The organism is Polyangium spumosum (assembly GCF_009649845.1).
GTDB classification, from domain to species: Bacteria; Myxococcota_A; Polyangia; order Polyangiales; family Polyangiaceae; genus Polyangium; species Polyangium spumosum.
Genome location: NZ_WJIE01000006.1, coordinates 687164 through 802506, shown reverse-complemented (window position 1 = coordinate 802506; position 115343 = coordinate 687164). Strand labels below are relative to the sequence as shown.

Here is a 115343-nt window from a genome sequence, read left to right as displayed (position 1 = left end):
CGCTTGCCCTCGAACTTGGCCCGACCGAGACAGTTGCGCGATCATGCGTACACCCGGGCCCCACGATGGGGTCGGTTGTGTGGGGGCTGATCGCGTGAAAGCGTGGATTCGGAGGCGCGCCCAGCGGCGGCGCGATGGGCGGCTGGTCTTCGTCACTTCGGTGGTCTTCGATGCCGTCCTGTTCGGCGAGCTTTGCGAGCACGTCCAGGAGGAGGGGCAGCGGAGCGCGATGATCAATGAGGCGCTCCGCTATGCGCTGGGAGCGCCGGGGTGGGTCGAGAGTGCGATGGCGAGGCTCTTTCCCGATACGGAACCGGCCTCCGTGGCGGCCCCGAGCTCACGGCGCGGGCCACCGTCGCCACGCAGGCTGGCCCCAAGCTCGCGGCGTGGGGGGCCATCGTCATCATCACTCCGGGGGCCGTCATCACGGGCAGCGTCGTCGTCACGGTCGACGCGTGAACGACGATACTGAGCAATCGGGAGGCTGTGCCCCACCGTTTGCCCGCTACGCGCGCTCCTGCGAGGGTCGTCCCTGTTGAACGGAACGCCACAACTCGAGTTTCCCCGCGCCCACTGCCCCGTCCGCGCCATCAAAACCTATCGTGGCCCAGTCCAGGCGTGGCGAGACCGCAGAGTCGGAAGCACAGCTCAAAATCAACATCCCGCCCGGGGTGAAACGCGAACTCAAGCGTGAGGCCGTCGATCTTGACGTCCCAATGAAATGGTACGCGCTGCGAATTCTCGAGCGCCGCCTGCCCTGGGCGGCGATGGTCGAACTCGAGGAACGCGCCAAGGAGGAGGGCATGACCTACCAGGATTTCCTCCTGAAAACTCTACGAAAGGCGGGCGTCCTCAAGCGGTAAATGACGTTTGTGTCTTTGTACTTCGTCCACGACCGCTTCGGTTTTGCCGGGGCGGATCACGGTTGCCCTGATCATTCGGACCACCCGAGCGAGCCGAGCCTGCCGCGCTTGCTCACGTGCCGTCCGGCTGCCCGTCAAGCAGGACGGGTTTGCCCGGCGCCCGCCTCACCGCGACCCATAAGAAAAATTTGGAAAATCATGACAGACCCAAATCACGGCGACATGACTGTTCATTGGCACATCGCTGAATGCGCCTCTGGGCGCGCCATCATCCACGATCAGAACGGCCTGGTTGTTGCGGAGGTTGTTGCCGCCGACGCAGAGCTCGTGGCCGCCGCACCAACTCTGCTGGGCTACCTCGCGGGTCTTCTCGATGATCCACTGGCTACCATTTTCGACGACCTCTCCAACCAGGAAGGCATTGTCGCCAAGCTGTTGAAGAGAGGCGGCACAGGAGCTGTAGAAGGCTGAGCGAATGGAGGAAGCATAATTATATATTCCTTCCTTCGCGCCCTCGCGCGAGATCCTCCAGTCCGAGCGCCGCCCACATCCACTCCGGATCATACCCGACCGTTCCCTCCGCCACCGCCCGCTCGTACATCACCTCCAGGTCCTCGATCATCCTGGCCACACGCGGTCGCAGCGCCTCGACCTTCGCCGCCGCCCGAGGCGTTTGCCCGTCGAGCATGGGAATCGGTTCGTCGACCCACCTTTCGTAATGCTCCCGGTAAAACAGCGCGAGCGCTTCGCGTGCCGGCCCATCGAGCGCCTCTGACTGCGCCGCGGATGCGCGTCCGTGACGAGGTGAAGCTTCGCTCATACCTCGCTCCACGTCTTCGTGCTTCGTGACGCGGTATCGCACCGCCTCGCCCGCAAGTCCTTCCACGAGCGTCCGGGCACGCTCGCCGCGCTCGCGCGAGTTGGTCTGAATTTCCAGCCGAGCGCCTTCGATGCGCATTGAGGCGATGACAACCTCTCCCGCCTGCTGACCGCCGCTTCCGACCCACCTCCAGCACTCCGCGTCGTCGTCCCGGTGAAGCTCCGACGCATGGTCGAGCGCGGCGGCGAGCTTGGCCTCATCGAGCACGTCGAAGTATGTCGTCGTGAAGAGGAGACGGTCGCCATCGTGGTTGACGAGCGTCGGCTTTTTTGGGTTGAACCAGACCTCGAAGAAGAAGGGGGCGAGGCTCGTCCGGAAATCTGCGCCATCGAGTTCGGCGCGAGCCTTTTCGAGACCCATGATCAGCCAGCTCCGGAGGTGGCTTGGGAGCGGTAAGATGCCGCCATCGAACTCCGGAAACCCCGACGCGCCCCTGGCGAAGACCCGCGCGGCGACGAGGTCCCATGGGCGCACCGCACGCGAGGCGCTCCGCTCGCGGACACGGGTCTCGCCGCCATCGAGCACGTTGCGAACGGTGACGCTTTCGCCCGGCTCGACCGCGATGATGTCATAAAGCAGCATGGCGCTCGCGCGGCCCATCTCGAGGTAGCTACGTTCGCCCGCGCGGAGGTCACGAGCATGGGCGAGGAGGTGTTCGGCCAGCGTGACCCCCGCGCCATTCCGCGCGTCGAAGAAGAGCCACCACTGGAAAACACATTCCGCCATGTCGCGCAGGATGGGATTTGGGTACTTGTCGCGCAGGGGCAGGAGGTCGCCCCAGAACCTCTCCCGCGACCCCTCCAGCTCGTCTTCATCAACCCAGTCGAGCAACCGCTCGAGCGTGGATAGACGATCTGCCGTCGTATACGCCCCGGCGGCGGTCGCGAGGCAGCACTTCTTGTACTTGCGTCCACTTCCACAGGGACAGGGTTCGTTGCGTCCGATCTTCGCCATCGGGGACAAACCTACCCGATCCGCGGCGACAAGGGAAGGGCAAGGTTTGTCGCTGCCGTCGCGGGGTTCGCCCAGGAACCTCCTTGCTCCAAGGGGGCGTCGGATCGGCTGGGCTGCCGGGCGCACCCCAAGCTCGCGATGTGGGGCGGGCCCCAAGCTTCGCGACGTGGGGCGCCGTCGTCATCGATCACTGCGGGGGCCGTCGTCGCGGGCTGCGCCGTCGTCGCGGTCGAGGCGCGAACGACGAACCCGATTGAACCGGCCTAAAGGCGGCGAACGCCCACGAGGCAACGGGGGCCAGGCACGCCGCGCACGGGATGCCGGAAACGCGCGCGACCTCCCGCACGGGAGACGGGGGCGCGGCAGGGGACACGGCAGCGCCGGGGCCGTGGCCTCGGGCGATGGCGGCGTCGATCGCTCGGGAGACGGCGTTGCCGAGGTCGCCGCCGTCTGCGGGCGTTGTTCCCGCACGAGGAAGCCCGCCGATACTCGATGCGCTGCCGTCATCACCAGGCACGCGGCCACAATGGCGCTCGGGTCCGACGCGGGCACCGCCTTGACCGTGTCCAGCGTCGACCCCCACCGGCAATCGTCACACACCGCCGGACCAGCGCACGAGCCGCCGCCACGAGGCCCCGATCCGCGAGAAGCGCTTTCCCGAGCTTGAACCCGCGCAGCGTCCCAAGCAGGCTCCATGCAGCCGCGCTCCACTCGATCACCGGCCGGCGCTCGCCATTCCAGTAGCCCGCGAGGCCCAGCGTTCCCGCGCCGAGAATCAGCCACTCGGACGAATCGAGCGCGTGCCCGATTCAGAGGAGCGCAAGCGGCACGTTCCACGCATCCGGCGGACACGCCTCGTGAGCCGACGCTGGGGCATGCACGGGAGCGGGCTCCGACGCCTCTGCCCTCTCCGGGAAATCGAGGCCCGCGAGCACCGAATCCGCGAGCCACCGCAGCACGGCGTTCCTGATCTTCCCCCGCTCCCGTGGACAAACGCACTATGCCGCAAACGCAGCCACTTGTGCTCTCAATTCGAACTCGACCGGGCTCAAGTGCCCGAGGTACGAGTGCCGCCGGGCGTGATTGTAGAACCGCTCGAGGTAGTCACCGATCGCTGCCGTCGCGGCATCCCGGGTCGGGAAGCGCGTCGCGTCGACCAGCTCGGCCTTGAGGGTCGCGAAGAAGCTCTCGGCGACGGCGTTGTCCCAGCAGTCGCCGGTGCGGCTCATGCTCGCGACGATGCCGCGCTCTCGCAGCGCCTTCCGGTAGTCCTCGCTGGCGTAGGGATTGCCGCGGTCCGAGTGGTGCAAAAAGCCCCGGCTTCGGCCTGCGTGCGCGTAGCGCCCGCTCGAGCGCTGCGAGCGCGAGGGCGCGGTCGTTCTGCTCCCTCATTGCGAAGCCGACGACCCGCCGCGAGAACAGGTCGAGGATCGTATCGTAGCCAAATACAGCCAGCCCTAAACGCGAACTTCACTCGCTCTCCTTCGCGAAGAAGGCCGTCGCTTTTTTTTAAGATTTCCCTCTCCATCTGCAGCCGCTTGTTTTCACGCCGTAGCCGCACGAGCTCCTCGCGCTCGGCGCCCGTGAGGGTCTCGGGGGGTTTCTCCCCGACGTTGGTCTCTGCAGCCCTCACCCACTCACGTAGCGCCGTTTGAGTAAGATCCAGATCCTTCGCGACCTTCGTGATGCTCCGGTCCCCGACCTGACAGAGACGAACCGCCTCTGCCTTGAACTCCGCGCTGAACGACCTCCGTTTCCGCCTCGCCATGGAACTCTCCTTAGCGCATCTTCGCGCCTCTGGGTTTGTCCACGGAAGTGGGGGAGGATCAGCCCCCGGCTCCGTCGACGAAACGGACAGCGGGGCCGACATCGTTGGGTTCCCCTTCCCGCCCATCGACGCCCCCGCGGTCGGGACGATCCCAAAAGTAGCCGCCGCTCTACGCTATCGCTGGAACGGCCCGCTCGAGGACCTCGATTTCGCAAAAAGCCGCTACAAAGCCGCCGAGGAGCCACTCGGCGCCAGTGGAAAAGCCGCTTTTATTTTGCGGGGGGGTCCACCTGGAACCTGTGGCGGGTCGACGTCGAGCGTGTCTCCGAGGGGGCGCCCGACGTGTTTTCGCAGGGTTACGGGAGGGGGACGCGGAGCCGAGAGCCCGAAAAACCCAAAAGTGGTTACCTCAAGCGGCTCTTCTCGAAGTTGGGCCGGCGAATCCAGGGGGTAATCGGGGATTTTTTCACTTTTCACGTGGCTTTTGGTTGTTTGTCCTGGCTGACGCGCGAGCGGCACGGCCTTTGCGCTGGGCCACGAGGGGCAGGAAGGCAGCACGGAGGGTAGGGTCAAGTGCCCTGGGGGGAGGGCGTGGAAGGTGCGCGAGGACGCTCGGGGGCGCGCTCGAATCGGTCCCGGGGGGCGGATCGACGAAAAAGTGGTTACATGGAGCGGCTCTTCTGGTGCTTGGTCCTGCGAAACAAGGGGGTGGCGATGCCAAAACCCACTTTTGCAGTGGTTTTCTGTTGTTTGTCTTGGCCACCAATCGAGCGATACGGGCGCCCGCTACCAGCGCCGAGGTGAAACCAGCAATTCCTCCTGGTACTCGCTTGTCAAAACGCTACATTCGAGGGAACTGGGCTACACAGGTCCCGAGGCCGCTCCGCTCCGGTTGCGTGAGCCCCTCCCGCCTCCAGCCCGATGACCAGCAACGCGGCGCTTCGGGCGACCGAAGGTGCCGGGGAGGTGCAGCCAATGAGCGTTTCGATCGTACCCCCGTCGATGGTCCCTTCGAGTCCCCCGGATTCCTCTCTCCGGTCCACGAACTCCGTCACATCGTCGACAGGACCACGCTCGGCGCCTCCCGTTCGGCCACGCCCAAGCCCTCCGCCGAGTTCCTGGCGGCCTGGTGCACGCGGGCCAATGAGTGCACGGCGAGCGGGCGCAGCTCGCGAGACGCAAGCGCGTGCCTTATGAGAGCCGAGAGTACGAGGCAACTCGGGCAACATCGGTCCGACGGTGCGTCTTCGTCGCCATCACCGGACGCATGCCAGTTCAGCGATACGATTGTAGACATCGTGAGCGATCTGCTCGTGACGATGGCACGCGAGGAGGAGGGAGAGGAGTCGTGAAGGGGTTACAATCGTGGGACGATGGCTCTCCGCCGCCGGCACGCTGGTGGGCCTTCTACGTGCGCGTCACGAGCGAGGAGAGCATGAAGAGGGATCTCTCGATCCCGAACCAGTGCGCCCGCTCTCGCGAGATCGCACGCCTACGCGGCTGGCAGGACTACCGTATCTACGTCGAGCCCCGGAAGGTCTCGGCCGAGCTCTGGACCGAAAAGCGGCCTGCGCTGAAGGAACTCCTCGACGACATCGCGGCTGGGCGGATCCAGGGGGTTTGCGCGCGCCACACCGACCGCCAGTGGAGGAACAACGAAATCCAGGCACGGATCCTGAGCGCGCTCCGAGCCCATGGAGTCCAGCTCTGGGACTTCAGCAACCAGTTCGACTACAAGAGCGCACACGGGCGGTTCTCCCTGCAGGTGTTAGGTGCTGCTTCGGAGCTCGAGGTCGGGCTGGCGGCAGAGCGGATCCGCGAGATGAAGCGGGGCAAGGCCCTGAAGGGCAAGGTGGGCGGCGGTCCCGCGCCCTTCGGGTACACGTCGCAGGCGCGTCGCATCAAGGACCTGGAAGCAGCGGGGCTGAGTCGCGACGAAGCCTACCGGAAGGCGTGCCTCGACTATCCGGTCGGCAAGTGCTGGTATGTCGATGCGAAGGAAGCGGAGATCGTTCGTCTCATCTTCGAGCTCTACACGTCGCACGAGTATCGCTATGGCTGCAAGCGTATCGCCCTGTACCTGAACCACCGCGGGTACGTCAGTCGTACGGGGATACCCTTTCGCGCGGTCTTCGTCCTCAAGATCCTCGACAACCCGGTCTATGCCGGCTTCACCACATTCGACGAAGCCGCGTACGCGGACCGCGTGCCCTCGCAGCTGCCACGCAGCAAGCAGACCCTATACCAGGGAGAGCACGAGGCTCTCATTACGCACGACATCTGGAACAAGGCGCAGCAGATTCGGGCGATGGAGAGCAGGAGTAAGCGGGTCCGCGAAGGGCGGCCAAGTGGCGAAGTTTTTTCGCTCACTGGTATCCTCCGCTGTCCGGAGTGCGGCAGTCCGATGATCGGGAAGGCCGCCAGCCGCAATCGCTACTACATTTGCCACCAGCGACATGCGAGCGGCGCGGGGGTCTGTGCGTTCCCCCTGGTGCGAGCCACGGACTTGCAGCAGACCGTGTGGACGTGGGTGCACGAGTTGCTCTCGTCCCCCGCGCTCGTGTTGCCATCTCTCGCGGAGTTGAACCGGAAGCTCGAGGCGGAACAACCCGAGGCGCGGCGGGCGCTCGATGCAGCGAAGCGGCAGCGCGACAAGCTCAAGGCCACGCTCGCGAAGTACTTCCGCACGTTCGAGGCATCAACGGACATCGAGCCCGATCGCGCGTTCGTCGAGCGTGTGCGTGAGCTCCGCGCGGAGCTTCAGACCGTCGAGACGGAGATCGGGACGCTCGAGCCGCAAGTCACGCGGGCGACGCCGAAGCTCGGCGTCGCGCAGGTGCAGCAGTACCTGGCGAAGCTGCGCGAGCGCATGAGTGGACGGGCGGAGCTTCAGCGTGCGCTCTTTCAAGACCTCAAGAGGGAGCACGACTTCCAGGTCTGCATGGTCTCTCCAACAGAGCTCACCCTCTCGCTCGCGCTCCCGCTCCGTGAGATGGCGATGGAAAAAGACCCGGCAGTCCAAGTTGGCCAGCGGGTGGTCACCGTACTGAGAAACAAGGGCAGGCAAGAGGGGTCAAGGGGCCATGGCTCTACCGAACTACGAGTATCAGAGCGAGTTCGTCCACAAGTACATCCTGCAAGGACGCAAGGAAGGGCGCAAGGAAGGGCGCGAGGAAGGGCGCCTCGAGGGCCAGCTCGGGCCGCTCGTGCACCTGTTCGAGCGCCGCTTGCGCCGGAGCCTGAGCCCCGAGGAGCGCGCGCTCCTGGCCACGAGGGTACGCGATGAGGGGGCCGACCGGGTCAGCGACCTCATCTTGGACCTGTCCGCGGAGGCGCTGGCCCAATGGCTCACCTCCAAGGACGACCGCTGATCGCCGAACGTCCAGCCTGACGCGATTCTCTCGAATCCGGAGGGCCCCGTGACCGCCGGTCTGCCTCTTGCATTCGTGAACCCCGGGAGGGGGTTCGCGTCATGCTGGCACTCACGTACCACGGGCCGAAGCGGGTCTTCGTCGAGGAAAATCCCGAGCCGCGGATCGAGCATCCGAACGACGTCGTCCTGCGGGTGACGCGGGCGACGATCTGCGGGTCCGACCTGCACCTGTACAATGGTTACGTGCCCGATACGCGCGTCGGCACGATCTTCGGCCACGAGTTCACCGGCGTCGTCGAGGAGGTCGGGCCCTCGGTCGCGAGCCTCGCGCGCGGCGACCGCGTGGTCGTGCCCTTCAACATCGCCTGCGGCGCGTGTTTTTTCTGTCAGCGCGAGCGGACCTCGATCTGCGAAAACACGAACCCGCTCACGAAGGTCGTCGGCGGCGTGTTCGGGTATTCGCATACGACCGGCGGTTACCAGGGCGGACAGGCGGAGCTCGTACGGGTCCCCTTCGCCGACGTGGGGCCGATGAAGATCCCGGACGACCTCTCCGACGAGGACGTGCTGTTTCTCTCCGATATCCTCCCCACCGGATACCAGGCCGCGGAGATGGGCGACATCACGCCCGAAGACACGGTGGCCGTCTTCGGCTGCGGGCCCGTCGGGCTCTTCGCCCAAAGGTGCGCCTGGCTCATGGGCGCGAAGAGGGTCATCGCCATCGATTCCATCGATTACCGCCTCGCGTTCGCCCAGAAATACAACCGGGTCGAGATCGTCGATTTCAAGGAGCACCCCGACGTCGTCTCGCGCCTGCTCGAGATGACCGACGGGCGTGGTCCGGACGTATGCATCGAGGCGGTCGGCCTCGAAGCAAAAGGGTCGCTCCTGCACGGCGTCCTCGGCAAGATGCTCCGCGTCCAGGCCGGCTCGCCCATCGCGCTCAACTGGTCGATCCAGGCGGCGCGGCGCGGCGGGAGGGTCTCGATCATCGGCGTCTACGGCCCGCCGTGGAACCTCGTGGACATGGGCTCGGCGATGAACAAGGGCCTGACGATCAAGGCCGGGCAATGCGACGTCAAGCGCTACATGCCCCGCCTCGTCGAGCACATCCGAGAGGGGCGCATCGACCCGAAGGCGCTCATCACCCATCACGTGCCGCTCGAGGAGACCGCCGAGATGTATCGCATCTTCAATGCCCGCGCGGACGGGGTCCTCAAGGTGGCGCTGATTCCACCCGGGGCCAAGTGAGCTTTCAGGAGGGAGGGGACCATGGGCAAGATGAACCATCGATCAAACGACCTGCCCTTCTGGGGCGCCGATCTCGGGCCGGAGGACAGGCCCGGCGTGCCACGCGAGACCAGCCCGCATCCGATGGGAAACACGCCCGCGCAGCAGCCGCTCGAAGACGCGGCGCGGACGCGCCCGGAGAAGACCCGGATGACGCCCGTCTTCAGCACGGCCCTCCCGCCGCGAGGCCTCGCCGGCAAGCTGCGCCTCATTGCGTATGCCATTCCCGACCATCACACGAGCCACTGGATGCTCGTCCTCGCGGCCGATCGGGTGGACGTGATCGAGGGCCTCATCCGCCGCCGCCCGTAGACAGAGGCCTGATTCAGCGCCGCCGCGCGCTCCATTTGACAGCCTCCCCCGGCCTCGCGAGAATGTCCTTCCTCGCATGTCGAGCGCCCTGCCCGAAGCTGTACGCCGGCTGACCGACCTCCCCGACGCCGAGCGGCACATCGGGGCGTTCTGGCTCGTCAGGCAGCTCGGCCGCGGTGGGTTCGCGCCGGTCTGGCTGGCCGAGGAGACGGCGGGCACGACGAAGCTCAGGCTCTCGGCCGTGAAGCTCTTCGCGCTCGACGCAGGCGGCGAGGCGGGCAGGCAGGCGATCATCGACGAGGCGGCGCGGCTCTGTCGCGTCGAGCACCCGAACGTCGTGCGCTTCTACCAGCTCCCCGTCGACGAGGCGCGAGGCGTGATCGGGCTCGCGATGGAGTACGTCGCAGGCGAGTCGCTCGGCGAACGGCTGCGCGACAAGCAGACGCTCTCGGTGCGCGAGACGATCGACGCCGGCATCGCGATCGCCTCCGCGCTCGTGGCGGTGCACGGCGCCGGGCTCGTGCACCGCGACATCTCCCCCGCGAACGTGGTCGTCGACGTGGCCCTGCTCGGCACGCCCGCGGCCTACAAGCTGATCGATTTCGGCATCTCGGCGGCGTCACCCACGGCCACGCCGGGAGAGTCCATCCCCCCGGTGCGATCGAAGATCCCGAGCGTGCCGGGCACGCCGCCCGATCGCCCGAGTGATCGGGGGTTTCGTTCGCCGCTCGAGGCGATCGGGGGCAAGCGCGGGTTCGTCGATCCCGTCTGCTGGCGCGACCTCTCGCCCGCGACGAGCGCGAGTGATCTGTATGCGCTCGGCGCCGTGCTCTTCGTGTGCCTCGTCGGTCGCACGCCCGCGGCAGGCCGGGGCTCGCTCGACGAGGACGTGCTCCACGGGCGAAGGCGGCCGCCACGCGTGGCCGAGGTGGTGGCGGAGATCCCGGCCGCGCTCGGGGATCTCGTCGACACGTTGCTCGCGCCCGAGCCGGAGGAGCGGCCGAGATCGGCCGAGATCGTGGCGATCGAGCTCGAGCGCATCCGCAGCGCGCTCGTGGGTCGGAGCCGCGCGCTGCCGCCCGAGGAAGACGGGCCGTTTCGTGGGCTCGAGCGGTTCGAGAAGGAGCATCGCGACGTGTTCTTCGGCCGCAGGGTCGAGGTCGCGGCGGCGCTCGAGGTCTTGCGCACGCGGGGCCTCGCGGCGCTGCTCGGGCCGAGCGGGAGCGGCAAATCGAGCCTCGCGCGGGCCGGCATCTTGCCCGCGATCGCGGAGGGCGCGCTCGGCGGTCCGCGGCAGTGGGAGACGGTGCTGATCTCGCCGGGCACCGATCCGCGGCAGGTGCTCACGACCGCGCTCTTCCACATGGGCATCGATCCGAAGCGCTCGCCGGAGGAGGCGGCCGCGCGGGTCGAGGCGTGGCTCGCGCAGAGCAAGCGCGGGCTCGTGCTGCTCGTCGATCAGCTCGAGGAGATCGCGACGCTCGCGCAAGGGCCTGGCGGCAAGAGCCAGACGTGGACGCTCGACCTGCTCGCGCGGCTCGGCGAGCGGCCCTGGCCGGGGCTACGCGTCGTGGTGACGGCGCGGCGCGACTTGCTCGATCCGATCCTCGCGCACGAGCAGGTGGGCCGCGTGATCACGCGCGGCGCGGTGCTCGTCTCGCCGCTCGGATCGGCCGCGTGGGGCGAGGTCATCGACGCGGCGTTCGAGAGCTACGGCTACACGTTCGAGGATCCGCGGCTGCGCAAGGAGCTGCTCGAGGCGCTGGAGACGACGGCGGGCTCGATGCCGCTCGTCGAGTTCGCGCTGCGCGAGCTCTGGCGGAGCCGCGCTCGCGAGAAGAGGCTCATCACGCGCTCGTCCTTGCGCGCGATCGAGTTCTCGGGGGCGCTCTCGCGGCACGCGAACGAGACCCTGGATCGCGCGGTGAAGGAGGCCGGGACGGAGCGGGTGGTGCAGCGCGTCTTGCTCTCGCTCACGACGCCGGAGGGGGCCCGCATGACGCGGCCGATCGGCGATCTCGTGCGCGAGTTCGGGCCCGCCGCGCGCGCGGTCGTGCAGGTGTTCTCGGAGGCGCGGCTCGTCCTGCGCGAGACGGAGCGGCGCAAGGACGGCGAGGTCGAGCTCGTGACGCTCGCGCACGAGGCGCTGCTCGTGCACTGGGGGAGGCTCCGGGACTGGGTCGCGAGCGAGCGGGAGGAGCGGCTCGTCATCCAGGATTTCGAGGACGCCGCGAAGGTCTGGGATGAAGAGCTCGACCCGGAGCTCCTCTGGCGGAGGCGCCGGCTGCTCTTGCTCGAGGAGATCCTGCGGATCCGGGGAATCCGATTGGAGGGCGCGGCGAAACGGTTTTACACGGCCAGCGTCGCGGCGGCGCAGCGGAGCCGGATCCTCGTGGCCGTGGCGGGCATCCTCGCGGGGCTCGTGGCGTTCGGGGCGGGGACGGTGTACGTCGACCTTGAGGCGAAGCGCGCGCAGGCCGAGGCGGATACGTCACGGGCGAAGGCAGAGGCGGCGCTCGCGCTCGCGCGCGAGGCGAAGGCGCAGGCCGACCGCGAGCGGGCCGTCTCGGGGCAAAAGGAGGCCGAAAAGCGCGAGGCCGAGGCGAAGGCGGCGCTCACGGCGCTGAAGCTCGTGCAGGGATCACTCGCGCTGCAGGCGAAGACGGCGCCCTCGGCGCCGAAGGAGCCCACGGCGCTCGATTCGAGCGTGGTGCGGCAGCTCGACGAATACATCGTCCAGCAGGAGCGCGACAACGCCAAGCTGCCCGAGCCGCTCGAAGACCTGCTCCGGGAGACGGAGAGCATCCCGCCGCCCGTCGTGGAGCCCGGGCTCACGGGCCCCGTGACGGCGTTGCCGACGGCGACGCCGCGGAGCGATGGGCCCGTGGCGCCGTCGGTGGTGCGCGGGGAGGCCTATTCGAAGCTCGGGCACGCCAAGGTGCTCGCGGCCTCGTGCAAGCGCGAAGACGACGCCGAGCCGAAGGGCCACGGCAAGGTCGCGCTCGTGCTCGACCCGCGCGGGACGGTCTCGGCCGTCTCGCTCGACGAGCGATTCGTGGGGACGAAGGTCGGGGCGTGCGTGGATCGGGTGTTCCGGCAGGTGCACGTGCAGCCGTTCGAGGGAAAGCCGATCACGGTGCTCTGGTCGTTCGCCATTCCGTGATACCATCGATGGCATGAACCATCGACTTGGCTTTGTTTCGATCGTGATCGTCAGCTCGTTCTTCGCCGCTTGCACGCTCGGCGATTACCAGCCACCGCCGGGGACCGGGGGCGAAGGGGGCGCCGGCGCAGGGGAAGGAGGCACCGGGAACAACAGCGGCGTGGTCGGCGCGGGGGGAAGTGGCGGGGAGGGCGGCAAGGGCGGCGGGAGCAGCGCCAGCAGCAGCAGCGCAAGCAGCAGTGGCGCGGGCGGCAGCAATACGTGCGCGGGGAGTGAACCGCCGATCTGCTGGGAATTTTGCTCTCCCGCCCTCGTGAAGGACCCCACGTGTCATTCAGGCACGTGGAAATGCCCCCCAGACTCGCATATTTCGGAAAGCTGCACGTTGCCGTCGGGCTGCTGCCTCACGGACACGGATTGCCCGATGGAGCATGTATGCGTCGCGTACAGTTGCAAGCTGAAGGCGGTGTATCCCCAGTGCTGGCGTGACGAGGACTGTGAGAACAAACCGTGCCAGAATTCAAACCCCTGCCCGTGCGGTCTCGATTGCGGCATTGATTCGCCGGGCTCGTGCCTGTAAAGAGCCGCCGCGCCCGCGCTCAACCGCCCGCGCGGCCGAGCAGCCACGCGACGACCTGATCTTCGAGCCCGCCCGGCCCGGGAAAACCGAGGTCGACGCGGGCCGGAAAACCGACGTGCCCGCCGCGATCGATCCAGCGCACCTCGAGCGGCGGGCGCGCGCCGGAGAGCACGGGCCGGAGCGTATCGGCCGGGACCATGGGGTCGTGCTCGGCGGCCACGACGAGTGAGGGGACCTCGATTCCAGTGAGGCGCGGCGCGACGCTCGACTCGCCATAATAATGGTCCGCGCCACGAAAACCGAAGCGCGGCGCCACGATGTGCTCGTCCCAGTCGCGGATCGTGGCGATGCGGCGCGCCTCGGCGATCGGCAAGGGGACGGGCTTCCGCGCGGCGACCTCGGCGTAAATCTCCTTGATGGCCGCGAGGACGTGGCGCCGATACACGAGCCGCCCGGGCTCGTCGATGGCGCGGGCGCCCACGGAGAGGTCGAGCGGGGGGCATACCGCGGCGACGGCGCGGACGCGGGCGTCGAGGCCCTTCTCCGTCGCGGCGCGGAGGACGATGTGCCCGCCGAGCGAATAACCGAGGAGGAGGACCCTCGCATAACGGGCGAGCTCCGCGCTCGCGAGGGCGGCGTGGAGGTCCTGGGTGATGGCCGCGTGGTAGATGTCCTCGCCCGTGCGGTCGGAGCCCCGCAAATTCAGGCGCAGGCTGGCGAGGCCGGCCGCCTCGGCGGCGCTGGCAGCCGTGAGCACGTAATGGCTGCGGACGTCGCCCCCGAGCCCGTGGACGACGACGAGGAGGGTCTCCGAGGGCGCGTGGTGCAGGCGGCCCGAGAGGCGGACCTCCCCGTATTTCGCGTCCGGGACCGTCCATCGAAAGGGGACCGAAGCGGAGACGCGGCGCGGCGCGAGCGTGTGCCGCGCGACCGGGGCGACGGTGAACCAGTGGCCGAGGAGAGCGAAGACCCGGCTTTTTCCTACGTCCGTGCCATTCACGAGATCGGGACCTCCTCACCCGCCCGACGGCAACGTTTCCTCCCGTCGGGCCCGAAGACGTAGACGCCGTCGCCCACGCCGACGCTCACGGCCCGGCGCGGCGCGAGGTCGAGCAAAAGGAGCGAGCGCTGGTTCAAGCCGACACACGCGTGATGGCGGAACCTCCGCGCGAGGTAGGCGAGGTTGTCGATGTCGTCCGTTTGAATGCGCTCCATGCAATGCGGGAAGACCTGGAGGTCCTGCACGATGCCGAGGCCGCGGTCGTAGAGCTGGAAATCGCGCGGGGTCTCGGCGAAGTCGTCGTAGACGATGACACGCTCGCAGAGGACCATGGCGCCCGCGGAGACGGCGACGATCTGAGCGCCGCGGCGCAGGGCCTCGACGAAGACGTCGCGGAGGCGGAAGAAGCGGAGCGCGCCGAGCAGGAGATCGAGCCGGCCGCCGAAGAGGAAGATGTTGCTGGCGGAGAGGATCCGCGCCTCGAGCCGCTCCTTGGCGGCGCGAAACGCCGGGTGATAGAGGGCGCCGGCGGCGTCGAAGGCGCGGCGCTCGATATCGCCGAAGAGCTCGAAGAGGTGGTCGTCGTTCGATTCGAGCGTGTGGAAGGCGCGCCGGAGCTCACGCGCGAGGGCGTGGCGGGCGAGCGCGCGCGGGCCCGTGGGGTGCGTCATGTCGGCGAGCAAGCTCTGGAGGTCGGTATCGGGCGCCTCGGCTTTGGCCTCGCGCAGCGTGCGACGGAAGAGGTCGATCGTGTGGGCGTTGTGCTCGAGGTAAAACCTGCGCGCGGTGGCCTCGGCGCGGCGCAGCTCGCGGAAGGCCTCGGCGAGCTCGGGGGCCTCGGCGAGGACGCCGTCGAGCTCATTGAGCAGCGAGAGGTTCTCGTGGGCGCGATCGAAGCCGTGCTCGAAGGCCGAGGGGAACCCCGCGGCGTTGAGGGCGCGCTTGACGTGCCCCTCGTCGTACTCGTGCTCGGCCCAGCCCGCCGTGACGAGCAGGGTGCGCCGCGCCGCGGCGACGGCCGGGTCCTTGTGGCGGGACGTCGCGAGGAAGGGGGCCGCGGCCCGGACGAGCCATTCGTCGGACTCCGCATTGCCGTTGAAGAGGATGGCGCCGCGCATGCGGGGGATTGTACACGAAGTCGAGAGCGAGGCGAAGGCCTCGCAGCGCGAGCGGCGACCGGGCTCAACGCGGCGCGACCCACACCCCGTTCAGCATGACCCGGCGGACGTCGCGCAGGGCGGAGAGGCCCTCCCCGGGGTCGCCGCCGACGAGGATCAAATCGGCGATCTTGCCAGGCTCGAGGCTGCCCAGCCGATCCTGGATCCGCAAAAACCTCGCGGTCTCCAGGGTGGCGGCCGCGATGACCTCGCCGCGAGGGAGGCCCGCCTCGTGCAAGAGCTCCATTTCGCGGAAGTATGCATCTCCGCGCTCGGCGTGTGGCACCGCGGAATGGGAGCCGACCGCGATACGCACGCCGGCGCCGCGCGCGCGACCCACGAAGGCGAGCATCTTCGAGAACGCCCGGGCCTCGACCTCGCTCGTGCCGGGATCGCCCGGGCGCCGCTCGTAGACGGCGAGCGTGGGCGTGAAGAACGTACCCTCGGACGCGAGCAGGTCGAGGACCGCCTTCACGCGCGGAGAATCGAGATCGACGTCGCTCCAGAGCGCATAACGACCCGGGCCGCGGGCGGCGTTGTCCGCGAGGACGGCCTGCCGGAACGCCTCGGCCTCTCGAGGCGCGGCGATCGCCGTCCCGAACGAGGTGACGTGCTCGATGCCGTCGGTCCCGGCGCGCACGGCGTCGGCCGCGTCCACGATTTCGAGGTGCGCCATGGTGATGAGGCCCCGCTCGTGAGCGGCCTCGTTGACGGCCCGGATCGTGCCGAGCGGCAGTCGATAATAAATCTTGATGGCCGACGCGCCCCGATCCGCGAGGCGATGCACCGCGACGCGCGCCTCGGCGGGATCAAGGACGAGCAGCGCCTCGCTCGGATGGGCGGGCGGCGGCGCGTCGAGGTGCGGCCCCGTCAGAAAGAGGCGCGGAATCGGGGCGGCCGAGGCGCGCACCGGGTCGTAACCCTCGATCCAGGCGCCCGGATCGCGCAGCGAGGTCACGCCGCGCCGAAGGAAAAGCGCCGGCAGGGGGATGTCGCCGTCGAGGTGAAAATGCGCGTCGACGAGGCCTGGCAAGACGGATTGTCCCGCCGCATCGACGATCTCCGCGCCGGCAGGTATTTCCACGGAGTCGCGCGGGCCGACGGCGAGGATACGCCCGCCCCGGACGACCACCACCGCGTCTCGCACGGGCGGCGCGCCTCGCCCGTCGAAGAGCGTCGCGCCCGCGATCACCACCGTCTTTCCAGCCGGGGGCTCGGCGACACGATTGACCTCCCGGGCGGCCGGCAGGAAATCCATCCGTCCGCCGATATCGTGCTGGGCCGCCGCGGGGAGGGAGGCGCACCCGCCCGCGACGATGGCGGCGCCGAGCGTCCTGGCAATTCGTTGCATGGTGACCTCCTGGGCAAACGCGGAGGGATGCCGCGCCTGCCCAGGAAATCTAAGCCCGCGAAGCGCCCCCGCGAGCCCATCGGTCATCACTTCACGCCGAGAGCGCGAGGACGGCATCCTTGAAATGCCGAGCGAGCCGCTCGCCCGCGGCTCCGTCGGGCAAGCCAAGGGTCGTCACGAGCTCGGGGGCATTCCCGGCGCGGGCCTCGGCAGCGACGGCGTCGAGCGTCGCGAGGCGCGCGGCCTCGATACGCGCCCGCGCCGCCGCGTCGAGCCGCGGGCGAATCCATTCGTCGATGGCCCACGCGAGCGAGGCATGCCGGGCCTCGTCGAGCGCGATCCGGCGCATGGCGCGGCGGACGGCGGGATCCTTCGCGGCGCGCGCCTGCCACATCCCGACGAGCGCGCCGAAGGTCTCGCGCACGCAGCCCTCGACCGCATTGTCGAGCGCAATCGCCTCGAGCGACCGCGACGCTTGTTTCGCCACCGAGGGGGCGCGGAATCGACCGCCGTGACGGGAGGCGAGCCTGCGCATCACCCGCGCGTGCCGGACCTCGTCGCGCCGCGCGATTTCGGCGCGCTCGACGAGCGCGCGCGGGGCGCCGTGGTGCGAGAGCTCCGCGGCGAGAGCCCCGAAGGCGTCCACGCTCGCCGCTTCGAGGTGAGCGACGCTCGCGAGATAAGCGCCGACGCGGGTCGAGCCGCGGGCCTTGCGGCGCGCGAGCCCCGCGGGGCGCCGGCCGATACAAGCGCCGGCCTCCGACTCGATGACGGCGGATTCGACCTCCGTGACGTTGCCGTCCGCGTCGACGGCGAGGCGGTAGAGGGTGCGCTCGATCGGGTCGCAGACCGCGGTGTATTTCGTGCCGAGGACCTCGAAGCCCGAGCTCGCGGCCCGGACGCCGCCCTCGTCCGAGTCGTTGCAGGGAATGCGATACCCCGCGAGCGAGGCCGCGAGCACGGCTTCGCCTTCTGAATCGATGGGCCGGATCAAGGCGAGCACGGCCTCTTTCGTATCGAGGACGTCGACCGCGTCGGCGGCGTTCGTGACGAGGACGTGGCGCGGACAGAAATCGACGCAGTCGCCGAGCCGGAAGCCTTGCATGGACGAGGCGGCGTCGATCGCGGCCTCGCATGCGGCCGCGTCGGTCGCGGAGCCACACTTCTCCCCGAAGGAGTCGATCGGGCGCCGCTCGCCGATCCCTCCCTCGCCGATGTCCACGAGCTCCATGTAATCGAGCTCCTCGGACGGACGCAGGTCCGACAGATAACGAGTTCCGTCGGCCGGCCCGCAAACGAGGGGCTCGAAGCCGCTGGTGTCGATTCCACAGGCGACGGCGGCGGGCGCGATCGACAGAGCGAGGACGTGACGCAAGATTTTTCCGACGTGATTCGACCTGGCCATGGGCACCTCGACCACGAGCACGGCAAGGGGCGTTCCAGGCGGGGAGACGCGGCTTTCTGCGAGGGTCTCCGAAGAGCCCCTGGCGCCGCCGCCGCTCCCGGGCGCGCACACCTGGCACAAATTGGCCAAGCGGACGGAATCGTGCTCTCCGGGCGTCATTTCACATACCGAGGGGACGGATTCGGTTAGATTGGTCAATGGTAGCCGGATCCTTGACCCGTTCCTCGAAAAGGGAGCACTTGCATGACATGGCACTATGATGCGGACGTGGTAATCGTCGGGGCTGGCGGCGCGGCGCTCGCGGCGGCCGTGGCGGCCGTTCACGAGGGCCGATCGGTCTTGCTGCTGGAGGCGGGCTCGCAGCCAGGGGGGACGGCCTCGATATCGGGCGGCGCGTTCTGGATCCCGAACAACTCGCTCATGCGGGCCCAGGGGCTCACCGATCCCCGCGACGACGCGCTGAAGCTCATGGCGCGCCTCTCCTATCCGTCGCTCTACGACCCCGCGGCGACGTGGCTCGGGCTGCCGAAGCGCGAATACGACCTCCTCACGGCGTTCTACGACAACGGCTCCGACGTGATCGACGAGCTCACCCAGCTCGGCGCCCTCTATCCTTACATCTACCCGGGGTTCGGCTTCTCGCCGAGCCCGATCTCGGACCCGGACTATCACGCCGGCCTGCCCGAGAACGTATCGCCGTATGGACGCGTGCTCGGCAATGCGCCGCCGGGGCTCGTCGGCTGGCCCGGATTCCTCCTGACGCAATCGATGATCGACTGGCTCGACGCGAGGAACGTGCCCATTCGCACGGGCCACCGGGTCGTGGACGTGCTCCAGAAGCAAAATGGCGAGGTGGTCGGGGTGGACATCGATCACAACGGCGCGCGCAAGCGAGCGAAGGCGCGGCGCGCCGTGGTGTTCGCGACGGGTGGCTTCGCGCACGCGCGCGGAAAGATGCTCGGATTGCAGCGAGGCCCGCTCTTCGGCACGGGCAGCGTCCCCACGGGCAAGGGCGATTTTCTGGACATCGCCTCGAAGCTCGGCGCCGCGATCGGCAACCTCTCGAATGGTTTCTACTTCCAGCTCTCGGTCGAGGAGGCCGCCGCGCAGGACGGTCACGTGACGAACCTCGGAGCGATCGCCTTCAGTGTCTACGGCGACAGCACGATCCTGGTCAACAAATATGGCCGTCGCTGCGTCAATGAAAAATTGCCCTATCACGTCCGGGCGCAGAGCCATTTCCTGACGCTCGGCACCGACGAGCCGAACCTCGTGCAGTTCATGATCTGGGACGAGGCGGTGGCACAAGAGCCGACGCCCTGGCCGTGGCGCGGCGTCGTGCCCGCGCCGGGGAGCTTGCCCCCGTTCGTCATCAAGGCGAATACACGCGCGGAGCTCGCCGCGGCGATCGAAGCGCGCCTCGACGCGCTGCGGGGCCAGCGATTCGCCGCGAGCGCCGTCGTCCCCACAGCGACGCTCGACCCGAGCTTCGTGACGAACCTCGAGGACACGATCACGCGCTTCAATGCCTTCGCCCAGGCGGGCGTGGACCTCGATTTCCAGCGCGGCGCGACGTCGTTCGAGAATGCCTGGCAAGGGCCGTCGCGCAGCGTGACGGGCAACCGCACGATGCACCCGATTTCGACGACCGGGCCTTATTACGCGGTGATCCTCGGCGCCGGGACGCTCGACACCTGCGGAGGCCCGATCACGGGGACGAACGGGCGCGTGCTCCGCCCCGACGGGTCGGCGATCCCGGGCCTCTTCGGCGCTGGCAATTGTATTGCCTCCCCGGCCGGCCGCGGATACTGGGGCGCCGGCGGCACGCTCGGCCCCGCCCTCGTCTTCGGCTTCCTCGCCGGCCGAAACGCCGCGCGCGAGCCCATCCACCCGCTCTGAGACCCGGCGACGCCGCGGTTGTGCCGGTCCGAGACTTCTGTTAGATCCGCTCTCATGGCAGGGGAAATACACTCGCGCCTCGGCGCGAGCGAGCCTTCGGAGGAGAACGTCGAGGCCAGGGCTCTGCTCCGCGCGATCGGGACGATGCAGGTCGCGATCTGGGCGATGGACGAGGACGGCACGTGCACGCTGTCGATCGGCAATGGCCTCGTGGATCTCGGTCTCCAGCCGGGCGAGCTCGTCGGGAAAAACCTCTATGAGCTCTACGCCGATCAGCCGGATTTCACGACGCTCACGAGGCGCGCCTTCGCCGGCGAGCAGTTCTCCTTCGAGGCTCCGATCGGCCCGACGTACTGGCGCAACAACATCATCCCCCTGCGCGACGCCTTCGGGGAGCGGGTGGTGCGCATCTTCTCCATCGCCGAGAACATCACCGAGCGCGTGAAGGCGCAGCAGCGCCTCGAGGAGCAGCTCGCGCTCATTCAATCGCAGCAGCAGGCCATCGTGGGGCTGTCGAGCCCGGTCATCGAGGTCTGGCAGGGCGTCCTCGTCGTGCCCTTGATCGGCGCGATCGACCAATCCCGCGCGAGCGCGCTCCTCGAGCGGCTGCTCACGGAGATCGTGGGCCGGCAATCGAGCGCGGTGATCCTGGACCTGACGGGCGTGGACACGGTCGACGCAGAGGCGGCGCAGCACCTCTCGAACGTGATGCGCAGCGTGGAGCTCGTGGGCGCGACGGGGCTGCTCTCGGGCATCCGGCCGAGCGTGGCGAAGACGATGGTGGACCTCGGCGTCGACATGCAATCGCGCCGCACCTACCCGACCCTGGCCGAGGCCCTGCGGAGCCTCTTCGGCGCGCGCAAGCGCTGAGAGGCCGTCAGCGCGCCTCGCCGTGCAACTCGAGCACGGCCCGCTCGTGCAGCTTCTTCATGAATGCATTCCGGTCCGGCGCGAGGACGAGCTCGCGCAGGTCGGCCTTGCCGATGAGCAGGACGAGGTAATCGTCCCGGCGCTCGCCGTGCAGATCGCTGCGGAGCGGCGCGGAGAAGCCGCCCGGCGCGATGAAGAGGCCGAGGCGCGAGCGATTGAACTTGCGCGAGAGCTTCCACAAGAAGCTGCGGATCTCCGTGGCGCCCACGGGCCGCGTCCAGTTCTTGCATTCGGCGAGGATGTACGAGGTGCGCTCGTTCACCCAGAAAGGATCGGTGGACTCGTTGCGAATGACGAGGTCGATCTCCTCGTCCTCGTTGCGGCGCCGGGCCGAGGCGTGGCGAAAGCCGGGGATCGTCTTGAAGACGAGGACCATGAGGTCCTCGAGCAGCTTGCCCTTGCGGTTCGGGTCCGTCTCGCTCTCGGCCGCGGCCCAGGTGTCACGAATGGCCGCCTCGGCCTCGTCCGAGGAGAGCTCGCCAAAATGGTGCGCCCGCACGGCCTCGAGCGCATTGCGTAGTTTCGCCAGCAAGAGGACGCGGAAGATCGGGCCCTTTTCGAGGTAATCGTAGGCGCCGTCCTGGAAGGCGCGCGTCACCGCGGCCTCGGTGGCATACCCCGTGACGAGGATGGTCTTCGCGAGCGGCGCGCGGCGCGAGACCTCGGAGACGAGGTCGAGGCCGGTGTCCGGGCCCGCCTTGCCGTCGAGCTTCTGATCGACGAGCACGACGTCCCAGCCGCCCTGGTCGAGCCGCGCGAGCGCCTTTTCCACCTCGTCCGCGGTCTCCACGAGATACCCCTCGCTGCCGAGCCGCGCCCGATAGAGCTGCAGAAAGCTCGGGTCGTCGTCGATGATCAAGATGCGGCCCATCGGTCTCACGCGGCGCTCCTTCCGGCGTCGGCGGGCAGGCGGAGCACGAATCGAGCCCCGCCGAGCGGGCTCTCCTCGCAATGGGCCTCGCCCCCGAGCTCCGCCCGCGCGACCTCCCGCACGAGCGCGAGCCCCTGCCCCGTCCCGCCCGGCCGAAGGGAGAACCCCGGCGCGAAGATCGCCCTTCGATACTCGGGCGGGACCCCGGGGCCATCATCGTCGACGGTGACCACGATCGCGCCGTCCCCGTCGAGCCCGGCCGAGACGCGGATCGTCGCGGGCCGGTCATCGCGGGCGCGCGCGGCATTGCGGAGCAAATCGACGATGGCCAGGACGAACCGGTCGCGCCGGCCCCGGACGGGCGGCAGATATCGAGGGCGATCGAAATGGGCCACGCGGCCGAGCTCCTCGGCGAGCGCGGCGAGCGCGTCCTCGATGGCCGCCGCGACGTCGAAGGGCTCGGGCGGAGGGCCCGCGCGCTCGACGACCTGGGCCATCTCGGTCATGAACCGGAAGATGCGGTCGACGCCGCCCGTGATGGTGGCGCCGTGGCGATCCACGAGCCGCCCGCGGCCTTCGTGTTGTAATGCCGCGAAGAGGTCGTCGATGGCCTCACGCACGGGGACGAGGGCATTACGAATCTCGTGCGCGACCATGCGCGCGTGCCGGGTCATGGCGAACGCCGCGCTCTCGCGCTGGATCAATGCCGTGGCGGCGCGAATGCGGCCGAGGACGGCGGCCGTCTCGTCCTGGATGAGCGCGCCGGCGAGCAGGACCATGGGCGTCTCCCCCGAGGCGACCTCGGCGAGCAGCTCGGCGCCATTCTCGGTGAGCTCGTAGGTGGTGAGCGCCTCCTCGGCCTCGTCCTCGAACGAAAGCAGGCCAAGCGCGGCGAGGCGATCGAGCGATTGCGGGTGCGCTGGCCAGGTCTCGCTGCCGTACCAGAAGACGCGGAGCCGCTTGCTCTCGACGAGGCGCGCCGCCGCAGAACGAGAAATGCGCCAGGGATCCGAGGGCCCGCGTGATAACGCGACCTCGACGGCGAGCAGCCACCGGACGGCGTCCCGCTCGGGGAGGCCGAGGACGAGCCGGCCAATGGGCGTGAGCAGCGTCTCGCCCTCGGCGCGCCGCAATGCCCGCAACTCGAAGGCATACCGCTCGGGCCAGAGGCTCGGGGCGCGCTCGGGCCGCTGAATGGAAAAGAGGACCTCGCTGGAGAGGCGATCGATCTCGCGATCCCGGACGCGAGAGCCGGCCGTGTCGGACAAACCAAGCCGGCGGCGGAGCGCGACGTCGACGAGCGCGTGGATCTCCTCGGTGCTCGCGCCAAACGCGAGGCCGCCCTCCAGCAACCGCTGCATTTCCTGGACGAACGCCCCGAGCTTGTCGGACCAGACGTCGTGCAGCCGCTCGATCTTCTCCTCGGGCTCGCCGCGCGCCTCGAGGGCCTCGAGCGCGTCGAGCAGCGTCTTTCGATGCGCGCCGAGGCCGGAGAGCGCCCACGAGGAGCCCTCCGGCCGGTCGAGAGAGCGACGCACGTCGTCGAGGAAGGACACGCGGAAAGGTGACGCCGGACGCCCGGGTTTGTCAAGTCCGGGTTTGTCCCGCCCGGGTTCGTCCGCGGCGCGGGGCGTTATCGCGAGAGCATCAGCACGGCGCCGAGCACCGCCGCGCACACCGTCTCGGCGCGGAGCGTGAGCGGGCCGAGCGAGACACGCGCGAGGCCGGCCGAGGTGCACGCCTCGATCTCGGCCGGGGACAAGCCCCCCTCGGGGCCCACGACGAAGGCGAGCTCGACCTCCGGGGCGAGGCGGCGGAGCGCCGGGCCGAGCGGCGCGTCGGCCATGGGATCCAGGCAAAAGCCGGAGACGCCCTCGCCCGCCGCGAAGAGCTGCACGGCCTCCGCGAGCTCCATCGGCGACGAGATCGCAGGCGCATCACCGCGGCCACATTGCCGCGCCGCCTCGACCGCGATCCTGCGCCACCGCGCGGCCCGGCCGTCCGCGGGGCGACCCACGGATCGCTCGGCGACGACCGGGACCACGCGGCTCGCGCCGAGCTCGGTCGCGTCACGCACGATGGCGTCGAACTTGTCGCTCTTGCACGTGGCCTGGAGGAGCGTCACGCGGCGTGCCGGGAGGAACGTGGCCACGCGCGGAGCCTCGACGAGGACGGAGACGCTGGCGCGATCGATCGCCGTGATCTCGGCGTCGGCCTCGATCGCGCGGTCGGGATCGAAGAGCACCACGCGATCGCCTAGGCGCTTGCGATGCACACGCGCGACGTAACGAGAGGCGTCCTCGTCGAGGATCGAAGCGCCCGCCTCGACGCGGGCGACGGGGACACGCAGCGGGCCCCTCATGACGCCGCGAACGTGATCGCGACCCAGTCGTCGCCGGTGCCATCGCCGCGGCGACGGGTCTCGAGGTGGCGCAAGGGACGCGCGAGCGAGGTGTAACGCGCGACGATCTCGTCGTGCTCGGCCGCGAGGATGCCGGAGAGGATCAAGAGGCCGGAAGGAGAGACCGTGCGCGCCAGGTCTTCCGCGATCGGACGGAGCACGCGGGTCTCGATGTTCGCGAGCACGACGGGGAAGGTCTCGGTCACCGACTCGATCGTCTGCTCGCGGACGACGACACGATCGGCGAGGCCGTTGCGCTCGGCGTTCTCGCGCACGACGTCGATCACCTCGGGGTCGTTGTCGATCGCGAGCGCGCTCGCGGCGCCGTAGATCAGCGCGACGAGCGCGAGGATGCCGCTGCCCGTGCCGACGTCGAGGACACGCATGCCGGCGAGCGAGCTCTTGCGATCGTGGAGCATCTCGGCGACGAGCGAGGTCGTCGCGTGCAGGCCCGTGCCGAAGGCGCGGCCCGGCTCGAGCTCGAGCACGTGCTCGTCCGCGCGCTTCTTCTCGTAACTGACCCACGGCGGCACGACGACCACGTCGGGCGTGAACGGGAAGGGCTCGAAGTGTTGCTTCCAGGCGTCGCGCCAGGCGTCGCCGACGATCTCCTCGATACGCGGCGCGAGCGAGGCGTCCTCCTCGGTGAGGGAGGTGATCGCCTGATCGGCCTCCTCGCGCGTGGAGAAGCTCGCGACGAGGGTCACCTTGCCTTCGCCCGCGCCCTTCGCGAGCGTCTGCTCGTCGCGCTCCTCGACGCCCATGGCGCCGAGTTCGAAGAGCAACGCGCCGAGCTCTTCGGCTTGATCGCGGGGGACGTCGACGGCGACGAACGGATAAACAGGCTCGGTCATGTCGGCGGAGGTTTGGCGCGAATCGGTCGTCGCGGCTACTCCGTCACGCGGATCGTGACGGTCGAGGTCCTCTGGTTGAGGAGGAAGTACGTCGCGGCCACGCCGCCGCCCACGACCGCGAGGCCGACGGGCACCCAGAACCACGGGCTCGACAAGACGCCGCCCTTCTGCGCCGCGGGCACGGCGATACGCAGCGGCGTCGCCGCGTCGCCGCGCGAGGTGAGCGGCAGGCCGCCCTTGTCGATCGCCTGCAGGTAGTACTCGACGAGCGGGGGCTTGACCGCGGCGCTCGGGATCTGCGCGCGGAACTCGCCGAGCGTGAAGCTCGCCGGGACGAGGACGAACTTGCCGTCCGCGCCCGTGCGATACGCGAGCTGCATGGCGCGCACGCGCCCGTCCGGATCCTCGACCCGACCCGAGAGCTTGATGAGCGTGCCCGGCGGGACCTGCGCGGGCGACGTGTGCATGATGCGGATCGGCTTCTCGGCCACGGGCGAGTTCTGCGCCTCGCGGCCCGGCTTGCCCTCCGACTCCCACTTCTCGCGCGTCGCCTTGAAGAAGTCCTTGAAGCGCGGCGACTCGGTCGGCGGCAAGCTGTACGTCTCGTCGAGCACGAGCAGGCCTCGCACGGCGGCGTCGGCCTCGTCCATGCGCTTGAGGACGATGTAGTTGTAGGCGAGCAGGCGGTAGATCTCGATCTTCTCCTGCTTGCTCGTGCCGGGCCGAAGCAGCGCCGCGGAGAGCGTCTGGATCGACTCTTCGTACTCGGCGTCGTCGAAGAGCGCGCTGCCGCGCTGGATGAGCGAGGTGACCGTGGCCTTGGCGCCCTTGGCGGCAGCCTGCGCGTACACGAGCGAGGGCGTCGCGACGACGAACGCAGAATGGCAGGCGGCCGTGAGGGCGAGCGTCGCGGCGAGGCGAGGCCAGACGGAGCGCATGACCCGTGAGGGTAGCCCCAAACGCGCGCCCTTGGCGAGAGCCGGATTGCGGCTCCCTCAGCGCGGGTAGTAGGTCCTTCGCGCCGGCACGCTCACGAGGACGCTCATCCGATCCTCGGGCGGAGGCGGGTGTTCACCCGCGCGCAGCACCATCGCCGTGAGGCGTCCGCCGTACACGCAGCCCGTGTCGATGCCGGTCGCGTACGGGTGGATCTGCGGGCGCTCGAGGGCGTTGTGCCCGAAGACGAGGTGCGGCGGCCCCACGTACTGCTCGCCCCAGAGGATCGGCCCGCGCCGCTCCTCGGGCGCGCCGCTCAGGCCGATCGAACGCACGTACATGAGCGTGCGCGGGCTCTGACGCTCGATGGGCAGCGCGGGATCGACGCCCGCGTGCACGACGCGGAGGTCATGCTCGGGCAGATCGATCCAGAGCGGCAGCGAGCCGAGGAAGTCCCAGTGCCGGCGACGCAGTGCCCGCACGACCTCGCGCTGCAGGCTCCCGAGCTGCGGCGCGGTGCCCGGAGGCGCTTGCCGATACCGGAGCAGCCGATCCTCGTGGTTGCCGCGGACCACGCGCGCGTGGTGCTTGCGGAGCAGATCGATCGTGCCCGCGGGATCGGGGCCACGCACCACGAGGTCGCCGACCGAGATCAGCCGGTCGCCCGCGCCGAACCCGACGTGGCCGAGCAAATCTTCGAGTTCGTCCCTGCATCCGTGCAGGTCGCCGACCACGACCGTTCGACCCATCGCTCCCGCTCAGCCGATCTTCGCGCGCTTGGGGATGACGACGATGCCGCCCTCGCTCACGTACCAGCGCTTCTTGTCTTCCTCGAGGTTGTAGCCGATCTCGGCGCCGGGCGGGACCTCGACGTCCTTGTCGATGATCGCGCGGCGGATCTTGGCGTGCCGGCCGATCACCACGTTCTCGAAGAGCACGCTCTCCTCCACGTGGCTGAAGGAGTTCACGCGGCAGCGGTTCGAAAGGACGCTCCTGTGGATCCGGCCGCCGGAGATGATGCAGCCGAGCGAGACGAGGCTCTCGGTCGCGATGCCGACGCGCGCGTTCCACTCGTCGCGGAAGACGAACTTCGCCGGCGGATCGTGGCTCATCGCGGTGCGGATCGGCCAGCGCTGGTTGTAGAGGTTGAAGGCGGGCTGGACGCTGATGAGGTCCATCTGCGCGGCCCAGTAGGCGTCGATCGTGCCGATGTCGCGCCAGTACGCGTTCGAGCCCTCGTCCTCGCCGGGCACGCGGTTCGTCTGGAAGTCGTAGACGAACGCGCGTTTCCCGTTCCGGACCATGTACGGGATGATGTCGCGGCCGAAGTCGTGCGCGCTCTGCTCGTTCTTCGCGTCCTCCCCGAGCGACTCGAGCAGGCTGCCCGTGTTGAAGATGTAGTTGCCCATCGAGGCGAGGGCGAGGTCCGGGTGGCCGGGCATCGGCGGCGGGTCGGGGACCTTCTCGTGGAAGGCGATGAGCCGGCCCTGCGCGTCGGCCTCGATCACGCCGAACTGCGTGGCCTCCTTGCGCGGGACGGGGATGGCCGCGACGGTGACCTCGGCGTTCCTCTCGAGGTGCGCGTCGAGCATCTGGCGCATGTCCATCTTGTAGACGTGATCGCCGCCGAAGATGCAGACGTGCGTGGGCGACTCGTCCGTGATGACGTGCTGCGTCTGGAAGACGGCGTCGGCCGAGCCCTTGAACCAGCTCTTGCCGGTGCGCTGCTGCGCCGGGATCGTCTCGATGAAGTTGTCGAGCATCGGCGAGAGGCGCCAGGCCCGCGCGATGTGCTCGTCGAGCGACGCGCTCTTGTACTGCGTGAGGATCTTGATCTTGTGCAGCCCCGAGTTGACGAAGTTCGAGAGGACGATGTCGATGATCCTGTAACGACCGCCGAACGGGACGGCCGGCTTGGCGCGGTCGGAGGTGAGAGGGCCGAGCCTCCGGCCCTCCCCACCCGCCAGGATCATGACGAGCACCCGCGAGGTCTCGAACGGGGCGCGCAGCTTCGTCTCGCGCATGGTGCGTGGAGACTACCCTACCTTCGTGGCCCGGGCGACGCTCGACGACGACCTCGGGTTTGGACGGGCCCGCCGGCCCGCCGAGGCGCCTCATTATGAGAGGCGTTCGGGCGCCCAGCCCCCTCCTTCGGCGTTTCTCTTTACGCCCCGTGCACCGTCGTGTTAGCCCTTTTCAGCCCAATCCCCCTGCCCAGGGAGGCAGCCTGTGCCCGAGGGCGTACCCTCGAGCGGCCCGGAGAGACTCATGAACGTCCGACATGCACTCGTTTTCGCCCTCGCCTCCGTCACAGGCTCGGCCGTGCTCGGCTGCGGACCGTCGGAGGAGCCGTACAAGGCAAAGCCCGCGGTGAGCGGCAAGAAGGCCTCGATGCCCGCGGTGCCGACGCTCCCGCAGAAGCAGAAGAAGACGTCCGACGGCGCGTACACGGTCTGGGGCATCACGCACGATCTCCGCAGCCGCGTGCACTTCGAGGACGTCAACGGCAAGCAGGTCTCCATCGTCGGCTACGTCGTCAAGACGAACTACGCCGACGCGCCGGCCTGCGCGATCCACAAGACGGGCAAGGGTGATCCGCCGGACTGCAAGGCGCCGATCCCGACCTTCGCGATCGCGGACGAGAAGGGCGAGACGGCGGACATGATCGACGTGATGGGCTGGGCGTCGAACTTCGCGCAGGTCTTCACGCTGATCGAGGCGATCGACAAGCAGCCGAAGGGCAAGGAAGGCGAGGCGAAGCTCGCCGACGAGTTCTGGGGCGCGGATCTGCCGAACCCGATCCCCAACATCGGGGCGAAGGTCAAGGTGACGGGCACCTACTCGGTCACCTTCACGAAGGCGAGCTCGGGCGCCGCCGCGAACCCGAAGTACGGGATCATGACGGCCGAGAAGATCGAGTTCCTCGAGCAGGCCCCCGAGAAGGCCTACCTGCCCGGGATGAAGAAAAAGCCCTAGCTTTTTCCGCTGTGCGCTCCCCGCGCCCCTGGATCCGGCGGCGAAGGTGGGGGGGGCGAGACCCGAAATACTTGCGGACGCCGGCCGGCATCTGACACGCTCGGATTTGCGCATGGTCTACCGCACCTTCAAAGCAATCGCCCCCCTCGCTCTCCTCGTCGTGGCTGCTGCGTGCGGCGGGAACAAACCCGACACGGAGACGGCCGACGACGCGAACACGGCGCAAGTCGTCGAGACGCCTCCGCCTCCGCCGAAGTGCGAGTCGCTCGACGAGAAGTGCGCCGCGAAGAAAAACACCGTCGCCAAGGTGAAGAGCGCCAAGCTCACCTTCCACCCCGCGGAGTCGTGGATGTACGCGCAGGGCGACGCGCAGACGATCGCGCAGGTCTCGGAGGAAGGCGCCGTCGTCGTGTTCGGCTCGTACACGCCGGACAAGGACGCGAAGAAAGACACGACGGCGCGCGACGAGGCCCTCACCGAGGCGATCAAGGCGATCAACGTCACGCCGCCGAAGGGCTTCAAGGTCAACTGGAAGAAGCCGGAGAACACGCAGACGGTCAACGGCATCGAGCTCAACGTGTGGACGGCGGCCGGCACCGAGCGCGCCAAGAAGAAGGGCACGCTGCTCGTGCTGCAGGCGCCGCTCAAGGACGGCGAACCCGCGCTGCTCGGGCTCGGCTTCGCGGCCGACGACGACGAGGCGGGCATGGGCGCGGTGAGCAAGGCCATCGAGTCCATCAAGGCCGAGTAAGGAACGCCGTGACCGCGCCCCAGCTCTCCCCCGGCTACGTCATCGCCGGCAAGTACTCGGTCCAGGCCCTCCTGGGCAACGGCGGCTCGTCGGCCACGTACCGCGTGGTCGACGCGACGGGCCGCCAGATGGCCGTGCGCATGTACTCGCCGAGCATCGCGCAGCGGCCCGAGATCATGACGATGATCGAGCAGATCTACACGGCGACGAACGGGCTGCCGCCCGACGCCGTGTTGCCGGTGCTCGACGCGGGTTACGATCAGCAGACCGCCGCGCCCTTCACGGTGACGGAGTTCTCCCCGGCGCCGTCGCTCGAGCAGCTCGTCTCGCAGCGACCGCTCTCGCCGCAGGAGGTCGCGCAGATCGCGCAGAACATGGCGCGCACGCTGGACAACGCCCACGTGCGGGGGCTCATGCACCACGCCCTCAAGCCGACGAACGTGTTCGTCGCGCCGCAAGGCTTCGCGGTGCGCGTCATGGACTTCGGCGCGGGCCTCGCTCGGAGCTACGTCCAGACGAACGAGGGCTACGCGATCGCGGCGCCCTGGGTCGCGCCCGAGCAGATGCAAGGCGGCGCGCCCGCCAACGCCGCGGCCGACGTGTTCGCGATGGGCCTCGTGCTCTTCTACGCCCTGACGGGCCGGCCGTACTGGCGATCCTGCCAGGGCGCGCAGCCCGATCTCGCCTCGTGGCAACACGAGCTCGTGGGGCCACGTCAGCCCGCCTCGCAGCGAGCCCAGGAGCTCGGCGCGATGGTCTCGCCGGTGCTCGACGCCGTGTTCACCCGCGCGCTCGCGCTCGATCCGAACGAGCGCTTCCGCCAGGCCAGCGAGCTCGCGGCAGCCTTCTCGGCCGCGGCGACGATGCCCGAGATGGCCACGAGCGCGACGATCGCCTTCCCTGCGATCAGCGGCGCCGATCCGATGGGCCCGACGGCCGCGGTGCCGGTCTACCAGCCCGGCGGATCGAGCGACGGCTCCGGCTACCCTCCGCCGCCTCCGCCCGGAGGCGCAAGCATGGGCGCGCCCGGCATGGGCGGCCCCGCCATGGGCATGGGTGGTCCCGGCATGGACGGGCCCGGCATGGGTGGTCCGGGCGGCATGGCGCAGCCGAACGCAGACATGGGCATGGGCATGGGCATGGGCCCCGGCCCGATGGCGCCGACGACCGCGGCGCCGCGCCTGCAGATGGATGGGGGCGGCAATTCGAAGAAGCTGCCGATCATCATCGGCGTCGCGGCGGTCCTGCTCGTCGGCGGCGCGGTGGGCGCGTTCATCGTGCTCGGCGGCAAGGACAAGGGGACGGCCGAAGATCCGAACGCGCCGATCGCCATCACGCCGACGGGCGCGCCGACCGGGAGCGGTGAGAGCGCGGCGCCCGCGGGCTCGGGGGAAGCGCCCGCGCCGCCGCCGGCTGCGCCGACCGAGGTCGAGGTCGCGATCAAGTGCACGCCGGGCTGCGACACGATCAAGGTCGACGACAAGGAGATCACGGATCCGGCGACGCTCAAGCTCGCGCCGGGCGAGCACATGGTCGAGCTCTCGAAGGCCGGTTACCAGACGCAGACCGAGAACATCACGGTCGAGGCCGACAAGAAGTTCGAGAAGGAATTCAAGCTCGCCGAGGCCCCGAAAGAGACGGCGACGACCGCGAACACCACGAAGTCGGGCGGCACGACGACGAAGACGAACCCCACGGTGGGGACGAGGCCGACCGGCACGAAGACCGGCAAGACGTGCACGGGCGTCGGTCTCTTCAAGAAGTGCAAGTAAGCCCTTCGGCCGGGTTTTCCCTCTTCACGGCTCGCCACGTCGTTTCCACGTAGCGGGCCGTTTTTCATTTCTGCGCCGCGTCAGTTACGTCCCCCGCACACCCTGGTCATGCTGCGGCTCGGGCCCCATGCTCGCCACGGGGCACGGGCGGCTCGGCCGCCATGTGCAGGGGACATCGAGCGCGGGGCGCGTCTCCGCGCGAGGAAAGGGGGGAATCATGGCAATGGCGAAACTTCTACGGACGGGCTCGCGCCTCGCGGGCGTCGTGATCGGGAAGATGTCGTTCCTTTCGTTGCGCGCCGCTTCGAAGCCCAAGGCCGAGGGGAAGCCGAGCGCGGAGAACGACAACGCGCTGGCGAACATCGTCCTGGAAGAGCAGCTCGGTGAGCTCATCACGACGAGCGGCCAGGGACAGATCGTGGCGAAGCCGGACGCGATGCGCGCCGAGCTCGGCGTCGAGGTCCGCGCCAAGACGCTGGACGGGGCGCAGACCGAGCTCGCTCGCAAGATGGCGCTCGTGACGAGCGCGATCGAGAAGCTCGGCCTCGAGGGCCTCACGATGCAGACGGCGACGCTGCAGCTCCAGCCGATCCAGGACGAACCCGCGGCCGGTCGCGCGCCGAAGATCGTCGGTTACCGCGCGCGGAACACGCTGTCGATCACGCTGCGCCTCGCGGAGACCGAGGAGCTCGGAGCGCAGGCGGCGAGGGTCGTGGACGCGGGCGTGGGCGCGGGCGCGAACGTCGTGCAGGGGATCTCGTTCCTCCTGGCGCGGCCCGAGGAAGCGCAAGCCAAGGCGCTGCACCTCGCCGCCGTGGACGCCGAGCGGAACGCGAAGATCCTCGCGGCCACGTCGGGCGTTCGGCTGCTCTCGCTCCACAGCGTGGAGGGGGCGCCGGGGCGCGTGAGCCCGATCTTCATGGGCGACGGCGTCGGCATCGCGAGCTTGAAGCTCGCCACGACGATCGAGCCGGGTGACCTCACGATCTCGGCGACCGTGATGGCTCGGTTCCACTTCTCCAAGCTGTGACGGATCCTCTGGCCGCGCGGGGGATCGGCTCCGGCCGGCCCTCGCGTGGCTCGTCTTTCTTCGGGTGTTCGCCTTGCCAAGCGCGCTGCGCGTCACGAGAATGCGCGCCCTCGTGGCCGCCTCGATCCATCCGCTCGCGCACGTCGACCCCGAGGCGAAGCTCGGCGAGGGCGTCGTCGTCGGCCCGTTCGCCGTGATCGAGCGCGACGTCGAGATCGGCGACGGCTGCCGCATCGACGCGCACGCGGTGATCGCCGCGGGCAGCCGGCTCGGCCGTCGCAACGTGGTCCATTCGTTCGTGGTGCTCGGCGGCGCTCCGCAGGATCGCAGGTACGCGGGCGAGCCGACGACGCTCGTCGTGGGTGACGACAACGTCTTTCGCGAGCACGTGACGGTGCATCGCGGCACCGGGCACGGCGGTGGTGTGACGCGGATCGGGAGCGCGGGGCTCTTCATGGTGGGCGTGCACGTCGCGCACGACGCCGTCGTGGGGGATCGGGTCACGCTGGCGAACGGGACGTTGCTCGCGGGGCACGTGGTGATCGAGGATCACGTCGTGACCGGCGGTCACGTCGCGGTGGCGCCGTTCGTCCGGGTGGGCGCGCGATCGTTCCTCGCGGGTGGTTCGATGGTGGAGCGTGACGTGCCGCCGTTCGTGATCGCCGAGGGCAACCGGGCGCGCGTGCGCGCGTTGAACCGCGTGGGGCTCGAGCGCAGCCTCGTACCGCTCGAGTCACGCGTCGCGCTGAAGCGGGCGTTTCGTGCGCTGTTCGTGGGTGATCTCCCGCGCGCCGAGGCCCTCGCGCGGCTCGCGTCGGATCCCGATCCGTTCGTCCGCGAGCTCGTCGCGTTCCTTCACGCGCCGCCGCGGCGGTAGGGTGAACGGCGGCCTGTCGAAGCGAGCGCGCAGGCGATTGCAGGCGCGCAGGATCGCCGGCACCGCGATGATGCGCCGCTCGATCGCTCGTTTGCCGGGGACGTCGAGGAGGACCAGCCCGATGAAGAGCGTGAGCAGCCCTTGCCCCGGCACGCCCGGCAAGGACATCAGGATTCCCAGAATGACCAGGAAAAACCCGAGCAGGTTCTTGCCCGCGATCCCGAGGGCCCGCAGCCACGCCGGCCGTCCGGCGAGGAACCGCCCCGGGCCGTGCGTGAGCTCGAAGTGATCCGGCTCGAGGCGGACGACCACGAGCGCCACCGCGGCCAGGCTGAGCACGAAGCTGAACCCGAAGACCCCCACGCCCACGAAGACCTGCGAAGCGTGGACTTCCAACGTCTCGAGCAAATTCATCCAGATACGCGCCCGCCCCAACGGGTCATGTAGCGCACGCCGCGGCCTGGGCAAGGCGTGGCGGGGCTCGTCAACCGGGCCGTTTTGGACGAAGCTCCGCGCATGATCGAGGCGGCGAAAGCGTATCTGCGCGACCGGGAAGAGGCGGCGCTCGTGCTGCTCGAAGCGCTCGTGCGGGAGAACTCGTTCACCGACGAACCGGCGGGCGGAGCGCGCGTCGGCGAGAGGCTCGCGGCCGAGCTTCGGGGGATCGAGGGCGTGAGCTCGGTGCGCGTTCGCGAGAGCGCTCGGTATGCGCCGCACCTGGTCGCGCGCACGGCGGCGGCGGAGAGCTCGGCCGCGGGGTGCGTGGCGATCGTGGGGCACCTCGATACGGTCTTCCCGCCGGGGACCTTCGAAGGTTTCCGGCGCGAGGGGCCGCTCGCGCACGGGCCCGGCGTGCTCGACATGAAGGGCGGCCTCGTCGTGATCCTCGAGGCGCTGCGAGCGCTCGCGCACGTACAGGTGCTCGCGGAGGTGCCGATCCGCGTGGTGATCGTGTCGGACGAGGAGGTGGGCTCGCCCGAGGGGAAACACGTGATCGCCGAGGAGCTCGCGGGCGCGAGCGCGGCGCTCGTCTTCGAGGCGGGGCGCGCGAAGGACCTCGTGATCACGTCGCGCAAGGGCACGGGCAGCGCGCGCGTCGTCGCGACGGGAAAATCCGCGCACGCAGGCAACGCGCATGCGGACGGGGCGAACGCGATCTGGGCGCTCGCGCGGTTCGTCGAGCGCGCGCAACGGCTCACGGAGTACGGGCGCGGCGTGACCGTGAACGTGGGGACGATCCGCGGCGGGACGTCGAAAAACACGGTGCCCGATCGGGCCGAGTGCGAACTCGATTTTCGCTACGAGCGACGCGCCGACGGGGAGGCGCTGTTCGCGGCGCTCGTGGAGGCGGCGAAGGAGGCGGCGATCGCGGGGACGACGGTGACGGTGACGGGCGGCATCGGGCGGCCCTCGCTCGAGCGCACGGCGGCTTCCGTGGCGCTGTACGAGGCGTACGCCGCGTGTGCGCGGGCGGCGGGGCTCGGGGCCGGCGAGGCGCCGCTCGTGGGCGGCGGCTCGGACGCGGCGACGACGGGGGCGCTCGGCATCCCCTCGATCGACGGCCTCGGGCCGCGCGGATCGGGGTTTCATACACACGAGGAGCGCATCGAGGTGGCCACGCTCGTGCCGAAGGCGGAGGCGCTCGTGCGGTTTTTGCTGGGCCACGCGCCGGGTTGAGGGAGCGGCCGGATCGTCGCGATCTTCTTGAGGCGCGGCCGTCCTTCTGCGATCCTGACCGTCGACAACGTGCAGGGTCCGGCGAGGTACGAGCGGCGAGATCGGGCGAGGGGCTCGGAGGGTCGCGTTTTGCGCGGACGCAGGGCTTTGGGGGGGTACCTATGAGCTCGCTCGGCGACGTGGGCGCGGGGCATACGCTGGGGCGGTACGAGCTACTCGTGCCGATCGCGCAGGGCGGCATGGCCGTCGTGTGGGCCGCGCGCATGAAGGGCACGCGTGGTTTCCAGAAGATCGTCGCGGTCAAGACGATGCTTCCGGAGATCTCGCAAGATCCGCAGTTCGAGGAGATGTTCCTCGCGGAGGCGGGCCTCGCCTCGCGCATCCGGCATCCGCACGTCTGCGAGATCCTCGACCTCGGCGAGCAGGACGGCCTGATCTACATCGTGATGGAGTGGATCGACGGCGAGCCGCTCAGCCAGCTCGCGCGCGCGTCGCGGCAGAAGGGCGGGATCCCGATACTCGTCGCGATGCGGCTCTGCCTCAACGCCGCGCTCGGCCTGCACGCCGCGCACGAGCTGCGGGACGAGGTGACGGGCGAGCTCGTCGGGCTCGTGCATCGCGACGTCTCGCCGCAGAACATCCTCGTGACCTACGACGGCGTCGTGAAGATCGTGGACTTCGGCGTCGCGAAGGCCACGACCGCGTCGGACACCGGCGCGACGAAGGACGGCCAGCTCAAGGGCAAGGTGCCGTTCATGTCGCCCGAGCAGGCCCTCGGCAAGAACATCGATCGTCGCACCGACGTCTTCGCGCTCGGGATCGTGCTCTACCAGCTCCTCGCCTCGAAGCACCCGTTCCGCGGCGACAACGACATGATCACGCTGCGCCGGATCTGCGACAAGGACCCGGCTCCTTCGCTCCGCGACTCGATGCCGAGCTGCCCCGAGCTGCTCAACGACATCGTGATGAAGGCGCTCGAGAAGGACGCCGACCGCCGCTACCCGACGATGTCCGAGTTCGCGCGCGCGCTCGATCGCGGGATCGCGGAGCTCAAACTCGCGGGGATCCCCGACGAGGACGTCGTCGGCTTCGTCAAGAACATGCTCGGCGAGCGCGCCGAGAAGCGCCGCGCGGCGATCCGCGAGGGCCTCAGGGTCGCCGACGAGCGCGCCGAACAACGCGAGCAGCTCAAGGCGCAACGCGCCGCGCTCCTCGCGCAGGCGCGGGCGAACGGCGGGACGTTGCCGCCCGGCGTGCTGAGCCAGATGCCCTCGATCCCGCCGGGGCTTTTGTCGATCCCCCCGCCGGCCGGAGCGGTGCACGACGTCGCCACGATCGCGCACGGACGCGCGAGCCTCGTGCCCGGCACGATCACCGCGACGCAAGGCGCGCCGTCGTCGCCGACGACCGCCGCGATCGTGGCCGACGTCGACGGCGCGGGCGCCCAGGGAGGCGGCAAGAAGAAGCTCGCCCTGGTCTTCGCGGCCGTCGGCGCGCTCGCGATCGGCGGCGCGGCCATCGCCTTCACGCAGAACAACGGGCAGCCGCCCGCGCCCGCGACGCAGCCCGCCGCCTCCGCGCAGACGCCCCCGGCGGCCACGCCCACGCCCTCGCCCGCGCCCACGCCGACGACCGTCGCGAGCGCGGCGCCCGCGCCGACGACGAGCGCCGCGACGCAACCCGCGACGCCGAGCACGGGCGCGACCACGACGAAGGTCACGACGACGCCGACCGCGACCAGCACGGTGCGATCGACGGGTACGCCGAGCGTGAAGAGCACGGGCACCACGAAGCCGGGCGGCCAGGACAACCTCCCGCGCGTGCGTGATCCCGGGTTCTGATCCGGGCGCCTGATCGTTTGAGGTCCAACGGGTTCGGAAGGACGAACCGTCAGGCGAGCACCACGAACTTCAGGTACCGGCCCTCGGACCACGCGGGCAGCGTGGGGTGATCGGGCGGGTTCTCGTGGATGGCCACGAGCGAGAGGTCGTCGCGGCCGAGCGCGGCGTCGTCGAGCGTGCCGACGAACTCCTCGGCGGACACGTGGCTTGAGCACGACGCCGCGCAGAGCAAGCCGCCCGGCGCGAGGACCTTGGCGAGCGCGCCGTGGAGCTTGCGGTACGCGGCGAGCGCGCGCGGCTTGGTGCGCTCGTTCGGCGCGAAGCTCGGCGGATCCGAGACGACGAGGTCGAAGCGATCGCCGCGCCGCGCCGCGGCCTCGAGGAAGGCGAAGGCGTCGGCCGTGACGAACGCGTGGTTCGAAGGGTCGAGCCCGTTCGCGCGGAAGGAGCGCTGCGCGGTCGCGTGCGCGGCGGCGGCGACGTCGACCGAGGTGACGTGCGCCGCGCCGCCGAGCGCGGCCGCGACGGAAAAGCCGCCGGCGTAGCTGTAGAGGTTGAGCGCGCGGGCGCGACCTTTGCCGAAGGCGCGGACGCGAGCGCGGTTGTCGCGCTGGTCGAGGAACGCGCCGGTCTTCTGGCCGTGGGCGAGGTCGACCTCCATCGCCATGCCGTTCTCGCGTACGACCACGCGGTCCTCGGGCTCCTCGCCGGCGAGCGGGCGGATGCGACGCTCGCCGGCCTCGTCGCGGGCGCGGCGGAGCGCGACGCTGCGGACGCCGCGGATGTGGAGCGAACGCGCGAGCCTCGACGTGAGCCTGTTGATCCACGGCTCGAGGTGATCGCCGTCGAGCCGGACGATCGCCACGTGCGCGTACCTGTCGATGACGAGCCCGGGCACGTGATCCCCTTCGCCGTTGCAGAGGCGGTAGGCGTCGGTGTCGGGCGAGAGGAAGGCTTCGCGTCGGGCGAAGGCGCGCTCGATGCGCTCCATGAGCGCGCGCTCGTCGAGGCGCCCGCTGCGGCCGAAGACACGCACGGCGATGGGCGACGACTCGTCCCACAGGCCCACGCCGAGCGGCTCGCCTTCCTCGCTCGCGAGGGAGACGGCCGCGCCGGAGGTGAGCTTGGGCGGGCGGACGAGGCCTTCGCGGTACACCCAGGGATGACCTCGACGAACGGAGGCGGCGGCGGTTCGGGTGAGGCGGAGCGGCTTCGGATCACGTGCGGTCACGGGGCTTTGGCAAGCCTACTTCCGGGCCCCTCGTGATAGAAGGGCGCATGCGTTTTTCCTGGCGTCGCTTCGCGTTTCCGTGGGTCTTTGCGTCCGCCGCCGCGGCTTGCGGCGGCGGCGCGCCGCCGGTCGTCTCGCCGGACGGGGTCTGGCAGGCCACGTTCGATGCGGTACCTCGCGCCGACTTCAATCGGGCCGCGGTCGCCCTCGATCTGCCGCTCTTCTGGAACGAGGACGCAGACCGCGACAAGACCCTCGATCCGAACGAGCTCGCCGTGCTCTGGGGCCCCACGGAGACGAAGGAGGCCGACTGGGTCTCGGCCAAGGACTTCACCCCGGCGTTCGGGCGCGCGTACGCCTCGATCGTGGACTTCGTGAAGAATGGGCCGAAGTTCGAGGGCCTCCCGGCGGGCGAGGTGCAGCGCCGCAAGGCCGTCCTGCGCGAGCTCGACGCGGGCCGCCCGACGCTCGTCGTTTCGGATTTCTCCGCGGGCAAGGCGAGCGAGGAGGATCGGAAGGTCGTGGAGCACGTGCTCGCGGCCGCGCGGCTCGTCGAGAAGATGTACCAGAAGCAGACGGGTACGCTCGGGCTCGCGCCCCTGGTGCCCGCGGACGATCCGGCGAGCCGGCGGCTCTTTTACCGCAACCAGGGCCCGCAATGCCAGGCGCCGGCCTCGAAGGGCGACGTCAATTGTTATGCGATCCCGCGGGCGCCGGGCGAGGACCCGCGTGTCCCCTCGGGGCTTTATCCCGCCGAGCTGCAGAAGAACCCCGACTTTTGCAAGGCGCTCGCCGCGCGACCGGACGCCCGGGCGCTTTTGGATCCGTTCGTCGTGGTGACGGGGGAAGGTGATGCCTTGAAGCCCGTGCCTTATCATCGGGCCTACGAGAACGACATGCAGGCCGTGGCGCGTGAGCTCGACGCGGCGGCCGAGGCGATCACGAACCCGGACGAGGCCTCGTTCCAGACGTATTTGCGCGCGGCGGCGAAGGCGTTCCGGGACGGGCGCTGGTTCGAGGCGGACGAGGCCTGGGCGCGGATGGGCACGTTCAACTCGAAATGGTATCTGCGCATCGGCCCCGACGAGACGTACTTCGAGCCGTGCAGCGAGAAGGCGGGCTTTCACGTGAGCTTCGCGCGGATCGATCAGGGCTCGATCGAGTGGAAAGAGAAGCTCGATCCGCTGAAGCAGGACATGGAGCAGGCGCTCGCCGACCTCGCCGGGCCGCCGTATGCGGCGCAGAAGGTGTCCTTCAAGCTGCCCGATTTCATCGCGGTCATCGTGAACGCGGGGGACTCGCGGGACGCGTTTGGCGCGACGATCGGTCAGAGCCTGCCGAATTTCGGGCCCGTGGGCAACGAGGGGCGCGGTCGCACGGTCGCGATGACGAATTTTTATACCGACCCGGACAGCGTCTCGGCCGCGCGCACGCAGGCCTCGTCGCTGTTCTGCGCCTCGGCCATGGCGTCGTACACCGACGAAGCGGCGCCGCAGCTCATGAGCACGGTCCTGCACGAGGCCGCCCACAACCTCGGCCCCTCGCATCAGTATGCGGTGGACGGCAAGATCGACAGCGAGATCTTCACCGGGCCCCTCGCGAGCACGCTGGAGGAGCTCAAGGCCCAGTCGGCGGCGCTTTATTTCACCGATTGGCTCGTGGACCGGGGCGTGATCACGCGGGAAAAGGCGAACCAGGCGCACGTGCGGGACATCGCCTGGGCGTTCGGGCACATCTCGCGCGGGATGTACGACGAGTCCAAGCACCCGCTGAACTACAGCCAGCTCTCGGCGATCCATGTGGGGTTCTTGATGGACGAGGGGATCCTCGCCTGGAACGCGGGCGAAAAAGCGCAAAATGGCACGGACACGGGCTGCTTCTCGGTGAAGCTCGACGCGTTCCCCGCGGCGAGCAAGAAGCTCATGGGGATCGTGGCGAAGATCAAGGGCAGCGGCGACAAACCCGGGGCCGACGCGCTCGTCGCGAAATACGTGGACGCGCCCGGCGCGTACGCGGACCTCAAAAAGTCGATCACCGAGCGGTGGCTCCGCCAGCCCAAGGCGAGCTTCATGTACTCGATCCGGCGCTGAACCTCCTCGCACAGGAGCTTGCGTCAGCCGGGTGACCGTACTATCGGTCGCCAATGACCGAGCTTTCCCTGCCTCCTCACCTCCACGTCATTCAGTTGAGCTGGGGTTACCTCTATTCAGCGGCGCTCCACGCGGTCGTCGAGATCGGCGTCGCCGATCGCCTGGAGAGCGGGCCGAGGTCCGCCGCGTCGCTCGCCGAGGAGCTCGGCGTCGAGGCGCAGCCGCTCCATCGGGCGCTCCGGCTCCTCGCGACGGCGCACGTCTTCTCCGAGGACGACGACGGCCGCTTCCACCTCACGCCGAGCGCCGACGTCCTCCGCAAAAACGCGCCGGGCTCGATGCGCGACGCGGTCTTGATGCTCGCCCACGAGACGTTCTGGGCGCCCGCGGGCAAACTCGCGACCACGATCCGCACCGGAAAGACGCCGTTCACCGAGATCTTCGGGGCGCCCTTCTTCGACATCCTCGAGAAGAACCCGGAGTTCGGCCGGATCTTCCACCGCGGCATGGCCGGGTTCTCCGACACCGAAAACGCGCCCATCGCCGCCTCGTTCGACTTCGGGCGGTTCGAGAAGATCGTCGACGTCGGCGGCGGGCACGGCGGCTTCCTCATCGAGGTGCTCGGGAAAAACCCCAAGGCGCGTGGCGTGCTCTTCGACGCCGCGCACGTGCTCCGCGAGGCGCGTATCGCCGCCGCAGGCCTCGAGGGCCGCTGCGAGCTCGCGACCGGCGACTTCTTTCAATCCGCGCCGGGCGGCGACTGCCTGATCCTCAAGCGGATCCTCCACGACTGGACGGACGAATCGGCCATTGCCATCCTCCGCGTCTGCCGGCGCGCGCTCGCCGAGGGCGGGCGCGTGCTCGTCATCGACGCCGTCATTCCTCGCGGAAATGCGCCGCACCCGGGCAAGGAGCTCGACGTGCTGATGATGGCGTCGCTGCCCGGACGCGAGCGCACCGAAGAGGAGTTTCGCGAGATGTTCGCGGCCGCGGACCTCAGGCTCGAGCGTGTCGTCCCGACGCCCTCCGCGCTCAGCATCGTCGAAGCGTCCGCCGCGCCGTCGCGGTAAACTCGGCGCATGGCTCGTGCTCTCCGCCCGCTCTTCCTCGCCTCCTCCGCGATCCTCATCTCCCTCGAAAGTGGCTGCGCCGAGGGCACGGACGACCCGCTCCCCCCGGGGGCGGGCGCCTCCTCGAGCGCCTCGTCGTCGAGCGGCGCGGGCGGCGGCGGAGGCGCGGGGGGAAACGACGACGTGCCCGAGCCCGATCTGCCGCCCGCGCTGACGATCGTCAATGGCGTCAACGATCACGAGGCCATCCGGCTCTGCTTCGTCCCCTACCCCGACGGCGGAGACCCTGCGCCTTATCCGGAGAGCGCGGCCGGGCTCGCCTTCGCCGCGGCCGCGCGTGTCGATCCAGCGAGCGTGATCCCCGCGGACGAGGACGTGTATTTGCACGTCGTCGCGGGCGACCTTTTGAAGACCAAGGATCTCGGCTGCGCGGCACTCACCGGGGGCAATGCGCCGGCGGGCGTCGTGGTGGCGCCGGTCGCGGTGATCCCGGCCTCGGCATTCGAGGCCCAGCGGAGCCTGCTCCTCGTGCCGACGGGCTGCGTCGGCGGGCCTGGGCATACCGATCCGCTCGAAAAGGAGGCGTGTGGCCCCACGTATTCGCCGGAGACGCCGAATCCGGGGCTCGTCGCGGCGGCGATGTCGCGCGTGACGGGCGAGGGGGCCTTGTCGCTCCAGGCCGCGCACGCCGCGCAGCCGATGCCCCCGGTCGACGTGCGGCTCGTGCCCGGGACCGAAGGCGGAATGCCGCAGCAGGTCGCGCCCTCGCTCACGGCAGGCGCCGTCGGGCCGTTTCCGCCGTTCCGACAGCTCGCGCGCTTCGAGATGGGCTCGCTCGCGCAGGCCCGGATCCTCACGTTCACGCCGGGACAAACCGTGCAGACCTCGGAGGCGCCGCTCGACGCGGCCCTCGCGCGGGGCGGGGTCGCGCTGGACGATTTCGAGGACGGGCGGGCGTTCACGCTCATCGCGGTGGGCGCGCAGCCGGGCATCCCGGCGGGCGCGTTCTGGCATGCGCTCACGTGGACCGTCGTGCGATCGGATCCCTGAAATGGCAGGGTGAGGGCGTCATGGCCGTATCGCTGAACGTGGACCTCGGCGAGCTACCGGGCGAGCCCGAGGAGCTTTATTCGATCGCGACGATGGTGAACGTCGCGTGCGGCGGGCACGCGGGCGACGAGGCGACGATGGAGCGGGCTTGCGAGCTCGCGCGAGAGGCGGGCGCTCGCCTCGCCGCGCACCCCTCGTACCCGGACCGCGCGGGGTTTGGCCGGACGAGCATCTCGATGACGAGCGCCGAGCTCTCGGCCTCGGTGCGCGCGCAGGTCGAGGCGCTCGCCCGGGTGGCGCGGCGGGCGGGGATCTCGATCGAGGCCGTGAAGCCGCACGGCGCGCTTTATCATGACGCTTCGAGGGATCCGGCGATCGCGGCCGCGTTGCTCGAAGGAATCGCCGCCGGGCTCGGCGCGAAGGTGGCCCTCGTGGGCCCGCCCGAGGGCGCGCTCGCCCGGCGCGCGGCGGCCGAGGGGCGCGCGTATCTGCGCGAGGGCTTCGCGGATCGGGCGTACGGGCCGGACGGCGAGCTCGTGCCCCGCACGCAAAGCGGCGCATTGATCACGGATCCGGCGGAGGCGCGGGCGCAGGCGCTCAGGCTCTCCGGCGCGGGCAGGTTCGAGACGCTCTGCGTGCACGGCGATACGCCCGGCGCGCTCTCGATCGCGCGGGCCGTGCGCGAGGCGCTCGTCTCGGCGGGGCAACTCGAGGCGCGGGGGCGATCGTGAGCTCGTCCGTCCTCATCCTGCCGTACGGGGAATCGGCGTTTTACGTCGACCTCGGCGTGGAAAACGCGCCGGATCGGGCCGCCCGCACCCACGCGGCGGCCTCGGCCCTCCGGCAGGTTTTTCCGGGTAGCGACGTCGTCGTTGGCGGCGGCGTGGTTGTCGTGACGAACGTCGCTCGCTCGACCGAGGCCGCCGCGGCCCTCACGAGCGCGGCCGCGGGCGCGACGGGATTCCATGTGCCCGGACGAACCCACGTGATTCCTGTCGCCTACGATGGGCCGGATCTCGAGGCGGTCGCGGGTGTCCTCGGCGTCTCGACCGAGGCGGTGGTGCGCATGCACGCCGAGCGCGAGGTCACGGTGGAGCTCGTCGGGTTCTTGCCGGGGTTCGGTTATTGTGGCCCCATCGATAGGCGGCTCGTCCTGCCGCGCCGGGGCTCGCCGCGCCCGCGGGTGCCGGCGGGCAGCGTGGGGATCGCGGGGACGTTCACCGGCATCTATCCCTTCGATTCGCCCGGGGGCTGGAACCTGCTCGGCCGCGCGAATGCGGCCTCGCTCTTCGACCCAGGGCGCCATCCGCCCATCTTGCTCTCGCCGGGAGATCGGGTGCGCTTCGAGCCGGTCGCGGCCGGCGAGGTGGAGGCGGGGGCGGCGCGACAAACGATTGTCCAAAATGAACAATACGACTGTGCGCTCGTCGTCGAGGCCGCGCCCGCGTGCGCGACGGTGCAGGACGGGGGGCGCGCGGGCCAGCTCTCGCGGGGGCTGCCGCCCTCGGGGCCGCTCGATCCGGGGGGGCACGCGGCGGCGAACGAGGCCGTGGGCAATCCGCCCGGCGCGGCGGCGATCGAGGTGCCGCTCGGCGCGATCTCGGTCCGGGCCCGCGGCGACGCCTGGATTTCGGTGGACGGCAGCGCGCCCGTTCACCTCGCGGACGGAGAATCGTTCCGCGTCGAGGAAGGCCCGCGCGCCGTGCGATATCTCGCGGCGCGGGGCGGGATCGACGTGCCGGTGATGCTCGGGGCGCGGGCGACGTTGCTCGTCGCGCGGCTCGGCGGCGCGGGCGGGCGCGCCTTGCGAAAGCGGGACGTCCTGCCCATCGGGGATCCGAGCGCGGCGGGCGGCGGGCCTTCGCGGCGTGGCCCGGCGCATTCCGACGACGAAATCGCGACGATCGTGATCGACGAGGGCCCGCACCGCGGCCGTTTCCCCGCGGACGCGCTCGACGTGCTCCTCTCGTCCACGTTCGTCGTCTCGCGGCTCGGCGATCGGGTGGGCCAGAGGCTCGAGGGCGCGAAGATCCCACGAAGCGGGCCGGATCTCGCCCTCCCCGTGCCGATGCTGCGGGGCGCGGTGCAGGTCACGACGGACGGCACGCCCATCGTGCTCGGGCCGGATCATCCGACGACGGGCGGGTATCCGGTCCTCGCCGTCGTGCGGCGCTCCTCGTGGGGCGCGCTCGCGCGGCGGCGGCCCGGGGAGCGATTGCGTTTCGCGCGTGGCTCCTGACGGCGCGCCATTGTCTTTTTTGCTCGACTCGGGTAACGCTCCTCCCTCGATGGCAGGCCCCTGCACGGCACACCCCGGGACGAGCGCGACGCACGCGTGCACGCAATGCGGCGCGCTCCATTGCACGCCTTGCCTCCGGCTCCTCGTCACCGAGCAGAACCCGAGGCCCGTGACGATGTGCCCGCTCTGCGGCGCCCTCTCGCGGCCTCTTCCCGAGCCCGAGCGCCCCGAGCGCGAGGATTTCGTCCTCGCCTTGCGGCGCCCGTTCGACGAGGAGGGAATGCTCCTCCTCGCGGCGATCTCGGTGCCTTACTGGCTCACGGCCATCCCGGCGGCCTCCATCACCACGCTCTTCAACGTGATTTACCTGGGCACACTCTCCACGGTGTATTTCCAGATCGTCGAGCACGTGGCCCGCGACGCGCCGGGGCTGCCATTCTCGGCGAGCTTCACCTCGCGCTGGGATCTCTTCCTCTCGTTCCTGCGTGGCCTCGTCTGCGTGCTCGGCGGCTTCTGGCCGGCGATCGCCTCGGAGATCCTGCTGCCGGGGAACGTGTGGCTCACGCTGGCCCTCGTCCTCGTGGGCGTCGCGGTGACGCCCGCGGTGATCCTCGCGATTTCGATGACGGGGCACGCGGTGAATGGCCTCTGGCCGGTCGCGTGGTACGAGATCGTCGCCCATTCCCCGCGGGCCTACGTCAAGCTCCTCGGGCTCTTCCTCGCGTCGACCGCGGCCGGGATGCTGGCGATCCTGGTCGCGGCCTACACCGTGGGGTTCGTCCCGTTCTTCGGGCCGTATTTCGTGGGGCTCGTGATCACGACCGCGGCGGTCGTGCAGGCGACGCTGTTCGGGACGTGGGTCCGGCGCCACGCGTGGGCGCCGGACGTTTGACGTGACAACCTCGGATCACTCCGGCTCTTTGATCTGCGTCTCGCAGCCGAAGAGCACCTCCACCTTCCCGCCCGCGTCGCCCTGCAAGGCGGCGCAGGTGTTCTCGCACATCGTGATCTTCGTCGGCGCGACGGGCACGTCGTAGTACCACCCGCCCGTGTTCCCGCAATCGGCCTGGCCCGCGGGCACGTTGTAGATCGTGGTCTTCGTGCCATTGCTGTTCGTGTACACGACGTTGACCTTCTTCGGGTCGATCGTCGAGCCGTCGGGCGGCGTGGGCATCGGGTAATCGCAGGAGATCTTCGCCTCGGAGACGACGGCGGTCGCCATGTCGTTGAAGACCGGATCGAAGTTCTGGACGCAGAGGTTGCCGAGGACGCCGCCGGTCTGCTGCACGAGCTGCTTGTAGACCTTGCCCTCCGCCGCGGAGATCGGCTCGCACGCGAACGAGCTCTTGTCGCAGCACGTGTTCTGGCACGCGGCGCAGTTGAAGGCGCACGTGAAGATACACGCCTCGGGGGATTCGAACGAGACGATGGCGTCGAACTTGTAGCCCGCGAACGTCGGGTCGAGCGCGAGGAGCTGGTTCGTGAACGCCGTCGCGCCGAGGTCCGAGTCGTCGTCGGAGACGACGGCGACGGTCTTCACGGCGTTCGGGCGCAGGACGTCCTTGTACTGGGGATACGTGGTCAAGATCTGCTGCAGCGCGTCCGAGCTATTGACGGTCTGCACGACGTGCCGGTAGCTCGGCAGCTTCTCGTCCATGCCATTGCAGCTCCCGCTGCCGAGCGGCGCGGGGATACACATCGTCGCGTCCGCGATCATCACGACGTGCACGTCGATGCCACTCGCCGTGATGATCTGCGCGAACTTGTTGAGGTTCGCCTGCACCTCCGCGATCTCCTCGTTCATGCTGCCCGAGGTGTCGACCGCGATGATGATATCGGCCGGCTGCTTGCCCGCCGTCGCCTCGGACGAGACGCTCGCGCACGTGTCCGCGTCCGCGAGCCCGCCGCCCGCGCCGCCGCTCGAGCTCGTCGTCGGGAAGATGTCGCCGCCCATGCCGCCCGCGCCGGGACCATTGCCCCCCGACGCGCCCGCGCCGCCCTGCCCCGACGCGCCCGTGCCGTTGGTGGCGCCGCCGCCGCTCCCGCCCCCCGCCGAACACGCGCCCACGAGCGCGAGCCCGAGCGACAATCCACCCACGATCATCCCAAGCCAATTCGTTTTCCGTACTCGCATGGCCCCTTCTATCACGAGTCGGAAAGATGGTATAGGAAAGCACGGAATCCAGCTTCGCCACGAGCCGAATTTTGCGCTATTGTCCGCGCCGCTGAGGCATGAGCGACGCACCGGAGAACCTGCGACGAGGTCGTTACGCGGTCGTGCGCTTGCTCGGCGAGGGCGGGCAAGGGGCGACGTTCGAGGCGGTCGACAAGAAGGAGGGCCAGCCCGTCGCCATCAAGCGATTCCGCGTGCGCGGCGCGAAGAGCTGGAAAGAGGTGGAGCTCGCCGAGCGCGAGGCCAAGGTCCTCGCGAGCCTGTCGCACCCGGGCCTGCCCCGCTACGTCGAGCACTTCGAGGAGGGCGGCGAGCTCTTCCTCGTCACCCAGAAAATCGAGGGCGAGAGCCTCGCGGCCATGCAGAAGCGCGGCGCGACGCTCGGCGAGGGCGAGGTGATCCGCTTGCTCCGCGACGCCTCGTCGATCCTCGACTACCTGCACCGCCGCGCCCCGCCCGTCGTGCACCGCGACATCAAGCCGAGCAACGTGCTCCGGAGGCCCGACGGATCGTTTGTCCTCATCGATTTCGGCGCCGTGCGCGACAAGATGAAGCCCGAGGGCGGCAGCACCGTCGTCGGCACGTTCGGGTTCATGGCGCCCGAGCAGTTCCAGGGCCGCGCGATGCCCGCGTCCGACGTGTACGCGATCGGCGCGACGGCCCTCACGATGCTCACGGGCAGGCAACCCGAGGATTTGCCGCACAAAGGCCTGGCCATCGACGTGCAAGCCGCGCTCGGTCGTTCGGCGCGCCCCGCGCTCGTGGCGGCGCTCGCGGCCATGCTCGAGCCCGACCCGGACAAACGCGCGAGCCGCCTCGCGCCGCTCCTCGACAAACTCGGCGAGGCGCCGGAGCCGAAGGCGGACAAACGCGCAGGGAAGGCCCAGAAGAAGGCCGAGAAGGCCGAGAAGGCCGGACGAAGAGCGGAGCGCAGGGCCGAGCGCTGGGAGAAGCGACAGGAGCGCTGGGCCCGCGAGTACGAGGAGCACGCGGGCGCGGACACGATCCCCGGCCCCATCGCGGTCCTCCTCCTCGTCGGCCTCACGGCGGCGCAGATCGTGGTCCTCCTGGCGATCCGCGTGGCCTTGCCCATCCTGTTGACGATGCTCTCGATCGTCTTCGGCAAGGCGCTCCGCGAGGCGGCCACCATGGTGAAGGACGCGGGCAAGATGGCGCACGCGTCGATCGAGCGCGCGAAGGTCACGATCCGCAATCGCTCCGAGGATCCAGGGATCTCGGGGCCGCGGATCGAGGTGCACGAGGTGGGCGACGAGGCCGCGCCGAAGCGGGTGCGCGTCGACGTGGACGGAGCGAGCGACGCGGACGAGGACGAGCGACGCGCCGAGGAGGAGGCCGCGGAGGCGGAGCACGAGGGGCGCAAACAGAAGCGACGTTGACGGCGCCGCCCGTTGCCTTCGCGGGGCCACACGCCCACACTCCGGCCCTTCGATCGTTTCTTCGAGAGGCGGTACGTCATGACGAACCCTCGTTCCTCGGCTCTTCGTGTGCGCTCATCGGGGCTCCTCTTCGCCGCGCTCGCCCTGCTCTCGGCGGTGGTCGTCGGCTGCGGCGACGGAGGCAGCGGCGGGGGCACGGGAGGCGCCGGGCAAGGCGGCGGAGGTCTCGGGGGATCGGGCGGCGCCGGGCAAGGCGGCGCGGGGCAAGGCGGTTCGAGCGCGACGAGCCTCGACGGCGTGCTCGCCGAGCTCCGCGCGGACCTCGAAGGCACGATGGACAAGTACGCCGCGAGTGAGGGATGGCCCCTCGTGATCGAGGGCGGCCACCTGTTCGTCTCGACGAACACGAGCCTGGACCTCGTCGCGGGGGATCACGACGGCTGGGTGGGCAGCCCCATGAAGCTCGACGACGCGGGGTTTCGCTGGCTCCACGTCGAGGGTTTGTCCGCGGGGAGCCGGTACAAGTTCACGAACACGACGCTCTGGGAGGCCGACCCATGGGCGCGCTCGTACACGTACGACGACAACGGGGAGATGAGCCTCGTCGCGCCGACGGCGGCGCACCTCGATCGATTCTTCCGGATCGGCGACGCGCAGATGCCGGAGCGCGCGGTGAACGTTTGGGTGCCCGAGGGCGCGGCGACGCACGTGCTCTACGTGCACGACGGGCAGAACCTCTTCGACCCCGCGTCGGCGTGGGGCGGCTGGAGGCTGCAGGACAGCGCGCCCGCCGGGATGATGCTCGTGGGCATCGACAACACGGGCATCGGTCGAATGGACGAGTACACGCACGTGCCCGACGTCATCGACCTCGACGGCGACGGCACGGCCGAGCCCTGGGGCGGCAAAGGCGACGCGTATGCGGAGTTCGTGAATGGCGCGGTGCGAAAGCTCGTGCGGGATCGTTATGGCGAGCCGGCGAAGGTGGGGACGATGGGCTCGTCGCTCGGCGGGCTCATCTCGTTCCACATCGCCGATCGATTCCCCGGCGAATACGATTACGCGGCGAGCCTCTCGGGCACGATGGGATGGGGCAAGATCGGCGACGCCTCGCAGAACGAGACGATGATCGAGCGATACGAGGCGCGCGGCCATCGCGAGGTGGTGCTCTACCTCGATTCGGGCGGCGGGGACCCGGCGCTCGGGCAGGTCGAGAACGAGTCGAAATGCTCTGACGCGGACGGCGACGGGATCCGGGACGACGTGGGGCTCGGCGACAACGCCTGCGAGAATGCGCAGATGCGGGAGGCGCTGGTGTCGGTCGGCTACACGCTGCTCACGGACGTGTACCACTGGTGGGAGCCCGGCGCGCCGCACAACGAGGCGGCCTGGCGGGCGCGCGTGTTCCGGCCGATGGAGCTCTTCCAGGGGCTCTGATCCGCGCGGCCGACGTGGTCGCGAGCGATCGCGCGCTCAGTGCTTGAGCGAGATGTCCGCGAGCTCCATGCGCGCGTCGTTCAGGAACGGGCTGTCGGGGAAGCGGCGGATGAAGGCGCGCAGCGTGGTCTTCGCGTCGTTCCAGGCCTGGATGTCGACGAGGCACTCGCAGAGCAGGAACATCGCGTCGTCGGTGATCTCCTTGTCCGGCGAGGCCTCGGAGAGCTGCATCAGCATCGGGATCGCGTCGCGCTGTCGGTTCAGCTTGCGGTAGGCGCGGGCGAGGTGGAGGCGCGCCGAGGGCGAGTGCGCGGCGTTCTCCTTCAGCCGGATCGCCTCCTCGAACGCGACGGCCGCCTCGTGCCAGCGCCCCGTGCGCAGGTGATCGAGGCCGAGCTGGTAGCTCTTGATGCCTAGCTCGGCGCGCGCCGTGTCCACCGCGTCCGTGAAGAAGGCGATCTCGGCGCGCGAGAGCGGCTCTTTGCGAAGCGCCTCGAAGCCCTCGATGATCTCCTGCCGCCTGCCCGCGCGGACGAGCTCGTAAAACGCCGCTGCCGCCGACTCCGCTCGTGTGCGGTCGTCGGCCCTCCGCTGCATCTCCTTCAGGTCCGCCTCGAGCTTGCCGATCTTCTCCTTCGCCTGCTTCGTGTCGGCTTGCACGGAGTCGATGCGGGCGTCCCAGGCCAGCTTGACCACGCCGATCACGACCAGGACGAAGAGCAGGTTGGCGCTCGCGCTGTTCCAGAAAGCGCGGCGCTCGAAGCCGAGCTGGCGCTTGGAGATCGTCTTGAGGTCGGCCGCCAGGGCGTTCGTGAGGTTGTTCGTCTTGATGATGAGCCCGCGGGACTCGACGATCTCACGCTTGATCTCCCGCAACTCGTCGTCGAATTGATCCATGATCTCGGCTCGGCAGGGTGGGGTAGTCGCCTCGCCCCTTGTGCGCCACCCCCTTGGCTGTGCTAAGGGGGGCGCCCGAGTCAAGGAAGCTACCAGGAAGCGCCCCGCATGGACACGAGCGACATCCGTAAAGGCCTCAAGATGATGCTCGATGGGAGCAAGGACCCCTTCTCCGTCATCGAGTTCCAGTTCGTCAAGCCTGGCAAAGGTCAGGCCTTCACCCGGGTGAAGCTGAAGAACATGGCGAACGGCAACGTCCTCGAGCGGACGTTCAAGTCGGGCGAGAAGCTCGAGCCGGCGAACGTCGAGACGCGCACGTTCCAGTACATCTACCCGGAGGGCTCCGACTTCGTGTTCATGGACCAGAACACGGGCGAGCAGATCACCGTCCCGGGTGACAAGGTCGGCGACGACGCCAAGTGGCTCTCCGACGGCATGAACGTCGACGTCACGCTCTTCAACGAGCAGCCCATCGGCGTCGACCTGCCCGCGAGCGTCGTCCTGCAGATCACGACCTGCGAGCCGGGCGTGAAGGGCGACACCGCGAGCGGCGCCACCAAGCCCGCCACGCTCTCGACCGGCGCGGTGATCAACGTCCCGCTCTTCGTCAAGGAAGGCGAGTGGGTCAAGGTCGACACCACCGACGGCAAGTACCTCGAGCGCGTCAATCGCTGACGCCTCCGCCCCGGCGCGGGCCTTCGACGGAGCTACCGTGATGTCATCGTTCGTGCTTTGATCGAACGAGCGACGTCGCGCATGAGGCGGTGGCTTTGTCGAAGGCTCTCCCCAAGTTCGGCCAGCTTCTGGAAGGCGTGGACTTCTACAAAGAAGGCCACAAGGTCGTCTTCACGTCCGTCTACCACCTGAAGCGCGGCTACTGCTGCCACTCGAAGTGCCGTCACTGCCCCTACGGGCTCGGCGTGGCGCAGAAGATCTCCGTGGAAATCCAGGGCCTCGAGTGCGCCGGCTGCGCCGTCGAGGCCAGCGCGGACACGGACGTGGGCGAATCCAAACCCTAGGCGCCGTTCTCATCGCTTCGCTCCCACGACGATTTCGGTTATAGCCGCAGAGGGGCGTACGCTCGGGTCGTCTGCCGACCACGCGTTTGCCCGGGCCCGCACTCGTGGCCAACCCCAGGTCTCTCGTGACCCGGCGACGTCCGTTGTCGGTGTAGTAGGAGCTTTTCCGATGCGATCGATTGCATTCCTCGTGATGGCGGGCTTCGGCGCCCTGTCGATGTGGGCCTGTACCGTCGACACCACCCCCGGGGGGAACACCGGCGGCAACGGAGGCACGGGCGGCGCGGGCTCTTCGGTGTCGAGCTCGTCGAGCTCCGTGGCGCAGAGCTCGTCCTCGGGCGGCACGTGCGACCCGACGTTCGACCCGACCTGCACTGGCCTGCTCAGCCAGAACGACTGCGGCAAGTGCGTCGAGGCGAACTGCTGCGAGCAGCTCGCCGAGTGCGCCAACAGCGAGTGCGCCTTCGGCTGCTACGACTGCCTCACGGGCGACAACGCCTCCTGCGAGGAGATGGACCCGCAGTACTACAACAATCTGTTCATGTGCCTGGACACGGCGTGCAAGGCCGAGTGCTTCCCGCCCCCGCCGGACTGGACGTGCAACCCGCCGGAGAAGCCGGCCTCGGGCGGGTCGTGCATCACGATCGACGCGACGCTCAAGTGCAACCCGATCACGAACGAGCCCTGCAACACGGCCGCCGGCGAGGCGTGTGACTTCAACGGCCAGGGCTACCAGTGCTGGCCGGCGCCGAACACGGTCCCCCTCTGCGGTGAGTGCGACGCCGACAACGGGCCGTTCTGCCAGAACGGCATGAACTGCAACGGCGGCAAGTGCGGTCGTTACTGCTGCACCGACGAGGACTGCGGCGGCGACGGCGCGAAGTGCGACACGTCGGTCAACCTCCCCGGCGGCGCGGGCCTCTGCCTCGGCCAGGTCGGTAGCAGCGGCCAGGGCGGCGCGGGCGGCATGGGCGGCGCCGGTGGCATGGGCGGCATGGGCGGCGCTGGCGGCGCCGGTGGCATGGGCGGCATGGGCGGCGCCGGTGGCATGGGTGGCGCCGGCGGCATGGGTGGCGCCGGTGGCATGGGCGGCGCTGGCGGCGCTGGCGGCACGGGCGGCATGATGGGCACCGGCGGCGCCGGTGGTGCCGGCGGCGCGGGCGGCGGCATGGGCGGCATGGGCGGCATGCCCTGATTCGCCGGAAAAACCCGACCTGATCGGCTCCTCGGCCTCCGGGCGCCTCGTGCTCCCGGAGGCCGATGCGTTTTTCCAGCAGCACGAAAGGCGCTAGGCTGCCGCCGTGTTCACCTTGCGCGCGGGCGTGTTCGTGCTCCTGCTCGGGCTCGCCGCCTCGGCGCGCGCCGAGCCGGCCGCCCCCGAACCACGCGCGAGGGCCAAGACCAGCTTCGAGCGAGCCGAGCGAGCGGCCGCCGAGCTCCGGTTCGGCGAGGCGCTCGCTGGCTACGAGGCGGTCCTGTCGATCGATCCCTCCGCGCCCTTCGCCAAGGTGGCGCGCGCCCGCGCCGCGGACCTGCGCGCCCACGCCGAGGGAGACTTCGCGCCCCTCGCGCGCCTCGAAGCGGTCCGCCGGACCCCGAGCCCGGACCGCGCCACGATCGAGGCGCTCGCGCGTGACGCCGCGACCTTCCCGCCGGGCCGCGTGCGCGCCGAGGCGTGGCTCATCGTGGCGGAGGCGTTCTGGCATCGCTTCGGCGCGCCCGACCGAGCCGCGTCCGCCCTCGGCGAGGCGATCGCGGATCCCTCGGCCGACAAGCTCACGCGCGCGCTCGCGCTGAACGAGCTCGTGGCGCTCGAACGCGAGCGGGGTGATCTCGCGGCGGCGCACCACGTGGTCTCGCGTTTCCCCGACCTCGTGCCGAGCCTGCACGCCGAGATCGGGCGGCTCGTGCGTCGCGAAAAGCTCGCGCGGGCCGCGGCGGGCGTGCTCGGGCTGCTCGGGCTCATCGGCGCCTTCTCGATCGCGCGCCTCTTCCGCAGGCCGGGCCGGGATCCCGAGGCGATCGTGCGCGCCGTGGTCCGCCCGTCGTCCGTGGCCTTCGCGCTTTACCTCGGGGGCGCGGCGGCGATCCTGGTCCGGCACCACGGCGACGGCGACGTGCGGCCGTTCTTGTGGCTCGGGTTCGGCGTGCTCGGCGTGGACATCGTGGCGCGGGCGTGGCGGCTCGGCTCGCGGGACGGGCGCGCGGCGGCGCGGATCGGCCGCGCGGCGCTCTGCATGATCGGCGTGCTCGCCGTGGCGTTTTTGTCGCTCGAGGGCGCGAACGCGGGCTACCTGGAGAGTTTTGGCCTGTGAAGGACGACCAAGCCGACGCGCACCGAGATCCCGAAGGCGCCGTGGAGATCGGCCCGGGGCCCGTCGCCGCGGACGAGATCCTCGCCGTGCGCCGGGGCCCGGGGGCGAACTGCTCCTCGGTGGGCAGCGCGCTCGATCTCCTGTTCCTCTCGGCGGTCGCGGCGGGCGTCGTGATGGCGGGCGTCGCCGCGGCGTTCGGGGGCGAGCGCTCGAAGGACGAGGGCGCGACGCGCGAGCGTGACGGCGAGCGCGACGGGGGCGGTGATGCGAGCGCGCGTTGAGCCTTTTGGCGCCTGGGTGCGGCTCGACGACGGCACGCTCGTGGCGATCGGCCGCGGCGCGGCCGAGCGGCTCGGGCTCTCGGGCGGCGCGCTCTGGCGCGAGGCCGACGCGACGCGCCGGGCGAGGCCACTCGAGGCGCACGTGGCGGTCACCTCGCGTTGCGGGGCCGGGTGCAAGGGCTGCTACCTCGACGCGCGGCCCGACGGCGAGAGCCCGCCGTTCGAGGTGATCACGGCGCGGCTCGTGGCCCTCGCGGCGGCGGGCGTGTTCACGGTGGCCTTCGGCGGCGGCGAGCCACTCGTGAGGCCCGACCTCGGCGAGCTCGGCCGCGCGGCGAGGGACCTCGGGCTCGTCCCGGTGCTGACGACGAGTGGCATCGGCATGACGGACGAGCGCGCGCGGGAGCTTCGGAGCTTCGCGCAGGTGAACGTCAGCTACGACGGCGAGGGCGCGGCGTACGGCGAGGTGCGCGGCTGGGAAGGCGCGCGGGTCGCGGAGCGGGCGATGCGCCTGCTCGCGGAGGCGGGCGTCGCGTTCGGGGTCAACGTGGTCCTCACGCGAACGACGTTTCATCGTCTCGCCGACACGGCGCAGCGGGCCGCCTCCCTCGGCGCGCGCGAGCTCCAGCTCCTCCGCTACAAACCGGCCGGGCGCGCGGCGGACCTCTCCTACCTCGCGACGCGCCTCTCGCCCGCGCAGGTCGACGCGCTTTTTCCCACGCTCGAGGCGCTCTCCGGCGCGACGAGCCTCGCGATCCGCGTCGACTGCTCGCTCGTGCCGCTCCTCTCGGGCCACGTGCGCGACGCCGCGGCGCTCGCGCGTTTTGGCGTGCTCGGCTGCGAGGCGGGCCGGTACCTCGCCGCCGTGCGGATCGACGGCGACCTCGCGCCTTGTAGCTTCGCGCCTGCCGCGGAGGCGCGGGCCGAGGGCGCGTGGCGGGGCGGCGCGGGCGCGGCGTGGGCGACCGATACGACGCTCGAAGCCTGGCGCGCGCCGCACGACGCCGAGCCCTGCGCCTCCTGCGTGATCCGCTCGATCTGTCGGGGCGGATGCCGCGTCGTCGCGTCGCACCTCGGGGGCGCGCTCGGCCCGGATCCCGAGTGCCCGCGCGTGCGCGCTCACCGCGACGCAGAGGAGCAGACGCGTGCCGAGCGCGCGTAGGCGGCTCCTCGTGGCGCTCGCGTTTGGCTTCGCGGGTGCGGCGCTCGTGTACGTCGCTCTCCGGCTCGTCGAGGCCGTCTGGTTCCCCGAGGCCAACCCGGCGATCGTCATCTGGTCGGATCGCAGCCGCTTCGTCTGGCGCGCGCTCATCGCGGCGTACGCGGGTGGGGCGGCGATCTTCGGCGGCCACGCGCTCGCGACCCGATCGATCGACGCCGCTTCGCGCTGGCTCGGCCGCGCCGCGCTTGCTGCTGCGCTCGCGCTCGCCCTCCAGGGAGCGCTCGTCCCGTGACGCCCGACCTCCTCCGCCCGGTCGCGCTCCTCCACGGCGTCCTCGCCTGGATCGCGGCGCTCGCCCTCCTCGCCCTCTCCACCTCGCTCGTGCGGACCCGCGAGCACACGCGCCTCTCGCGCGCGCTTCGCCTCGCCTCGGGGCTCACGACGTCCCTCGTCGCTGCCTCCTTCGCGACGGGCTTGCTCCTCGAGCTCCCTTACCGCGCGCACCTTCGCCAGCGCCTCTTCCTCGCGTCTCGCGCGCTCGGCTGGCTCTTCGAGCGCAAGCTGCACCTCTCCTTCGGCGCGCTCGTCTTTGTGGTCCTCGCCCTCCTCGCGCTCCTCGCGGCCGGCGCCGAGGACGACGGCGAAGCCTCGCGCTCCCTGCGCAAGACCTCACGCTTCGCCTACGGAGTCGCGGCCCTCTTCTCGCTCGCCGCCTGCGTGATCGGCACGCTCGTCTCGCTCCGCCTCCGCTTCTGATTGCTCAGAGCTTCAGAAAACTCAGCAAGATCTCGAACACGATCAGCGCCACGATCGCCGCCTCGAGGAAGACCATCCGGCGCGTCTGGCTGAACTCGATCAACGTCTGCAGCGTCTCGCGGATCGTCGACAGCTTGATCTCCAGCGCCTTGTGCCGCTCCTGGATCTCGAAGTTGTTCCGCATCTTGTCGTGCAGCCGGTCGGCGGCCTCGTTCTCCCAGGTGAGGTCGGGTTTGTCGAGGAGCGAGATCGCCGAGATGATCTCGACCTGCGAGGCCATCGCCGCGCCCACGAACTTCACGAAATCGCGCGTCCTGCCGAGCGGCCTCCCCTGCCGCGCCACCTCGCCGGCCACCGCGCCCACGCGGTCCAGGATCGCCTGCACGTCCTCGTCGTAGTAGTCGATCGCCACCGACTGCGCGAGCACGGTGGCGATCACGTCGAGCGTCGTCGAGTCGACCTCGGGCACCACGACACGTTCGAAGCGCACCTCGTTGGCCGAGCCTGGGCGCACCTCGAGGAGGAAGCTCTCGCGCAGCGGCGGGTGTGGCTCCTGCTGCAGCTTCTTGTTGAACGTCTCGACGATGCGCTCGCGCTCCGCGTCGGGGACGTTCACGAACACGATCGCGCCGAAGTCGAAGAGGTAGGCGAGCCTGTCGCCGTCGAGCGACACGACGAGCTGCGTCTTCGACGCACGGACGCCCTGATTGGGCGGCATCCACGTCTCGACCTCGCGGAGGACGAAGCGCGACGCGTACGAGTAAGCTTCGACCGGATAGATGCGGGACATGGTGGTTTCGGGCCCGCGCCGCGCGCCCCCCGAAGGCTCAGTGTCCCCGCCCGGGAGCGACCACGCAAACGCGCCGTATCGCCCCGTCCCGGGCGCCCTCCGTCCTCAGAAGCTCGCTTGAAACACCGGGATCTTCACCTCGCGCCCCTGCGCGACCCCGAACTTCGCCATCTCCTCCGGCGTGTACATCGGGCGGATCTCCAGGGCGGGCACACCCATCGCGAACCGGCCCTCGTGCACATCCACGAGCGACATCGGCACGTGAATCGGTCTCTTGCTGACGCGTGGTAACGCCGGCTCTCCTGCGGGCTGGTTCTGCACCGGCTCGTTCGGGTAGTTCTCCGGCGCTTTGTAGATCGTCGCGTTCAGCGTGACGATGATCGTCGGGATCACGAGCGCCATGCCGCCGGCCAGCATGTACAGCGGCACCTCGGCCGGCGGGGCGGACTGCTCGATGAAGTAACCGCCGATCCCGCCGCCCACGGCCGCGAGCGGCGGGAACACGAGGTACGTCCAGCCCTTGCTCACGCCGAACGCGCCCATCCCGAGCGCCACGAGCTCGCCGCCGAGCAACGCGCCGCCCACGATCCCCTTGCTCGTGCCGACCACCGGCCCCTCGGCGGCGGCCTCGCTCGGCTGCCCCGTGAGCGTCGCGACCCCCAGCGCCGTCGCGGCGGCCCACGCTCCGATTCTGGTTCGACAGGTACCCAAAACCATGCTCTCCCGCGCCCGTCCGCCGGAGGCCGGGCAGCTAGCTCATCCGGTGCGCGAGCCTAGCATGGTATTCGAGGAGCTAGTTGAGCAGCTTCCGCGATAGCTGGCGCACGGCCTCCCGCGCCGCACGCTGCATCGCGCGCTCGACCTGCTTCGACGTCGCGTCACCTCGCACGACGATCGCGCAGGCGTCGCCCTCCATCTCGAACTTCGCGGCCGGCTCTGCCGGAGAAGCCTCCCCAGCCGCGCGGATCGGGATCTCGACCTTCAGCGAGCCCACCTGGAGCTCGACGTATCCCATCAGAGCTTTGTCCATCAACGACTGCATGGCTGGAACGTGCGTCCACGCTCCCTCCTTGGCAAGGTCGAGGCGCGCACTCCGGACGTGCAGGCGCAGCCGGGACCGCGGAAACTTGACGTGCCTCGCGAAGTTATCCAGGCTCGCGCGCCGATGAAACCCGTCACCTTCACAGGCACCTTCACCGCGCTCGTCACGCCCTTCACCGCCGATGGCGACGCCGTCGATCTCGCCGCGCTCGACGCGCTCGTCGAGGCGCAGATCGAAGGCGGCGTCTCGGGCCTCGTGCCTTGCGGGACCACGGGCGAGTCGCCCACGCTCTCGGACGAGGAGCAGGTCCTCGTGATCAAGCGCGTCGTCGAGGTCGCGAAGGGCCGCGTGCCCGTGCTCGCCGGGACGGGATCGTTCTCCACGAAGAAGACGATCGCCGCGTCCCAGGCCGCGCTCGCCGCGGGCGCCGACGCCGTGATGGTCGTGATGCCGTACTACAACAAGCCCTCGCAGGACGGCATGCGCGAGCATGTCCTCGCGGTGGCGCGCGTGGTCTCTTGCCCCGTCGTGCTCTACAACATCCCGGGCCGCTGCGTCGTCGACCTCTCGGCGGACACGACGGCGCAGATCTGCGACAAGGCGCCGAACGTGGTCGCGCTGAAGGACGCGACGGGCAACGTGCTTCGTTGCCAGGAGCTCAAGCGCAAGCTCGGCGAGAGGCTCACCGTGCTCTCGGGGGACGACGCGCTCACGCTGGCGTTTGGCGCCGTGGGCGCGAGCGGGGTCATCAGCGTCAGCTCGAACGTGCGCCCGCGTGAGGTCAGCGAAGTGACCCGCGCTCTCCTCATGAACGACTTCGTGCGGGCGCGGGCGTGTCACTTCGCGCTCGTCGACCTGCACAACGCCATGTTCCTCGAGCCGAACCCGGCGCCTGCGAAGGCGGCGCTCGCGGCGATGGGCCGCATGACGCCGGCCGTGCGGCAGCCCTTGCTCCCGGCGAGCGAGGCGACGCGGCGCAAGGTGGCGGACGTCCTCGCAGCGCTCGACACGAACTTCCCCAAGGCCACGTCGTGAAGCTCGCGATCGCGGGCGCCACGGGGCGCATGGGGCAGAGCATCGTGCGGCTCGCGGCGCAGGAGGGCCTCACGATCGTCGGGGCCATCGCGTCGCCCCAATCGAAGCACCTCGGTCGCGACGTGGGCGAGGTGGCCGGCGCGGGCAACCTCGGCGTGGTGATCGGCGACGACGTCGCGGCGGGGCTGCTCGGCGCGGACGTGGTGATCGACTTCTCCCGCCCCGAGGCGCTCTCGCGTGTGCTCACGACCGCGCGGCGGCAGAAGATCGCGGTCGTGAGTGGCACGACGCGGCTCGACGCGGAGACCGAGAAGAAGCTCGACGAGGTCGCGGCGACGATCCCCGTCCTCTGGGCCCCGAACACGAGCCTCGGCGTGCAGGTGCTCGCCGAGATCGTGGCGGAGGCCGTGCGCCGCCTCGGCCCCGGGTTCGACGTGGAGATCGTCGAGACGCACCACAAGGCGAAGGTCGATTCGCCGAGCGGCACGGCGACGCGGCTCGCGGACGCCGCGCGCGACGCTCGAAGAGGATTGCGGACCGTGACGGGGCGCGAGGGCAACGTGGGCCCACGCGTGGAGGACGAGATCGGCGTCTTCGCGGTGCGGGGCGGCGACGTGATCGGCGATCACACGGTGCATCTGCTCGGGCCGGGCGAGCGGCTCGAATTGACGCACCGGGCGACGAACCGGGACCTCTTCGCCCGCGGGGCCTTGCGCGCGGCGAAGTATCTGTTCGGCAAGCCCGCGGGGCGGTATTCGATGGCGGACGTGCTCGGGTGACGGATCAGTCCCTCGCGGAGAGCACGTCGAAATCCGCCGCCTCGAAATGGGCCGTATCGAGCCCGTTCGTGACCCAGGCTCCCTGCAACCCGAACTCCTCCCGCATCCCGCGATAAGCCTGCACGTCGGTGAGGCTCGGGGCGACGCCGCCCTCGTGGTTGTTCACGGTGTCCTCGGTGGTCCACATGCGATCGCCGGGCTCGCGGTCGAACAGAAAGGGGTGGTTGTGCAGGTGCGCGACGGGGGCGAACCCGCGGCCGATATCGGCGACGACGCGCGCCTTGACCTCGCCGCGCAGCTTGCCGCCGACGCGATCGGCCCCCGAGAAATACACGCGCACGCGACCCTGGCCGCGGAGGATGTAGGCGCCGAATTCGGTGGGGTGCTCGATCATCGGATACCTCCGCGCCTGGCGCTGGAAGAGGCGCCATTCGAGGCAAGAGATGGGCTTGACCGCGCCCGCTTTGCCTTCGAGGATCACGTCGACGTTCTCGAGCTCGCGCCACCCGGGCTTCCCGGTCATCACCTCGCGCGCGCGTTCGAGCAAGGCGCGTTGCGAGAGCCCCGCCTCGCTGCCGACCTTGGCGCGTAGACCCGCGCGATATCGATCACGCTCCGGGTCCTCCGGGGCGGGCGCCCAGAGGGAGGGATCGTCCGGGAAATCGAGGACCTCGTGCACTTCGCCGGGGATGGGCTCCGGGACGGCGATGGTCTCGGGGTTCTCCGGCAGCAGCGAGGGGCAGGCGGCGGGCGGGCGGCAGGCCGCGGTCAGCAGGGCGAGGAGGGCGAGGAGACGTGCGCGCACGAGGCGCACGATAACACGTCGCTCAGGGCGCGCCGAGCGCGGCGGGGCGGGCGTCGTAATACTCGATCTTCGAGAGGTGGAACGTCGTCTCCCCGTCGAACCCGGAGTTCGACCAGCCCATCAGGTAACCACGTTGCCAGAGTTGCTCGGGCGCGGGCAGGCTCTCGGGCTTGTTCATGTCGGCGTCCGTGATGTCGTGGAATTGCGTGTAATCGCTTTCCCCTTGCTTGCGCACCCACGAGCGAATGACGCCGTCCTTGGCGCCGGCGGCGGTGGCGAACTTGCCGTGGAAGACGATGTCCATGTACTTGCCGCGGTCCGCGGACGCGATCAGGACCCCGCCGTTGACGACGGACCCCGTGACGGTGTAATTTCCGGTCGAATACCCGACCGTGAGCACGGACGCCTCGTTGTTGTCGTCGAGGAGGTCGGTCTGCCAGACGATCGTGGGGCCGACGCCGTGGGCGGAGTAATCGTCGGTCCATATCGCCAGGAGCTTGTTATTGGCGGGCTCGCGGGCGCGGTCGGTGCTCGTGAGCGAGTTCGAGCGGGTGACGTTGGTCACGGCGCCGATCCAGACCGAGTCGTGATAGGACTTGGCGGCGTCGCGCAGGAACACGTTATCACCCGTGACGCGCGAGATCGTGCCCTCGGAGGTGCCGTCGACGCCACGCACGACATCCCCGATCTGCCAGCCGAGCGACGCGGCGTCGAGGATGTCGAGCCTCAGGTCCTGGCGGTGGTGGTAATTCGCCGGCACGTGCCAGCGCAGGCGCAACCAGAACTCGTCGGCCGCGGGCATGGTGAAGCGCATCTCGCGGGTGGAGTCCTCCCCGGCGAGGTCGGCGCCGTACGTGAAGGGCAGGCCCACGCCGCTGCCGTCGGGGAGCGGGGCGAGCGGCCAATCCGTCGAGGCGAAGCTCCAGCCATTCTCGGGCGCGAGGGTGTCGCCGGCGGGGAAATCGTATTGCACGACGAGAGCCGGGTCGATGACCGAGCCGCCCGCGCCACCGGAGCCGCCGGAGCCACCCACGCCGCCGGTGCCGCCCGTGCCGCCGGAGCCGCCGGTGCCGCCGGTGCCGCCCGTGCCGCCGGTGCCGCTGGTCGGACCGGGGGACGGGGGGTCTGCGTCCGTGGAGGAGCATCCGAGGCCCGACGCGCCGAGCGCGATCAGGAAGAGCGCCCCGAGGCAGGACGGAGCGAGGCGAAGCGAAGCCCAAAGCATGAGGAGACTCCTTTCGGAGCTCGTGCATGGCATCGATCACGCGAGCTTGTCACCGGCCATTTTTGCGAGCCGCGTTCGCGAATTTGCGAGCCGCAGTCGTGTTATATTTTTCGTTTTCATGGGAGAGGCATTTTCGTGGGAGCCACGCGCGCTCCCGACGCCCCTCCCCGCCCTCCCCCGCGCGCCGCGCCGTGCGCCGACGCCCCTCGGGCGCTCCCTCGGCATGCGGGGATCAACACCGGCGCCCCTCGGTGCACCTCCCTGCATGCGGGGATCAACACCGACGCCCCTTCGTGCACCTCCCTGCACGACACGGACTGCACCGACGCCCCTTCGTGCACCTCCCTGCACGACGTGGACCGCACCAAACGCCGTCAGCGCGCGTCCCTGCATGCAGAGGAGACGTTCGAACGCCCTCGGTGTCGTCCTCGTCGCGCGGAGCGTATGCACCCTTGCAAAACAAAACGGACGGACGTACCCTGCGGTGATGGACAATCCTCGTGAGGACACCCCCACCGAACAGTTTCGCCCACGCGGCGCGTTCACCTGCTCCGCCGTCCGCGCCGACCCCGAGACCCAGGGGATGGAGGGCGCGTTCGCGGCGGTGCACGTCGAGCTGAAGGCCAAGCATCGTATGCAGGAGGACCTGGAGGAGACGGTCCAGGAGCACGAGGCCGTCATCTCGGGCTGCGACCGCATCCTCGACCGGCTCGTGCGCTCCTTCGAGCTGCGCCTGCTCGACCTTTGCGGCAAGAACCGCGACGACGCGCGATATCGTCGTTATTTCCTGAACGGCCTGCGCGCCGTGACGGAGGCGAACGCGCGCGAGGTCGAGCCCAAGAGGGTGCGCGACATCGTCAAGGCCCTCGACGAGGACCAGCACAAGCCCGGCTTCGAGCCGCTCTACGCCGAATACTTCGCCAAGCTGCTCGGCGCCGTCGAGGCCGTCGAAATGGCGGACGCCGCGTGCACGAAGGTCGAGGAGGATCTCGCGTTCCTGAAGGAAAAGACGATCCCCGAGGTCAAGCGCCGCTGGATCGAGGAGCGCATCAAGCTGCACGCGGAGCTGACGAAGAGATTCCCGAACGACCCGGCGCGCGTGGAGTCGTATTTCAGCCGGTTCGCGAAGCCGCGGAAGAAGAAGGGCGGGGAGGAGAAATGAACCGATTCGTAATCCCGATGCTGGCCCTCTCCCTCGTCGCCTGCGCTCCCGATTGGGACGGCACGTACGCCGGGGAAATCAAGCAGAGCGGCTTCTGTAATGATGGTTCGTCCGTCCCCGAGACCGAGGCCGACGTCGAGTTCACTGTGCTCCACGAGACCGAGACCGACACCTTGAGCTGGGACGCGGCGTGCGGCGCGACGGTCCTCGCCGACCTGGAGGGGGACGTCGCGAAGGTGCGTCAAGCGAGCTGTCCGGCCGAGACGAGCAACGGGACGACCCGGAGCTCCACGATCGAAGGCGGCACCCTCACGTTCAGCGACACGACGATGCGCATGGAGCTCGACATCTCGGTCACGCTCTCGGGCGCCATCACGGGGACGTGCAACGTCACCGCCGAGGGCCTACTCGTTCGGATCGGGGACTAGCCTCTCGCCTCGGACGTACGCGCGCGCGGAAATGTCCTGCACGTCGTCCCCCTCCCCCACCCCCATCGTTTGCGCTACCTTGCGCGCCCCATGTCCCAGACCCGCGACCTCCTGCTGGAGATCGGCTGCGAGGAGCTGCCCGCTTCGTTCGTCGATGCCGCGCTCCGCGCGCTCCCCGATCTCCTGAAGAAACGTCTCTCCGACCTGCGCCTCTCGCACGGCGCCATCCGCACCCTCGGCACCCCGCGCAGGCTCGCCGCGATCGTCGAGGGCGTCGCCGAGAGGCAGCCGGATCTCGAAGAGGAGGTCACCGGGCCGCCCGTCAAGGCCGCGTTCAAGGACGGCGTGCCCACGAAGGCGGCCGAGGCGTTCGCCTCGAAGATCGGCGTCGCGGTGGCCGATCTCCGGCGCGTCGAGACGCCGAAGGGCGAGTACCTCGTCGGCACGCGACGCGAAGCCGGAAAGCCCGCACAGGCGCTCCTGCCCGACGCGCTCGCGCAGGTCGCGACGGCGATCCCGTTCCGCAAGTCGATGCGCTGGGGCGCCGGCGACGTCGCGTTCGGCAGGCCCATCCACTGGGTCATCACGCTCTTCGGCGAGGACGTGCTCGACATCGAGGTCGCGGGCGTGAAGAGCGGTCGCACCACCTACGGACACCGCTTCCTCGCGCCGGGCGCGCTCACCATCTCGTCGCCCGGCGCCTACGTGAACACGCTGCGCGGCGCGCACGTGCTCGTCGACACGGAGGAGCGCGCGCGGGTCATGCGCGAGCGGCTGCTCGAGGCCGCGAGGTCCGCGGGCGGCACGCTCATCGAGGACGACTTCCTCATCGAGGAGAACCTCACGCTCGTCGAGGAGCCCCACGTGATCGTGGGCAGCTACGGCGAGGAGTTCCTGGAGCTGCCCGAGCGCGTGATCGTCGCCGTCGCCAAGGGCCACCAGCGTTACTTCAACGTGCGCGGGCCCGACGGTAAGCTCCTGCCGAAGTACCTCTCGGTCGTGAACACCGCCGAGAAGCCCGAGAACATCCGCCGCGGCAACGACCGCGTGATGCGCGCGCGCCTCTCGGACGCGCGCTTCTTCTACCGCGAGGACCTCAAGGTCCCCCTCGCCGAGCGGCGCACGAAGCTCGCGGGCATCGTCTTCCAGAAGCGCCTCGGCACCGTGCTCGGCAAGGCCGAGCGGATCGAGCGGCTCGCGCGCGAGCTCGGCCTCTTGCTCCAGCTCCCCGAGCCCACGATCATGGCCGCGGTGAGCGGCGCGCACGTCGCGAAGTGTGACCTCGTCTCGCTCATGGTCGGCGAGTTCCCCGAGCTCGAAGGCGAGATGGGACGCGCCTACGCGCTCGCGCAAGGCACGAGCCCCGATGTCGCCGACGTGATCCGCGAGCACTACCAGCCGAAGGGCGCGCAGGACGCGACGCCGCCGACGGACGCGGGCGCGCTCGTGTCGATCGCCGACAGGCTCGACACCATCGTCGGCTGCTTCGCCATCGGCCTGACGCCGACGGGCGCGGCCGATCCGTACGGCCTGCGGCGCGCGTGCCTCGGCGTGCTGCGCACGGTGCTCGATCGTGGGTTCGACCTGAACCTGTCGGACGCGTTCCGCGCGGCCTACGACGGCTACGGCGGCGTCACGCTCGACCTCGGGCCGGGCGAGCTCGGCGACAAGCTCGGCGACTTCTTCACCGAGCGCCTGCGCGGCCTGCTCGAGGCGAAGCTGCCGAGCGACGCGGTCGCAGCGGCGCTGCCGGTCGCCTCCGATCGTCCGCTCGACGCGCGGGCGCGGGCGACGGCGCTCGCGGGGCTCGACGCGGAGACACGTGCGCGGGTCGGCGAGGTCTTCAAGCGCGCCACGAACATCGCGAGCGGCGCGCCGGCCGGCGAGCCGACGCCGCCGAGGGTCGAGGATCACGCGAGCGAGAAGGCCGTGCACGACGGCTACCTCGAGCTCGCCGCGCGGCTCGTCGATCTGCGCCGGGCGGGCGACTACGCGGGCGCGTTGCGCGAGGTCGCGAGCTTCGCGCCCTTGCTTCACCGCTACTTCCTCGACGTGTACGTGATGACGGACGACCTCCCCGTCCGCGACAATCGCCTGCGCCTGATGCGCGCCATCAGCGAGACGTGCGCGACGATCGCCCGGCTGGAGCTGCTCGGCGAACGCAAAGAAGCCTGACGGAAGGCCGTCCTCTCCTCTGCTATGGTCCCGGGAGGCGAAGGCCTCCCGCATGAACCCCGACCTCGTTCGACTCGGATTCACCCCCTCTTTTGCCGGCCATTTCGCCGCGCTCGCGCTCACCGAGGGCGCGCCCTCGCGTTTGCCTGCCCGGGTCATCACCGAGCATCGGGGCGCCTATCGCGTGCACGACGGGACGATCGAGCGCTGGGCCGTGATCACGGGCCGCCTCCGGCACGAGGCCAAGAGCCCGCTCGACATGCCCGCCGTCGGCGACTGGGTCGTGCTCGACGAGATGCCCGATGCCGAAGGTCGCGCCGTCATCCAGGCCATCTTGCCGCGCCGCACCGCCTTCGTGCGTCGCGCGGCCGGCGTCGACAAGAAGCCGCAGGTCGTCGCGGCGAACGTCGATCGGGTCTTCCTCGTGGCCTCGCTCAACCGCGACTTCAGCCCGCGCCGGCTCGAGCGTTACCTCGCGCTCGCCCGCGAGAGCGGCGCCGATCCCGTCATCCTCCTCAGCAAAGCCGACCTCGTGGATCCCGGCCCCGCGATCGAAGAAGCCTCGGCCGTCGCGCGGGGCGTGCCCATTCACGCGTCGAGCTCGATGACGGGCGAGGGTGTCGAGCTCGTGCGCGACTACCTGAAAGACAACGCCACGGGCGTGTTGCTCGGCTCGTCCGGCGTCGGCAAGTCCACGCTCATCAATCGGCTGCTCGGCGAGGATCGCCTCGCGACTTCACCCGTGCGCGACGAGGACGACAAGGGCCGCCACACGACGGTGCGGCGCGAGCTCGTGGTGCTGCCTTCGGGCGGCGTCGTGATCGACACGCCGGGCATGCGCGAGATCGGCCTCTGGGACACGGGCGCGGGCCTCGACGAGGCGTTCGACGACGTCGCGGCGCTCGCGGCCACGTGCCGGTTCAGCGATTGCCGGCACGAAAAAGAGCCTGGTTGCGCCGTGCAGAAGGCCGTCGCCGAGGGCGCGCTCCCGGCCGAGCGGGTCACGAGTTACAAGGCGCTGCAAAAGGAGGGCGAGCGGCTCGAGGCGCTCTCCGACAACCGCTCACGCGCCGAGATCATGCGCAAAAACCGCGTCATCGCGCGCGCGGTGCGAGCGCATGCGCAGATGCACAAGAAGCGGAGCTGATCCGGATTCGCTGCCCCTTGCGCACGGGCCGCGATCAGGGCGACCATACCGACATGCACGTTGCCTTCGTGGTGCACATGGTGAAGGGCGCGGACGTCGAGGCCCTGCTCTCGGACGAGATCAAGCGCGAGACCCAGGCCGTCGTGATGGGGCTCGAGGACGCGGAGAAGATGGGCTTCTCGGCGTCGGGCATCCAGCAGAAGCCCGGCCAGGCCGTGCAGATCATCATCGTGGCGCGCCGCGACTCGCCCTGGATCCATCGCACGCTCGAGACGAGCGAGGGCGTCGCCGGTTTCCAGATGGTCGACGTCAACCTCGGCTGAAGCGCGTCAGCCGAGGAACGACGCGACGAGCTCGGTGACACGCGCCGCGCCCTCGATGTGTGGCGTGTGGCCGAGGCCGGGCAACACCACGAGCTCTGCGCGGGGGATCGACGCGGCGGCGGCGATCGCGACGGGCGCGGGGATCACCGGATCGTCCTCGCCCCACACGAGGAGCGTCTCGGCGTCGATACGTCGGAGGTCCGACGATCGCTCGTACGCAGGGCCGGAGAGCGGCACGAGCGCATCAAACGCGCGCGTCGGCGGCGCCTTGCCGCCGAGCACCGAGAGGAGCTCGCCTTCGAGCGCGGCGAGGCGGTGTTCCCAGGGCCCGCGCGTGTCACGAGGCCTGCGCACGAAACCGAACGCGCGCGTGATGCGCTCCGGCCCGAGGCGAAAAAACACACGCGCCGCGCGGGTCGTGAAGGCGCCGAGCCCCATCGACGCGACGAGCGCGAGCTTCGGCGGCCGCACGTGGCCTCCGAGCGCGAGCTCCAGCGCGACGAGCCCGCCGAGCGAGTGCCCGACGATCGACGCGCGTTCGAGCCCGAGCTCCTTCACCAGCGCGGCGATGGGCTCGACGAAGAAGCAGACGGCCGCGCTCGGATCGTGGCCGCGGAACGGCGGCGACGACGAGTGACCGAACCCGGGCAAGTCGACGGCGACGACGCGGCGCGAACGCGCGACCTCGTTCAGGACCGGCGCCCAGATCGTCGCCGCGTGCCCTCGACCATGCAGGAAGAGCACCGGCTCGCCCTGGCCACCCTCCAGCGTGCGCAGCGTCAACGGCGGCAGCATCCTGCGCTTGACCTCGAACGTCCCACCGAGCTCCGCCAGGATCGCCGACTCGACCGGGCCCGGCCGCGACACGATCACGTGGACGTCGGTCACGCCTCGTCCCTCTTGCGCCCGAGCACGCGCGAATAAAGCTCGCGCCGCGGACGACCCGACACGAGGGCGAGCTCGTCGGCGATGTCCTTGGGTCGCCGGCCGCGCGTGAGCTGCTCGTCGATGAGCCGATCGAGCTCCTCCTCGCCGACGAGTGGCCCCTTCGGCGCTTCGCCGGGCCCGATCACGATCGTCACCTCGCCGAGCGTCTCGCGCTCCTTCGCGACACGCGCGAGCTCGGGCAGCGGGCCACGCAGGATCTCCTCGTGCAGCTTCGTGAGCTCGCGGGCGACCGCGCCGGATCGGTTCGGCAGGGTCGTCGCGAGATCGGCGAGCGTCTCGGCCGTACGCTCGGGGGATTCGAAGAGCACCACCGACTCGGGCGTCGCGCGCACGAGCTCGAGCGCGTCGCGCCGCTCGGGCCCCTTGCGCGGCAAGAAGCCGAGGAACCGAAACGCCCCCGTGCAGAGGCCCGAGGCCGAGAGCGCCGCCATCACCGCGCTCGGGCCCGGGATCGGCACGACACGCACGCCGGCCTCGGCCGCGGCGCGCACGAGGTCCGTGCCCGGATCACTCACGACGGGCGTGCCCGCGTCGGTCACGAGCGCGACGTCCTCACCCGCGACGAGCTTGTCGACCGCGCGCGTGATGGCGTGCGCCGACGCGTGCGCGTCGAGCCTGTCGATCGGCTTGCCGGTGATGCCGAGGTGCGTGAGCAACCCGCGTGTCCTGCGCGTGTCCTCGGCGGCGACACGCGCGGCGTTTCGAAGCACCTCCGCCGCGCGCGGCGATAGATCACCGAGGTGGCCGATGGGCGTGGCCACCACGTAGAGCACCCCTCGCTCGGGCGCGTCGCTCACGGCCTACCTCGCGCCGCCGACGGCGTCGCCGAGCTCCTCTTTCAGGTACTCGCGCAGCTTCATGGTCAGCCGCGCTTCGAGCTGGCGCACGCGCTCGCGCGAGATGCCGAACTCGTCGCCGAGCTCCTGGAGCGTCAGCGGATCCTCGGCCGCCATGCGTTTGTCGAAGATGATGATGTCCTTGCCCTTCAGGGTCTCGCGGAACTTCGAGAGGCGCTCGCGCACCATCTCGTCCATCTCCTGCGACTCGTAGGCGGCGTCCGGTCCGGTCGTGTACGAGGGCATGAGATCGATACGCGACACCGAGCGCCCCTCGCTGTCGCCGACGGGCGCGTCGAGCGAGGCCTCGCCGCTCGAGAGGCGCCGATCCATGTCGACGACCTCGCTCTCGTCCACCGACAAACGGCGCGCGATCTCGGCCGCCGTGGGCTCGATGCCCATCGCCGCGAGCCGCGCCTTCTCCTTGTTCAGGTTGAAGAAGAGCTTGCGCTGCGCCTGCGTCGTGCCGAGCTTCACGAGCCGCCAGTTGTTCAGGATGAACCGGAGGATGTACGCGCGTATCCACCACGCCGCGTACGAGGAGAGCTTCACGCCGCGGTACGGGTCGTACCGCTTCACGGCCTGCATGAGGCCGATGTTGCCCTCCTGGATGAGGTCCATGATGTTCTTGTAGGCGCGGCGATACTCGTACGCGAGCTTCACCACGAGGCGCAGGTTCGCCGTGACGAGGCGCGCGGCGGTCTTGACGTCCTGCGTCTCGACGTAGTGCCGCGTGAGCTTCTGCTCCTCCTCGGGCGTGAGCAGCGGATGGCGCTGCACCTCGCGCAGGTACGCCTGCAAGGGATCGGTGCGCGAGAGCGCGGCGTCGCTCTTCGGCGCGGCGGCCTTGCGCGGGGCGAGGGGGAGTTTGTCGAAGGAGCCGGCGTCGACGTCCTCGTCGACGACCTCGCCCTCGACCTCGATCACCTCGACATCCGAGCCCTCGGACTCGGCTGCGTGGCCCTCGTCGTCCCCGCCGCCCTCGGCGGCCTCGGCGGGATCGGCGTCGGAGGCTCGCCGCTCGGCTTTCGCCGCGGCAGACGCATCCGTCCGCTTCCCCCGCTTGGTCGCCCCGCCCGCCGAGGCTCTTGTCGTCTTTTTACCCGGCTCGGTCTTCTTGGTGGCCACCGCGGTACCTCTCGCGGGCAATTTCTTAGTACACGTGGACCGCTCCGCGCCACCTCACGGTTCGCGGCCCCGCAGGAACGTGCTAGAGCCCCCCTCGCGTGAGCACCTCCGCGCCGCCTCCGCCCTCACCCTCGTCCGCGCGCAGGCGCTCGCCGCGGCCCTGGTATCTCGTCGCGGCCATGGTCCTCGCATGGCTCATCGGCGTGCAGGGCCTCTCCGAGGCGTTCGCGACGCTCGTCTACCTGCGCGAGGGCAACCTGCCCGACGTCGCGGGCATGACGCTGTCGCTGAAGGACGCGGCGGAGCCGATCGAGGCCCTCATGGCCCTGCAAGCGGCCGCGTGGATGCGCACGCTCGGCGAGGCGGGGCAGCTCGCCTTCCCGCTCTTCGCCGGCCGCTTCTTGCTCTCCGTGCTGCTCGTGATCGCCGCGGGCATGGCCATGAGCGGCAGGCCCGGGGCGCGCGTGCTCGCGATGCAGGCGCTCGTCGCGAACGCGGCGCTCGCGATCTTGATCTTCTGGCTCCTGCGTGACGCGCGGTACGCGTGGGTCGACAGCATCATGCGCGTGAACGACGTGCTGCCGACGCTGCCCGCGAGCGCGCCGCCCGCCGAGCAGGAGTACTGGTCGAGCTACTTGATGAACCGCCGCGTGTGGCTCTGGGTGCCACGCATGCGGCTCATCCTGTTCGACGTGGGGTCGCTCGTGCTCGCGGCCATCACGCTGACGAGCCCACGCACGAAGGCGTTTTTCGAAGCGGTCGCGGCCGCCCAAGAGCAGACCGAGGACTCGTGACCGAGCTCTCCGGGCGTGTCCACGTCCTTCCGGACGACCTCGCCAACCAGATCGCAGCCGGCGAGGTCGTCGAGCGGCCCGCGAGCGTGGTGAAGGAGCTCGTCGAGAACGCGCTCGACGCGCGCGCGCGCAGGATCCGCGTCGACATCGAGGGCGGCGGCGTACAGCTCGTGCGCGTCACCGACGACGGCACCGGCATGGACCGAAAGGACGCGACGCTCGCCGTCCTGCGCCACGCGACGAGCAAGATCGGATCGATCGACGACCTGCGCCGCATCCAGAGCTTCGGCTTCCGCGGCGAGGCGCTCCCCTCGATCGCCAGCGTCAGCCGCTTCTCGCTGCGCACGCGCCGGGCCGAGGACGACGAGGGCACGCTCGTGCGCATCGAGGGCGGCAGCCCCGCCGACGTCGGCCCGTGCGGCGCACCGGCGGGCACGAGCATCGAGGTGCGCGACCTCTTCTTCAACGTGCCCGCGCGGCGCAAGTTCCTGCGCGCCGTGAGCACGGAGAGCGCGCACGTCACCGAGGTCGTCGAGGCCGCGGCGCTCTGTCGCCCCGAGGTCACGCTCGTGCTCGCGCGGGACGGGCGCGTCGCGCGCGAGTGGTTACGCACGCAGAGCCGCGAGGCGCGCGCCGTGGACGTCTTCGACGACGAGCCGCTCGCGGCGTGCCGCGGCGAGCGTGGACCGATGATCGTGGAGGCGTTCCTCTCGCGACCCGAACGAGCGCGCGCGGGCGCGACGCGGCTTTTGTTTTTCGTGAACGGCCGCCCCGTCAAGGACCGCACCCTCGCGCGCATGGTCGCCAACGCCTACGGCAGCGTGCTCGAGCCCGGCCGTTATCCCGTCGGCGTGGTCCACATCGACCTGCCGCCCGAGCTCGTCGACGTGAACGTGCACCCGCAGAAGGCCGAGGTCCGCTTCGCCGACGGCCGCGCGATCCAGGACGCGCTCTACAAGATCATCGCGGCGCCGCTGGCCCGCGCCTTTGGTTTGCCCGCGCCGGGGGCCTCGCCGTGGTCGCATTACCATAAAAACCGCGCCGAGGAGCCCCGCCCCCCGCCCGAGCCCGCCGCGCCCCCGCCGCCCGCGACGGCGTTTTTGCCCGGGCTCTTCGGCAAACCTCCCGCGCCCGCCCCCGCGGACCCCGCTCCCTTCGGTCAGCGAAAACAGAAGCCGCAGGAGGAGGCCGCGCCGCCGGTCACGACCTGGAGCGGCTCCGGCGAGCTCCCCCTGCCAGAGCCGCGCAATGTAAATCAAGGACACACCCTTCCCACGCCACCCGAGCCCGACCCGTGGGGGCTCGCCGGCGACGCGACGCCACCTCCCTTGCCCGCAGCCGCCCCGATCCCGCCGCCGATGGCCGCGCCGCCGCGCGTGTACCCGACGGCGGAGGAGCGAATGCAGGCGGGAGAGCGCCCCGGCGCGTTCGGCTCGCTCTCGTTCGTCGCGCAGGTCCGGCGCACGTTCCTCGTCTGCGAGGGGCAGGACGGGCTCTTCGTGCTCGACCAGCACGCCGCGGCCGAGCGCGTCACCTTCGAAAGGCTCCGGCGGGCCTATGAGACCCGCGCCGTCGCCTCGCAGAGGCTGCTGATCCCCGAAATGGTCACGGTCACGGCCGAGGAGGCGGCGATCATCGAGGAGGCGCAGGACGCCATCGGCCGCACTGGCCTCGAGGTCTCGCTGCGCGGCATGCGCGACGCGGCCATCACGGCCGTCCCGCAGATCCTCGCCGCCCGCGCGACACCCGCCGTCCTCTTGCGGGACCTGCTCTCCGAGCTCTCGCGTGTCGGCGAGCGCGCGTTCTCCGGCGCCGTCGACCTCGCCCTCGCCACGATGGCCTGCCACGGCTCGATCCGCGCCGGCGACCTCGTCTCGAAGGAGGAAGCCGAGGCGCTCTTCCGCGCCCTCGACGAGGTCGATTTCGCCGGCCATTGCCCGCACGGCCGCCCCGTGGTCATGCGGATCCGGTGGGCGGAGCTCGAGCAGAAGGTCGGGCGGAGATAAGCCCGCGAGGCAGGGACGGGAGAATCAGGCTTTGGGCTTGGCGGGCGGCGGCGCGTCGAGCAGCCGGGCGACGGCGGCGACACGCAGCGCGACAGGGTGCGTCTCGTACATGTCCTGCTGCGGCAGGACCTCCACGAGGAGGCGCGCGGAGAAGTGGCGAAAGAGAGGCAATCGCTTCGACAGCTTCGCCGGCACGTACGCCGGTATCTGCGACGACGACGCCTCGGGCGAGAAGAGAGCGCGGATCCACGTGTCGTCGAGCAGATCGCGTTTCTGGTAGTGGCGCTGGTTCAAGAGGAGCCGCTCGGTGTGCATCACGAGGTAATCGGGCGGCATGAGGCGGTTGGCGCTCGACCACGCGTCACGAACCCGCTGGACGAAGCCGGTCGTCACCTCGGGGACACCCTCGAGCGGCATCTCGAGCACGTTCTCCACGAGCTCGAGCAGCTCCCGCAGCTTCTTGTCGCTCGCCGCGAGCGGGGCCGCCGTCGCGGCGGTGAGCTTGAGCGTCTGGATGTCGTCGAGCGGAAAGGACAACGTCCCGGAGAGCAGGTGGAGCGGCGTGCCCTCCGCGTCCGCGTCTCCGGCACGCGCGTACGCGCCCTCGGGGGAGGGCTCCGCGCGCGACAACACGTTGAAGACCTCCGCCTTCTGGGCCTCTTCGATCGCCTCCTGCGAGGGCGGCGGCGCGGGGGGTTTGCCCCGCTCCGGGGCAGGCGCCTTCGGGGGAGGCTTGAACATCGGCCCCCACGCGGGGTGCTTCTTCATGCGCGTGACGCACGCCGGATCGTACCAGATCAGCTCGATCGGCTTGCCCGCGGCGCGCGCCGGGGCCTCCGCCCCGTCCCCCTCGGCGCCTTGCCTCGCCTGGCTCGCGAGGCCCGGCCCCTCCCCGCGCGCGGCGGCATTCGAAGCCGAGAGCAAGCCTGCATAACCCGCGGCGGAGAGGAAGGTCGGATCGAGGTCTGCAGGTTTGGCAGGGCTATTCGGCGCGGTCGTCGAGGGCGGCTGGGCGAAGGGGACCGGGACCTTGGGCGCTCCGAAGCCGCGGGGCTCCCAGGGCGGCGGCGCAGCGGGAGGCGCGGGAGGAGTCGCCACGGGCGGCGGGCCGAATGAAGGGGGCGGCACGGGCGGCGCGCCGTGGAATACGGCGGGGCCCGGAGCGCTGGGCGGGATCGGCGGCGGGCTGAAGGACGGCGGCGTGATGAGCGGCGCGGCCGGCGAGGAGGGCTGGATGAAGGGCAGCACGGAGCGACGCGCTTGCTCGGCGCGCATTCCGTCGATGTCCATGACGGCGGTGCGCGCCTCGTCATCGACGTCGACGGCATTCGTGGACGCGGGCCGCGGCACGCGCGGCGCGGGAGGAGGCGCGCCCTTTTCGCTGAAGGGCAGGACCGGGGTCATGTTGCGCAGCGAGGCGGAGTCGAACTCGACGGTCGTATTCGTGTCGCGCGCGCCCGAGCGCGCGGCGTCCATGACGCTCGTGACCGACGTGACCGAAGGAACCCCGCGCCAGCTATCGCTGGTGATCTCGTCCGGCGAGCGCAAGAGGGCCTCGACGTCGCTCCAGGTCGTGGTCTCGCCCGCTCCCTCGAGGAGGATGTAGACGACGCCGCGATCGGTCGGGCGCGAGAGATCGAGCCGCCCGCGGTACGTCACCGTGCAGATGCCGCGGTTGGTGTCGATGAGGAGCGTATCCGGGCGGAGCGCGAGGGGCATGCCTTCCCGGCCAGGCGCGCTCAAAAAGGCGCGCGGGGCGAGGCCGGGGAGGCGCGTCACGCAGCGGGGCGTGTCGGGCAGCAGGTTTTCCAGGACAATCCGCGCGTCCGCGCGCAGCGACTCCAGTTGCTGGTCCGGCGGGGCGACCTGGAAATAGGCGAGGTCGAAATCGTCGCCGAGGGTCTCGTTATGCCAGGCCCCGTCCCGGAAGGCCGCAGCGCGGGCGCCCAGCCGGTCGCGTCGCGCGGGCCAGGTCGCGGCGATCGGGCCGAGGCCCGCGGGGAGGATCTGGCGCAGCGGCGCCGACGCGAGAGGGGCTGCCTCGCGTGTCACGCCGCCCGCGTCGAGCGTGCGCGGGGGGCTGACCTCCAGCGCCTTCTCGAGCTCGCCCACCACGAGCCGCACAGGAATGGAGCGCAAGAGCGGCCCCTTCGGCGCATAGGCCGACCCGACGAGCACGACGTCCACGCGGGGCTTGAGGGGCACGAGATCGGCGGGGCGATCCACGCTCGTGAACCCGCCCTGACCCGAGCACCGATCCTGCTCGTAAAGGGGCTCCTGGTTCATGGCGAGCGCGAGCGTCCCCGGCAAGAGCTGGTACGTCGCTTTGCAAACCACGGCCAGCGCCCAGCGCTTCTCCCTGGGCCGAAAGAGGACGGACGTGGCGGGCAGCGGGCAGAGAGGGCGGACATCCATGGTCAGGGCCCTGTCGCCTCAGCGGCTCTCTGCAGGCTCCGTCTCTGTCGCTCCGCCTGCGCCAGCCGAGCGCGAGCAGCTCACGGTGCCGTCCTCGTGCTCGATGAGCGACCCGCCGCAGACGGGGCAGGTCTTTTGCTCCTCGCGCAGGCGGAGGCAATACGTGCCGTGCTCGTCCTCCCCCAGGAGGCCGCCGCAGAGCGGGCAGCTCTCGGCGAGCTCGTCGAGCGGAGGATACTCCACGGCCTCGGCGGCCCCCGCGCGCTCCGGCGACAGGTCGAAGGGGTTCAGGTGGACGTCTTTCGCGGCTTGCACGATCACGTCGTTCGCCCGGGAGAGCACCAGGGTCTTTTCCTGCCCCGCGAGGGCGGCCTCTTTATCGCCCATGACGCCCACGTTTCCGCGGGCGTGGAGCATGATGTTGCCCTCGGCCATCATCGTGATGTTGGGGCCGTCGAGGACGATGGAGGCCTCCCCGGTGGTCAGCGTGATCTTGCGGTCGACCATCTCGAATGAAGTGGGCGGAGGGCCCGGGTCATCGACGAACCCCGTGAGCACGCCGAGCACGTTCTCGAAGGTCTCCGGCGCCAGGCTGCGCAGGATCGAGAGCGGGCCGCGCTGCACCGCCTCGAGGAGGTCCCGCGCGCCGCCGAGGGGCGCGATGGGGATCATCCCGAGCACGGAGGTGATGGGGCCACTCAGCACGGGCGCGAGCGGGCCGTTCATCAGCTTGCTCAGCGCGTCGGGGAGCTTGGCCGTGAGCCCGCGGGCCATGGTCACCGAATACTTGCCGCCGACCAGGGTGCTATCGTCCACGCCCACCGTCGTGTTGCGGTTGGCGCCCACCGTGACATTGCGGTTCAGGCCCGTGGTCTCCAGCTCGTTGAAATGGACCACCTTGCTCCGGTTGTGCCCGACGGTGAGGGTCTCGTCCTTGTGAACGACCCGCGTCGCGTCCCGGCCGACGGCGTGCATCTCGTCGTTCTTGACGAGGGTATCCATGTCCTTCTGGGCCTGGATGTACAGGTGCTCGCGCTCCGTCGCGTCCTCGAACCGGATCTCGTTGAAGCCGTCCGAGCCCGGGGAGCTCTTCGATCGGAAGGTGCTGACGGTCTTGTTGTCGGGCAGCTTGTAGGGGACCTGCGCGCTCCCATTGAAGACGCGGCCCACCACGATGGGGCTGTCGGGGTCGCCGTCGAGGAAGGACACGAGCACCTCGTGGCCTACGCGCGGGATGGTGAAGAGCCCGAAGCCTCCCCCCGCCCAGCCCTGGCTCACGCGCATCCAGATGGAGCTATTGTCGTCGCTCTTGCCCTCGCGGTCCCAGTGGAGCTGGACGCGTACCCGGCCAAACTCATCGGTGTAAATCTCCTCGCCGGGCGGGCCGGCGACGATGGCGCTCTGCATGCCGTGGATGCGCGGCTTCGGCGTGACCTGCGGGGGCCGGTGGGGATGGACGGCGAACTGCGCCGTGCCGCGCATCGTCCACTCCTCCGTGGGATCTCCCTCGATGCGGAAGCGCGTCATCAGGAGGCGCTGGCCGCTGATATCGTCGCGCGGGTGGCCCGTGAGGGTGAGGATCTGGCCTGGCCAGAGGTCGATGACGTTCGTCTCGAAGCGGACCTGCCTGCGCGCGGCGCGCTGGCTCTCCAGGGCCACGCGGGCGCGGCGGGTGCCCGAAGGCTGGTGGAACCGCGCCACGCCCTTGTCGTCGCTCACGGGCGTGCCGCCCGTCGGGACGGAGCTCATGTCGGCGCCGTGGCTCTGCTCGACGAGCATCACGCTCGGCTCGTAATGGTACTGCTCGTAACGCGCCTCGGGGCCCGCGGCGGGCGCGGCCTGGCTGAAGAGCTGGAAGTCGGGGTTGCGGAAATCGAAATCGCGGAGGGTATACCGGCCCGGCCGCACCTCGTGACCCAGCCTCAAGGCCGTGACGTACTCCTTCTCGCCGACCTCGGCCTGCCCGGGGCTGTCCACGAACGTGATGGGCTGCCCGGCGCGCGGGGCGCCGGCGTGGGGCCGATCCGTCAAGACGAGGCGCGAGCCGATCTCCGGATCATCACGAAAATGGTAGGTGATCCCGGCCTCCTCGAGCAGCCTGCAAAAAAAGTCGTGGTCGCTCTCGCCATACTGGGTCCGCAGCTCCAGCTTGGGGTATGCGCTCCGGTCGATCGCCCAGACCAGCTCGATCCCCCACTCCGCGAGCAGCTCGTCCACGATGTCGGGAATGGCGATGTGCTGGAAGAGCCGGTGGTTGCGCCGCTGCGTGAGCAGCCAGAGCGCGGGGACGATGACCAGCTCGTACGTGGACAGCCCCGTCTTCTCCACGCGTGTCTGCTCGAAATGGCTCACGACGCCGCCCCAGACGCGCGCGTCGGTCTGGAGGAACGGCAGGCCCGCGGCGATGCGGAAGCGCGCCGGCTGCCCGAGGATCTCCTCGAGATCGATGCTGTCGTCCGGCGAGCGGGCGGTCACCTTGACGCGGAAGAGCGTGGACAGCCCCTCCTCGACCACGAAATGGCGCACGCTGAGAGAGTCGATCCCCGACGCGAACGAGAGCTCGAGATTGGGCATGGCGGTCCCGCTGCGGGGTTAAGGTTTCACCCAGACGTTGGCCTGCTGCATCATCTGGTGGAGAAACTGCAGCGCAACCACGCTGTTCAGCCGGTAGACCGTGGGGTTCATCGAGTTGCCCAGGTACACGCTGAACATGGTCCCGCCCGCTTTCGCCGTCGCGGCGCTGCCCACCACGATGCTGGCCACGTACCCCGTCGTCTGCCCGGCGCGGTTCATCGTGTTCTCCTCCGTGAGCTGCTGGTACTCGCTCTCCGAGACCACGCCGACGCGGCGAAGGACGCTCAGCGTGAGGCTGTAGCTCGGCGTGAACGACGAGAAGAACCCCGACGCAAAATCAATGATGTGGTCGAGCGCCCAGCCCACCCGTCCCCACATACCCCCCCACCACGCGTCGTTCCGGGCTTGCTCCAGCAATCGTTGCGCCTCTTCTCGGCTCGTCGGCATGACGTTACTCTCCTCGATCGGTTTCGTGTCTCGACTCAGCCGCCAACGCTGGGACAGCGGCTGTTGCCTTGCTCGTCGTATTGCAGCTCCTCGCCGCAGAGCGGGCAGAGCTCCACCCGCGGCGCCGAGGCGTTGGGGCACGACTTGCCCTCGGGCGTATCGACGAGCTCGGCCCCGCAGACCGGGCAATCCGCGGGCGCGTCGGGCTGCAGCTTGACGCACGCCCCGTTCTTCTGAAAGCGATCCTTCCGGTCGGCCGACTCCTCCTTGAAATCGCCCTCCTTGCGCCTCTTCACGGTCACGGCCGTGGCCGCCGCGACGCTCGGGTTCGCAGCGCGGGCCGCATCGAAGAGGTTCTCGGCGCCGCCGCCGCCCTGGTGCCGGCTCACGACCACCCGCGGGTTGCCTGCCACCTTGCGCAGCGCCTCGAAGACGCCGATCGACTCGTGAAATGCGTTCTGCTCCTGCAGCACGCGATAGAAGCCCTTCACCTCGCCGAGCAGGATCTGGCTCAGCTTCGCCGCGATGCTCTCCGGGCTCCGGCCCTCGGGCACGTCGAAATACATCACCGTGCGCGGCGCCTCGAAGTCGTCCGCCGCTTTGACCACCGTCCGCCCGCGCGCGAGCCCCAGCAAGGACTCCACCATCGATACCTCGCGACGGTCGCGTATCTCATAAGAATGCGCCACCCCGTCGCGCTGCAAGCTGATCATACCGCGCATCCGGCACAGCGGATCCGGGTGCTCCACCAGGGCCACGCGCGCCGGGCCTTCCCCGGGCGGGAAGAGGGGCGTGTCCCCTCCCTGGCCACGCAATACAAAGCCTGCAAAGCTCATCAAGGACCCCTGGAGAGAGCTGTTACCACGACGGTCGCAAGCAATCGTCGTCCCCCTCGACGACTATGACCGTATAGAAAGAGACGTCGGAGCGTCAAGCCCTCCCCGCGCAACTTTCTGGATTCTCGCCGATATGACGCAAAGCGGCGCGCGGCTCTGTCACGGAATCGATACAGAAGGTGACACACGCGTCGTGGACCATCGGCTTTTTCGAACCATGGTCTCTGCGGTGACCAATGAATCGGCCGCGTTCGTCGCTAGCGCCGGTTTGGCACGAGGAACCCCTTCGGGTCCACGGTGACCACGCGCTCCTTCAAGAGGTGGCCGACGGCCCGCTTGAAGGCCTTCTTGCTGAGGTTGAACATCGACCGGATCTGCTCGGGGCTCGACCGGTCCCCGACGGGCGGCGCGCCCGGACGGCCGAGCACCGCGAGCACACGCGCCGCGTCGTTCTCGATTTCCTCGTGCGCGTGCCCGCGCAAGGAGAGCTCGACCTTGCCGTCGGGCAGGATGTTCGCCACCCGAAAACGCGCCGCCTCGCCGCGCGAGAGCCCGTGCGGCTCGTACGCCGGGACGAGGCCGACCACCTTCCGCGAGAGGATGACGAAGAGGCCGATGTCGGGGTCGTTCCGCCACGCCTCGCCCTCGATCCATTCGTCGAGCTCGTAATCACCCTGATCCCGCAAGAGCTCGCTCACGCGCATCGTCCCGGCGAGCCGCCCCCGATCGTCGAGGAAGAGCCCGACGGGGTGCCGCTCGCCCACGCGCACGTCGCGCGTCTGCTCGGCGTACGGCACGAGCAGCTCCTTCGGCAGGCCCCAATCGAAGAACGCCCCGTACCGGTTGACGTCCTTCACCTCGAGGAACGCGACCTCGTCGAGCGACACGTTGGGCCTGCGTAACGTCGCGATCGGCCGGCCCTCCGAATCGAGGTAGACGAAGACGTCGAGCTCGTCGCCCTCCTTGGTGCCCGCGGGGACCTCGCCCCGGGGCAGGAGAACGACGGGCGCGTTGGGCCGCAGATCCCTCGAATCGACGGAGAGGAACGCGCCCGGCGGGCCCAGGCGCCGCACCGGCAAGTTCACGAATCGGCCGAGGAGATCGTCGTGCGTCATCGTGACCTATGTAGGCTCGCGCCGGGGCGAGCTCAATCCTTGGGCCAGACGACCCCGCGGTCGCGGAGGTCCTTCACCGTGTCGGAGAGCGTCTCGATCGCGTCCCGCGGCGCGAAGCCGAGCTCCCGGCTCGCCTTCTTCGCGTCGAGGTACCAGTAATGCTGGCTCATCTCCGCGCTCACCCGGTCGATCGGGCTCTCCGTGTTCATCCGCCTGGCGATCCGCTCCATGATCTCCGCACCCGCCTGCGCCAGGAGCAGGCTCTTCGGCGCCTTCATGGTCGGGCCTTTCACGCCGCTCACGCGCTCGAGCATCCCGAAGAACACCTCGAACGTCAGGTTTTTCGCGCCAAGCAGGTATTTTTCCCCCGCCCGGCCCTTCTCCATCGCCGCGAGCATCGTCGCCGCGGCGTCGCGCGTGTCCACGAACGACAGGCCGCCGCCCGGGATCATGGGGACGCGCTTCTCCATGAACTTCACGATGTCGCCCGTGGACGAGCCGAGCACGTCGCCCGGACCGAGCAGGAGCGAGGGATTGACCGAGACGACCTCGAAGCCCGGGCCATTACGATCGAGGGCGGCCTTCTCGGCGTAGAGCTTCGACCGGTAATACGGCCAGCGCGCGATCACGTCCTGCGGCGGCAAGGCCGTCTCGTCGAGGACCTCGGGCTCGCGGCTGACGGCGATCGTGCCGCTCGTGCTCGCCAGAACGACGCGCTTCACGCCCGCGGCCCGCGCCGCGTCGAGCGTGATCTTCGTCCCCTCGACGTGCACCCGGAAGAGCGCCTCGGCGTCCTCCGGCCGCCGCGAGACCCGGCCCGCACAATGAAACAGCCCCTCGCACCCCTCGGCCGCGCGCTTGACGCTCTCCGCGTCGAGCACGTCGCCGAGGGCGACCGAAAATCCCTCTTTCCCGGCGAAGCCCGCGGGCTCCTTGCGGCAAAGCGCCACCACCTGGTGGCCACCCGAGAGCAGCACCGAGACGAGGTGACGTCCGAGAAACCCCGTTGCGCCCGTGACGAGATAGCGGCTCATGCGAGATCGAATACCTTCTGGAAGGTCAGGAGCAGGGAGATGTCGTTCGATTTCACGGCGCCCGACATGAACTCCATCGGGCTCGGCGTGTAGGCCTCACGCACGATCTTGAGGAAGATCTCGGGGCTCGTCTTGAGCACGCAATCGGCGGCGGCGCCCTCGGGTTTGCCCATCTTCGCCTCGCACCGGTTCGGCTCGACGCGGAGCGTCCATTTCGCCTCGTTCTCGTTGCCGAGCGTGAAGTAATACGTGACCGGCGCGTTCACGCGGCCCGGGACGAACTTCGTCTCGAGGTCGCGGAACAGGACGACGAGCGGGTGCTCCTGCCTGGGCGTCGCCTCCTCGATCCGGTCGATCTGCCGGATGTCGAGCACCTTGCCCTCCTTGAGCATCACCACCGCCTGCCGCGTCAGCTCCGCGACCTTGCGGCACGCCACGGTCGTCTTCATCCCGGCCGTGAGGCGCCTGAGCTCGCGCACCTCGAGCGGCGGGCCGATCCGCGCCGTGAGGTTGCGCTTCTTCAGGAAGCTCGCGCCCTTGGGCAGGGCCTCGTAGGTCCCGCCCAGCCAAACCGGGAGGATGTCGACCTCGTGATGCAGCGCGAGGTGACCGATCGCCGCGCCAAACTCGTGGATCTGGCCGTCCGTGCTCCGCGTGCCCTCCGGGAAGATCAGGACCGTGCTCCCCTGATCGAGCAGGTCGCCCGCCTGGCGGAGCGCCTGCCGGAGGCCTCCCTTCCGGTCGAAGGGCGCGAGGTTCGTCAGGTTCTCGAAATACGCGCGGCGCCATTTCCCCGCCTCGAAGAAATAGTCCTGCGCCGCGAGCGAGACGAGCTCGTCGCCGTACGCGCCGAGGGCGTACTTGACGAACCCCATGTCGAGGTGGCTCGCGTGGTTCGAGGCGACGATCGTGTTCCGGTTGTGCGGGATGTAGGCCCTTCCGTAGACCTTGGGTTGCATCACCCGGTCGTAGAAGTTCATCTGGGCCTTGCCGAGCAGCTGCTTGGCCGCGTCGGCGACCGGCCTCGGGAGCTTGATCGGCTCGTCCTCGGCCTCCTCGACCTTCGCGAGCTCGGCCTCGTGCGCGGCCTCGCCGCCGAGCTCGACGACGAGCGCCTCCACGTCACCCACGGTGTCGCAACGCGAGAGCCGATCGGTGTCGATCGCCCGGCCCGTCTGCGACTCGAGCGCCGCCGCGAGCTCCATGGCCATGAGCGAGTCGAACCGCAGATCGCCGCGCAGGCTCATCCCCGGCGCGAGATCGGTCGACTTCTTGTTCGCGATCGTGGCGATCGCGTGGCGCGCCGAGGCGCTCGTCGCGCCGCCGCCCTCGCCCGCGGGCATGGCCGAGGCGCTCGCGAGCTTGGCGAGCACGCCCTTCACGTCGCTGCGCTTGACCTTGCGCGTCGCCGTGCGCGGCAGGTCGTGATCCCAGAGGTGCACGACCGAGGGCTGCGCGACCTTCGGGAGCTTCTGGAACGCCTCGCGCAGGGCCTTCATCGCCTTCTCGTGGCGCTCGGCGCGGGAAGGACGCTTCTCGCCTTCCTCGGGTTCACCCTCGTCGCGCTCCGGCACGGCGAGGCACGCGACGCGCTCGCCGCCCTGCCCGTCGTCGATGCCCACGATCGCGAGCTCGCGGACGTGCGGCGTGCCGCCGAGGATGTCCTCGACGTCGTCCGGGTACACGTTCTCGCCGCTCGCCGTGACGATGACGTCCTTCTTGCGGCCGACGATGACGAGGCGGCCCTTCTTGTCGAGCTTGCCGAGGTCACCCGTGTGCAGCCAGCCGGCTTCGTCGATCGCCGCGCTCGTGGCTTCCTCGTTGCCCGCGTAGCCGAGCATCACGTTGGGGCCACGCGCGAGCACCTCGCCGACGCCGCCCGCGTCGGGTTTGTCGATCTTGATCTCGACGTTCGGGATGGGCTTTCCGACCGTGCCCGGCTTCAGGCTCGGCGAGGCCTTGGCCACGGTGAGCACGGGCGCCGCCTCGGTCAAACCATACCCCTCGCTGAGCGGCAAACCGAGGCCACGGAAGACGTTCGCCGTGTCCTTGGGCAGCGCCGCGCCGCCCGAGATCAAGAAACGCACGTTGCCGCCGAGGGCCTTGTGCACCGTGCCGAAGAAGAGGCGGCCGAGGTTCAAGCCCGCCTTCTCGCCGAGCAAGCGGTTCAGCTCGAGGGCCCAGTCGAAGGCCGCGGCGGCCGCGGGACCCTGCTCCTTCACGCGCGAGGTCACGCGGCGCTCGAGCATCTGCCAGAGAGCGGGCACGCCGACCATCGCGGTGATGCGACCCTCCTTGAGGCCCTTCGAGACGCGCTCGCCGCTGAGCTCGCCGATGTAGATGATGCGCGTGCCGCGCGAGATCGGCAGGAGCAACCCGCACGTGAACTCGAACGTGTGGTGCAGCGGCAGGACGCTCAGGATGCGGTCGTGCTGGGCGAGCGGGAAGATCGGCGCGAGCGCGGCGAGCAGCGCGGTGAAGTTGTCGTGCGAGAGCATGACGCCCTTCGGATCACCGGTCGTGCCGCTCGTGTAGATGATGCTCGCGATGAGATCGCCCTTGAACGAGACCTCGGGCGCGGGGAGGTTTTCGTGCGCGTCGGGGTCGGCGAAGCTCGCGAGGTCGTAGACGCGGAGCTCGGGGAGCGCAGCGCGCGCGCCCTTGCCGCCCTTCTCCTCGACGAAGGGATCCCAGAGCGCGACACGCGCGCCCGACGAGCGGAGGATGTTCGAGAGCTGGCGCTCCTCGAGCGCCGGATCGACGGGCACCGCGACCGCGCCGGCCCGCAGGATGCCGAAGTACGCGACGGGCCACGCGGGCTGGTTCTCGCCCGCGAGCAAGACGCGATCACCCGGACGAACCCCGACCGCCGCGAGGCGCGCGGCCGTGGCGAGCATGCCGTCGCGCAGCTCGCGGAACGTGGTGCGCGTGAGGCCCTCGTCCGTGAGGAGCTGGAGCGCGACCGCGTGGTCGTGCCGCTCGGCCATCTCCTCGATGAGGTCGATGAGGTGGTCGTACTTGCGCAGCGCCTTGAGCTCTTTGTTCTGCTTCTCGTCGATGAGCGGGAAGACCCACTTCTCGAGGCCCGGGATGTGGACCTCCCACATCCACTTGCGCCAATCGAGCTTCTCGGGCTCCCAGTTGAAGCGCGCGCGCTCCTCGGGGGGCATACGCGCGATCGCCGCGCGCGTGTTCGCGCAGGAGAACACCCAGTCCGCCTCCGCGACGAAGGGGAGGAAGACGTCCATCACGCTGGCCATCTTCTCCTCGGCCTTCGCCGCCTTGAGGAGCATGTCCGACGCGGGCTTGAGCAGCGGCCGCACCGGCCCACCCGCGAGCTTGCCGAGCACGCCGCCGACGGTGCTCATCGCCTTCGCGATGCTGTGCGCGCCGTGCTGCTGGTATTGCTTCTTCGTGAGGCCGACGGGCTCGAAGTACGCCTTGACCCAGTCGAGCAGCTCGCTGCGCTTGCCCTCGTACGCGAGCTTGCGCTTGTAGAGACCGATGAGCTCGAAGTACCGCGTCATGCGGCAGGCATTCGTGTCCGTCGAACCATACTGGTACACGGCCGGCGCCTTGCCCTCGAGCAGCTCGCAGAGCGAGGCGATCATGCCGCTCGTGACCATGTCGCAGGGGATGATGTCGAGGTGCACCCGGTGGTCGCCGGGGATCTGCACCTGGCCCTGCATGGCCATGTAGATGAACGGCGCGCTCGTGTTGATGCCCTCGTTCCAGCCGGGGAACGGATACTCGCTCGAGCTCTCGATGACGGCCGGACGAACGATCGTGAAGGGCACGCCGCTCGCCGCGAGGATCTGCTCGCCGATGCTCTTCGTGTACGTGTAGATGTTCGTCCAGCCCCAGAAGGTCGCGCGCTCGGTGCCGGCGTCGATGAGCTGGCTCTCGATGAAGCGGCGCTTCACCTTGGCGAGCTCGGCCTCGAGCGCGGTGCCGCGGCCAGGCTCGCCGCGCGCCTGGAGGTTCTCCTTGGCCTCGTCGAGGAAGGCGCTCTGGCGGAACGCATCCTCGCAGCGATGCCGCGCCTGCTTGATGAGGTCGAGGCACTCGACGATCTCGCGCTGCGGATCCCAGTGCGAACGATCGAGCGTGCGCTCGGCGATGCCCGCGCCGAACCAGGTCTCGCCCTCGGCGCGCGGGAACGGCACCTCGCGCGGATCGACCTCCTCGATGAGGCCGGAGCGGTAGCCGGCGACGTAACACGTGCTCGTGTGAAGGACGGGCGCCCCGAGGCGACGCGCGAGCGAGACGAGGTTCGTCACGCCGAACGCGTTCACGTCGAGCGCCTCGTCGAGCGGCGGGCTGAAATCGACGACACCCGCGACGTTGACGACGGCGTCGATCGTGCCGTCGATCCGCGCGAGCAGGTCCTTGTCGAGCCCGCACTCGTGGTGGACGATGTCGCCCGCGATCGCCGTGATCTTGGAGGCGATCCACCGCTCGAACTCGGCGCCCGGGTGGGCCTCGCGGAGCGGGTCGAAGGCGGCGGAGGTGGCGATCTGCGACCAGAACCGCTCCTCGGCGGTCTGGCCCGCCTTGGGCCGGACGAGCAGGTAGAGATGGCCGATCTCGGGGAAGCGATGCAGCAGCATCGAGACCCAGACCTTGCCGAGGAAGCCCGTCCCGCCGACGACCACCAGCCGCTTGCCGGAGAGGACGCGCGAAGGGAGCAGCGGGGTCTTACTGGCAGCTCCGTTCATCTCCGTCTCGCTCATGGAATTCGCCTCGTATCCCCCCGTGAGAGGGAGAGGATTTCGGGTCCCTGGCCGATCAAGTCAAGCTCGACGTGGCGCGAATCTGCATTCGCACTCGTTCACGCCACGTTCACGGCTTCTTGATGCCGAGCACGTGAAACAGAAATGTGTAGACGTCCACGGCCTCGAGCACCGCGTGTTCGAGCGGCGTGCCGACGCCGCGGCCCGTATCGCCGCTCGAACGCAGGAGGATCGGCGCCTTCGCGCTCGTCGCGGCGAGCAGGCGAGCGGCCATCTTGCGCGCGTGGGAAGGATCGCCGCGCGGGTCGTTTTCACCGGTGAGCAAGAGCGTCGCCGGATAGGGCTTGCCGTCCTCGACGCGGTGGTAGGGCGAGTAGCCGTAGAGCGCCTTGAACTGCTTGTCGTCGGCCGTCGTGCCGTACTCGGGGACGTCGTAGGCGCCGTTCGGCGTGCCCTCGAGCCGGAGCATGTCGTAGATGCCGCCGCGCGCCACGACGGCCCGGAACATGTCCGGCCGCTGCGTGATCGCCGCGCCCATGAGCAACGACGACTGCGGGGCGCCGAGCAGGGCGAGCTTCTCGTTCTTCGTTACTTTGAGCTCAAACAATCGCTCGGCGCAGGCGAAGAAATCGTCGAACACGTTCTGCTTCTGCGTGAGCATGCCGGCCTTGTGCCAACCGTCGCCGTTCTCGCCGCCGCCGCGCACGTTCGCCACGGCGACGACGCCGCCGACGTCGAGCCAGGCCCTGCGCGTGGGGTCGTAGTCCGGCGAGACCACCACGCCGAAGCCGCCCTGCCCCGTGAGGATCGTGGGGTTCTGCCCGTCGAGCTTGGCGTCCTTGCGGCGCAGGATGCTGAGCGGGATCTTCGTGCCGTCCTTGGAGGTGCACGTCTCGCGCACGACGACGGCGTCGCTGAAATCGGCCGTCGCGGGCTGGACCATCGCGGTCTTCTCGACCTTGCCGCTGCTCGAGCTGAAGCGATACCAGGCCGAGGCCTCGGTGAAGCTCTCGTTCTCGAAGTAGAGGTCGTCGTCCTGGAGGAGCACGACCTCGTGCACCGCGGAGACGGGCAGGATCGGGACGAGCCCGCCGGGCTTGCCCTTGAGGTCGTACCAGCGCATCTCGGAGGGCCCGCCCGCGGTCGCGCGCACGTAGAGCCGCTGCGGGGTGGGGAGCACGTCGCGCAGGACCGCCTCGCCCTCGGGCACGACGACCGTGGCCTTCGCGAGCGCGGGCTTCCACGCCGAGGTCTTCAGGATCTTCCCGCGCGGCGCGTCCTTCTTCGAGATCACGTAGAGGTCGCCGTCAGGCCCGACGACGACCCGCGCGACCTCGTCGGCGGCGCCCGCGACCTTGGTAAAACCCCCGCCCTGGCGGAAGATGTGGTGCTCGGTCGGCCCGCCGTAGCCGTTCTCGATACGCGCCGTGACGAACTTCCCGTCCCCGCTCGTCTCGACGTCGATCTGCGCGAGGCGCGGCAGTTTGTCGAGGGCGGGCGCGTCGTCCTTCACGGGCGCGTAGAGTTTGTGGAAATATACTTTCTGAAAAAACCCTCGGTCCTCGCTCTTGCCTTCGCCCTCCGAGGGGTACCTCGTATAGAAAAACCCGGTGCCGCCGGCGTTCCAGGCGATGCTCTTGCCCTTGTAGCGGCCGGCGCCCTGCGGGACGACCTCGGCGATCTCGCGGCCCGTGCCCACGTCGAAGACGCGGATCGAGCCGCCCTCGCGGTCACCCTTCGATAACGAGACCGCGACCTTCGCCCCGTCGGGCGAGGCGACGTAATAATCGATCGAGGTGTTCCCCGAAGGGTCGATCGTGGTCGGATCGACGAGGACCTTCTCGGCGTTCGGCTTGTCGACGGGCGTGAGCGTGACGAGGAACGGCTGCTGCTTCGGCGGCCGCCAGCGCATCGAAAAGAGGACGCCGCCCTTGTGCTGGAACGCGTAAAACGCGGGAGACCCGTATTCGACGAACTTGCGCACGCTCGTGTAGAGCGCCTGACGGCCAGGCAGGATGTCGAGGAAGGCGCGCGTCCGCCGGTTGTGGTCGCCGACCCAGCTCTTGACGTCGGAGCTCGTGCCGTCCTCGAGCCACTGGTAATCATCGGCGACGCTCTCGCCGTGATATTCCTTGAAGACGGGCTTCTTGGGGGTCGGCGGGGGCGGGTCGAGCGCGGGGCCGGGGGCCTCGACGGTCGCGGAGGCCGAAGGCAGAGGGCCGGTCTTGTCCCCGGGGCCGGTGACCTTCGCCTGGCCAGGGCAGCCGAGGACGAGGAGCGCGAGGGGCGCGAGCGCCACGAACGAACGGGCAGGGCTCATGTCGGGCGCGGAGGTTACTTCGATCCGGACGATCTGTCAGGTACGGATGTCGCCCCGCAGGCGACGCAACCTTGCGTGCAGAGCCACGCCCGTGCGCTCGGCTCGTCGTCGAAGAACCGCATCCGGGTCCGATTCCCCGAGAGCAGGCGAAAAGCCGCCTCGACGAGCCGCATGATGATTCGCGCCTTGAAATCGCCGCCCACCGCGGCGACGGCGACGATGGTCGCGTCCCGCAGGCCGTCGACGAGGATCTTCCGCGCCCGCGCGGACATCGTCGCGCCCGGGGCGCCGATGTTGCCCAGGAGGAAGATGGGACCTCTCGTGGCGAACGCGGCGAGCGCTTCGGCGACCGCGCGCGCCTCGTCGGGCGTCGCGTCCCCGCCGACCCGCGTGATCGCGAGGTCGGGCGCCTCGAACTCCAGATCGTGAACGCCGATCTTCACCCCTTCACCCGGTGCGGCACCCGCACGCCCTTCGCGTCCGCGACGCGGATCGCCGTCTCGTACCCCGCGTCCGCGTGCCGAATCACGCCCATCCCGGGGTCGATCGTCAAGACCCGCTCGAGCCGCCGAGCGGCCGCGTCCGTCCCATCCGCGACGATCACCATCCCCGCGTGCAGCGAATTGCCGATGCCCACGCCGCCGCCGTGGTGGAAGCTCACCCAGGACGCGCCGCCCGCCGTGGTCGCGAGCGCGTTCAGGATCGCCCAGTCCGCAATCGCGTCCGAGCCGTCCTTCATGCCCTCCGTCTCGCGGAACGGGCTCGCCACCGACCCGCAATCGAGGTGGTCCCGGCCGATCACGATCGGCGCCTTCACTTTGCCCTGACGAACCAGCTCGTTGAACACGAGGCCGACCTTCGCCCGATCCCCATACCCGAGCCAGCAGATCCGCGCGGGCAGCCCCTGGAACGTCACGCGCTCCTCCGCGAGCTTGATCCACCGCGCGAGGTCCGGGTCGTCCGGCACGGCCTCGAGCACGGCGCGGTCCGTGACCAGGATGTCCTCCGGATCGCCCGAGAGCGCGACCCAGCGGAACGGGCCCTTGCCCTGGCAAAAGAGCTCGCGGATGTACGCGGGCACGAAGCCGGGGATGTCGAAGGCGCGCTCGCAGCCGGCCTCCTGCGCGCAGGTGCGGATGTTGTTGCCGTAGTCGAAGACCTCCGCCCCGCATTGCGCCATCTCCAGCATGGCCTCGACCTCGAGGCGCATGGAGCGCTTCGCCCGCGCGACGTACTCCTTCGGGTTCCCGGCCCGCAGCGCCGCCGCCTCCGCGAGCGACAAGCCCTGCGGGACGTAGCCGATCAGCGGATCGTGCGCGGCCGTCTGCTCGGTGACGAGGTCCGGCACCACGCCGCGACGCACGAGCTCGGGGAAGACGTCGGCCGCGTTCGCGCAGATCGCGATCGACGTGGGCTGGTTCTTCTCGACGGCCGCCTCGATCGCCGCGAGCGCCTTGTCGAGGTCGTCGATGCGTCGATCGACGTACCGCGTCGAGAGCCGGCGCTCGATGCGGTGCGGATCGATCTCGATCGCGAGGCAAGACATGCCGGCCATCGTCGCGGCGAGCGGCTGCGCGCCGCCCATGCCGCCGAGCCCCGCCGTGAGCACCCAGCGCCCGCCCTCGCGGCCCGAGCGCGCCTCGTGCGCCTTGCGCGCCGCGACGAACGTCTCGTACGTGCCCTGCAAGATCCCCTGCGTGCCGATGTAGATCCACGAGCCCGCCGTCATCTGCCCGTACATCGTCAGGCCGAGCTGCTCGAGCTTGCGGAACTCGTCCCAGTTCGCCCAGCGACCGACGAGGTTCGAGTTCGCGATGAGCACACGCGGCGCGTCCGGGTGCGTGCGGAACCTGCCCACGGCCTTGCCCGACTGCACGAGCAACGTCTCGTCGTCCGCGAGGTCCCGCAGCTCGCGCGCGATGACGTCGAACGCCTCCCACGAGCGCGCCGCCTTGCCCGTGCCGCCGTACACGACCAGATCGTCGGGCCGCTCGGCGACCTCGGCGTCGAGGTTGTTGTGGAGCATGCGCAGCGCGGCCTCCTGCACCCAACCCTTGCAAGACAGGGTGGAACCGCGGGGCGCGCGGACGGGACGGGGACCTGAGTGGCGGGTCGACATGCCCCCCCGTTTAGCACGAAAGGCCGGGATTTGGGGCTCCGCGCAGGCGCTCAGGGGATCAAGAGGAGCTTGCCCGTGGTCTCGCGACCTTCCAGGCGGCGATGGGCCTCGGCGGCGTCCGCGAGCGAGAGCTCGGCGTGCACGCGGACGCGCAGCGCGCCCTCGACGATCCGCGCGAAGACCTGCGCGGCGCGGGCGGAGAGCTCCTCGCGCGTGGCCGTGTAGTCGAAGAGGCTCGGCCGCGTGAAGAAGACCGAACCCGCCGCCGCGAGGCGCTGCGGATCGAAGGGCGGGACGGGCCCGCTCGACTGGCCGAAGAGCACGAGCATGCCGCGCCGCTGGAGCGCCGCGAGGCTACGATCGAAGGTATCTTTGCCGACGGAGTCGTACACCACGTGCACGCCCGCGCCGTCCGTGTGCCGGCGGGCCTCGGCGGCGAAATCGACATCGCGGTAGAAGATGACCTCGTCGGCGCCCGCCGCGCGCGCGAGCGCCGCTTTTTCGGGGGTCGAGACCGTGCCGAACACGAATGCGCCCGCGTGATCGGCGAGCTGGCACAGGAGCAGCCCCACGCCGCCCGCGGCCGCGTGCACGATGCACGTATCCCCCGGGCCGAGCGGGAACGTCGAGGTGGCGAGGTAATGCGCGGTCATGCCTTGCAGCATCACGGCCGCGGCCGTCTTCGGGGAGACGCCCTCGGGCACGACGACGAGCTTGTCCACGGGCGCGATCACGTGGCTCGCATACGAGCCGGGCACGGCCGCCCACGCGACGCGCTCTCCGGGCGCGATCGACGTCACCTCGGGGCCCACGGCCTCGACCACGCCGGCGCCTTCGAGGCCGAGGCGCCCGGGCAGGGGCATCTTGTAGAGACCGGTGCGCTGATAGACGTCGATGTAGTTCACGCCCGCGGCTTCGACGCGGACGAGCGCCTGCCCTGGGCCTGGCGTGGGGGTGTCGATCTCGGCGAGGGAGAGGGCCTCCCGGCCGCCCGGCGTGGAAACGACGATGGCGCGCATGCAGAGCAATTCGCCGCGCGGGCTCCGAGCGTCAAGGTTGGAAGTGCGGTCGCGGACGAGCGCCGCATTCCAAAGCTGATCGGATTCTGGTATTGCGGGGAGCCATGGCCCTCGATCGCCCGACCCCTGTGACCTTCCATGCTCCGATGGTCCTCGCCGTGGGCCTGCCGCCCGCGACCCTCTCGCGGGCGGGCGTGGTGCTCGAGCCCTCGGGCGTGGCCCTGCGGGAGTCGAACTTGCTCGACCTGCGGAGCGACTCGGCGAAGTATCGGCCGCTCGTGCTGCTCGTGGACGCCGAGCTCTACGACTTCGACCCCGAGGCATTCGACATGGTGGCGCAGGACGTGGGCGCGAAGCTCGGGGTCGCCGGCAGCGCGCGGGAGGCCGAGGTGACGCTCGGTCAGCTCATGGCCGCGCTCGCCCGCAAGAGCGCGTTCCCTCCCCCGCCGAGCAGCGCGGACGCGAAGACCGACAAGTGGGATTTCTCCGAGGTCGTCGCCGCCGTCGCCGCCCAGGGCGGGCGCGAGTAGCGCGAGGGACAAACCGGTTGGTCAGGGCAATACATTCACCCTGACGAACGATCACTTCTTGTCGCGGAACATCGTCACGAGCAGCACGAGCGCGGGTCTCCCCTCCACCTCGTGCACGACGTGGGCGTCGAGCGGGACGACGACGCCCGGGGACATGGCGAAGGCCTCCTCGCCCACACGCAGCTCGCCCTGGCCTTCGAGGCAATGGATGGTGATCGGGTGGATCGCGTGGTGGGCCGCGAGCAGGGCGCCCTCGCGCAGCGCGATGAGCACGAGCTTGCGGCGCTCGTCGGCGAGCACGGTGCGCACCTCGCGGTCGCCCTCGCCGCGCAGCGCGTCCATGAGCTTGATCGGGTTGACGGTCATGGCTGACCTCCGGGCCCCACTGAATGCTCGGCCTCGACGAGCTCGACGAGCACGCCGCCCGTCGCGCGTGGATGCAAAAACGCCACCTTGTGCCCACGCGCGCCGATCCGCGGCGCCTCGTCGATGAGCGGGACGTGCAGCGATTTGAGCAGCACGAGCGCGGCCTCGATGCCCTCGACCTCCACGGCGATGTGGTGCAGGCCGGGGCCACGTTTCTCGAGGAACTTCTGCAGCCCCTCGTTGCCCTTCGGCTCGATGAGCTCGATGTTCGACTCTCCCACGGGCAGGAGCACGGCCTCGGTCTTCTGCGAGGAGACGAGCTCCCGCACGCCGGGCTCGAGGCCGAGCGCCTGCTGCCACTTCACGAGCGCGTGATCGATGTTGTCGACGGCGATGGCGACGTGATCGATACGCTTGATCTTGATCATGGTGCTCTCCGGACCGTTCGAGTTCGGGGACGAATGCAATTCACGTGCGACGCCGCACGAGGAGCGTGCGGGTGATCTCGACGGCCTTCTCGGGCACGCGGCCGGCCGTCTTGCCGAGCTCGGGGGTGAAGAGGTCGGCGCCGCGCTCGAGCAAGACACGCGCGGGCGTGTTCTTGAGGCCGATCACGCGCAGGACGACGACCCCCGCGTGTTTGCCGCGTTCTTCCTTGGCGACGACCGACGAGGCGGCATAAAGCGTATCGCCCGCGAGCACGCCGCTCGGGTGCGCGCCCTCGTCGAGGCCGAGGTCCCACACGGCGTTGCCCGCGGTATCGCGGCTCGAGAGCGAGAGCACCCAGGCGAGCACGAGGCCGCCGAAGACGACACGCGTCTTGGCGAACGAGCTCTTCTGGCAATACCGCTCGTCGACGTGCATCGGATGCGAGTTGCGGAAGAGCGTCGTGAGCTGCATGTGCTCGGCCTCGCTCACGGTGCGCCCGGCCTCGTGCGCGTAGACGTCGCCGACCTCGAAATCGTCCCAGAACGTGGGAAACGCGGCGCGCGGGGGGGGCGCGAGCTCGCCGAGCAACGAGGCCGGCGCGCGCGCGAGCGTCGCCGTGGGGCGCTCGTCGGCCACGATTTGCGGGGGGATCGCGGGGCGACCCGAGACCTTCCCCACGCGGACGAGCACTTTGCGTTCGAAGGAGCAGACGACCTCGCCGTCCTGGTTCGAGACCTCGGTGCGCACGTGGACCACGCCTTTGTCGCCGGTCGAGACGGGCCGGGTGCCGATGACGCGCGAGGCGGCGACGACGGTATCGCCGGGATAACACGCGTTCGGGAAGCGCACATCCATGTACGCGAGGTGGGCGATCGCCTGCTCGCTCACGTCGTGCACGCTGAAGGACAGGCCGAGGTTCAGCAGCAAGAGCGGGTGGACGGGCCTGTCGCGCAGGCCGAGTCCCCGCGCGGCGCGGCGGCTCGCATAGGTGGGGATCACGTCCTGGAAGGAGGCGGCGAAGAAGGCGAGCATGCCCTCGTCGACCGTCACTTCCCAGGGATGCGCGTAGACCGCGCCGGGAACGAAATCGTCGAAGAGCCTGCCGTAACGGATCGTGTGGAGCATTCGGATCGCGGGGGCGCCGGGGACGGAGCGGCGCGAGCATGGCACGAGTTCCGGGCGGATGCGAAGGCTCTGCGCGCTCTGCCGCTTGCTTGACGTCCGGCGGGGCTTCGTGCAGAAGTGCGCGTCGGAGGAGCCCTCGGCGCATGTCCCGGCGTGAAACCTGGCTCGTGGTGATCGATCGTTTCGATCCGGAGCTCTCGCCACGAACCCCCGCGTGGCGCGCGCCGCGGAGCCGGAGCCCTGCGGCGACGATCTGCGAGTGGCTGGACATCCCGCGGGGCATCCCGCGGCTGCTCGTGACGGGCACGATCGGGACGGGCAAGACCACGGAGCTCCAGCGCATCGCGGAGGAGCGGTCCGGCAAGGAGTTCGTGGTCTTCGTCGACCTCGAACGCCATTGCACCGACGTCGTGCACGACGCGCAGGCCATCGAGCGCGTCAGCCCGTGGGAGGTGTGTTTCCTCATGGGCGTCGCGCTCCTCCGCGCGGCCGAGGAGCGGCTCGCCTACCACCTCCCCGACGAGCACCGCAAAGACCTGGAGAAACGGTGGGCTGCACTCGCCAGTCGGACGGGCCAGGATACGCCGCCGCAGATCGACATCGCCTCCCTCGCGAAATCGATGGTCGTGCTGGCGTCCACGGCCGCCGCGGGCGCGCCCGCGGCCGTGGGCGCGGGGCTTCAGGTGCTCAAGGCGGGCACCGAGGCCGTGCGATGGACGGCGCCGTTTGGCAAGACGCAGAAAGCGCTCGCGGACCAGGAGTCCGACGTCCAGGCGCTGCTCGACTGCGTCAACACGCTCATCGGCCTGGTGCAGCAGCGCGGGTCGCGCATTCTCTTCATCATCGACGGGCTCGATCGGATTCGCGACTTCAACCGGGCGAAGGCGCTGTTCATCGATTCGGTGCTCATCTCCCAGCTCGCCTGCCCCCTCGTGATCTGCGGGCCGTTTGCGCTGCGGCACCACCCGGCGACGGCGGCGATCCGGGGCTTCCACGACGTGCCCTCCCTCGTGAACGAGCCGGTCCTCCGCAAGGACGCCCCGAAAGAGCTGGGCCCCGGCGTGGCGTTTTTCCGGGAGCTGTTCACGCGGCGCGTGTCCGATCTCCCGGGTGGTCCCGATCTCTTCACGGCCGAGCAGATCGACAAGCTCGCCTACTACTCCGGCGGCCGCGCACGGGAGTTCGTCAAGTTCGTCTTTCGTATCGCCGGGCTCGCCTATCGGGAGGACCTCGCGCAGGTGACGGACGAGCTCATGGAGCGTGTGCTCGAAGAGGCCCGACGACAGCGGGAGACGGGGCTGCACAAGGGCCACATCCAGACGCTGGAGGAGATCGCGCGGGACCCGGATCATCGGCTCCCCGAGGGCCACCTGGCGCAGGAGCTCCTCAGCTACGGCACGCTCTTGCCGTATCCGAACGACTCGGAGTGGTATTTCCCGCATCCGCTCCTCCTCCGTCACATGATCAAATTGTGAACGACTGGATCGCAGAGATCCGCCAGGGCCTCCGGTTGAGCCCGCGGGGCGTCCTCATCCTGGTGGACGACGCGGTGCCGGAGCGGCTCGGCGGGCTCGTGCGCGCGCTGCTCGCCGACCATCCCGATCTCGAAGTGCTGGCGAGGCCGAGCGGGCTCATCGATCTGCCCGACGGCGCGGTCGTGGTGCTCGTCCCCGAGGCCGAGGACGCTGCGTGGCTGAACATCAACCGGCCGGTCTTCGCGCGGAAATCGCTGAAGGTCGTGCTCTTCTGCCGGCGCGAGGTCACGGAGGTATTGGCGCGGGAGGCGCCCGACTTTTACGACTGGATCGCGCAGCGACACGAATGCCCGCCGGGCGTGGCGGAGCCGTTCGGCCAGCCACCGCGAAGGCTCGACGCCTTTCGCGCGCTCGCCACCACGCTCAATCGCTCAGGGCGCGCCACGGACGCCGAGGTCTTGCTCCGCAAGCTGCTCACGCTCCCGGTCGAAGCGGACCTCGAATCTCGGTTCCTGGGGCTCAAAGCTCGCGAAGCAGTCCTGGCCTTCGTGCGAGACACCGAGGCTATCGAGCTCGACCCACAGACCCGAAAAGCCCTCTGGACCGAACTCGCCCTCGCCCTCCGTTCCCAGGGCCGCCACCTCGAAGCCGCCGAGGTCGAAGCGCAACGCGACCAGGAACTCGGCAAGTCCCCGCCCACTTCGTGACCTTGACTCCCTCCCGAACCCGTGCCTGCCCCCCGGAACACGCACGCCCCTCCCTCGCCGCCTCCCCTACCCCTCGTGCCTCACGCAAGATGCTCCCTCGACGTGAGCATCCACCCCCGCGCCTCACGCAAGAGGGTCACTCGGCGCCCCGAGGCACCTCCGTGCGTCACGCACGCCCCCTCATCCGCCCGCCGAGCACCCCCCGTGCGTCACGCGTGAACCCGCTTCCCCGCCTCGATCACCCCTCTTGCGTGACGCACGCCGCCCGCTCCCCCTTCGAGCGACGTCCTCGCGCCTCCGTCAGCCTTCGCCGCCCTCGTCGTCGTCGTCCTTGCGCTTGCGGCGCGGCTTCGTGGCCGAGAGGAACGACGCCACGCGCTTCGGTTGACCGGGGAAGAGCTGCAGGAGCGCGCCCTCCAGCTTGTCGAGCTCCAGGTTGATCTCGCCGATGTAGAGCAGCTCCGTCGTCCCATGCAGCGCGAGCGCGCCCATCACCGCCCCGCGCTCCTTGTTGCACCCTTCCAGCGTGTCCGTCGCGCCCGAGAGGCGCGGCGTCCACTTCGTCTCGAGCGCCGACCCAGGCTCACGCGCGAGCTCCTCCACCCACGCCCGCCCCTGCTTCACCTCGCGATCCACCCCGAACGCCTGCACGTCCGACGGCGTCACGCCCGCGAAGAAACGGGTATACGGCGGCCGATCCCGACGGCCGTCCGTCTCGTTCACGACATCGCGACCAAACGCCGCCGTCTCCCCGTCCCAGCGCGCATCCGCCACGGCGAGGCGCGCCCTCACACGCGCGAGCTTCCGCTCCAGCCCGCGGCGCTGCTCGGCCAGCCCGTCCCCCTTCTGCGCAAGCGCGTCCCATAACGACGCGAGCGGCTTCGTGATCGGATCGCTGTCGAGCGCGCTCGCGATCGCGTCGCTGGTGTCGGCGGCCGTCTGCGCCGCCATGTCCTCCCGAAGATGCGTGGCCATGAGCTCGTTCCTTTCTGGTACGGGAAGCTACCATGCACCGGCGACACGCTGTCAATCGTCCGCTGGAATGTCGACCACGGGAACTCCGCCTGATAAGGTTGGCGTTCCGCCGGGAGGGGTGCGGGGAAAGCGCATGTCGATCACGCAGAAGGACCTGATGGTCCGGATGATCCAGCAGCTCGCCGACGTCTTCGGCCGTGTCGTCGGCTTGAAGCGTTCGGGGCGGCTCGACGAGGCGGTGGAGCTCGTTCAATCGACGGCCACCAATCTGTTCGGCCCGCTCTGGGAGACGCTCTCGCGGCTCGACGCTTCGAGCGCGGCGATGTTGCTCGGCAGCCGCGAGAAGGTCTCGGCGTGCGCAATGCTCACCCAGCACCGCGCCGAGCTCGACGACCTGCGCGGCGACGTGTGGAAGGCGCAGGCCGGCTACCGGCGCGCGCTCGAGCTGCACCTCGAGGCCGCGCGGCTCGGCGCCGACGTGGACATCCCCACGCGCTCGGCGCTGAAGGCGCTCCGGCCGCGGGTCGACGAGTCGAAGCTGTCGAAATCGTACCAGATGCAGCTCGAACGAATCGTCGGGCCCCGCTGAACCTCGGAACCGCTTGACAGGGCCGAGGAACTTCCGTGTCCTCGCGGCTCTCTCCCCGCCATGCCCAGCGCTCGCCTCCTCCCGCTTTTTTGCCTGCTCGCCGTCGCCGCGTGCCGCACGCCCGACAGCGCCGCGAACACGCCCCCCGCTTCCCCGCCGCCCGCGAGCGCCGCGCCCGTCGTTTCGGCCGCGCCCACGGCCGCGCCCGCCGCGCCCGCCGCGCCTGCGCCGCCCGTGCCTTGTGGCGAGATGGGTTGCCTGCTCTATGACACGCCCGAGGCGGCGTTCGCCGCGATCCTCGCGGAGAACCCGCTCGTCCTCGGCATCGGCGAGTCACACGCGCAGAAGGGCAAGGAGGGCATCCCCACGGCGACGAGGCGGTTCACCGAGACATTTTTGCCGATGGTCGCGGGCAAGGCGAGCGACATCGTGCTCGAGATCTGGGTGTCCGAGGGGAAATGCGGCAAGGAAAAGGAGGCCGCCGTCGCGGAGCTGCAGAAGCCCGTCACGCAGAGCCAGGCCAAGACGAACCAGAACGAGTTCGTGACGCTCGGCGACGCGGCCTACGCGCTCGGCGTCAAGCCGCACATCCTGCGCGCGAGCTGCGCCGATTACGACGCGATCGTGAAGGCCGGCCCGGATTCGATCCTCGTGATGCTGGAGATGATCGCGCGGCTCATGGACGAAAAGGCCAAGGCCCTCGCCGCCCGCAACGCGAACGCCGGCGCGGGGAAGATGGTCCTCACCTACGGCGGCGCCATTCACAACGACATCACCCCGCGCCCCGGCCGCGAGAAGTGGACGTTCGGGCCGGATCTCTCGGCCGCGACCGCCGAGCGGTACGTGGAGCTCGACCTCGTCGTGCCCGAGTTCATTCAGGACAACGACGCCTGGAAGGCCCTGCCCTGGATGCCGCATTTCCAGCGCGACGCCCACCCCACGAAGACCACCGTCTTCCGGCCCGCGAAGGGCTCGTTCGTGCTGATCTTCCCGCGCACGGCAGAGTAGCGCCCATCACACCCTGGGGGCGTACGCGTCTCCCGATCGGGCGCCTATTTCTTGCCTGGCCTATTGTGCCAGGGGCCCGATTTCGTGGATGATGCGCTTCATTTTTGGCTTCGGAGCCAGTTTCCATTCCGGAGGAGCGTTCCATGTTGCATCGGCGTCACCTTGCTTCGTTCACTTTTTCGTCCCTCGCGCTGCTCGTCGGCGCGGGCCTCGCGGGCTGCAGCGATGATCCGGCCCCGAACACCTCGACGAGCAGCTCGTCGTCGAGCGGCGTCGGCGGGATGGGCGGCACCGGCGGCGGGATGGGCGGCGTCGGCGGCGTCGGCGGCGCGGGCGGCCAGGGCGGACAGGGCGGCGGCGGCATGGGCGGTCAGGGCGGGACGGGCGGGATCATCTGCGAGCCGGTGCCCGAGGTCTGCGGCGACAACGTCGACAACGATTGCGACGGCACGATCGACAATGGCTGCTGCACGCCGGGCAGCACGCAGTCCTGCTACACCGGCCCCGCCGGCACGATGGGCGTCGGCGCCTGCATGGCGGGCATCGAGACCTGCAATCCCGACGGGCTGGGGTATGGCCCCTGCGTGGGCGAGGTCGTCCCCGGGGTCGAGACGTGCGGCATGACTGACATCGATTGTAATGGCGTGGTCGGCGACGGCGCGGGCTGCGTGTGCGCGCCGGGGACCTCGATGGCGTGTTACACGGGCCCGGCCGGCACGCAAAACCAGGGGATCTGCGTGGGCGGCACGGCGACGTGCGCGCCCGACGGCCTGTCGTACGGGCCGTGCGCGGGCCAGGTCTTGCCGCAGGCCGAGGTCTGCAACGCCCTCGACGACGATTGTGATGGATTCGCGGACGACGGCGCGGGCTGCGTGTGCACGCCGAACTCGACGCAGGCTTGTTACACGGGCCCGATGGGCTCGGCGGGCGTGGGCCTCTGCAAGATGGGCGTCGAGACCTGCGCGCCGAACGGCTCCGGGTTCGGCCCGTGCGTGGGCGAGGTCCTGCCGACGACGGAGAACTGCGCGACGGCCGGCGACGACGATTGTAATGGCCAGGCGCCTGCGTGCACGGGCGCGACGACGTGGGTGCGGACGTTCGGCAACAACCAGAGCCAGGTCCCGACGGCCGTGGCGACCGACGCCCAGGGCAATGGCGTCGTCGTCGGCAGGTTCACGGGGGCGATCACCCTGCCCGCGCCCATCGGCACGCTGAACAGCATGGGCGGCAATGACATCTTCGTCATCAAGTACAACCCGATGGGCACCGTCGTGTGGGCGAAGAAGTTCGGCGACTCTTCCGAGCAGCTCGTGACCAGCGTGGCCATCGACAGCGCGGGCGATGTCGTCATCGCGGGCGAGTTCCTCGGCACCGTCAATTTCGGCGGGACCGACCTCGCGAGCAACATGGGCTCGCGCGACATCTTCGTGGCGAAGCTCGCCGCCGCCACGGGCAATCACGTCTGGAGCATGGCGCTCGCCAACCAGTTCACGCAGGAGGAGGCGAGCGTCGCGGTCGACGCGGCCGATAACGTCTACGTCTCCGGTACGTTCTCGGGCAACCTGACGATCGGCGCGAACGTCCTCACGCCGAGCATGGGAGGCGGCCTCGAGGTGTTCGTCACGAAGATGGACAAGACGGGGCAGGCGCTCTGGGCCAAGGCGATCACCGGGGCGGGGACGCAATACGCCTACGACCTCGCGGTCTCGCCGTCGGGTGACATCGCGCTCGCCGGCGCGTTCCAGAACAACATCGATTTCGGCGGCGGCAAGACGCTCACGAGCGCCGGTGATTACGATAGCTTCGTCGCGAAGCTCGACGGGCTGGGCAACGCGGTCTTCGCGATCGGCGGCGGCGACGCGATGCAGCAGCGCGCGAACGGCGTGGCCATCGACAGCGCGGGCAACGTGATCGTGACGGGCGAGTTCCACGGCACGATCGATCTCGGCGGCGGGACGCTCTCGACCCCCGACATGGACCTGGAGGAGGACGCCTTCGTCGCGAAGTACAGCCCGTCGGGCTTCTACATGTGGGGCCGAGCGATGGGCGGCGTGAGCGCGCAGCGCGGCAAGGAGGTCGCAGTCGACGCGTTCAACAACGTGCTCGTCACCGGTCAATTCTGGGCGACCACCGATTTCGGCAAGGGCCCGATCTCGGCGAACGGCGAGCACGACATCTTCGTCGCGAAATACGATCCCGCCGGCGTCGCCGCCTGGACCAAGAAGTTCGGCGGCAACCTGACCGACATCGGCGAGGCCATCGCGGCGGACGGCTCGGCCAACGTGTGGCTCACGGGCAGCTACCGGAGCAACAACGTCCTCTTCGGCGACGGCAGCTTCACGGCGAACAGCGGCCTGGAGGACGTGGTCCTCATGAAGATGGCGCAGTGACGGCAATGTAACGGTCCGAGGGAGCTCGCTCCACGAGCTCCCTCGCCTCACCTCTTCACTCGCTCGGCGCCGCGCCCCCGATGCCGGGCATCGGATCCGACCCGCACTCCCGCACCTCCGAGACGTGGCTGAAGACCACGCGCCGCGTGGCCTCCGGCCGCGGGAAACGCACGAGCACGTACGGGTTCGTGAGCGCCTGCGTCACGAAACACGTGGCGCCCGGCTCGATGAGCCGCGTCTCGATCGTCAACGTGCGCCCGTCCGTCGAGCGGCCGATGTACGAGATGTCGGCCTCGTAGCCGCCGGTCGGCATCGTCCCCGCGGCGTAGAGGACCACCCATTCGCGCTGGAAATTCAGGTCCTCGGGCGGCGGGCTGCCGACGAAGGCCTGGTAGAGGCGCGCGTTCGTCAAGAGGGTCCGCAGCTCGCCGCGCGGCCTTCCGGAGGCCCGCGCCTCCAGATCCCTGAAAGGCAGGGCGATCTCGCCAGGGTTCGGCGCCCGCGGCGTACGTCCGACCCCCTCCCTGGCCGAGGCTTCACCGAGGGCCGTGCACGAAACGATCGCCACGAGAGCCCAGCCGAGCACGTTCTTCCGGGAAAACGTCTTCATGATTCCCCCGGGGCGAGGAGCCCGGCAAGACCCAGGCCGCTCGAGCTCGACCACGCATTCGGCTTTTCCAGGTCCAGGAACGTGGAATCGAGGCATTCCGAACTCGAGGTATCTCCGGGCGCGCGGGAGCGGCGGCGTGGTGGACGTGCCGCGGGGGGCGCGTTAGGCTCTGCCTGCTCGTCGCTCGTCGGGTCTGGAGGCTCGTATGACGATTTCTCGCCGCACCCTCGGCCCTCTGGCCGCGCTCGTGGGCTCTTGGCTCGGTTGTAGCAACCCCGGCGTCGTACCAAAAAACGAGGCCGCCCCCGCGCCCACGGAGACCGTGGAGGGCCCGGGCGCAAAACAGTCCTCCGAGGCCCAGGCGCCCCCGTCCTCGTGCGCGCACGGGCTCGAGGAGCGCGCCTCCGTCGACGTCGCCGGCGCCGCGGCCGCGTACTTCTACGAGGACCGGCCCTCGCTTGGCAAGATCGACGCGGGCGCGGGGTACGTCTACCTCGATCACGACACGCAGAAGGCGTTCGTCGCGCGGCTCGAATCCTCGGGCGCGGCGAGGAGCGTGCGCGAGATCGTGTTCCCCGACAAACACGAGCGCTCGCACGTCGTGGGGGCCTTCCGGGGGAGCGACGTCGTGGTGGCGTCGGTGGTGTATCACGCGCGAGAGGAGGCCGATATCGAGATCATGCGGCTCGGCGCGGAGGATCGCCCGGTCTTCTCGGCCCGCATCGACCCCTCGCCGCTGCTCGACGGGACGCCGGCGCTCGCCTGGGGCAAGGGCGAGATCGCCGTCGCCTGGACGCGGGGGCAGTATCCCATGCACACGTCGGTGCGGGTCGCGCTCGTCGACGAGAAGACCGGCAAGGTGAAGCGCACGTTCGAGCTCTCCACGGGCGAAGACCCCGGGGCGCCCTCGATCGTGTGGGACGGCGAGGCGTACTGGGTCGGCTGGCATTCTCGCGAGATCCGCGGCGCCATCGAATTACGTCGAATCGGTCCGGAGGGGCTCATGGGCGTGGGCGCGTCGCTGAAGGGCGGGCTCAATCCATTCCTCTTGCCCACGCCCGCGGGCCTCGCCGTCGCCTGGGATCAGGATCGCAAGATATGGTTCGCGATCATCGACGACACGGGCAACCCGAAGCTCGCGCCCCGGGTCGTCGCGACGCACCCCGACCCCATCGCCAGGCCACGCAAGCCCGTCCTCGCCTGGGACGGCGCGCGGTTCGCGGTGGCCTACGAGGCGCATTTCCACGCGTCCGTGCTCGTCGCCAGGGATCCCGAGGTGCGCGTCACGATCGTCGATCCGAGCGGCGCCGCCTCGCCGCCGATGGCGCTTCACGACGAGGACGCCGCGGGGGAAATGCCGGCCGTCCTCTGGACCGGGCAGGATTGGCTCGTCGTGTACAACCGGGATCGATTGCAGGAAGGAAAAACTGCGCAAATCGTGGCGACGCGCCTCGCTTGCCGGGAGGGGCCGGCGCCGATCGAGGTGCCCTCGGCGAGCCCCTGCGACGCCCGCGCGCGCCCCGCGCCCGAGGCATTACGGCTGGATCCACGCGCGGGCTCGGCGGCCGTCCTGCGAATCGAGGACGACGGATGGGCAGGGCTGTCATTGAAGAAGGACGAGGCGGTGTTCGTCCGCGTCGACAAGGAAGGACAAACCGCGGCGCGCGTGGTCCTGCCCGCGGCGGCGGGGCGGCGAGGACCGGCGCTCGCGCGTGTCCCCGGGGGGTTCGCGGCGGCGTGGGTCGACGAGAATGGCGCGGTCGAGGTCGCGCGGCTCGACGAGGCCGGCGCGCTGAAAACGACGACGCGCCTGCCCGGCGACCCGATGACGCGGAGGCCCGGGCTCGCCTTCACGAGCAAGGGCCTCGTGGTCGCCTATACGCGCGGGGGCGCGGTCGCGACGGCGCTGCTCGACGGCGCGGCGCGGATCGTCTCGCAGGCCGCGGCCGCGGTGCGATTGCCTTTCCAGCCCGGTGATTGCGCGCTCGGCCACGGCCCGCGGGGGCTCTTGCTCGCGTGCACGACCGGCGCGGAGACGAGCGAGACCAGCGTGATCCGCGTCGCGCGGCTCGACGAGGCGGGAAAACCGCTCGGCGCCGCGACGCTCGCGTCGGAGCCCCACGCATTGTTACGAAACCCGAGCGTCGTGGGCACGCCGGACGGCTTTCTGATCGCCGCGACCGGGCCCTTCGCGCGGGAGGTGATCACGATCGAGCTCGGTCCGAACGGCGAGGTGCGGCGGCCCGAGCGGAAGCACCTGTCGAGTTACGGTTATGGGGCGATCGGCGCCGCCGTGACCGGCGAGGAGGTCGCGGTCTTCGGGATCGACGGCGCCATCATCGCGGAGCGAAAGGTTTGTCCGGAATGATAGGCCTCGCCGTCAGCCGGAGGCGCTGACGCGGAGGGGCAGCCTGTCCATCGTGCGCATGATCGGGTGGTTCCCGTAGACCGGCTCGCCGGCGAGCTCGATCTTGGGATAACGCGCGAGGAGGTTCTGGAGCGCGATTTCGGCCTCCATGCGGGCGAGCGACGCGCCGAGGCAGAAATGGGGGCCGAGGCCGAACCAGTGGGTGCCCGTGTGCTGGCGACGGATGTCGTACACGTTCGCGTCGGGCAGATATTCCGGATCCCGGAACGCGGACATCAGGAAGAGGAAGACGGGCTTGCCGCGCTGGAACGCGACGTCCTCGTACTTGAAGGACTCGGTGGCGTAACGCGTGAACGGCATCCGGCCGAACATGTTGTACCGGAGGGTCTCGTCGAAGGCATTACGCGCCAGGCTGGGCTCGGCGCGCAGGAGCGCGAGCTGATCCGGGTGCTGGAGCAGGCTGAGGATGGTCTGGTTCGTCCCGTGGTACGTGGTGTCGGTGCCGCCGACGAGCAGCCCCGCGACGAGCGAGACGAGCTCGGGGTCGGAGAGCCGATCCTGCTCGTCACACGCATTGATGAGCTGGGTCATGAGGTCGTTTTCCATCGGCTTCGCTCGTCGCTCGGCGATGAGCTCGCGCACGATCGCCATGCCACGCGTCACGGGCGGCATGCACGCCGCGAAGCGCTCGGGGGGGAGCCCCGGGATGATCGTGGCAATGAGGCTCTCCGCGAAGGCGATGAACTCCGACACGTAGTCCCCGGGGATGTTGAGGATGCTGGCGATCACGCGCACGGGGTATTGCCGCGTGTACTCCGTGGAGATGTCGACCTCTCCCTCACGCGGGAACTTGTCGAGCAGCGCGTCGATGATCGCCGTGACCTTCGCTCGGTGCACCTCGACCGCGCGCGGGCTGAACGTGGGGTTCAAGAGCTTGCGCAGCCGCGCGTGCGACGCCGCGGGTACCATGAAGAGGTCATTTTCGCGCAACGCCGCAAAATCGGGGAAGGCGGCCTTCATCTCGGGCGGGAAGCCGGCGCCGAGCGTGGGATCGTGCCCCAGCTTCGGCTCCCTCATCAACGCAATGCAATCCTTGTAACGGAAGAAGACGGGCCCGCCTCCCTGCTCCCAGTAATAAACGGGAGCCTCCTCACGAAAGCGGGCGAGCGTGGGGTACGGATCCTTGGTGTAGGCAGGATCCATGGGATCGAAACGCAAAGGTGCGGGCGTCGTCATGGCGGCATTCATAGCACGCCCCGACGCGCCCGCCGCAGGGGGAAATCACTGCACGAGAATCATCGAGCTGCGCGGCGGGAGGTTCACGGTGGGACCACTCACGGTCTGCCCGGTGAGCAGGTTCGTGAGGTTGCCGCTCGGCAAATTTCCAACGGATCCTTGCGCGTCGCCGCGGTTGATCGCGACGTAGACCGTCTCGGTCGGGTGCACCATCTCGTAGGCCATCGTATCGGCCGAGGCCCAGAGCGACGAGCGCTTGCCGCGCCGGAGCGCGACGTGATCCTTGCGGATCTGGCCGAGCTTCTCGAGGTGCGTGCGGAGCAGGAGCTGGCCTGCCGAATACCCGCTCCATTGCATGAAGCGGCGGTTGTCCGGGTCCCCCGCGCCGGGCAGGCCGACCTCGTCGCCGTAATAAATGAGCGGGACGCCGCGCGTGGTCATGATGACGGTGAACCCGTTCGCCATTCGCTCGAAGGCGGCCTGCTCGGACGGCAATCCCGGCTGGTTTTGCCAGTTCATGTTCTTGCCGCCGTCCCAGGAGTCGCCCCACAGCGGGTTTTGCTGGGCCAGGTGAATCACGCGCGGCAGGTCGTGGTTGCCGATGAACGTGCTCATGATGCCGCTTCCATAGGCGTCGTCGTTGCCGTTCATGAAGCCCTCGAGGTCTTGCATGGTGCCCTGGCGCATGAGGACCTTCGAGCAGATCTCGGCGCGCAGCGGGAAATCGAACTGGCCGTCGAGCATGGTGCTCGGATTGACGTACTTCTTGATGAGCGCCTTGTCGCCCGTGTACGTCTCGCCGACCATGTAGAAATGCTTGCCCGTGACCGATTCGATCTCGGCCGTGACGCGCGAGCGGAGCTCGGTGAGCCACGACATGTGCATGTGCTTCAGCGCGTCGAGGCGGAAGCCGTCGACGCCCGTCTGCTGCCACCACCAGATCGCGTTGTCGATGTTGTACTTGCGCGCCGCCGCGACCTCGTAGTTGAAATCGGGCAGGTAGGGCGTGAACCAGCATTTCTCGGTGGTCGCGCCGTCCCAGGAGCAGCCCTCGCCGCAGACGCAGTTGTCGCCATTGCCGTTCGAGTTCGGCCAGAACCAGCCGGGGTTGTCCTTGTAGACCTGGGCCGAGTCGTGCGCGTGGTTCGCCGCGTAATCGATGAGCACCGTGATGCCCACGGCGTGCGCCTCGTCGACGAGCTCCTTGAGCTTCGCCATCGTGCCGAAGCGCTCCTCGGCCTTGTAGAAATCCTTGGGCCAGTAGCCGTGATACGCGCTGTAGTCGTGCCCGTCGTTGCCGAAGCCGGCGAGCTCGGTGTTGTCGACGGGGACGGTGAGCCAGAGGGAGTTCACGCCGAGCTTCGTGAAATACCCGTCCTTGATCCTGTTGATGACGCCCTGCCAGTCGCCGCCCTGGTAATTGGTCGCCTGCGGGACGTTCGGCACGGGCGCGCCGTTGTTCGTGCTGTCGCCGTCGAGGAAGCGGTCGACGAAGACGAAATAGAGGACCGCGTCGCGCCACGCCTCGACGGGGCTGTCCTCCGGGGGATCGTCGCACGTCCAGGGGTCACAGGTCGTCGGCGTGACGAGGCTGTTTTTTCCGCCAAACCCATCGTCGATGGTGTTCGGGTTGCCCGGGTCGTTGATCCAGTTGTTCCCGTCGATGACGTATTTGTACTGGACCGGCTGGTCGTAGGGGATCTCGACCGTGGCTTCCCATTGCCCGTTCACCTTGGTCATCGGGACGCCGACGTCCCAGCCGTCCGCCGCGAAATTGCCGCGCACGACCACGCTCGACTGGCCCATGTCAGCGAGGGTGAACACGTGATCGCAGCGCTTCAGGCTATCATCACACATCGGCGGACCCGGCGGCTCGCCGCCGCCCGCGCCGCCCTGGCCCGGTCCGCCCGCGCCGACGCCGGAGCCAGAGCCGCTGAGGAAGGGGGGGTTGTCCCCTGGATCGTAGCCGCCCAATCCATCGGGCGGCTGGTAGCTGTCGAGGTCGTCGCCCGAGCAGGACGCCGCGCCGAGCAGCGGCGCGACGAGCAGGCCCGAGAGGGCGAGCCAGGTGAACGTGTTCATCGGAGTTCTCATTCGGAGGCCCATCAGGGTGAGGGGTTCATGCAAGGGCTCCCCGCGCGCACGAGCACGCGGAAGGAGAGGGCTTCGAGCGGGACGGCGCCGCCGGCTTCGATCTCGATCGTCTCGCCGGAGAGGACGTCGACGTAGCTGCCGAGCGGCGCGGCGCCCGTCGGCACCGGGACGAGCGCCGTCTTGCGCGCGAAAAACACGAGCACCGGATCGTCGTCCCCCGCGTCGCGCAGATAAGCATATTCGTCCCTCGTCGCCACGATGGGCCTGCGCCTCCCCGCGCGGAGCGCAGGCGAGCAGCGGCGCAAATGGCCGAGCCGCCGGACGAGATCCCGCACCTCGATTTGCAGAGGCCCGAGGGCCGCGGGATCCGGCATCACGCGCCGCGAGTCCGGATCCCCCGCGCCCGCGAGCGCGACCTCGTCGCCATAATAAAGGACGGGCAGGCCGTGGAGGGTCAAGATGAAGGCGAGGGCCATTTTCGCCCGCGCATACACCGTGGGGTCGGTGGGCTGCGCGGGTTTGTCGTACCAGGGGTCGTTCGCGCCGTCGCCCGTGACCTCGGAGACGAAGCGCGAGGTGTCGTGGTTGTCGATCATGCGGCCGAGCACCGCGCCCGCGCCCTCGACGGCGGCGTCGGTCGATACGAGGACGTCCTCGAGCTCCGAGAGGCTGCCGCCGCCGTGGCCGAAGACCTCGCGGAGCTTCCACATGAGCGGGAAATCGAAGGCGCCCGAGAGGGTGTGCGGGCCGAGGAAATACCGGATGCTCTCGATGCCCGCGGCCCCGGGGCCCGTGAAGACCTCGCCGATCGAGAAGAGCGCGTCCTTGCCCGCGGCGAGGCGACCGAATGCGTGGGTGATCCGCCGCGTGGCCCCGCGCGGCATCATGGGGACGGCGTCGATACGCACGCCGTCCGCGTCGAACTCCTTCATCCAATGGACGGCGTCGTCGACCTGCGCGCGCATCGCGTCGGGGTGCTCGAATCGCACGTCGGGCATGTACGAGGTAAACCAGCAGGTGGAGAGCTTCTCGCCCCAGCCGCAGCCGGGCGAGCCGCAGACGCATTTGTCGAGGCCATCGTTGAACCAGCCCTCGTTCCGGCGCGCGAGGTACCGCTCATTGCGCTCGTAGACGTGGTTCGGCACGAGGTCGAAGATCACACGAATCCCGTGCCTGTGCGCCTCGTCGACCATGGCGCGCAAGGCGTCCTCGCCCCCGAGCCGCGGCTCGACCCCGCGTGATTCGAGGGGCCAGTATCCGTGATATCCCTCGTACGGCCTGCCGTCGCCGCGGCCCTCGCGGACCTCGATCGGATTCGTGTAGACGGGCGAAATCCAGAGCGCCGTGACGCCGAGCTCGTCGAAGGTGCCGCGCTCGATCTCGGCGCGAACGCCGTCGAGCGTGCCACCCGCGCGCGAGCCCGATTTGTCGGGAGGAAGCGGCGCGAGCGGCGCGCCTCCGTCACCCCGGAATCGGTCGATCATCAGGTGGTAAAGGAGCCCCTCGTGCCACGAGGCCTGCGCCGGATCGACCCACGCGACGGCCATCCGCGGGCTCGCCTCGGCCCCGGATTCGTCGGCGCCGCGCAAGGTGAAGGTGTGCTTGCCGCGGCCGAGCCCCCGCGCGACGAAGGTGAATCGCCCATCCGAAGCCTGGGCGCTCCAGGGCAATACCTCGCCGCCGCCGCGGTGCTCGGCGCGCAGCGACGCGGGGTCGAGCGCGGATCCCTCGGGCGCCGCCAGAAAGACCCCGCTCACCGTGACCTCGTCGCCGGAGACCTCGACCGCGTCGACGCGGATCTCGGGCGCGCCGCAGCTCTCGACGATCGCGAGCGAGACCTCCTCCTCGCCCTTCCACGTGGTGAGCGGATTGAGCCGATCGAGCGACCGTTCGCCGTCGCGAACGACGCGGTAGCCGTACTCCCCGGGAGAAAGATTCAATGGGAGCAGAAACCAGCCATCGTCGCGCGGCTCGAGGGGCTTCGGCTCGGCCCAGTCGTCCCAGCTCCCCTCGACGCGTATGTCGCCTCCCGCGCCTGGCTCGGCCCAGATCACGGTCGCGCAATCGCGCCGCGGAATTTCGGGCCCGCCGCAACCAGCGGAGGCGAGCCCGAGCGCACACATCCATGCGTGAAGGAAGAACGTCGTTCGCATGGTTCCTCGTTATGCATTACCACACCGGACGGCCGTTCGTCATGCGCGGATCGGGCAAAGACGCTCGGGTACCGGGAACGGATCGGCTGACGCCGGTAAGGGACTTCGGTTTCGATTACATTCTACCGTCTCGATCGGCCGAGCGCATAGGCGATCCCCGCCTGGAGCGTGCTCCGCGTCGGGACCTTCGCGCCGAAGTCGAGGTCGAGCTTCACGAGCGCCTGCGCGACGTCGCCCCGGATACCGGTGATCACGACCTCGGCGCCGAGCAATTCGACGGCGCGGACCGTGTCGAGCAGGCGGCTCGCCACGTGGCTGTCGACGACGCGTACGCCGGTGATGTCGATGATGAGGGCGCGCAGGGCGCGTTTGCTCGCGCCTTCGAGCGCCACGCGCAGGAGATCCTCGGCGCGCGCGGAGTCCACCGTGCCGACGAGCGGGATCACCATGACGTCGTCCGTGATCGGCACGAGCGGCGCGGAGAGCTCGGCGAGGCGCGCGCGCTGCATTTCGATCATCGCCTGCTCGAACGAGGCGCGCTCCGCCTCGGCCTTGGCCCGGCGAAAGAGCTCCGCCTGCAGGCCGTCGTTCGCCCGGGCGAGCTCGTCCGTCCGGCGCCGGACGTCGGCGAGGAGGAGCGCATTTTCGAGGGCGATCGCGGCCTGCGACGCGAGCAGCGAGAGGAGCTCGACCCGGTCCTCCGAGAATGCGTCCTCGACGAGGCTATTTTCGAGATAAAGGACGCCCGAGAGGGCGTCGCGGTGGACGAGCGGCAATCCGAGGAAGGACCGCGGGGCGAAACGGACGAGGTGCGGATCGGCCTCGAACGACGTGCCGGCCGCGCCGCGGCCGACGACGACCGGCGAGCGCGTGCGCGCGCAATATTGCACGACGCTCGCCGCGACGCCGCCGGCCTCGGCGAGCGGGCGCATGTCCGAGACCTCCGCGCCGTCGACAGTCAAGGTGGCCCCGACGAACAGCTCTCGGCGTCGCGAGAGGACGAGCGCGGCGCGGTCGGCGCCCGCGACCTCGAGCACCGTGCGGAGGAGGCGCACGAGCAGTCGATCGAGGTCGATTTCACCCGCAATGGCCTGCGCCGCGCGCACGATGGCCACCGCGTCGAGCGACCCATGGCCACGCGAGGGACGCTCGGCGAGGCGCCGAGGTCCGTCGTCGGGCGAAGGCCCCGCCTCCTCGGCCGATTTCGAGCCGAAGAGGTCGGGATGTTTCGCTTCGAGGTCCCGCACCTTCGCCGCGGCGCCCCAGCGAAGATACGCGCGTCTCGCCGCTTCGAGGTAAGGCCGCGCCTGCTCGCTCCTGCCCCGGCCGGCATAATAATGCGCCGCGCGCTCGCAGGCGAGCCCCTCGTGGTGGACGAACCCGTTTTTCCGGGCCGATTCGATCGCCTCGTCGAAGAGCTCGCGGGCCTCGCCGTGGCGCCCCGCGGCCGCCGCGACCTCGGCGGCGACGAAACGATGGAGCGCGAGGTAGTTGTCCGGAAAAAGCCCGGCCCAGGCTTCGAGCTTCGCCCGGTGCGGCGCGAGGCGCTCGTGGAGGCGGGCGCGCTCGGCCTCGTCCGCGCCGGAGAGTCTCATCGAATACGCGAGCGCGACGACGAAGGTGGAGAAGGCCTCGAGGTAGAGCCACGTCCCCCCGGCGATCTGCGCCTCGGCGCGCTCGGCAGAGCAAAACGCGCCGTCGAGGTCGCCGTGGAGCAGGCAGAGCTGCGTCCGGAGGGCGTGGTGCATACACGCCGCATATCCGAATTTCGCCTCGACCTCGTCGACGAACGCGTCGTCGAAATCGACGTCGTCGAGAGAGGTCGGCCCCGGGGTGCGGCTCCTCAGGGCGTCGAGCATGCGGCCGAGGGTGCCGAGCAGGTGCGACGTCATGGGATCACGCACCTCCGGGAGGATCCCCGTGGCTTTCTCCCACGCCGCGCGCACGGAGGAGAGCGGCTCACCCGCCCAGTACCGGAGCGAGATGTCGAGGTGGAGCGAATACGAGGCGTACGAGACGTCGCCCGATTCGAGGCTATGGGCGAGGGCGCGCTCGACGAACGGGAGCGCGCTCCGGATGGGCACGAAATGCGGGGCGAACGCGCCGAGGGTCCAGGACGTCTTTCCGCGAAGCGCGGGGCTCCGGACGCGATCTTCGAGCCGCACCGCGAGTTCGAAGATCGCCCGGGCGGTCGTGGCATCGCCGAGGATCATGGCCAGCAGGACGGCATACCCCGTGTACGCGAAGGCCGCGACGTCGGCGTGGCCGTGCTCGACGCAGGCGGCGACGAGCCGCACGATGACCACGTGATGCAGCGACCGATCGGCGATGTACGTGACGGAGACGATCCCGGTGAGCAGGTCGAGCTGCAGGGCGACGACGGGATCCTGGATCCGCAGGGAGGAGGCGAGCTCGTCGGGGCAGCGGCCGCCGACGAGGCGGGTGATGTCGGCGAGCGCCGCGGGGAGCGACGCGGCCTCCGCTCCTTTGTCCGGTAAAACGACGCCGAGCTCGGACAAACCTTCGCGGCCGGCGGCGATGGCCTCCGCGTACAGGCCACGCGAGGCCTGGAGGGCGAGCCTTTTCCCGTGCACGCCCGCGCGCTCGAGGGGCGTCTGCGCATGGGAGAGCGCGGAGGCGAGAAACACCTCGGCGCGCTCGACGTGTCCCTCGACGTGCGCGCACTCGGCCCGCGAGGAGAAAAACGCGAGGGCGAATGCAGGGTCGGCCGCGAACGCGGAGGCGGAGAGGAGGGCCGCGGCGGCGTCGTGAAATTCGACGGCGGTGTGGAACGCGGCCCGCGCTCGCGCCCTCTGGCCCGCCGAGAAGAGCAGGCGCGCGATGGCGATTCGCTCGCCCTCGTCGTCGAGCAGGGACGCGCCTCCGCGGAAATGGTGGGCGACCTCGAAGAGCCGCTCGTCCGAGGCATCTTCTTCGCCTCGCAAGGCTCGGCCGATCGCGAGGTGCACGCGCGCCCGCTCGTCCCCTTCGAGGAGCAAACGCGCCGCCTCGCGCACCTTTTCGTGCACGAAATGGTACGTGCCGCTCCCCGGGACGATCATCCCCTCGTCGATCGCCTCGGCGAGCTCTCTGGAGAGCTCATCCGCGGGCGCGCCGAGGACCTCGCGCAGTTTGTCGGCGTCGAATACCTGGCCGAGGAGGGCCGCGGCGGCGAGGGCGCGGCGCGCCCCGGGCGAGAGCTTGCCGAGCCGATCGGCCACGAAGAGGGCGGCGTCGTCGGGAATGGGCAGGTCGAGGATACGCCGTTCGTCCCAGCGAACGGCGTTCGTCCGGGCCTCTCGCTCGACGAGGCCCTCGGAGAAGAGGGCGTCGAGCACGTGCAAGACGAGGAAGGGATTGCCGCGCGATTTGCGATGCAAGAGGCGCGCGAGCTCCGCGACCTCGCCTTCGGGCGCGGAGAGCACGTCGGCGACGATACGACCGACGTGCTCCACGGCGAGCGGGCCGAGCACGATACGCTTCGCCGAAATGCCACGCTCCGAGAGAGATTCGAGGGAGGCGCCGAGCGGCCGAGCGGGCGCGATCTCCTCCTCGTGCGCCGCGCCGAGGACGAGCAGGCGCGAGAGCTCCTCTTCGGCGAGGAGCTCGCCGAGCATGGAGAGCGCCTCGGGGTCGAGGCGGTCGATATCATCGAAGAAGAGCGCGACGAGGGGAAAAGACGCGCAAAATACGGAGAGGAACGCGCACAAGGCGCGCCCCACGCGGCGGCGCGCTTCGGCGAGGCCGAGTTCGGGGATCGGGGGCTGGGGGCCGAGGACCGTGGCGACGTCGGGCGCGAGGTCCGAGAGGAGCGCGCCGTGACCGTCGAGGGCTTCGAGGAGGCGCGCGCGAAGGGCGGCGAGGCGGTCCTCCGGCTCGGTGAGGGCGCGGCGCGCGAGGGCCGTGAGGACCTCCGCGATCGGCGCGCGGGGCGCGGCGCCGTCCCGAGGTTTTGCCATGACAAACAGGCCCCCCTCGTGGGTGATCTGCTCGCGCGCCTCGCCGATCAGCGTGGATTTGCCCGCGCCGGCGGGGCCGAGGACGAGGACGAGCTCGACGGCGCCGGCTCTCGCGCTCTCGGCATATCGAGCGAGGGCCCGGGCCTCGCCCTCGCGGCCGAAGGTTTTACCCCAGATACGCCGATCGTCGGGGCCGTCGCCCGCGCCGAGGGGAAAGGGCGCGGCCTCGGGGCCTTCGCGCAAGAATCGTTCGAGGTCCTGCGCGAGGGCGCGGCCGGTCTGGTATCGATCCGCGGGCGCCTTGGCGAGGAGCTTCTGCACGATATCGGAGAGCACGCGCGGGACGGCCGGGGCGCGCTCGTGCACGGGCACGGGCGCGCGCGCGAGGTGGGCGTGGGCGAGCTCGAGGGGATCGGCGGAGACGAAGGGCGGCGCCCCCGTGAGCATTTCGTGAAAAATGGCGCCGAGCGAATACAGATCCGCGCGCCCGTCGAAGCCGCGGCTCGCCCGCCTCGCGCGCTCGGGGGCGGCGTACGAGAGCGAGGCTTCGCGGGAAACACGCTGCACCTCCGCGAGGAAGGCGTCGCCCGACGCGGGCTCCACGAGGATCACGGACGGCGAGAGATCGCCGTGGACCCGGCCCGCGCGGTGGAGCTCGTCGAGCGAGAGGGCGAGCGCGAGCGCGAGGCGCGCGGCTTCCTCGTGGTTTGTCATGCCAGACGCGAGCAGGGCCGCGAGGGTCTTTTGCCCGCGCTCGTCCCCCGGACCGAGGTGGCTCATGCCGAATCGTGCCTCCGTTGCCTCTCGCGTCGGAGGTGCCCCTCGGTGTTCCACGCCTGCATGCCTCGAACATATCAGGTTCGAGGCCTCCCAAGCGCCGAGGGGACGGTCTACTCGGTGCGCTGGATGATGTGAAAGCCGTACGCGGTCTCGACGACCTCGCTGATCTCTTTGACCTGGAGCTCGAAGGCGGCGTCCGAGAAGGCCTTGACCATGGCGCCGCGCTCGAACGCGCCGAGATCGCCGCCGCGCTCGGCGGCCCCGGGCTCGTCGGAGCACTCGCCGACGACCGACTCCCACGCCGCGCCGGAGCGCAAGGCGCGCAGGCAGTCCTGCGCCTTCTTCTTCGCCTCGTCGCGCGTGCGGTTGACGTCCTCGGGGCGCTGCTGCGAGCGCTGGTGCATGACGAGGATGTGGCGCGCGCCGATGCGGGTCGGCAGGCGCGCGATCCGCTGCCGCTCGCGCTCCTCGATGGCCTCGCGCTCGGCCGCCCGCTGAGGGCCGAGCGTCTCGAGCCCGCCCCCCGTCCAGTCCGGCCCCGACGCGAGCGAGGTGCACGCAGGACAGACGAAGGCGAGCGCGAGGAGAACGGAAACGCGGCCAGCGAGGGCTGCCATGGGGCGGGAACGTGGACCAGGGGCCGCGGGCGCGCAAGGGCCAAGCGTTGGCAGTAGGATGAAGTCGTGCCGCTGCTCGACGTGGTCCTCGGCTACGACTGCAACCTCGCGTGTACCTACTGCACGATCAGCGAGGTGATGCGGCGACGCGCGCTCACGACGCCAGAGGTGGCGCGCGAGATCGATCGTGCCGCGTCGAGCGGCTTTCGCGACGTGGCGTTCACGGGCGGCGAACCGACGATCCGAAGCGACCTGCCCGCCCTCGTGCGGTACGCGAAGAAGCGCGGGTTCGAGCACGTGAAGGTCGCGTCGAACGGCCTCCGGTACGCGCACCTGCCGTACCTGGAGCTGCTCGTCGCGGCGGGCGTCGATCAGTTCCACGTGTCGATGCACGCGAAGGACGACGCGGCGTACGAGGCGACGGTGCAACGTGAAGGCACGGCGATCCTGCGGCAAAAGGCGATCGAGAACCTCGTCGCGCGTGGGCTCGATCCGATCGCGGATCTCATCCTGAAGGAGGACACGTACCGGGAGGTGCGCGCCTGGGTCGAAGCGCTGCACGCGCAGGGGATCCGGCAATTCCGGCTGTGGCTCGTGTCGCTCACGGACAACAACCGCGCGAACGTGCATCAGCTCCCGCGCCTCACGGACGTGGCAGCGAAGGCACGC

93 protein-coding genes and 1 pseudogene (1 of these 94 cut by a window edge) are annotated in these 115343 nt (G+C 69.8%); 49 read left to right on the top strand and 45 right to left on the bottom strand.

The window, feature by feature from the left end:
* Nucleotides 1-270 precede the first annotated feature (270 nt).
* The 3 genes from GF068_RS24205 (at nucleotide 271) to GF068_RS24195 (ending at nucleotide 1334) form a co-directional block, all read left to right on the top strand.
* Nucleotides 271-459: a hypothetical protein gene (locus tag GF068_RS24205; protein WP_153821780.1), complete on the top strand. Its 189-nt coding sequence runs from the start codon at nucleotides 271-273 to the stop codon at nucleotides 457-459.
* Nucleotides 460-602: 143 nt separating this feature from the next.
* Nucleotides 603-863 carry a hypothetical protein gene (locus tag GF068_RS24200; protein ID WP_153821779.1) on the top strand — a complete coding sequence of 87 codons (261 nt, stop codon included), beginning with the start codon at nucleotides 603-605 and terminating at the stop codon, nucleotides 861-863.
* Complete coding sequence (locus tag GF068_RS24195) at nucleotides 864-1334, top strand: hypothetical protein (protein WP_153821778.1); 471 nt, start codon at nucleotides 864-866, stop codon at nucleotides 1332-1334.
* A gap of 19 nt (nucleotides 1335-1353) precedes the next feature.
* On the opposite strand, the gene GF068_RS46415 is transcribed toward GF068_RS24195, so the two are convergent.
* Nucleotides 1354-2697 carry a YecA family protein gene (locus GF068_RS46415; protein ID WP_153821777.1) on the bottom strand — a complete coding sequence of 448 codons (1344 nt, stop codon included), beginning with the start codon at nucleotides 2695-2697 and terminating at the stop codon, nucleotides 1354-1356.
* Nucleotides 2698-3695: 998 nt separating this feature from the next.
* Nucleotides 3696-4465, bottom strand: a pseudogene (locus GF068_RS24185) (IS3 family transposase).
* Nucleotides 4466-5813: 1348 nt separating this feature from the next.
* Here GF068_RS24185 and GF068_RS24180 point away from each other — a divergent pair.
* The 4 genes from GF068_RS24180 (at nucleotide 5814) to GF068_RS24165 (ending at nucleotide 12603) form a co-directional block, all read left to right on the top strand.
* Nucleotides 5814-7751: a recombinase family protein gene (locus GF068_RS24180; protein ID WP_170319639.1), complete on the top strand. Its 1938-nt coding sequence runs from the start codon at nucleotides 5814-5816 to the stop codon at nucleotides 7749-7751.
* A 186-nt stretch (nucleotides 7752-7937) separates the two neighbouring features.
* Nucleotides 7938-9089, top strand: coding sequence for a zinc-dependent alcohol dehydrogenase (locus tag GF068_RS24175; protein ID WP_153821775.1), 1152 nt, complete (start codon nucleotides 7938-7940; stop codon nucleotides 9087-9089).
* Between the two features lie 21 nt (nucleotides 9090-9110).
* On the top strand, nucleotides 9111-9440 hold the full coding sequence (locus tag GF068_RS24170; RefSeq protein ID WP_153821774.1) for a hypothetical protein: 330 nt from the start codon (nucleotides 9111-9113) through the stop codon (nucleotides 9438-9440).
* A gap of 76 nt (nucleotides 9441-9516) precedes the next feature.
* Nucleotides 9517-12603 (top strand): nSTAND1 domain-containing NTPase, encoded by a 3087-nt coding sequence (locus tag GF068_RS24165; protein ID WP_153821773.1) that lies wholly within the window; start codon nucleotides 9517-9519, stop codon nucleotides 12601-12603.
* Nucleotides 12604-13202: 599 nt separating this feature from the next.
* Here the strand turns inward: GF068_RS24165 and GF068_RS24160 are convergent.
* From GF068_RS24160 to GF068_RS24145, 4 genes are all read right to left on the bottom strand, one after another.
* Nucleotides 13203-14183: an alpha/beta fold hydrolase gene (locus GF068_RS24160; protein ID WP_338046547.1), complete on the bottom strand. Its 981-nt coding sequence runs from the start codon at nucleotides 14181-14183 to the stop codon at nucleotides 13203-13205.
* Complete coding sequence (locus GF068_RS24155) at nucleotides 14180-15301, bottom strand: Type 1 glutamine amidotransferase-like domain-containing protein (protein ID WP_153821772.1); 1122 nt, start codon at nucleotides 15299-15301, stop codon at nucleotides 14180-14182. The genes GF068_RS24160 and GF068_RS24155 overlap by 4 nt, the downstream gene beginning before the upstream one ends.
* Nucleotides 15302-15365: 64 nt before the next feature.
* Nucleotides 15366-16691 (bottom strand): amidohydrolase family protein, encoded by a 1326-nt coding sequence (locus tag GF068_RS24150; RefSeq protein ID WP_240807240.1) that lies wholly within the window; start codon nucleotides 16689-16691, stop codon nucleotides 15366-15368.
* 91 nt (nucleotides 16692-16782) lie between these two features.
* Nucleotides 16783-18096, bottom strand: coding sequence for a ferritin-like domain-containing protein (locus GF068_RS24145; RefSeq protein ID WP_153821771.1), 1314 nt, complete (start codon nucleotides 18094-18096; stop codon nucleotides 16783-16785).
* A gap of 267 nt (nucleotides 18097-18363) precedes the next feature.
* Here GF068_RS24145 and GF068_RS24140 point away from each other — a divergent pair, with 267 nt between their 5' ends.
* Together GF068_RS24140 and GF068_RS24135 are read left to right on the top strand one after the other, a co-directional pair.
* Entirely contained in the window at nucleotides 18364-19995 is a 1632-nt protein-coding gene (locus tag GF068_RS24140) for an FAD-binding protein (protein WP_338046546.1), read from the top strand.
* A gap of 54 nt (nucleotides 19996-20049) precedes the next feature.
* Entirely contained in the window at nucleotides 20050-20865 is an 816-nt protein-coding gene (locus GF068_RS24135; protein WP_153821769.1) for an STAS domain-containing protein, read from the top strand.
* Between the two features lie 7 nt (nucleotides 20866-20872).
* On the opposite strand, the gene GF068_RS24130 is transcribed toward GF068_RS24135, so the two are convergent.
* The 7 genes from GF068_RS24130 to glgC all read right to left on the bottom strand — a co-directional run bounded on the left by GF068_RS24130 (nucleotide 20873) and on the right by glgC (nucleotide 28011).
* Nucleotides 20873-21796, bottom strand: coding sequence for a response regulator (locus tag GF068_RS24130; RefSeq protein ID WP_153821844.1), 924 nt, complete (start codon nucleotides 21794-21796; stop codon nucleotides 20873-20875).
* A gap of 5 nt (nucleotides 21797-21801) precedes the next feature.
* Nucleotides 21802-23334 (bottom strand): ATP-binding protein, encoded by a 1533-nt coding sequence (locus tag GF068_RS47135; protein WP_170319638.1) that lies wholly within the window; start codon nucleotides 23332-23334, stop codon nucleotides 21802-21804.
* A 95-nt stretch (nucleotides 23335-23429) separates the two neighbouring features.
* Nucleotides 23430-24158 (bottom strand): RsmE family RNA methyltransferase, encoded by a 729-nt coding sequence (locus GF068_RS24120; RefSeq protein ID WP_153821767.1) that lies wholly within the window; start codon nucleotides 24156-24158, stop codon nucleotides 23430-23432.
* A complete protein-coding gene (locus tag GF068_RS24115; RefSeq protein ID WP_153821766.1) occupies nucleotides 24155-25051 on the bottom strand; it encodes a 50S ribosomal protein L11 methyltransferase in 897 nt (298 codons plus the stop codon). Before GF068_RS24115 ends, GF068_RS24120 begins: the two co-directional genes overlap by 4 nt.
* A 35-nt stretch (nucleotides 25052-25086) precedes the next feature.
* Nucleotides 25087-25989: a hypothetical protein gene (locus GF068_RS24110; protein WP_153821765.1), complete on the bottom strand. Its 903-nt coding sequence runs from the start codon at nucleotides 25987-25989 to the stop codon at nucleotides 25087-25089.
* A gap of 57 nt (nucleotides 25990-26046) precedes the next feature.
* On the bottom strand, nucleotides 26047-26736 hold the full coding sequence (locus GF068_RS24105) for a metallophosphoesterase (protein WP_153821764.1): 690 nt from the start codon (nucleotides 26734-26736) through the stop codon (nucleotides 26047-26049).
* A gap of 9 nt (nucleotides 26737-26745) precedes the next feature.
* Nucleotides 26746-28011, bottom strand: a complete 1266-nt coding sequence (glgC, locus tag GF068_RS24100) for a glucose-1-phosphate adenylyltransferase (protein WP_153821763.1) — start codon at nucleotides 28009-28011, stop codon at nucleotides 26746-26748.
* Between the two features lie 244 nt (nucleotides 28012-28255).
* Between glgC and GF068_RS24095 the strand changes: the two genes are divergently transcribed.
* The 7 genes from GF068_RS24095 (at nucleotide 28256) to GF068_RS24060 (ending at nucleotide 36911) form a co-directional block, all read left to right on the top strand.
* The gene (locus tag GF068_RS24095) at nucleotides 28256-28963 is read left to right on the top strand and encodes a hypothetical protein (protein ID WP_153821762.1); all 708 of its coding nucleotides are present in this window, start codon (nucleotides 28256-28258) and stop codon (nucleotides 28961-28963) included.
* Nucleotides 28964-29075: 112 nt separating this feature from the next.
* Complete coding sequence (locus GF068_RS24090; protein WP_153821761.1) at nucleotides 29076-29714, top strand: hypothetical protein; 639 nt, start codon at nucleotides 29076-29078, stop codon at nucleotides 29712-29714.
* An 8-nt stretch (nucleotides 29715-29722) separates the two neighbouring features.
* On the top strand, nucleotides 29723-31486 hold the full coding sequence (locus GF068_RS47130; RefSeq protein WP_153821760.1) for a protein kinase domain-containing protein: 1764 nt from the start codon (nucleotides 29723-29725) through the stop codon (nucleotides 31484-31486).
* Between the two features lie 217 nt (nucleotides 31487-31703).
* The gene (locus tag GF068_RS24080) at nucleotides 31704-32516 is read left to right on the top strand and encodes an SIMPL domain-containing protein (RefSeq protein WP_170319637.1); all 813 of its coding nucleotides are present in this window, start codon (nucleotides 31704-31706) and stop codon (nucleotides 32514-32516) included.
* 112 nt (nucleotides 32517-32628) lie between these two features.
* Nucleotides 32629-33393 (top strand): acyl-ACP--UDP-N-acetylglucosamine O-acyltransferase, encoded by a 765-nt coding sequence (gene lpxA, locus GF068_RS24075; protein WP_170319636.1) that lies wholly within the window; start codon nucleotides 32629-32631, stop codon nucleotides 33391-33393.
* 516 nt (nucleotides 33394-33909) lie between these two features.
* Complete coding sequence (locus tag GF068_RS24065) at nucleotides 33910-35070, top strand: M20/M25/M40 family metallo-hydrolase (protein WP_153821757.1); 1161 nt, start codon at nucleotides 33910-33912, stop codon at nucleotides 35068-35070.
* Between the two features lie 161 nt (nucleotides 35071-35231).
* Nucleotides 35232-36911 carry a serine/threonine-protein kinase gene (locus GF068_RS24060; RefSeq protein ID WP_153821756.1) on the top strand — a complete coding sequence of 560 codons (1680 nt, stop codon included), beginning with the start codon at nucleotides 35232-35234 and terminating at the stop codon, nucleotides 36909-36911.
* 49 nt (nucleotides 36912-36960) lie between these two features.
* Here the strand turns inward: GF068_RS24060 and GF068_RS46400 are convergent, their stop codons facing one another.
* Nucleotides 36961-38142 carry a class I SAM-dependent rRNA methyltransferase gene (locus GF068_RS46400; protein WP_338046545.1) on the bottom strand — a complete coding sequence of 394 codons (1182 nt, stop codon included), beginning with the start codon at nucleotides 38140-38142 and terminating at the stop codon, nucleotides 36961-36963.
* Between the two features lie 47 nt (nucleotides 38143-38189).
* On the opposite strand from GF068_RS46400, the gene GF068_RS24050 reads away from it, so the two are divergent.
* Genes GF068_RS24050 through GF068_RS24025 form a run of 6 tightly spaced genes read left to right on the top strand, consistent with a single transcriptional unit; the run spans nucleotide 38190 to nucleotide 45483 of the window.
* On the top strand, nucleotides 38190-40232 hold the full coding sequence (locus GF068_RS24050; protein ID WP_153821755.1) for a hypothetical protein: 2043 nt from the start codon (nucleotides 38190-38192) through the stop codon (nucleotides 40230-40232).
* A 53-nt stretch (nucleotides 40233-40285) separates the two neighbouring features.
* Nucleotides 40286-41302, top strand: a complete 1017-nt coding sequence (locus tag GF068_RS24045) for a methyltransferase (RefSeq protein WP_153821754.1) — start codon at nucleotides 40286-40288, stop codon at nucleotides 41300-41302.
* 9 nt (nucleotides 41303-41311) lie between these two features.
* Entirely contained in the window at nucleotides 41312-42352 is a 1041-nt protein-coding gene (locus tag GF068_RS24040; RefSeq protein WP_153821753.1) for a hypothetical protein, read from the top strand.
* Nucleotides 42353-42372: 20 nt separating this feature from the next.
* Complete coding sequence (locus GF068_RS24035) at nucleotides 42373-43083, top strand: 5-oxoprolinase subunit PxpA (protein ID WP_153821752.1); 711 nt, start codon at nucleotides 42373-42375, stop codon at nucleotides 43081-43083.
* Nucleotides 43080-44591, top strand: coding sequence for a 5-oxoprolinase subunit PxpB (gene pxpB / locus GF068_RS24030; RefSeq protein ID WP_153821751.1), 1512 nt, complete (start codon nucleotides 43080-43082; stop codon nucleotides 44589-44591). The genes GF068_RS24035 and pxpB overlap by 4 nt, the downstream gene beginning before the upstream one ends.
* Nucleotides 44592-44640: 49 nt before the next feature.
* Nucleotides 44641-45483, top strand: coding sequence for a hypothetical protein (locus GF068_RS24025; protein ID WP_153821750.1), 843 nt, complete (start codon nucleotides 44641-44643; stop codon nucleotides 45481-45483).
* A gap of 15 nt (nucleotides 45484-45498) precedes the next feature.
* Here GF068_RS24025 and GF068_RS44330 read toward each other — a convergent pair whose 3' ends face one another.
* Complete coding sequence (locus GF068_RS44330; RefSeq protein WP_153821749.1) at nucleotides 45499-46725, bottom strand: vWA domain-containing protein; 1227 nt, start codon at nucleotides 46723-46725, stop codon at nucleotides 45499-45501.
* Nucleotides 46726-46823: 98 nt separating this feature from the next.
* Here GF068_RS44330 and GF068_RS24015 point away from each other — a divergent pair, with 98 nt between their 5' ends.
* Both GF068_RS24015 and GF068_RS24010 read left to right on the top strand, forming a co-directional pair.
* The gene (locus GF068_RS24015) at nucleotides 46824-48161 is read left to right on the top strand and encodes a serine/threonine protein kinase (protein WP_153821748.1); all 1338 of its coding nucleotides are present in this window, start codon (nucleotides 46824-46826) and stop codon (nucleotides 48159-48161) included.
* A 78-nt stretch (nucleotides 48162-48239) separates the two neighbouring features.
* Nucleotides 48240-49598 carry an alpha/beta hydrolase gene (locus tag GF068_RS24010; RefSeq protein ID WP_153821747.1) on the top strand — a complete coding sequence of 453 codons (1359 nt, stop codon included), beginning with the start codon at nucleotides 48240-48242 and terminating at the stop codon, nucleotides 49596-49598.
* A 36-nt stretch (nucleotides 49599-49634) separates the two neighbouring features.
* Here the strand turns inward: GF068_RS24010 and GF068_RS24005 are convergent, their stop codons facing one another.
* A complete protein-coding gene (locus GF068_RS24005; RefSeq protein WP_153821746.1) occupies nucleotides 49635-50495 on the bottom strand; it encodes a tetratricopeptide repeat protein in 861 nt (286 codons plus the stop codon).
* Between the two features lie 108 nt (nucleotides 50496-50603).
* On the opposite strand from GF068_RS24005, the gene efp reads away from it, so the two are divergent.
* The 8 genes from efp to GF068_RS23965 all read left to right on the top strand — a co-directional run bounded on the left by efp (nucleotide 50604) and on the right by GF068_RS23965 (nucleotide 56028).
* Nucleotides 50604-51170, top strand: a complete 567-nt coding sequence (gene efp, locus GF068_RS24000; RefSeq protein ID WP_153821745.1) for an elongation factor P — start codon at nucleotides 50604-50606, stop codon at nucleotides 51168-51170.
* Between the two features lie 95 nt (nucleotides 51171-51265).
* The gene (locus GF068_RS23995) at nucleotides 51266-51514 is read left to right on the top strand and encodes a DUF5522 domain-containing protein (protein WP_153821744.1); all 249 of its coding nucleotides are present in this window, start codon (nucleotides 51266-51268) and stop codon (nucleotides 51512-51514) included.
* A 169-nt stretch (nucleotides 51515-51683) separates the two neighbouring features.
* Nucleotides 51684-52709 (top strand): hypothetical protein, encoded by a 1026-nt coding sequence (locus GF068_RS43680; protein ID WP_170319595.1) that lies wholly within the window; start codon nucleotides 51684-51686, stop codon nucleotides 52707-52709.
* Between the two features lie 106 nt (nucleotides 52710-52815).
* Nucleotides 52816-53829: a hypothetical protein gene (locus tag GF068_RS23985; RefSeq protein ID WP_153821743.1), complete on the top strand. Its 1014-nt coding sequence runs from the start codon at nucleotides 52816-52818 to the stop codon at nucleotides 53827-53829.
* Complete coding sequence (locus GF068_RS23980; protein ID WP_153821742.1) at nucleotides 53826-54110, top strand: hypothetical protein; 285 nt, start codon at nucleotides 53826-53828, stop codon at nucleotides 54108-54110. The genes GF068_RS23985 and GF068_RS23980 overlap by 4 nt, the downstream gene beginning before the upstream one ends.
* Nucleotides 54094-55272 (top strand): radical SAM/SPASM domain-containing protein, encoded by a 1179-nt coding sequence (locus tag GF068_RS23975; RefSeq protein WP_153821741.1) that lies wholly within the window; start codon nucleotides 54094-54096, stop codon nucleotides 55270-55272. Before GF068_RS23980 ends, GF068_RS23975 begins: the two co-directional genes overlap by 17 nt.
* Nucleotides 55256-55564 (top strand): hypothetical protein, encoded by a 309-nt coding sequence (locus GF068_RS23970; protein WP_153821740.1) that lies wholly within the window; start codon nucleotides 55256-55258, stop codon nucleotides 55562-55564. Before GF068_RS23975 ends, GF068_RS23970 begins: the two co-directional genes overlap by 17 nt.
* Nucleotides 55561-56028 (top strand): hypothetical protein, encoded by a 468-nt coding sequence (locus GF068_RS23965; protein WP_153821739.1) that lies wholly within the window; start codon nucleotides 55561-55563, stop codon nucleotides 56026-56028. Before GF068_RS23970 ends, GF068_RS23965 begins: the two co-directional genes overlap by 4 nt.
* Nucleotides 56029-56032: 4 nt before the next feature.
* Here the strand turns inward: GF068_RS23965 and GF068_RS23960 are convergent, their stop codons facing one another.
* The 3 genes from GF068_RS23960 to GF068_RS23950 all read right to left on the bottom strand — a co-directional run bounded on the left by GF068_RS23960 (nucleotide 56033) and on the right by GF068_RS23950 (nucleotide 57848).
* Nucleotides 56033-56818, bottom strand: coding sequence for an RMD1 family protein (locus tag GF068_RS23960; RefSeq protein WP_153821738.1), 786 nt, complete (start codon nucleotides 56816-56818; stop codon nucleotides 56033-56035).
* 105 nt (nucleotides 56819-56923) lie between these two features.
* On the bottom strand, nucleotides 56924-57535 hold the full coding sequence (locus GF068_RS23955; RefSeq protein ID WP_420814126.1) for a hypothetical protein: 612 nt from the start codon (nucleotides 57533-57535) through the stop codon (nucleotides 56924-56926).
* A 76-nt stretch (nucleotides 57536-57611) separates the two neighbouring features.
* Nucleotides 57612-57848, bottom strand: coding sequence for a hypothetical protein (locus tag GF068_RS23950; protein ID WP_240807237.1), 237 nt, complete (start codon nucleotides 57846-57848; stop codon nucleotides 57612-57614).
* A 135-nt stretch (nucleotides 57849-57983) separates the two neighbouring features.
* On the opposite strand from GF068_RS23950, the gene dapA reads away from it, so the two are divergent.
* Together dapA and dapB are read left to right on the top strand one after the other, a co-directional pair.
* Complete coding sequence (gene dapA / locus GF068_RS23945; RefSeq protein ID WP_153821735.1) at nucleotides 57984-58895, top strand: 4-hydroxy-tetrahydrodipicolinate synthase; 912 nt, start codon at nucleotides 57984-57986, stop codon at nucleotides 58893-58895.
* Complete coding sequence (gene dapB / locus GF068_RS23940; RefSeq protein WP_338046544.1) at nucleotides 58892-59674, top strand: 4-hydroxy-tetrahydrodipicolinate reductase; 783 nt, start codon at nucleotides 58892-58894, stop codon at nucleotides 59672-59674. Before dapA ends, dapB begins: the two co-directional genes overlap by 4 nt.
* A 4-nt stretch (nucleotides 59675-59678) precedes the next feature.
* Here the strand turns inward: dapB and GF068_RS23935 are convergent, their stop codons facing one another.
* Both GF068_RS23935 and GF068_RS44325 read right to left on the bottom strand, forming a co-directional pair.
* The gene (locus GF068_RS23935) at nucleotides 59679-60479 is read right to left on the bottom strand and encodes a hypothetical protein (RefSeq protein ID WP_153821734.1); all 801 of its coding nucleotides are present in this window, start codon (nucleotides 60477-60479) and stop codon (nucleotides 59679-59681) included.
* Between the two features lie 22 nt (nucleotides 60480-60501).
* On the bottom strand, nucleotides 60502-61704 hold the full coding sequence (locus tag GF068_RS44325) for a hypothetical protein (RefSeq protein ID WP_206079526.1): 1203 nt from the start codon (nucleotides 61702-61704) through the stop codon (nucleotides 60502-60504).
* A 487-nt stretch (nucleotides 61705-62191) separates the two neighbouring features.
* On the opposite strand from GF068_RS44325, the gene GF068_RS23925 reads away from it, so the two are divergent.
* The 5 genes from GF068_RS23925 (at nucleotide 62192) to GF068_RS23905 (ending at nucleotide 66939) form a co-directional block, all read left to right on the top strand.
* Nucleotides 62192-62866, top strand: coding sequence for a hypothetical protein (locus GF068_RS23925; RefSeq protein ID WP_153821733.1), 675 nt, complete (start codon nucleotides 62192-62194; stop codon nucleotides 62864-62866).
* Nucleotides 62863-63294 (top strand): hypothetical protein, encoded by a 432-nt coding sequence (locus GF068_RS23920; RefSeq protein ID WP_153821732.1) that lies wholly within the window; start codon nucleotides 62863-62865, stop codon nucleotides 63292-63294. Before GF068_RS23925 ends, GF068_RS23920 begins: the two co-directional genes overlap by 4 nt.
* A 90-nt stretch (nucleotides 63295-63384) precedes the next feature.
* Nucleotides 63385-65469 carry a glycine--tRNA ligase subunit beta gene (glyS, locus tag GF068_RS23915; RefSeq protein WP_153821731.1) on the top strand — a complete coding sequence of 695 codons (2085 nt, stop codon included), beginning with the start codon at nucleotides 63385-63387 and terminating at the stop codon, nucleotides 65467-65469.
* Nucleotides 65470-65521: 52 nt separating this feature from the next.
* Nucleotides 65522-66616, top strand: coding sequence for a ribosome small subunit-dependent GTPase A (rsgA, locus tag GF068_RS23910; protein ID WP_153821730.1), 1095 nt, complete (start codon nucleotides 65522-65524; stop codon nucleotides 66614-66616).
* 53 nt (nucleotides 66617-66669) lie between these two features.
* Nucleotides 66670-66939, top strand: coding sequence for a hypothetical protein (locus tag GF068_RS23905; protein ID WP_153821729.1), 270 nt, complete (start codon nucleotides 66670-66672; stop codon nucleotides 66937-66939).
* 6 nt (nucleotides 66940-66945) lie between these two features.
* Here the strand turns inward: GF068_RS23905 and GF068_RS23900 are convergent, their stop codons facing one another.
* The 3 genes from GF068_RS23900 to GF068_RS23890 are packed head-to-tail and all read right to left on the bottom strand — an operon-like array spanning nucleotide 66946 to nucleotide 69851.
* Entirely contained in the window at nucleotides 66946-67827 is an 882-nt protein-coding gene (locus tag GF068_RS23900; protein WP_338046543.1) for an alpha/beta fold hydrolase, read from the bottom strand.
* Entirely contained in the window at nucleotides 67824-68684 is an 861-nt protein-coding gene (gene rsmI, locus GF068_RS23895; protein ID WP_338046542.1) for a 16S rRNA (cytidine(1402)-2'-O)-methyltransferase, read from the bottom strand. The genes GF068_RS23900 and rsmI overlap by 4 nt, the downstream gene beginning before the upstream one ends.
* 3 nt (nucleotides 68685-68687) lie before the next feature.
* Nucleotides 68688-69851: an RNA polymerase factor sigma-32 gene (locus tag GF068_RS23890; RefSeq protein ID WP_338046541.1), complete on the bottom strand. Its 1164-nt coding sequence runs from the start codon at nucleotides 69849-69851 to the stop codon at nucleotides 68688-68690.
* A gap of 179 nt (nucleotides 69852-70030) precedes the next feature.
* Here GF068_RS23890 and GF068_RS45330 point away from each other — a divergent pair, with 179 nt between their 5' ends.
* Together GF068_RS45330 and mutL are read left to right on the top strand one after the other, a co-directional pair.
* On the top strand, nucleotides 70031-70645 hold the full coding sequence (locus GF068_RS45330; RefSeq protein ID WP_240807235.1) for a hypothetical protein: 615 nt from the start codon (nucleotides 70031-70033) through the stop codon (nucleotides 70643-70645).
* A complete protein-coding gene (gene mutL, locus GF068_RS23885) occupies nucleotides 70642-72651 on the top strand; it encodes a DNA mismatch repair endonuclease MutL (RefSeq protein WP_338046540.1) in 2010 nt (669 codons plus the stop codon). The genes GF068_RS45330 and mutL overlap by 4 nt, the downstream gene beginning before the upstream one ends.
* A gap of 24 nt (nucleotides 72652-72675) precedes the next feature.
* Here mutL and GF068_RS23880 read toward each other — a convergent pair whose 3' ends face one another.
* From GF068_RS23880 to GF068_RS23830, 11 genes are all read right to left on the bottom strand, one after another.
* Entirely contained in the window at nucleotides 72676-75066 is a 2391-nt protein-coding gene (locus GF068_RS23880) for a DUF2169 family type VI secretion system accessory protein (RefSeq protein WP_153821727.1), read from the bottom strand.
* 18 nt (nucleotides 75067-75084) lie between these two features.
* Entirely contained in the window at nucleotides 75085-77640 is a 2556-nt protein-coding gene (locus GF068_RS23875; protein WP_153821726.1) for a type VI secretion system Vgr family protein, read from the bottom strand.
* An 18-nt stretch (nucleotides 77641-77658) separates the two neighbouring features.
* Nucleotides 77659-78087 carry a hypothetical protein gene (locus GF068_RS23870; protein WP_153821725.1) on the bottom strand — a complete coding sequence of 143 codons (429 nt, stop codon included), beginning with the start codon at nucleotides 78085-78087 and terminating at the stop codon, nucleotides 77659-77661.
* A 35-nt stretch (nucleotides 78088-78122) separates the two neighbouring features.
* Nucleotides 78123-78734, bottom strand: coding sequence for a hypothetical protein (locus GF068_RS23865; RefSeq protein WP_170319635.1), 612 nt, complete (start codon nucleotides 78732-78734; stop codon nucleotides 78123-78125).
* Nucleotides 78735-79180: 446 nt separating this feature from the next.
* Nucleotides 79181-80038, bottom strand: coding sequence for a CvfB family protein (locus tag GF068_RS23860; protein ID WP_153821723.1), 858 nt, complete (start codon nucleotides 80036-80038; stop codon nucleotides 79181-79183).
* Between the two features lie 32 nt (nucleotides 80039-80070).
* Complete coding sequence (locus GF068_RS23855) at nucleotides 80071-81072, bottom strand: NAD-dependent epimerase/dehydratase family protein (RefSeq protein ID WP_153821722.1); 1002 nt, start codon at nucleotides 81070-81072, stop codon at nucleotides 80071-80073.
* Entirely contained in the window at nucleotides 81069-85805 is a 4737-nt protein-coding gene (locus tag GF068_RS23850) for an AMP-binding protein (protein ID WP_153821721.1), read from the bottom strand. Before GF068_RS23850 ends, GF068_RS23855 begins: the two co-directional genes overlap by 4 nt.
* Nucleotides 85806-85914: 109 nt before the next feature.
* Complete coding sequence (locus GF068_RS23845) at nucleotides 85915-88125, bottom strand: prolyl oligopeptidase family serine peptidase (RefSeq protein ID WP_153821720.1); 2211 nt, start codon at nucleotides 88123-88125, stop codon at nucleotides 85915-85917.
* 14 nt (nucleotides 88126-88139) lie between these two features.
* Nucleotides 88140-88568 (bottom strand): STAS/SEC14 domain-containing protein, encoded by a 429-nt coding sequence (locus GF068_RS23840; RefSeq protein WP_153821719.1) that lies wholly within the window; start codon nucleotides 88566-88568, stop codon nucleotides 88140-88142.
* The gene (hutU, locus tag GF068_RS23835; protein ID WP_153821718.1) at nucleotides 88565-90244 is read right to left on the bottom strand and encodes a urocanate hydratase; all 1680 of its coding nucleotides are present in this window, start codon (nucleotides 90242-90244) and stop codon (nucleotides 88565-88567) included. The genes GF068_RS23840 and hutU overlap by 4 nt, the downstream gene beginning before the upstream one ends.
* Nucleotides 90245-90294: 50 nt before the next feature.
* On the bottom strand, nucleotides 90295-91263 hold the full coding sequence (locus GF068_RS23830; protein WP_153821717.1) for a quinone oxidoreductase family protein: 969 nt from the start codon (nucleotides 91261-91263) through the stop codon (nucleotides 90295-90297).
* Nucleotides 91264-91367: 104 nt separating this feature from the next.
* Here GF068_RS23830 and GF068_RS23825 point away from each other — a divergent pair, with 104 nt between their 5' ends.
* Nucleotides 91368-91793 carry a hypothetical protein gene (locus tag GF068_RS23825; RefSeq protein WP_153821716.1) on the top strand — a complete coding sequence of 142 codons (426 nt, stop codon included), beginning with the start codon at nucleotides 91368-91370 and terminating at the stop codon, nucleotides 91791-91793.
* A gap of 51 nt (nucleotides 91794-91844) precedes the next feature.
* Here the strand turns inward: GF068_RS23825 and GF068_RS23820 are convergent, their stop codons facing one another.
* Genes GF068_RS23820 through GF068_RS23810 form a run of 3 tightly spaced genes read right to left on the bottom strand, consistent with a single transcriptional unit; the run spans nucleotide 91845 to nucleotide 93713 of the window.
* Complete coding sequence (locus tag GF068_RS23820) at nucleotides 91845-92159, bottom strand: cupin domain-containing protein (protein ID WP_153821715.1); 315 nt, start codon at nucleotides 92157-92159, stop codon at nucleotides 91845-91847.
* Nucleotides 92156-92587, bottom strand: a complete 432-nt coding sequence (gene mce / locus GF068_RS23815) for a methylmalonyl-CoA epimerase (protein ID WP_153821714.1) — start codon at nucleotides 92585-92587, stop codon at nucleotides 92156-92158. The genes GF068_RS23820 and mce overlap by 4 nt, the downstream gene beginning before the upstream one ends.
* 40 nt (nucleotides 92588-92627) lie before the next feature.
* Nucleotides 92628-93713 (bottom strand): MaoC family dehydratase, encoded by a 1086-nt coding sequence (locus GF068_RS23810; RefSeq protein WP_153821713.1) that lies wholly within the window; start codon nucleotides 93711-93713, stop codon nucleotides 92628-92630.
* 143 nt (nucleotides 93714-93856) lie between these two features.
* Between GF068_RS23810 and GF068_RS23805 the strand changes: the two genes are divergently transcribed.
* Both GF068_RS23805 and GF068_RS23800 read left to right on the top strand, forming a co-directional pair.
* Entirely contained in the window at nucleotides 93857-95188 is a 1332-nt protein-coding gene (locus tag GF068_RS23805) for an AAA family ATPase (RefSeq protein ID WP_170319634.1), read from the top strand.
* Nucleotides 95185-95895: a hypothetical protein gene (locus tag GF068_RS23800; RefSeq protein WP_153821711.1), complete on the top strand. Its 711-nt coding sequence runs from the start codon at nucleotides 95185-95187 to the stop codon at nucleotides 95893-95895. The genes GF068_RS23805 and GF068_RS23800 overlap by 4 nt, the downstream gene beginning before the upstream one ends.
* Nucleotides 95896-96195: 300 nt before the next feature.
* Here GF068_RS23800 and GF068_RS23795 read toward each other — a convergent pair whose 3' ends face one another.
* A complete protein-coding gene (locus tag GF068_RS23795; protein WP_153821710.1) occupies nucleotides 96196-96870 on the bottom strand; it encodes a hypothetical protein in 675 nt (224 codons plus the stop codon).
* A gap of 133 nt (nucleotides 96871-97003) precedes the next feature.
* Between GF068_RS23795 and GF068_RS23790 the strand changes: the two genes are divergently transcribed.
* The 3 genes from GF068_RS23790 to GF068_RS23775 all read left to right on the top strand — a co-directional run bounded on the left by GF068_RS23790 (nucleotide 97004) and on the right by GF068_RS23775 (nucleotide 100857).
* On the top strand, nucleotides 97004-97459 hold the full coding sequence (locus GF068_RS23790) for a hypothetical protein (RefSeq protein ID WP_153821709.1): 456 nt from the start codon (nucleotides 97004-97006) through the stop codon (nucleotides 97457-97459).
* A gap of 60 nt (nucleotides 97460-97519) precedes the next feature.
* On the top strand, nucleotides 97520-98467 hold the full coding sequence (locus GF068_RS23780) for a hypothetical protein (protein WP_240807233.1): 948 nt from the start codon (nucleotides 97520-97522) through the stop codon (nucleotides 98465-98467).
* Between the two features lie 143 nt (nucleotides 98468-98610).
* A complete protein-coding gene (locus GF068_RS23775; protein WP_153821708.1) occupies nucleotides 98611-100857 on the top strand; it encodes a MopE-related protein in 2247 nt (748 codons plus the stop codon).
* A gap of 55 nt (nucleotides 100858-100912) precedes the next feature.
* Here the strand turns inward: GF068_RS23775 and GF068_RS23770 are convergent, their stop codons facing one another.
* Nucleotides 100913-101467, bottom strand: a complete 555-nt coding sequence (locus GF068_RS23770; protein WP_170319633.1) for a protease complex subunit PrcB family protein — start codon at nucleotides 101465-101467, stop codon at nucleotides 100913-100915.
* A 205-nt stretch (nucleotides 101468-101672) separates the two neighbouring features.
* Between GF068_RS23770 and GF068_RS23765 the strand changes: the two genes are divergently transcribed.
* Nucleotides 101673-103835, top strand: coding sequence for a hypothetical protein (locus GF068_RS23765; protein ID WP_153821706.1), 2163 nt, complete (start codon nucleotides 101673-101675; stop codon nucleotides 103833-103835).
* A gap of 12 nt (nucleotides 103836-103847) precedes the next feature.
* Here the strand turns inward: GF068_RS23765 and GF068_RS23760 are convergent, their stop codons facing one another.
* The 5 genes from GF068_RS23760 to GF068_RS23740 form a co-directional block, all read right to left on the bottom strand.
* Nucleotides 103848-105071 (bottom strand): cytochrome P450, encoded by a 1224-nt coding sequence (locus tag GF068_RS23760; protein WP_153821705.1) that lies wholly within the window; start codon nucleotides 105069-105071, stop codon nucleotides 103848-103850.
* Nucleotides 105072-105116: 45 nt separating this feature from the next.
* On the bottom strand, nucleotides 105117-107153 hold the full coding sequence (locus tag GF068_RS23755) for an alpha-amylase family glycosyl hydrolase (protein WP_170319632.1): 2037 nt from the start codon (nucleotides 107151-107153) through the stop codon (nucleotides 105117-105119).
* Between the two features lie 23 nt (nucleotides 107154-107176).
* The gene (locus GF068_RS23750; RefSeq protein ID WP_153821703.1) at nucleotides 107177-109318 is read right to left on the bottom strand and encodes an alpha-amylase family glycosyl hydrolase; all 2142 of its coding nucleotides are present in this window, start codon (nucleotides 109316-109318) and stop codon (nucleotides 107177-107179) included.
* Nucleotides 109319-109440: 122 nt separating this feature from the next.
* On the bottom strand, nucleotides 109441-114057 hold the full coding sequence (locus GF068_RS23745) for an AAA family ATPase (RefSeq protein ID WP_153821702.1): 4617 nt from the start codon (nucleotides 114055-114057) through the stop codon (nucleotides 109441-109443).
* A gap of 110 nt (nucleotides 114058-114167) precedes the next feature.
* Nucleotides 114168-114674, bottom strand: coding sequence for a peptidylprolyl isomerase (locus GF068_RS23740; RefSeq protein ID WP_153821701.1), 507 nt, complete (start codon nucleotides 114672-114674; stop codon nucleotides 114168-114170).
* A gap of 66 nt (nucleotides 114675-114740) precedes the next feature.
* On the opposite strand from GF068_RS23740, the gene GF068_RS23735 reads away from it, so the two are divergent.
* Nucleotides 114741-115343, top strand: the 5' portion of a protein-coding gene (locus GF068_RS23735; protein ID WP_153821700.1) for a radical SAM protein. It continues 312 nt past the right edge of the window; only the first 603 of its 915 coding nucleotides appear in the window; its start codon is at nucleotides 114741-114743; its stop codon lies beyond the right edge, outside the window.

What these genes read in the sequence shown, in the direction of transcription:
- GF068_RS24195 (WP_153821778.1), top strand. Translation starts at nt 864, where the DNA reads ATGACGTTTGTGTCTTTGTACTTCGTCCACGACCGCTTCGGTTTTGCC.
- GF068_RS46415 (WP_153821777.1), bottom strand. Translation starts at nt 2,697, where the DNA reads ATGGCGAAGATCGGACGCAACGAACCCTGTCCCTGTGGAAGTGGACGC.
- GF068_RS24175 (WP_153821775.1), top strand. Translation starts at nt 7,938, where the DNA reads ATGCTGGCACTCACGTACCACGGGCCGAAGCGGGTCTTCGTCGAGGAA.
- GF068_RS24170 (WP_153821774.1), top strand. Translation starts at nt 9,111, where the DNA reads ATGGGCAAGATGAACCATCGATCAAACGACCTGCCCTTCTGGGGCGCC.
- GF068_RS24165 (WP_153821773.1), top strand. Translation starts at nt 9,517, where the DNA reads ATGTCGAGCGCCCTGCCCGAAGCTGTACGCCGGCTGACCGACCTCCCC.
- GF068_RS24155 (WP_153821772.1), bottom strand. Translation starts at nt 15,301, where the DNA reads ATGCGCGGCGCCATCCTCTTCAACGGCAATGCGGAGTCCGACGAATGG.
- GF068_RS24150 (WP_240807240.1), bottom strand. Translation starts at nt 16,691, where the DNA reads ATGCAACGAATTGCCAGGACGCTCGGCGCCGCCATCGTCGCGGGCGGG.
- GF068_RS24145 (WP_153821771.1), bottom strand. Translation starts at nt 18,096, where the DNA reads ATGGCCAGGTCGAATCACGTCGGAAAAATCTTGCGTCACGTCCTCGCT.
- GF068_RS24135 (WP_153821769.1), top strand. Translation starts at nt 20,050, where the DNA reads ATGGCAGGGGAAATACACTCGCGCCTCGGCGCGAGCGAGCCTTCGGAG.
- GF068_RS24130 (WP_153821844.1), bottom strand. Translation starts at nt 21,796, where the DNA reads ATGGGCCGCATCTTGATCATCGACGACGACCCGAGCTTTCTGCAGCTC.
- GF068_RS24120 (WP_153821767.1), bottom strand. Translation starts at nt 24,158, where the DNA reads ATGAGGGGCCCGCTGCGTGTCCCCGTCGCCCGCGTCGAGGCGGGCGCT.
- GF068_RS24115 (WP_153821766.1), bottom strand. Translation starts at nt 25,051, where the DNA reads ATGACCGAGCCTGTTTATCCGTTCGTCGCCGTCGACGTCCCCCGCGAT.
- GF068_RS24110 (WP_153821765.1), bottom strand. Translation starts at nt 25,989, where the DNA reads ATGCGCTCCGTCTGGCCTCGCCTCGCCGCGACGCTCGCCCTCACGGCC.
- GF068_RS24105 (WP_153821764.1), bottom strand. Translation starts at nt 26,736, where the DNA reads ATGGGTCGAACGGTCGTGGTCGGCGACCTGCACGGATGCAGGGACGAA.
- glgC (WP_153821763.1), bottom strand. Translation starts at nt 28,011, where the DNA reads ATGCGCGAGACGAAGCTGCGCGCCCCGTTCGAGACCTCGCGGGTGCTC.
- GF068_RS24095 (WP_153821762.1), top strand. Translation starts at nt 28,256, where the DNA reads ATGAACGTCCGACATGCACTCGTTTTCGCCCTCGCCTCCGTCACAGGC.
- GF068_RS24090 (WP_153821761.1), top strand. Translation starts at nt 29,076, where the DNA reads ATGGTCTACCGCACCTTCAAAGCAATCGCCCCCCTCGCTCTCCTCGTC.
- GF068_RS24080 (WP_170319637.1), top strand. Translation starts at nt 31,704, where the DNA reads ATGGCAATGGCGAAACTTCTACGGACGGGCTCGCGCCTCGCGGGCGTC.
- GF068_RS24065 (WP_153821757.1), top strand. Translation starts at nt 33,910, where the DNA reads ATGATCGAGGCGGCGAAAGCGTATCTGCGCGACCGGGAAGAGGCGGCG.
- GF068_RS24060 (WP_153821756.1), top strand. Translation starts at nt 35,232, where the DNA reads ATGAGCTCGCTCGGCGACGTGGGCGCGGGGCATACGCTGGGGCGGTAC.
- GF068_RS24050 (WP_153821755.1), top strand. Translation starts at nt 38,190, where the DNA reads ATGCGTTTTTCCTGGCGTCGCTTCGCGTTTCCGTGGGTCTTTGCGTCC.
- GF068_RS24045 (WP_153821754.1), top strand. Translation starts at nt 40,286, where the DNA reads ATGACCGAGCTTTCCCTGCCTCCTCACCTCCACGTCATTCAGTTGAGC.
- GF068_RS24040 (WP_153821753.1), top strand. Translation starts at nt 41,312, where the DNA reads ATGGCTCGTGCTCTCCGCCCGCTCTTCCTCGCCTCCTCCGCGATCCTC.
- GF068_RS24035 (WP_153821752.1), top strand. Translation starts at nt 42,373, where the DNA reads ATGGCCGTATCGCTGAACGTGGACCTCGGCGAGCTACCGGGCGAGCCC.
- GF068_RS24025 (WP_153821750.1), top strand. Translation starts at nt 44,641, where the DNA reads ATGGCAGGCCCCTGCACGGCACACCCCGGGACGAGCGCGACGCACGCG.
- GF068_RS44330 (WP_153821749.1), bottom strand. Translation starts at nt 46,725, where the DNA reads ATGCGAGTACGGAAAACGAATTGGCTTGGGATGATCGTGGGTGGATTG.
- GF068_RS24015 (WP_153821748.1), top strand. Translation starts at nt 46,824, where the DNA reads ATGAGCGACGCACCGGAGAACCTGCGACGAGGTCGTTACGCGGTCGTG.
- GF068_RS24010 (WP_153821747.1), top strand. Translation starts at nt 48,240, where the DNA reads ATGACGAACCCTCGTTCCTCGGCTCTTCGTGTGCGCTCATCGGGGCTC.
- GF068_RS24005 (WP_153821746.1), bottom strand. Translation starts at nt 50,495, where the DNA reads ATGGATCAATTCGACGACGAGTTGCGGGAGATCAAGCGTGAGATCGTC.
- efp (WP_153821745.1), top strand. Translation starts at nt 50,604, where the DNA reads ATGGACACGAGCGACATCCGTAAAGGCCTCAAGATGATGCTCGATGGG.
- GF068_RS43680 (WP_170319595.1), top strand. Translation starts at nt 51,684, where the DNA reads ATGCGATCGATTGCATTCCTCGTGATGGCGGGCTTCGGCGCCCTGTCG.
- GF068_RS23975 (WP_153821741.1), top strand. Translation starts at nt 54,094, where the DNA reads ATGCGAGCGCGCGTTGAGCCTTTTGGCGCCTGGGTGCGGCTCGACGAC.
- GF068_RS23960 (WP_153821738.1), bottom strand. Translation starts at nt 56,818, where the DNA reads ATGTCCCGCATCTATCCGGTCGAAGCTTACTCGTACGCGTCGCGCTTC.
- GF068_RS23955 (WP_420814126.1), bottom strand. Translation starts at nt 57,535, where the DNA reads ATGGTTTTGGGTACCTGTCGAACCAGAATCGGAGCGTGGGCCGCCGCG.
- GF068_RS23950 (WP_240807237.1), bottom strand. Translation starts at nt 57,848, where the DNA reads ATGGACAAAGCTCTGATGGGATACGTCGAGCTCCAGGTGGGCTCGCTG.
- dapA (WP_153821735.1), top strand. Translation starts at nt 57,984, where the DNA reads ATGAAACCCGTCACCTTCACAGGCACCTTCACCGCGCTCGTCACGCCC.
- GF068_RS44325 (WP_206079526.1), bottom strand. Translation starts at nt 61,704, where the DNA reads ATGCTTTGGGCTTCGCTTCGCCTCGCTCCGTCCTGCCTCGGGGCGCTC.
- GF068_RS23925 (WP_153821733.1), top strand. Translation starts at nt 62,192, where the DNA reads ATGGACAATCCTCGTGAGGACACCCCCACCGAACAGTTTCGCCCACGC.
- GF068_RS23920 (WP_153821732.1), top strand. Translation starts at nt 62,863, where the DNA reads ATGAACCGATTCGTAATCCCGATGCTGGCCCTCTCCCTCGTCGCCTGC.
- glyS (WP_153821731.1), top strand. Translation starts at nt 63,385, where the DNA reads ATGTCCCAGACCCGCGACCTCCTGCTGGAGATCGGCTGCGAGGAGCTG.
- rsgA (WP_153821730.1), top strand. Translation starts at nt 65,522, where the DNA reads ATGAACCCCGACCTCGTTCGACTCGGATTCACCCCCTCTTTTGCCGGC.
- GF068_RS23905 (WP_153821729.1), top strand. Translation starts at nt 66,670, where the DNA reads ATGCACGTTGCCTTCGTGGTGCACATGGTGAAGGGCGCGGACGTCGAG.
- GF068_RS45330 (WP_240807235.1), top strand. Translation starts at nt 70,031, where the DNA reads ATGGTCCTCGCATGGCTCATCGGCGTGCAGGGCCTCTCCGAGGCGTTC.
- GF068_RS23880 (WP_153821727.1), bottom strand. Translation starts at nt 75,066, where the DNA reads ATGGATGTCCGCCCTCTCTGCCCGCTGCCCGCCACGTCCGTCCTCTTT.
- GF068_RS23875 (WP_153821726.1), bottom strand. Translation starts at nt 77,640, where the DNA reads ATGCCCAATCTCGAGCTCTCGTTCGCGTCGGGGATCGACTCTCTCAGC.
- GF068_RS23870 (WP_153821725.1), bottom strand. Translation starts at nt 78,087, where the DNA reads ATGCCGACGAGCCGAGAAGAGGCGCAACGATTGCTGGAGCAAGCCCGG.
- GF068_RS23865 (WP_170319635.1), bottom strand. Translation starts at nt 78,734, where the DNA reads ATGGTGGAGTCCTTGCTGGGGCTCGCGCGCGGGCGGACGGTGGTCAAA.
- GF068_RS23860 (WP_153821723.1), bottom strand. Translation starts at nt 80,038, where the DNA reads ATGACGCACGACGATCTCCTCGGCCGATTCGTGAACTTGCCGGTGCGG.
- GF068_RS23855 (WP_153821722.1), bottom strand. Translation starts at nt 81,072, where the DNA reads ATGAGCCGCTATCTCGTCACGGGCGCAACGGGGTTTCTCGGACGTCAC.
- GF068_RS23850 (WP_153821721.1), bottom strand. Translation starts at nt 85,805, where the DNA reads ATGAGCGAGACGGAGATGAACGGAGCTGCCAGTAAGACCCCGCTGCTC.
- GF068_RS23845 (WP_153821720.1), bottom strand. Translation starts at nt 88,125, where the DNA reads ATGAGCCCTGCCCGTTCGTTCGTGGCGCTCGCGCCCCTCGCGCTCCTC.
- hutU (WP_153821718.1), bottom strand. Translation starts at nt 90,244, where the DNA reads ATGTCGACCCGCCACTCAGGTCCCCGTCCCGTCCGCGCGCCCCGCGGT.
- GF068_RS23830 (WP_153821717.1), bottom strand. Translation starts at nt 91,263, where the DNA reads ATGCGCGCCATCGTCGTTTCCACGCCGGGCGGCCGGGAGGCCCTCTCC.
- GF068_RS23825 (WP_153821716.1), top strand. Translation starts at nt 91,368, where the DNA reads ATGGCCCTCGATCGCCCGACCCCTGTGACCTTCCATGCTCCGATGGTC.
- GF068_RS23820 (WP_153821715.1), bottom strand. Translation starts at nt 92,159, where the DNA reads ATGACCGTCAACCCGATCAAGCTCATGGACGCGCTGCGCGGCGAGGGC.
- mce (WP_153821714.1), bottom strand. Translation starts at nt 92,587, where the DNA reads ATGATCAAGATCAAGCGTATCGATCACGTCGCCATCGCCGTCGACAAC.
- GF068_RS23810 (WP_153821713.1), bottom strand. Translation starts at nt 93,713, where the DNA reads ATGCTCCACACGATCCGTTACGGCAGGCTCTTCGACGATTTCGTTCCC.
- GF068_RS23805 (WP_170319634.1), top strand. Translation starts at nt 93,857, where the DNA reads ATGTCCCGGCGTGAAACCTGGCTCGTGGTGATCGATCGTTTCGATCCG.
- GF068_RS23795 (WP_153821710.1), bottom strand. Translation starts at nt 96,870, where the DNA reads ATGGCCACGCATCTTCGGGAGGACATGGCGGCGCAGACGGCCGCCGAC.
- GF068_RS23790 (WP_153821709.1), top strand. Translation starts at nt 97,004, where the DNA reads ATGTCGATCACGCAGAAGGACCTGATGGTCCGGATGATCCAGCAGCTC.
- GF068_RS23780 (WP_240807233.1), top strand. Translation starts at nt 97,520, where the DNA reads ATGCCCAGCGCTCGCCTCCTCCCGCTTTTTTGCCTGCTCGCCGTCGCC.
- GF068_RS23775 (WP_153821708.1), top strand. Translation starts at nt 98,611, where the DNA reads ATGTTGCATCGGCGTCACCTTGCTTCGTTCACTTTTTCGTCCCTCGCG.
- GF068_RS23770 (WP_170319633.1), bottom strand. Translation starts at nt 101,467, where the DNA reads ATGAAGACGTTTTCCCGGAAGAACGTGCTCGGCTGGGCTCTCGTGGCG.
- GF068_RS23765 (WP_153821706.1), top strand. Translation starts at nt 101,673, where the DNA reads ATGACGATTTCTCGCCGCACCCTCGGCCCTCTGGCCGCGCTCGTGGGC.
- GF068_RS23760 (WP_153821705.1), bottom strand. Translation starts at nt 105,071, where the DNA reads ATGACGACGCCCGCACCTTTGCGTTTCGATCCCATGGATCCTGCCTAC.
- GF068_RS23755 (WP_170319632.1), bottom strand. Translation starts at nt 107,153, where the DNA reads ATGAACACGTTCACCTGGCTCGCCCTCTCGGGCCTGCTCGTCGCGCCG.
- GF068_RS23750 (WP_153821703.1), bottom strand. Translation starts at nt 109,318, where the DNA reads ATGCGAACGACGTTCTTCCTTCACGCATGGATGTGTGCGCTCGGGCTC.
- GF068_RS23745 (WP_153821702.1), bottom strand. Translation starts at nt 114,057, where the DNA reads ATGAGCCACCTCGGTCCGGGGGACGAGCGCGGGCAAAAGACCCTCGCG.
- GF068_RS23740 (WP_153821701.1), bottom strand. Translation starts at nt 114,674, where the DNA reads ATGGCAGCCCTCGCTGGCCGCGTTTCCGTTCTCCTCGCGCTCGCCTTC.